Source organism: Pseudomonas sp. 05N433 (assembly GCF_056396925.1).
In genome coordinates this window covers 1-114059 of the sequence record NZ_JBFTML010000008.1, presented here as the reverse complement: position 1 = coordinate 114059, position 114059 = coordinate 1, and the positions used below count along the sequence as shown (strand labels likewise).

The following is a 114059-nucleotide window of genomic DNA, read 5'->3' as shown; positions in this document are numbered from 1 at the left end:
AAGGCTGAGCACGCCGCCGATGGCGACCCACTGCCGAACGTAGTGCCGGCCGGCCCGGATAACCCGCTGGGGCCATTCAAATTCACCCTGGGCACTCCGGGGTACCTTATCCACGGTTCGAACAAGAAGTTCGGCATTGGCATGCGTACCAGCCACGGTTGCTTCCGCATGTTCAACAACAACGTGCTGGAAATGGCCAGCATGGTGCCGGTAGGGACGTCGGTACGCATCCTCAACGATCCGTACAAGTTCGGCCTCAGTGGCGGCAAGGTTTATCTGGAAGCGCACACGCCGCTGGATGACAAAGGCAACCCTTCGGTGGTCGACAAGCACACCGCCGTGATCAATGCGATGCTCAAGCGTGAGGACATCACCAACAACTTGCGCATGAACTGGGATGTAGTGCGCGACGTGGTCGCCGCTGAGGATGGCCTGCCGGTGGAAATCGCCGTGCCGAATACGTCGGCACCGATGGTCTCGAGTGCGCCGATCGACCTGCAGCAGTAACGCGTTAAAGCAACCCGCCGATGCAGGCCGCATCGGCGGGTTTTTTATGGCCTGCAGAAACCTCAGGCAATAAAAAAGCCGACCCAAAAAATGGATCGGCTTGATAACAATCCCGAAGGATTATTACTTGCGGCTAGCTTTTTCCAGCATGCGCAGAGCACGCTCGTTAGCTTCGTCAGCAGTCTGTTGTGCTTTTTGAGCAGCAGCCAGAGCTTCATCAGCTTTACGGTAAGCTTCGTCTGCACGAGCTTGGGAGCGAGCTGCTGCGTCTTCAGTAGCAGTCAGACGTGCTTCAGTTTCTTTCGATACGCTGCTGCAACCGGTAGCCAGAACTGCGGCCAGAGCCAGAGCAGAGAATTTCAGAACGTTGTTCATCGTGTTCCCCTTCAAGGACTTTCTATTAAGTAGCTGTCTCCTCAGAGTGAGGAAATAGCCGGCGTACATACTACCCATTACTTGTAGTAAGTAAACTGACGTAGCGCAAGAAGCAAAAAAAATTGTAGGCGTTGATTCTTTTTCGAGCAACTTTTAACTGCGTTGTATAAAAAATATCCAGCTACGAGGCCCGAACTGAGCGAGCCGTTGGGAAAAAGTTCCCTGGCCCGGCGGCTGTTTTTTGGTCTTGCCCAAAGTCCGTCTAGATGGGTTTGTCTACACTTGTGTTCGAATTTTGCGCAGCCGCTCGCATATCTTTATCCATGTTGAGGTGACTTAAACAAAGGGCGCTCGTCTTAAGTCTCAATATCCGGCAATGTTCAGGCTTTGACCCGTTCGGTCGAGCCGTTCCTGCGTAATCCGCGGCAACACCCGCCACCCGATGCACAATGACGAGCGTCCCTTGAGCATTTTTGCCAATGGTGCCTACTATTTGATACGTGCTCGGTTGCGCGAGATTGGTGCGGCTCTCTCGGTGTCCATTCAGGCACGGGGTGGCGTAGTTGTTCCTTCGCCGGAAAAACATCGGTAAGGTAGGGGTCAGAATTAAAGACCCGCGAGGAGTAGTGATGAGCGAGGCGTTGTCCATCCACCATGACCAGGCTGGTCATCAGTTCGAGACCACTGTGGACGGTTATCGTGCCTACCTGACCTATATGGATCTGGGAAAACAGACCCTGGATATTTATCGCACTTTTGTGCCCAACGCGTTGCGTGGTCGCGGCATTGCGGCGGCTTTGACCGAGCAGGCGCTGCAATACGCTGATGAAATGGGCTACACGGTGATTCCATCGTGCTCCTACGTGGAGCGCTACATGGAGCGTCATCAGCGGCATGCTGCCAAGCTGTGAGCAAAACCAACGCATAAAAAAACGCCAGGTTCAAACCTGGCGTTTTTTTATGCGCGAAACGGCGATCAGCTGCGATTGCGTTTAGGCAACACGTCCTTGAGCTTGGCATGCATGCTGCGCAAGGTGTTTTCAGTGGCAGTCCAATCGATACAGGCATCGGTGATCGACACGCCGTATTGCAGGTCGGCGAGGTCTTTCGGGATTGCCTGGCAGCCCCAGTTCAAGTGGCTCTCGACCATCAGACCGATGATTGACTGGTTGCCTTCGAGGATCTGGTTGGCGACGTTCTCCATCACCAGCGGTTGCAGGGCCGGATCCTTGTTGGAGTTGGCGTGGCTGCAATCGACCATGATGTTCGGCTTGATGTTGGCCTTTTTCAGTGCTTGCTCGCAGAGCGCGACGCTGACCGAATCGTAGTTCGGCTTGCCGTTGCCACCGCGCAGTACCACGTGACCATAGGCGTTGCCCTTGGTGGTAACGATCGATACGCCACCTTCCTGGTTGATGCCCAGGAAACGGTGCGGGCTGGAAACCGATTGCAGGGCGTTGATGGCCACCGTCAGGCCGCCATCGGTGCCGTTCTTGAAGCCGACGGCCGAAGACAGGCCGGAAGCCATTTCACGGTGCGTCTGGGATTCGGTGGTGCGTGCGCCGATCGCCGACCAGCTGATCAGGTCCTGCAAGTATTGCGGGGAGATCGGGTCGAGGGCTTCGGTTGCGGTCGGCAGGCCCATCTCGGCCAGGTCCAGCAGCAACTGACGACCGATGTGCAGGCCATCCTGAATCTTGAACGAGTCGTCCAGGTACGGATCGTTGATCAGGCCTTTCCAGCCAACGGTGGTGCGTGGCTTCTCGAAATACACGCGCATGACCAGATACAGGGTATCGGACACTTCGGCCGCGAGCACTTTCAGGCGCTCGGCGTATTCGTGGGCAGCCTTGATGTCATGGATCGAGCACGGCCCGATCACGACGAACAGGCGGTGGTCGGTGCCATCAAGAATGTTGCGAATGACTTCGCGGCCCTTGGTGACGGTGCGCAGGGCAGCGTCGCTCAGAGGGATATCACGCTTGAGCTGATCGGGAGTGATCAGGGTCTCGTTGGAGGCGACGTTTAGGTCGTTGATCGGTAAATCAGCCATCGTTTACTCGTCAGGTCACGGGTGCCGGCCGCCAGCGAACCCGCGCGGCGGAGCACAGCAAATTAAGCGCGTCGGGGAGCAGAACCTTAGCGCGTTACACCGTGGCTCGACAATGGGCAGACACCGGTTTAATGGGCATTCCCCATCAGTTTCCCCCATCGTGGCGGGGAAACTGATGGGGAATGCACCCTAACCGGCCATTGGCTGCGCAAATGCCTTGCTGACTGTATCGTGGGAGAACTCGTCGGCGTGCTGCTGGACCCATTCGAGGGCCAGGGTCTCATTGTTCTGCTGTTGGCTTTGGGGTTCATGCTGACGGCAGTAACGTTCGATCTGGCAGATCTGCTCACCCATCCGAGCGCAAAACAGCGTCTGTTCGTCGACGAAGGCGATCCCCACCAGATAGCCGCGTTTGCGTCGCAAACACCACGCCACATAACCCAGGAAACGCAAGTCCGGGTTCAGGGTCGGCATGCGTATTTCCAGCGCCGTACCGTGGCGCCACGCGCGGTGGTAATTGCAAGCCATGCCGCCGAGGCTGATAGTGTGCAGCTCTTGCCGCGAAATACACTCATGTTTGAGCAACGTTAATTCGACGGGCACATCGTCAGGATGAGGAAGATAACGTCTCATGAACACGGACTCCCTGTGTCGGCCACTTGACACTGTTTCTCCCAGTATAGTGGTCGAATCGGAACTGACCGATTTCGACGCCGACCAACGGTTGCTGGCAATGAGCGGCATTTCACTGGTGATTTTTACCAGCGTCGGCTGTGCCAGTTGCCGTTTTGCCCGCGAGCAGTTGCCCAGGCTCGAACTGGCGGTCGATCGGCTGTGCTGGATCGATGCCGGAAGCAATGGCGGGGTGGTTGAGCGTTATCGGGTCTTTCATTTGCCGGCACTGTTTGTGGTGCGCGACGGTGAGTATTTCGGGGCGCTACAGTCGCGCCTGACCCGCACAGCGCTCAACGAGGCTGTGGAGCAGGCGTTGAATCGACCAGCAGAGGAGCTGCCATGACAGGCACAGTGGCCAAGCCGACAATCGGCATTATCGGTACCGGCGCGATCGGTGGTTTCTACGGGCTGATGCTGGCGCGTGCCGGCTTCGATGTGCATTTTCTGTTGCGCAGCGAGTTTTCAGCGGTGGCCGAACGCGGCTTGCATCTTGACCATGCGTCGTTGGGCCCGCTGACCCTGAACCCGGTCCAGGCCTATTCGTCGGCTGCCGACATGCCGCCCTGTGACTGGCTGCTGGTGGGCGCCAAGACCACCAGCAACGCGGACCTGGCACCGGCCATTATTCAAGCCGCGGCACCTGATGCCAAAGTGCTGTTGCTGCAAAATGGCCTGGACGTCGAAGACCATCTGCGCGAGTTGCTCCCCGATTCGCTGCACCTGCTGGGCGGGCTTTGTCTGATCTGCGTCCATCGCGCCGGCCCCGGGGTCATCACCCATCAAGCGCTGGGGGCGGTGAATGTCGGCTACCACAGTGGCCCCGCCGCCGATGCACAGGTACGCATGAACATCGTCGAGGAGGGCGCCGGATTGTTCCGCACGGCCGGTATCGACGCCCAGGCCATGCCGAATCTGCAGCAGGCGCGCTGGCAGAAACTGGTCTGGAATATTCCCTACAACGGTCTGTCGGTGCTGCTCGGGGCCAGCACCACACCGTTGATGGCGGATGCCGACAGCCGCGCGCTGATTCAGGCCTTGATGGCCGAAGTGGTTCAGGGGGCCAAGGCTTGCGGTCATGACATGCCGCCGGGTTACGCCGATTATCTGTTCATGATGACCGAGAAAATGCCCGACTACTGGCCGAGCATGCATCACGATTTTCTGCACAAGCGGCCGCTGGAACTGGACGCCATCTACACTCGGCCACTGGCAGCGGCGAAGGCTGCGGGATGTGAGTTGCCGCGAATCGAGGCCTTGTATCGCAGCTTGAGTTTTATCGACCGACGTAACCACTGAGTCGGTCAAGAAGGGGGAAGGGCATGGCAAATGTCATAGACGACAAACTGGTGCTGGCGATTTCTTCGCGAGCGCTGTTCGACTTGAGCGAGAGCCACAAGGTCTATCTGTCGAGCGGCGTCGAGGCTTATCGGCAGTACCAGATCGAACACGAAGACGAAATTCTCGAGCCCGGCGATGCATTCCCGTTGGTGGAAAAACTCCTGAACCTGAATACCCGTCTCGGCCGTGCCCGGGTCGAGGTGATCCTTGTGTCGCGTAACAGCGCCGACACCGGCCTGCGGGTTTTCAACTCGATTCATCACTATGGCCTGTCGATCTCGCGTGCGGCGTTCGTCGGCGGGCGCAGTCCTTATCCGTACCTCAAGGCTTTTGGTTGCGACCTGTTTCTCTCGACCCATGCCGAAGATGTGCGCAATGCGCTGGAGGCCGGATTCGCCGCAGCGACTATTCTATCGGGCGGTGCCAGTCGCGCCGCCAGCGATGAATTGCGCATTGCCTTCGACGGTGACGCGGTGCTGTTTTCCGACGAGTCGGAGCGGGTCTATCAGTCGGGAGGCCTGGCGGCGTTTCAGGCCAGCGAGCGTGAGGCGGCCCGCGAGCCTTTGCGTGGCGGGCCGTTCAAAGGTTTCCTCGCGGCGCTCAATCTGTTGCAGCGCGAGTTTCCCGATGATGCCTGTCCGATCCGTACCGCGCTGGTGACCGCGCGATCGGCGCCGGCCCATGAACGGGTGATCCGTACCTTGCGCGAATGGGACATTCGTCTGGACGAATCGCTGTTTCTTGGCGGCCTGACCAAATCAGCTTTTCTCGAAGCCTTTGCCGCCGACGTATTTTTCGACGATCAGGCAGGCCATTGCGAACTGGCCCGCGAAGTGGTCGCCACCGGGCACGTGCCCCATGGCATCAGTAACGAGCCGTCGGTTTAAAGCCCGGCGGTTCAATACGTTGCGCCGGGCGCCGCACTCGCCACGGCACTGCTAAGCTGAATCAATCTCCGCCATGTTGGCATTTGAGGAGGTCATATGATTCGTTCGATGCTGTATGCCACTGACTTGGGTCTGTACGCACCATTGGTGATGCAGCATGCCTTGGAACTGGCTCGAACATTCAATGCCGACTTGTATGTGGTGCACGCGGTAGAGCCCATGGGGCTGTTTGCCGAATCCGTGTTGCAAAGCTATCTCGACGAGAAGGCCTTGAACGAATTTCACAGTCAAGGTCTGAACAATGTGATCGCCAATATTCAGCAACGGGTGCTCGACAACTTTCGCGAAGAGCTGGGGGATGAAGGAGAGCAGGATTTGCAGCGGATTCAGGCTGTGCGGGTGCTGCAGGGCGATCCGTCGCAGGTGATTCTCGACCAGGCGCAGAAACTCTCTGTCGATTTACTGATCGTAGGGAGTCACAGCCATGGTGCTGGCGCGGAAACGCCGTTGGGTCGAACCGCTGCGCGCGTGTTGCAACTGGCCAGGGTGCCGGTCTATTTGGTGCCGCTGGTAGAGCGTCGCCGCAAAGAGGATCGCTAGAACACGAATAATGGCATTTTGACAAAAAAGTTCTAGATTTATTGGTCTAACCATTAATATAGTTATATACCGTCGCTGATGCCCGTGGCGTCTACCTGCTTTGAGGGATTCATATGAAGCTTCAACAATTGCGCTACATCTGGGAAGTGGCGCACCACGACCTCAACGTTTCTGCTACAGCCCAAAGCCTCTACACCTCGCAACCGGGCATCAGCAAACAGATTCGTCTGCTGGAAGACGAATTGGGGGTCGAGGTTTTCGCCCGCAGCGGCAAGCATCTGACCCGCGTTACCCCGGCTGGCGAGCGCATCATCACCACCGCCGGTGAGATCCTGCGCAAAGTTGAAAGCATCAAACAGATCGCCCAGGAATTCTCCAACGAGAAAAAAGGCACCCTGTCGATCGCCACCACCCACACCCAGGCGCGTTATGCATTGCCACCGGTGATCAGCAATTTCATCAAGCAATACCCGGATGTTGCCCTGCACATGCACCAGGGTTCGCCGATGCAGATCGCCGAGATGGCTGCGGACGGCACCGTCGATTTCGCCATCGCCACCGAAGCCCTGGAGCTGTTCGGTGATCTGGTGATGATGCCGTGCTATCGCTGGAACCGCTGCGTGGTCGTGCCTCAGGGCCACCCGCTGACCAAGCTGTCGAAGCTGACCCTCGAAGCCCTGGCCGAATACCCGATCGTGACGTACGTATTCGGTTTCACCGGCCGTTCGAAACTCGACGAAGCCTTCAGTCACCGTGGCCTGACACCGAAAGTGGTGTTCACCGCCGCTGACGCCGACGTGATCAAGACGTACGTTCGCCTGGGGCTGGGTGTGGGCATCGTGGCGAAAATGGCGGTCGATACCAAGCTCGATAGCGACCTGGTGGTGCTCGATGCCAGCGAGTTGTTCGAATCCAGTATTACCAAAATCGGTTTCCGTCGCGGCACTTTCCTGCGTGGCTTCATGTGCGACTTCATCGAGAAGTTCGCTCCGCACCTGACCCGCGAAGTGATGGCCAAGGCCATTCAGTGCCACAACAAACAGGAACTGGAAGAGCTGTTCGACGGCGTCGAACTGCCGGTCCATTAAGCGTCAACAGACGCTAGATCACCTCGGTGACAGCAAACTGTTGCCGAGCGCCCGCCACCAGAATCTCCACTTCATCCCCTTCGAACTTGCCCAGCAGGCTTTTACCCAGCGGCGAACGAGGGGTGATGACGGTAATCAGTTGCCCCACCAGATCAATCTTCAATCCGGCTGCGTCGGGGGCCAGGAACAGCCATTGTTCGCGACCCTTTTCGTCTTCCAGGCCGAGCAGGGCGCCGACCTCGATGCCGCGCCGCTCGTCATAAGGCCGCAGTGTCAGGTTCTGGCAAAGGGTCAATGACAGCCTGATTTCTTCCACTCGCCTGGCCTGCCCGGCCGCCAGATAAGACGCCTCCAGCCCCAGGGTGTCGTACTTGTTTTCGGCTATGTTTTCTTCGTGGGTCGCGGTTTCGTAAGCGGTTTGCGCGGCACGCTCGGCGATGTCGAGATCGATCCGCAGCTTGTCGATAATCAGTTGGTGGACGGTCGGCTTGTGCATAGAGAGCTTCATGATCAATCGCAGAATTGCAGGACGTTGGCGCGGCTTTTTTCGCTCGGCGCGGTCTGGTCCTGTTGCAGCCAGAACTGACATTTTGGATTGGCCAGATTGTGTTTGCTGCTTCTGGCCTGTTCCACCATTTGCTGCTGATCGTTTCTGCGCAGGTGTTCCTCGTACTGTTCGAACATCGGGTTTTGCGCAGCGGGTTGTTCAATCACCGGCGGCTTGGCCTGTTGCTCCACCGCCTGGGCCAAGGGTGCCAATTGCTCGTTGAACAACAGGCGCCAGGCGAGCCAGCAAGTCAGTGCGATCGCGATAAATCCCAGCCACAAACCGAGGGCGATGCTGCCGGTCAGTTGCAGCGCATTGAGCTGGATCGGCATGGAGCGGCGCGGGTGGGGACGGTAGGGCATGACTGCCTCCTGGCGGGTGGTCGCGGGCGAGTGGCGATTGTCGCACGAAGATTAATCGTCGTCGGCTCTTCTGCGCGGGGTAATTTATGCGGACAATCGGCGCTTTTGCCAACGGGAACCTGGAATGCCTGAAATGAAAACCCGCTGGGATATTTTTTGCACCGTGGTCGACAATTTCGGCGACATCGGTGTGACCTGGCGTCTGGCCCGCCAACTGGTGGCCGAACATTCAGTGACGGTGCGCTTGTGGGTCGATGACCTGCGGGCCTTCGAGCGGTTGTGTCCAGAAATCGACATCCACGCTACGCAGCAGTGGCAGCAGGGTGTCGAGGTGCGGCAGTGGTCAGCGCACTGGCAACCCACCGAAGCCGCGGATGTCGTTATCGCCGCGTTCGCCTGCCAGTTGCCGAGTGCTTATATGGAGGCCATGGCCGAGCGGGAAAAGCCGCCGCTGTGGATGAACCTCGATTATCTGAGCGCCGAAGACTGGGTCGTCGGTTGTCACGGCTTGCCGTCGGTGAAGTACAAGAACGTGCAGAAGTTCTTTTTCTTCCCGGGTTTTCGCAAGGGCACCGGTGGCTTGCTGCGCGAGAGGGGGGTGCTCGAACGACGTCGGCAGTTTCAGCAAAGTCCCGAGGCTCAGCGAGAGTTCCTGCAAGGCCTGGGGGTTGAACGCGCCCCGAATGCACAGCTGATCTCGCTGTTCGCCTACGAGAATAACGGGCTGGCCAGTTGGCTCGACGCCATGGCTGCCGACTCGACGCCCACTCATCTGTTGGTGCCCGAGGGGCGGATTCTCGGCGACGTCGAACGCTGGCTCGCAGTGGACGGGCTGACGGCCGGCGCGGTGCATGTGCGCGATGCCCTGACCGTGCAAGTGCTGCCGTTCGTCCGGCAGGATCAATATGACCTGCTGCTGTGGAGCTGCGATTTCAACGCCGTGCGCGGCGAAGATTCCTTTGTTCGCGCGCAATGGGCAGGCCGGCCAATGCTCTGGCACATCTATCGGCAGGACGAAGATATCCACCTGGACAAGCTCGACGCCTTCCTGACCCTGTACACCCAAGGCCTGTCCAAACCTGCTGGCGAGGCGATCAGCGGTCTATGGCGGGCATGGAATGCAGGTGAGACAATGGGCGAGTACTGGAAATCAACCCGCAAACATTGGCCGGAACTGGAAAAACATGCCGAGGCGTGGTGTCTGGAACAAGCCTTGCAGGCAGATCTTGCCGCAGCGCTGGTACAGTTTTACCTAAATTGGATATGATACGCGGCCTAGATTTTTGTAAATCCCATCCAAATTCGGATATTCGCAATGAAAACTGGTAAAGAACTGAAACCCGGTATGGTGATCCGTATCGACAACGATCCTTGGCTGGTTCAGAAAGCTGAATTCACCAAGTCGGGTCGTAACAGCGCGATCATGAAGACCAAGCTGAAAAACCTGTTGACCGGTTACAAGACCGAGACCGTTTACAGCGCCGACGACAAACTGGACGACGTGATCCTCGACCGCAAAGAAGCGACCCTGTCCTTCATCAGCGGCGACTCCTACACGTTCATGGACACCACTGACTACACCATGTACGAGCTGAACGCTGAAGACATCGAAGCCGTTCTGCCTTTCGTTGAAGAAGGCATGACCGATGTTTGCGAAGCGATCTTCTTCGAAGAGCGTCTGGTTTCCGTAGAACTGCCGACCACTATCGTGCGTCAGGTTGACTACACCGAAGGCTCCGCTCGCGGTGATACTTCCGGCAAGGTGATGAAGCCTGCCAAACTGAAGAACGGTACCGAGCTGTCGGTTGCTGACTTCATCGAAATCGGCGACATGATCGAGATCGATACCCGCGAAGGCGGTTCCTACAAAGGCCGTGCTAAATAAGCACCGCTTGAGGAATGAAAAAGCCCGACCATTGAGTCGGGCTTTTTTGTGGGCGAATGATCAAGATCAGTGATTAAACGGCAACGTGCAGGCGCACATCGACGTTGCCACGCGTGGCGTTGGAGTACGGGCAGACCTGGTGGGCGGCGTCGACCAGGCTTTGTGCATCGGCTTGTTCAAGGCCCGGCAGGCTGATGTGCAGGTCGATGTCCAGGCCGAAACCACCAGGGATCTGGCCGATGCCGACATGGGCAGTGATCGAGGCGTCGTCGGGGATTTTGCGTTTGGTCTGGCTGGCGACGAATTTCAGCGCGCCGATGAAGCAGGCGGAATAGCCGGCGGCGAACAATTGTTCAGGGTTGGTTGCCGCACCGCCGGCGCCACCGAGTTCTTTCGGGGTCGCGAGTTTGACGTCGAGGACGTTGTCGCTGGAGATCGAACGACCGTCACGGCCGCCGGTGGAGGTTGCGATTGCGGTGTAGAGAGTTTGCATGGTGTGAGCCTCGTTTCGGATTGGGTGTTTCGCGCTAAATGTTTGCGCGCTAAGTAAGTGCGAAGTGAATGTAGCTCGCTAATATTTAGCGCGCAAGATAATTTTTTGAAAAAAACTGACCCTGCCCATCACCTGGAGATTCGATCAGGCGGGAGATGCTTGAGATAGAGGCTTTCGTGCGGGATTTATGCGAAGTGAATTTTTTTGCGACGGGGGAGGACGCCTTCGCGGGCGATCCGACTTGCCCGCGAAGAACGATAACGCGGTCTAAAGGCTGTCTTGCAGGTGGCTGCGCAGCTCCTGGAGATCCGTTTGCAGCTTCTTCAACTGCTCCAGCGTCTGCCCGCTGGCGCCGAGGATGCACTGCGGAATATCGCGCGCTTTGTCTCGCAGCGCATGGCCTTGCTCGGTGAGTTCGACAATCACCACCCGTTCATCTTCGCGGCTGCGGGTGCGGCTCAGCAGGCCTTCGGCTTCCAGGCGTTTGAGCAGCGGGGTGAGGGAGCCGGGGTCGGTCAGTAGTCGGCTGCTGATTTCGCCGACCGTCAATCCGTCCTTTTCCCACAACACCATCATTGCCAGGTACTGCGGGTACGTCAGGCCCAGCGCTTGCAGCAGCGGCTTGTAAACCTTGGTCATCAGCAATGAAGTGGAATGCAGGGCGAAGCAGACCTGATTATCCAGCAGCAGGTTATCGCAGTTGTCCGGGGTGTCGCGCTCGGTGTTCATTTCAAAGCCTTGATCAGTGATCGTCATGAATCTAGCGGGCGAATCTTTAATGCGCCAGATAATTATGGACTAGTGGCGGTCGAGGTTGGTTTGCAGCGCCAGATCCCACGGTGGGATGGGGCTGAAACGGGTCTTCAGGTATTCCAGCAGCAAACGGCTACGCGAACTGGGCTGCTGCTCCAGGCGTAACGCATAAATACCGGTGCTTTCCGGTTTTGGCAGACCTTGTTCGCAGAACAGCGGCAGCAGTTCGCCGCGCAATAAATACTCACTGGCCAGCCAGGTCGGCAGATGCGCGACACCCAACCCGGCCAGTGCGCCGCAGACCAGCGCCTCGGCGTTGTTGGCGCTCATGCGGATTCGCGCAGGCCGGTGCAAGTGCATCTGCCCATCCCGCTCGAAGCGCCAGGCGAACGGCGGAGCCAGGCCATCCCAATCCAGACCGTCGTGGTCGACCAATTGCGCCGGCTCGGTCGGCACGCCACGGCGTTGCAGGTAATCGGGGCTGGCGCAGGCGATGCGCACCATGCTCGCCAGCGGCGTGGCCACCAGCCGGGTATCGGCCATTTGCCCGGCACGCAGTACCAGGTCGACCTTGCCCAGGTTCGAACCCTGCATGTCGACAAAGCTGTCGATCAGGTGCAATTGCACGTCGAGGCCGGGGTAAAGGGTCAGGAAGTCGGCAATCACCGGTGCCAGATGGCGTCGTCCGAACGCTGCCGGCGCATCGACCCGAATCAAGCCTTCCGGCGCGTTGCTCAGGGACACCGCTTCCGCCCGCGCCAGCCGCAGTTCCGCGACGATCCGCCGCGCGCGCTCGGCAAAGGCCAAGCCTGCCGGGGTAGCCCGCACCGCGTGGGTGCTGCGAATGAACAGCTGACTGCCGACGGCGCTTTCCAGGCTATCGATACGTCGCGCCACCGCCGATGGCGTCAGGGGATGACGGCGGGATGCAGCGGAAAAACTGCCGGTCTCCAGCACATCCAGAAACAGTCCGAGTTGTTCGGTCAATTGATTGGGGTTCATGGCTTCATTAACGCTTATGCGAATTTGGCACAGCCATTGTGCGTTGCTATGCGTTTCCCTGCCAGAGCCGACTGCGTAGGATGAGCGGCCTGACAAGAGGAAACCGCCTGTGATTGAGTTCGTGATGTACCTGGTTTTTGGCGCCGCCATGGGCACCCTCGGCGGGCTCTTCGGCATTGGTGGCGGGTTGGTGGCGATTCCGCTGCTGGGCGTGTGGTGCGGTCTCGATCAGCAGGTCGCCCAAGGCACGGCGCTGGTGATGGTGGTGCCGAACGTGATGCTGGCGCTATGGCGTTATCACCAGCGCAATCGCATCGAATTGCGTCATGCGCTGCCATTGGCTTCGATGGGATTCTGCTTCGCCTGGATCGGTTCGATCTGGGCGGTGGGCATCGATGCGCAAACCATGCGCGTGGGGTTTGTCGCGTTCCTGGTCGCGCTGTCGGCCTACAACCTGGTGCGAATGTTCGCCGCCACTGCGCCGGCGTCTTCACAGATGCATTATTCATGGCCGTGGCTGGGTGTGCTCGGCGCGGCTTCCGGGACCATGGGCGGGTTGTTTGGCGTGGGTGGGGCGGTGGTGGCCACGCCGGTGTTGACCAGTCTGTTCGGTACCAGCCAAGTGGTTGCCCAGGGCTTGTCGCTGGCACTGGCATTGCCGAGCACGGGCGTCACGTTGGCGACTTATGCGGTGCACCATCAGGTGCACTGGGCGATCGGTATTCCATTGGCGGTCGGTGGATTGATGAGCATCAGTTGGGGCGTGAGAATCGCCCACGCACTGCCGGAGCGGCTGTTGCGCGGGCTGTTCTGTGGGTTTCTGGTGTGCTGCGCGGTGATGCTCGCCTTTAAAGTTTGAAGCCTTCGACGATGTGCTCGGCCAGGCATTCGGTGATCGGTGAAGGGTTGTTCAGGTTGCGGATCAGCATGATGCTGGCTTCCGGCAACAGCGGCAGGTCTTCGTCGGCGCCAAGGATGCGCATGTCTGGCGTGATCAGGCTTTCCAGTTGCGCGGTGATCGCAAGCCCCGCGCTGACCACGGCCATCAACGCCGACAGACTGGAGCTGTTGTAGGCAATGCGATAATCGCGACCCATGGCTTCCAGCGCATTACACGCCCAGGCACGGCAGAAACAATCGCTATTGAACATCGCCAGCGGCAGCGGCGTCTGCTCGTGGGCGTTGAAGCATTGGGCCTCGGCCCAGACAAAGCGCTCCTTGCGCAACAACTGGCCGATCTCGTTACCCGGCTCGCGGGTGACGATGGATAGGTCCAGGTCCTGGCGCTGCAACAGTTGCCGGGTCGATTCGCAATGAACCTCGATCTGGATCAGCGGGTAGAACTGCGCGAAGCGCGACAGGATGCCCGGCAGAAAGCGCATCACGTAATCGTCGGGCGTGCCGATGCGCACCGTGCCGACCATGTGCGGCTCGCGCAGGGTATTGAAGACTTCGCTGTGGAGTTTGAGGATGCGCCGCGCATAGCCGAGCAACACCTGGCCTTCGGCGGTCAGCTTGACCTGGCGCCCGTCGCGTTCGAACAGCTGGCGCTGCAACACGTCTTCTTCCAGACGTTTCATCTGCATGCTCACCGCCGACTGGGTGCGGTTGACCATTTCCCCGGCGCGGGTAAAGCCGCCCTGATCAGCGATCGCGACGAAGGTGCGCAGTACATCGGTGTCGATACTGGGGTAGGCGGACATTCATCAATCTCCGAGATGTATGCCATCAGAAACATTCGTTGGATTGATCTTAGCGCTGCGGCGAGACTGGATCCATCCCTAAAGGAGGGCTACACGATGAAAGGTCACAACGAGCATGTAACGGAACAAAAATTCTCAATCCACGCGGTATCCGATCTGCTGCACAAGTTTAGTCGCTGGTACGAACTTCACCGTGAACGTGAATTACTGGCGAGCTTGAGCGACGAAGCACTGAAGGATATCGGCGTGAGCCGCGCAGATGTGGAGCATGAGGCAGTAAGACCGTTCTGGGATGATCCGATGCACAAATGATGATGCCATCGCTACACAAACTACTTTCGGGTGAGGTAGGTTGCGAGCAGACAAGGAGATGCTCATGCCCGCCACACTGTCCTTTTCCCTCAAACAGGCTCGGCGTCTGGCGCTGGCTGCCCAAGGGTTCAACGGGCGCCAGCCGCCGGCGGCGACCAAGCCGGTTCAGCTCAACCGGCTGATCGAACGGCTCGGCATTCTGCAGATCGATTCGGTCAATGCATTGGTGCGTTCGCACTACCTTCCCTTGTTTTCCCGTCTTGGCAATTATTCAACCGACTTGCTCGATCAGGCTGCCTGGAGTCAGGGCCGTCGGCGCACGTTGTTCGAGTATTGGGGCCACGAAGCTTCGTTATTACCGTTGTCGATGTACCCCTTGATGCGCTGGCGCATGCAGCGCGCTTCCCGTGGCGAAGATATCTACCAGCAACTGGCGCGTTTCGGTCGTGAGCAGCAGGACACGATTCGCCGTGTTTTAGCGTCGGTCCAGGAGCTCGGTGCGCTGGGGGCGGGCAGCCTGTCGACCCGTCAGGAACGGGCAGGGCCGTGGTGGGACTGGAGCGCTGAAAAGCATGCGCTTGAATGGTTGTTCGCCGCCGGTGAAGTGACCGTGGCCAGCCGGCGCGGGTTCGAACGGCTTTATGATTTGCCGGAACGGGTGATTCCTTCGGCGCTTCTGCAGCAGCCCTTGCTCAGTGAAGCCGAAGCCCAGCGCGGGTTATTGCTGCATGCGGCCACGGCGTTGGGCGTCGGCACGGAAAAGGACCTGCGGGACTATTTTCGCTTGAGCCCGGCAGACAGCCGGCCGCGTCTGGCGGAGCTGGTCGAGGGCGGAAAGCTGCTGGTCTGTGGAGTTGAAGGCTGGCGGCAACCGGCTTATTGCCTGGCTGAGCCGAAAGTGCCGCGTAAGGTCGAGGCCAGTGCGCTGCTTTCACCATTCGATTCGCTGATTTGGGAGCGCAGCCGTACCGAGCGATTGTTCGATTTCCGTTATCGGCTGGAGATTTATACGCCGCAGCATAAACGCGTCTACGGCTATTACGTCTTGCCGTTTTTGCACAATGAGCGGATTGCTGCGCGGGTCGACTTGCGAGCCGAACGAGCGTCAGGCCGGTTGGCGGTGCATGCCGTGCATGAGGAAGAGCCGGGGCTGGATGATGAAGGGATGCTGGCGTTGGCGGTCAATCTGCGGTGGATGGCGGACTGGTTGGGGCTTGAGCGGCTTCAGCTGAATTGCCCGCGGGCGAGTGCGGCGCGGTTGCGGGGGGCGTTGGCTCAATTCAGTGTTGTTTGAATTGACGCCTTCGCGGGCAAGCCTCGCTCCTACAGGTTTTATGTCGTCCACCGGAAATGTGAACGACCCAAAACCTGTAGGAGCGAGGCTTGCCCGCGAAGGGCTTAACGCGATTTAACGGCGGACTTGCTTCAGGGTCTCTGCAATCAAAAACGCCAGTTCCAGCGACTGATCGGCATTCATCCGCGGGTCGCAATGGGTGTGATAACGATCCGACAACCCATCTTCGGTAATCGGCCGCGCGCCGCCGATGCATTCGGTGACGTTCTGCCCGGTCATTTCGATGTGTATGCCGCCGGCATAACTGCCTTCCGCTTCGTGAACCTGGAAGAACTGCTTCACCTCGCCAAGGATCTGCGCGAAGTCGCGGGTCTTGTAGCCGCTGCTGGCCTTGATGGTGTTGCCGTGCATCGGGTCGGAGCTCCAAAGCACTTGCTTGCCTTCGCGCTGCACCGCGCGAATCAGCTGCGGCAGGTGATCGCCGACCTTGTTCGCGCCCATCCGCGCAATCAGGTTCAGGCGACCCGGGTCGTTGTCCGGGTTGAGCACATCGATCAGGCGAATCAGGTCTTCAGGGTTCATGCTCGGGCCGACCTTGACCCCGATCGGGTTATGCACCCCGCGCAGGAATTCGACGTGAGCACCGTCCAGTTGACGTGTACGGTCACCGATCCACAGCATGTGGGCCGAGCAGTCGTAGTAGTCGTTGGTCAGGCTGTCGCGACGCACGAAGGCTTCTTCGTAGTTCAGCAGCAGCGCTTCGTGGGCGGTGAAGAAACTGGTTTCGCGCAGTTGCGGCGAGCTGTCCATGCCGCAGGCGCGCATGAAGGCCAGGGTTTCATCGATGCGATCGGCCAGGTGGCTGTATTTCTCGGCCAGTGCCGAGTTGGCGATGAAGTCCAGGTTCCATTTGTGTACCTGATGCAGATCGGCAAAGCCGCCCTGGGCAAAGGCGCGCAGCAGGTTCAGGGTCGCGGTGGACTGGTGGTAGGACTGCAGCAGGCGATCCGGGTCCGGTACGCGGCTTTTTTCGTCGAAACCGATGCCGTTGACGATGTCGCCACGGTAGGCCGGCAGCGTCACGCCGTTGATGGTTTCATCGTTGGCCGAACGGGGTTTGGCGAACTGACCGGCCATGCGTCCGACTTTGACCACCGGGCAACCGGCGGCGAAGGTCATGACGATCGCCATTTGCAGCAACACTTTAAAGGTGTCGCGAATTTTCGCGGCGGAGAATTCGGCGAAGCTTTCGGCGCAGTCGCCGCCCTGCAACAGAAATGCCCGGCCCTGGGTGACTTCGGCAAACTGACGGCGCAACTCCCGCGCTTCACCGGCAAACACCAGTGGCGGATAGCTCGCCAGGGTTTGCTCGACGTGCAGCAAATGCGCCGCGTCGGGGTATTGAGGTTGTTGCTGGATCGGCAGGGCGCGCCAGCTGTCAGGGCTCCAGGGTTGGCTCATCGCAGTCTCTAGTGTTTTACGCTCGGACGGTTATGTTATCAGCAATTAGTGCGTGACCTGCTCCCGTCGCTTCGCGGACAATCGCGCCTTTGCCGCTTTATGTTGCGGTTTATCGTGTTGCCGGGGCCGGTAACGATCAGGAGACGAAATGACTGAGGAGCGCGTCGAGCATCTGCTCGCCGAGGTGCAGGATGAGTTCGGCGTGATTCGCGTGCTGGAAGTGGCCGATTACCGTTTTCTGGAGTTCGGTGACGCCATCGAACAGAGCTGCGTGTTCACCGCCGACCCTAGCTGGCTCGAGTACGATTACACCCGCGCGATGCTGATTGGTGCGCTGTGCCACGAGCAGCCGGAAAGCGCGCTGTTCCTCGGCCTTGGTGCTGGGACACTGACCCAGGCTTGCTTGAAGTTCCTGCCACTGGAAGATGTCGAAGCCATCGAGCTGCGCCCTGACGTACCGCGCCTGGCCATCGAATACCTGGGGCTGGATGACGATCCGCGGCTGTACATCCGCGTCGGCGATGCGCTGGAGTTGCTCGATACGGCTGAACCGGCCGATCTGATTTTCGTCGACTTGTACACCGATGTCGGGCCGGGTGTCGGGCATCTGGCCTGGAGCTTTCTGGAAAACTGTCAGAAACGCTTGAATCCGGGGGGCTGGCTGGTGATCAACCAGTGGGCCACCGACGACGGCAAGCCGTTGGGTGCAGCGTTGTTGCGCGGTCTCTATCACCGGCATTACTGGGAACTGCCGGTGAAGGAGGGCAACGTGATTCTGATCGTGCCATCGGAGCTGGATCAGGAGCTGGACATGGAAGGGCTGATCGCTCGCGCGGAAGGCCTGGCGCCGCGGTTGGGGTATTCGTTGCAATCGCTGATCAAGGATATTCGGCCGGCGACTTAATGCGATGAGGTCATTTGTGGCGAGGGAGCTTGCTCCCTCGCCACAAAAGCCGATCTGTCAGCAGCCTTTGAAGACGCCTGGCCGCTTCTCGATCATCGACCGCACACCCTCCTTGGCGTCCTCGCTGTTGAGCAGTTTCTTCACCAGTGCCGGCAATGCTTGGGTCGCAGCAATTTCACCCTCGTAGCGCGCCTGTCGCGCAGACATCAACGTCGCCTGAACCCCCAGCGGTGCCTGCCTCGCAATCCTCTCGGCCAACTCGATCGCCCGTGGCAGCAAGTCCTCGCTGGCCATGACTTCCTGCACCAGGCCCAGATGCAAGGCGTCATGTGCATCGAATTCATCGCCGGTGAGCAGCCAGCGCATGGCGTTGCCCCAGCCGGCGACCTGATGCAGGCGCAAGGTGGCGCCACCGAACGGGAGGAGTCCGCGCTGCACTTCCTTTTGGGCAAAACGGGTATTGCTGGCGCACAGGTTGATGTCGGCGGCCAGCATCAATTCGATGCCCGCGGTCAGGCAGTAGCCTTGCGCCGCGACAATCACCGGTTTGCTGACGCGGGGGCCGCCGAACACGCCCCAGGGATCGCAGCCACCGGGTGGTGCCTGCCAGCCTTCGGCCAGGGCTGCGCCGGCGCTGACCAGGTCGAGCCCGGCAGTGAAATGCTCGCCATGGGCGAACACCACCGCGACCCGCGCCTCACTGTCGGCTTCGAATTCCCCATAGGCCAGGCTGAGCGCATTGAGCAGGTCGAGGTCGAAGGCATTGCGCTTGGCCACCCGATCCAGGCCGATCATCAGGACATGACCGTGTCTTTCACGGGTGACACGACTGGGGCTGGGCTGATTCATGGAGCATTTCCTCGGGCGGGAAGGGGGGCGTCAGACCAAAGGTCTGCGTCGCAAGGGTGAACCGTTTTAGCGCCATCGTCAGCAGGGCCGGGCCTTTGCAAAATAGACGGTTGTACGATTATCCGCAAAGCCCGTGACACAACGGCGTATGCCGGTTTTTTCCGATAAAAAAAGCTCCCTTTTTGGCCGAATTCCGGTATAGTGCGCGCCGGCCTTTAACCGGGCCGCGTTTAGGTAGCGCAATTCCCCGAAGCCAGCTTCGGCTGCACGTCCGCCCCGCGGACTCTTCCTTGACGATTCTTTTCATTCATTCGTTTTCGCAAATCCCCGCCGACAAAGCTGCCAGGGCGACTCTTGAGTCTCAACACGGCATGCGCAGCTTTGGAGCATGGGTCTTTGCGGATGCACTTAGAGGCAGACCCATGACCCAGGAAATCGGCGGCTTCGCCGCTCTTGAACTTCACCCTAATATTGTCGCTGCAGTAGTCGCTACCGGCTATGAAGAGCCTTCGGCCATTCAGCAGCAGTCGATCCCGATCATTCTCGCCGGTCACGATATGATTGGCCAGGCGCAAACCGGTACCGGTAAAACCGCTGCCTTTGCCCTGCCGATCCTGCACCGCATTGATCCGTCCAAGCGCGAGCCGCAAGCTCTGATCCTGGCCCCAACTCGTGAGTTGGCGCTACAAGTTGCAACCGCTTTCGAAACCTACGCCAAGCAAATGCCGGGCGTAACTGTTGTGGCTGTCTACGGCGGCGCGCCGATGGGCCCACAATTGAAAGCAATCCGTAATGGCGCACAGATTGTTGTCGCCACTCCGGGCCGTCTGTGCGACCACCTGCGTCGCGACGAAAAAGTCCTGGCTACCGTGAACCACCTGGTTCTCGACGAAGCGGACGAAATGCTCAAGCTGGGCTTCATGGACGACCTGGAAGTTATCTTCAAGGCCATGCCGGAAACCCGTCAGACCGTATTGTTCTCGGCCACCCTGCCGCAATCGATCCGTGCCATCGCCGAACGCCACCTGCGCGATCCGAAGCATGTGAAGATCCAGAGCAAGACTCAGACCGTTACCGCGATCGAACAGGCTCACCTGTTGGTTCACGCTGACCAGAAGACTTCTGCCGTTCTCAGCTTGCTGGAAGTGGAAGATTTCGACGCCCTGATCATGTTCGTGCGCACCAAGCAAGCGACCCTGGACCTGGCCAGTGCCCTGGAAGCCAAAGGCTACAAAGCCGCTGCGCTGAACGGTGACATTGCTCAGAACCAGCGTGAGCGCGTCATCGAATCCCTCAAGGATGGCCGTCTGGACATCGTTGTGGCGACCGACGTTGCCGCTCGTGGCCTGGACGTTCCGCGTATCACTCACGTGTTCAACGTTGATATGCCGTACGACCCGGAATCCTACGTTCACCGTATCGGCCGTACCGGCCGTGCCGGTCGCGAAGGTCGCGCGCTGCTGCTGGTCACTCCTCGTGAGCGCCGCATGCTGCAAGTGATCGAGCGTGTTACCGGTCAGAAAGTTGCCGAAGTTCGCCTGCCGGACGCTCAAGCTGTTCTCGATGCCCGCATCAAGAAACTGACCAACAGCCTGTCGCCGCTGGTAGGTGATGCCGAGTCGACTCACGGTGATCTGCTGGATCGTCTGACTGCCGACATCGGTTGCAGCCCGCGTGCCCTGGCCGCAGCTCTGCTGCGCAAGGCTACCAACGGTCAAGCGCTGACCCTGGCCGCGATCGAGAAAGAACGTCCGCTGGTGCCGAACAATGCACCGCGTGGCGATCGTCCAGAGCGTTCCGGTGATCGTCCGGACCGTGGTGACCGCGAGCGTCGTGCTCCGATCCCGCTGGCTGAAGGCCGTGCTCGTTGCCGTACCGCGCTGGGCGCGCGTGATGGTATCGCTGCCAAGAACCTGCTGGGCGCCATCCTCAACGAAGGTGGTCTGGCGCGTGAAGCCATCGGTCGCATTCAGGTGCGTGACAGCTTCAGCCTCGTCGAGCTGCCGGAAGATGGTCTGGAGCGTCTGCTGACCAAACTGAAGGACACTCGCGTTGCCGGTAAGCAGTTGAAGCTGCGTCGCTACCGCGAAGATTGATCCGCTCTCGGGCTGATTGATCGAACATAAAAAATCCCCGACTGGTTCGGGGATTTTTTTTGCCTGCTGTTTTGTGTCCGACGTTTGAGCGGGGGCGGCGGTCGACTTATTAGCCGAAACGATAGATATCCATCCCCAGCGCCCCCATGGTGAACCCTTGGTGCACAATGCTGAACTCGCCCCCGGCCGCGCGGGCGAAGTACAGCGGTAACAGATGTTCGTCACTCGGGTGGTTGCGCACCGCGTTCGGCGCTTGCTGGCGATAGTCGTGTAGCGCGGCTTCATCGTTCGCTTCGAGTTTTTCGATCATCCAGTCGCGGAACGCCTTGGCCCAGGGTTCGACGCTTTCCGGGCCGGCGTGCCAGTCCAGTTCGCGCAGGTTGTGGGTGATGCTGCCAGAGCCGATCAACAGCACGCCGCGCTCACGCAGGCTGGCCAGGGCATGTCCGACGCGGGTTTGTAGCGCCGGGCCGCCACGGGTGGGCAGCGAGACCTGCACCACCGGGACATCGGCCTGCGGGTACATCAACGACAAGGGTACCCAAACGCCGTGGTCGAAGGGGCGCTTGGCGTCGATGCGCGCAGGCAGGCCATCGGTCTTCAGCAGCTCGACAACCTCTGTCGCCAGTTGCGGGCTGCCGGGTGCCGGGTACTGCACCTCGAACAAGGCCCGCGGAAAACCGCCGAAGTCGTGCCAGGTTTCGGGTTGGGGGTTGCCGCCGACCAGCAATTCGCTGCTTTCCCAGTGCGCGGAAACGATCACGATGGCTTTGGGCTTGGGCATTGTCGCGGCCAGATTCGCAAGGGCCGGCCCACTGGCGCCAGGTTCCAGGGCCAGCATGGGGGAGCCATGAGAGATATACAGGCTGGGGAACATAATTGAGCTCCTGGGAGTAAGATGGCAGCATCTTCAGTCAGATCATTGATCTAAATCTAATATAAGTTTTAGAGTCTTTTGATCGAATTTTTCGGGGTTAATTATGCAGCCGGAGTTTTGGCACAAACGGTGGGCGTCGAATCAGATCGGCTTTCATCTGCCGGAAGTAAATCCCTATCTGCAACGGTTCTGGCCGCAACTGGGCCTTGATGAAGGTTCTCGCGTACTGGTGCCGTTGTGTGGCAAGAGCCTGGACCTGTTGTGGCTGGCGCACTGCGGTCATGAGGTGCTGGGTATCGAGTTGTCGGAAAAGGCCATCGAGGACTTTTTCAATGAGCATCAACTGGACCCGGCAATCAGCGAGCAGGGACCTTTCAACGTCTATCGGGCCGGGTCGATCGAGTTGTGGTGCGGCGATTTCTTCGAGTTGACGGCAGGCGATGTTGCCGATTGCAGCGCACTGTACGACCGCGCGGCGCTGATCGCCTTGCCGCCAGCGATGCGTGAACAATACGCGGCTCATCTGATCCGGATTCTGCCGAAGGATTCTTTAGGGATTTTGATTACGCTGGATTACGACCAGAAGCAAATGGCCGGACCGCCATTTGCTGTGCTTGATGACGAAGTGCAACGGCTGCTGGGGGCTTCGTGGGAGCTGAAGATCCTGGAAGACCAGGACGTCCTGGGTGAGAGCTGGAAGTTTCTCGAGGCCGGTGTCACGCGGCTTGAGGAGCGTGTGTATCGGGTTTCCAGCCATTAAGGTGTGTTGAGCTTGCTGGCCTCTTCGCGGGCAAGTTGGATCGCCGCACCGCTCGCTCCTACAGGCTTTGTGTAATTCGCCGATTATGTGAACGACACAAGACCTGTAGGAGCGAGGCTTGCCCGCGAAGAGGGCCTGAAGAGCACCGCATTAATCAAACAGACAAAAAAAGGCCCGCATTCACTGCGGGCCTTTTCTTTTAGTGCTGCGGAACCTGTCAGCCCCGGCGACGCAGTGCGTCGATGCGTTCTTCCAGCGGCGGGTGGCTCATGAACATGCGGGCGAACCCTTGTTTGAGACCACCGTTGATGCCGAAGGCATTCAGGGTATCCGGCATGTGCACCGGCAACCCTTGTTCGGCACGCAGGCGCTGCAGGGCACCGATCATTGCGCTGGTACCGGCCAGGCGTGCGCCGGCGTCGTCGGCGCGGAATTCGCGCTTGCGCGAGAACCACATGACGATGGCGCTGGCCAGGATGCCCAGGACCAGTTCAGCGAAGATGGTCGCCACGTAGTAGGCGATACCCTGGCCTTCTTCGTTCTTGAAGATCACCTTGTCGACAAAGTTGCCGATGATCCGGGCGAAGAACATCACGAAGGTGTTCACCACGCCCTGGATCAGCGCCAGGGTGACCATGTCGCCATTGGCCACGTGACCGATTTCGTGGGCCAGAACGGCTTTCACTTCATCCGGCGAGAAACGCTCGAGCAAGCCCTGGCTGACCGCGACCAGTGCGTCGTTCTTGTTCCAGCCGGTGGCAAAGGCGTTGGCTTCATAGGCCGGGAAAATCCCGACTTCGGGCATCTTGATCCCGGCTTCGCGGGACAGTTGCTCGACGGTTTGCAGCAGCCATTGCTCATGCCGGGTGCGCGGCTGGCTGATGATCTGGGTGCTGGTGCTCATTTTCGCCATCCACTTGGAGATGAACAGCGAGAACAGGGAACCGGCGAAACCAAAGACCGCACAGAAAATCAGCAGCTGATTGAGGTTGAGATCAACCCCGTTGGCCGCCATGAACCCGTTGAAGCCGAAAAGGCTCAGGGTGATGCTGGCAATCAGCACGACCGCCAGGTTAGTGGCCAAAAACAGCAAAATGCGCATCATGGTTGTAGAAATCTCCTCGTGCTAAAGATGTAGCGTACTGCGGGGTATATAAGGTGCTGCACCGGGCTATTCAACCGGGTGACTATTTCAAACTGTGTCCTACGGCAACAGTCTAGCTGCTTGAAGGGCATTTCCGACGTCGACATGGGAAACGGTTGTCAGCCGATTAGCTTCACAGGCCCCCGCCGTTATTGGGCGTGGGCATGAAGCGTGTCGTCAGTCAGCGCTTGAAACAACGAGGCAGGGCAGGGCGCACAGAAGTGTTGCTGAATTAATCACCGTGCGACTTTTATCCGCGTCGCACGGTGACAGGCCATTTACTGGCGATAGGACTTGAGGAAGTTGCCGATCCGGCCAATGGCCTGATCCAGGTCGTCGACCCGTGGCAGGGTGACCACGCGGAAATGGTCTGGCCATGGCCAGTTGAAGGCTGTGCCTTGTACCACCAGCAGCTTTTCCGAGAGCAGCAGGTCGAGCACGAATCTCTCGTCGTTGTGGATCGGGCAGACTTTCGGATCGATCCGCGGGAACGCATACAGCGCACCCATCGGTTTGACGCAGCTCACGCCCGGAATGTCGTTGAGCAGTTCCCAGGTACGATTACGCTGTTCCAGCAGACGCCCTTGGGGCAATACCAGATCGTTGATGCTCTGATAACCACCGAGTGCGGTCTGGATTGCGTGCTGGCTCGGCACGTTGGCACACAGGCGCATATTAGCCAGCATGTCGATGCCTTCGATGTAGCTCTGGGCGTGGTGTTTCGGGCCGGAAATGGCGATCCAGCCGGAGCGGAAGCCGGCCACGCGATAGGACTTGGACAGGCCGTTGAAGGTCAGGCACAGCAGGTCCGGTGCCAGCGAGGCGGTGCAGATGTGCACGGCGTCGTCGTACAGGATCTTGTCGTAGATCTCGTCGGAGAACACCACCAGATTGTGCTGACGGGCCAGTTCCAGCATGCCCAGCAGGACTTCTTTCGAATACACCGCGCCGGTCGGGTTGTTCGGGTTGATGATCACCAGGGCCTTGGTGTTCGGGGTGATCTTGGCCTTGATGTCGGCCAGGTCCGGCCACCAGTTGGCCTGCTCGTCGCACAGGTAATGCACCGGGTTGCCGCCCGCCAGGCTCACTGCGGCGGTCCACAGCGGATAGTCGGGGGCCGGCACCAGCACTTCGTCGCCGTTGTTGAGCAGGGCCTGCATCGACATCACGATCAGCTCGGAAACGCCGTTGCCCAGGTAAATGTCTTCAATGCCGACGCCTTCCACCTGCTTTTGCTGGTAGTACTGCATCACGGCTTTACGGGCGCTGAACAGGCCTTTGGAGTCGCTGTAGCCCTGGGCGGTCGGCAGGTTGCGGATCACGTCCTGAAGAATTTCGTCCGGCGCTTCGAAACCAAAGGGCGCCGGGTTGCCGATGTTCAGCTTGAGGATGCGATGACCTTCCTCTTCCAGGCGTTTGGCGTGCTTGAGCACTGGGCCGCGAATGTCGTAGCAGACGTTGGCGAGCTTGTTCGATTTGCTGACCTGCATGGCGATGTGTTCCCGAAAATGAACGATCCAGGCGGCGTGTGAACGACCGTGCTGGGAATCCTGCGTATTCACACAGGCCTGACGCCTTGAGTGGCGGCACTCATAAATCCGTTTGAATGCGCGTGGTCTGGCTGCCAGACTGGCGTTTGACGAGGCGCAATCATACGTGCCGCCCGATCCGTGGAAAAGGTACAGATCGGGCTTTTTCAGCTGCTGAGGTGTATCAATGGAAAAGTTGGAAAAAACCCTGGAAGAATGGCGGGCCATGCTTGATCCGGAGCAGTACAACGTTTGCCGCCTCAAGGGCACCGAGCGACCGTTCTCCGGTAAATACAACGGCACCAAAACCGACGGCGTTTACCACTGCATCTGCTGCAACGCACCGCTGTTCGACTCCAAAACCAAGTTCGATTCCGGCTGCGGCTGGCCGAGCTTCTATGCGCCGATTGGCGACAGCGCGATGGTCGAGATCCGTGATATCAGCCATGGCATGATCCGTACCGAAGTGGTCTGCGCCAAATGCGATGCGCACCTTGGGCATGTGTTCCCGGACGGTCCGCCGCCAACCGGTTTGCGTTATTGCATCAACTCGGTGTGCCTGGACCTCGTTCCCCGCGAATAATCTGCTGATGTCGTGCGCTTGATTTGTATACGCAGGAGCAGCCTCCGGCAGCTCCTGCAATGATGTTCGCGTACCGGGCATCTATTGATTTATTAAATTGCACACAATTCAATTGCTCGCTATGTTTGATCTTCCTTCACTCGGAGTTCGTGCCATGAGCGACAACCTGCTGAGCATCCCTTGCACCACCATCAAGGGGGAGCAAAAGACCCTGGCCGATTTCGCCGGTAAAGCGGTGCTGGTGGTCAACACCGCCAGCAAATGTGGTTTCACCCCGCAGTACAAAGGCCTCGAAGAGCTCTGGCAGAGCTACAAGGATCAAGGTTTGGTGGTACTCGGCTTTCCCTGCAATCAGTTCGGCCAGCAGGAGCCGGGCAACGAAGGGGCGATTTCCGAGTTCTGCGAGCTGAATTACGGGGTGAGTTTCCCGCTGTTCAAGAAGATCGAAGTCAACGGTACCGGCGCTCATCCGCTGTTCGTTCAGCTGAAAAAACGCGCGCCAGGTGTATTGGGTTCCCAGGGCATCAAATGGAACTTCACCAAGTTCCTGATCGGCAAGGACGGTCAGCTGGTCAAGCGCTTTGCTCCGGCAACCAAGCCGCAAGCGCTGCGTCGCGAGATCGAAGCTCTGCTCAAATGAACACGTTGTCAGTTGATTCGCTGAAACTCGACAGTCAGCTCTGCTTCAAGCTGTACGCCGCTTCTCGGGCGGTGATCCGTGCCTACAAGCCGATGCTCGATCAACTGGGCCTGACCTACCCGCAATACCTGGCGATGCTGGTGCTGTGGGAATGGCAGGAGGCGGCGCCGGAGCAGCCGACGGTCAAGGCGCTGGGCGAGCGCCTGGCGCTGGATTCCGGGACCCTGACGCCGCTGCTCAAGCGTCTTGAGCAACTGCAACTGGTGCAGCGCCAGCGTTCGGCGCGCGATGAGCGCGAGGTGCACTTGAGCCTGTCGTCCACCGGCAAGGCCTTGCGCGATCAGGTCGGGCCGCTCAAGGCCCGCCTGTTGTGCGATAGCGGTGTCGATCTGGATCGCCTGAATGAGCTGCGCGATGGTCTTGATCACCTGTTGGGGCAAATCAAATCGCTGTCGTAGTGGGTATCCACAAGTCGAGCAGGGCCGCCAGTTCTTCCCGGCGGAAGGGTTTGGCCAGGTAGTCGCTCATGCCCGCCGCACGGCAACGTTCGCGTTCTTCGGACATGGCGTTGGCGGTCAGGGCGACGATGGGCAGTTGTGGCCAGCGCCCGCTGCGACGGATCTGCCGGCTGGCTTCATAACCGTCCATCACCGGCATGTTGCAGTCCATCAGCACCAGGTCGAATTCGCTGTGTTCGAGCTGATCCAGGGCTTCGGCACCATGGGCCGCGACGCTCACCTCGCAGCCAAGTTTGCCGAGCATGCCCTTGGCCACCAACTGATTGACCGGGTTGTCCTCCACCAGCAGGATGCGCCCGCGTCGCTGGGGCGAGAGGACTTCGACCCGGGCACCGTTGATCGTGTTGAGTTCCGGCTGCAAGATCCGTCGCAATGTCTGGTACAGCGCATTGCGCGCCAACGGTCGCGCCTGTTGCTGCAAAGGTGCCAGGGCGCTGGCTTGCTCGCTGGGCAGGAAACTGCCGTAAGCGGTCACCAGCAGAATCGGCGCGGTAAAAGTCGGGCGCAGGCCAAACAGGCATTCGGGGCAGTCGGTGATCAACACGTCCGGTTTCAGGCCGATCAATCGGTCATCGATGGAACGTTGTTGATAGCCGAGCCCCCATTCGGGCAATAGATTCTGTAGCAGTTCCGCCAGTCCGCTGCTGGCAGCCGTGATCGCGACGATGTTGCCTTGCAGAGCTGCTGGCGGGATGGCGCGGGTGTGGCAGGGCAGCGGCAGGTCGGCGCAGAACTGACTGCCGAAGCCTGCTTCCGAGCTGATCGTCAGCCGCCCCTGCATGGCTTCGCAGAGGTTGTAAGTCAGCGCCAGGCCCAGCCCGGTACCGCCGAATTGCCGGGTAATGCCGGCACCGGCCTGGGTAAAGGGCTGGAAGATTTTGACCTGTGCGTCCTGGGCAATGCCGATGCCAGTGTCGCAGACCTCGATTCGCACACCGTCTTCGAACGTTGAAAGACGCACATCGACCCGCCCGAAGCGGGTGAACTTGAGGGCGTTGGACAACAGGTTGCTGACGATCTGCCGGACCCGGGTCGGATCACCGAGTACCAGCGCGGGAAATTGCGGGTCGATCAGGCACGTCAGCTCGACGCTCGGCGCGGCGTTCTGGGACAGCAGGTTGGCGGTGTCTTCGATCAGCGAGCCGAGGTCGAATGGAATGTGTTCGAGTTCCAGCTGGCCGGCATCGAATTTCGACAGGTCGAGAATATCGTTGAGCAGTTCCACCAGCACTTTGCCCGAGTCATGGGCGATGGACAGTTGTTGCTGCTGCTCGGCATTGAGCGGGCCGTCCAGCGAGAGCGCGATCATCCCCAGCAGACCGTTGAGAGGCGTGCGGATTTCATGGCTCATGTTGGCCAGGAATACCGAGCGTGCCTCGGCCATGTCCAGGGCGGTACGGCGGGCGACTTCCAGTTCCTCGTTGGACTGGCTGAGCCGCGAGTTGATGGCCTTGAGTTCCGCCGTACGGGCCGAGACGATATTTTCCAGTTGCGAGAGGTAGTCGGTCAGGCGGTTTTCGGCATTGCGCCGCTGCTGGATCTCGGTGGCAATGTTATCGAACTGTTGATTGGCGACCTTGACCAAGACGCCGATTTCATCGTTTTCATGCCCCGCCGGATACTCCAGCCAAGTCGGCTCCGCGCTGCGCGGATCACGACCACTGAGTTCTCGGATGACCCGTACCAGCGGTTTGGTCAGCATCACGTAAAACAGCGCCAGCAGAATGCCCGTAAGGATCAGGCTGCGCGCGAAGCCATTGAGCAGGGTCACTTCGGCCCGGCGCAGGAAACGACTGCCGAAAGTGTAGGTATCGACATCCAGGTGCAAGGTCCCGAGGGATTCGTCCGGCAAGTGGTCGAGGTAAAGACGGTCTTCAAACTGTCGGTTGGCGCCGAACAGGAAGTCGCTGAGCACCCGGTAATTGTTTTCCAGGCCCGGACGTTTGGCGCTGGCCAGCACGGTATTGTTGTTGTCGGTCAATTTCGCGCCGATGATCGCCGGGGAGCGCAGCAAGCCCAGGATCAGTTCCTGGGCGAGTTCGGCATCGATGTTGTAGGCGATGCGAGACGCGGGGTTATGGCTGATTTCCAGCAACGACAGGATTTCGCGGTTGATGGAGGCGTCTTCGCTGGCATAATCGATGCCTATTTGCACAAGGCTGAGCAGCGTGCCCAGAATGAAACCGACCAGCACCGTAAGCTTGGCTTGCTTGTACGACAGCCGCTGGCTGAACTTGATATCCATGGGGTGTTGAACCACTTCCGTTTCCCTTCGCTGCTCAAGCATAGTCGATCATCAATGGATACCGATGTTCTCGCAAAACACCTGTACGGGGTGTTGGCCGGGCATCGGATGCTGTGTTTCGTCGCTGTACCGCCATCATCACTGTGAACGTGCCCGAGGAGAAGACGTGGATTCCCGATTGAATGCTTTTCTTGAACGCGCCGATGCCGTTCTGGCCCGTATCGAACCGCTGCTGCCGGCGCCTCGGCAAACGGTCGACTGGACACATTGCCTGGCCGCACGCTGGCAACGCGAGGGTCGCAACGGTTTTCTGTTGCCGCTGCAAGTCAGCCTCGACATGCGCCTGTCCGACCTGATCGGCGTTGACCGGCAACTTGAGCAATTGGGCCGCAATACTCAACAGTTCCTCGACGGCATGCCTGCCAATCACGCCTTGCTCTGGGGCTCGCGGGGCACCGGTAAATCGTCGCTGGTGCGCGCCTTGCTGGCCGAACACGCCAAGAACGGCCTGCGGCTGATCGAGATCGAGCGCGATCACCTGGCGGACTTGCCGCGGGTGGTCGAGCAGATTGCCAAGCTGCCCCAACGGTTTGTGCTGTTCTGCGATGACCTGTCGTTCGAGTCGGGCGAGGGCGATTATCGCGTGCTCAAGAGCGTACTCGATGGCTCTCTCGAGCAGGCGCCAGATAACGTTCTGCTGTACGCCACCTCCAACCGTCGCCATCTGGTGCCGGAAAAGGAAAGCGATAACGAAAACTGGAAAAGGGTCGATGGCGAGCTCCATCCCAATGAGGCGGTGGAAGACAAGATCGCACTGTCGGACCGTTTTGGCCTGTGGCTGTCGTTCTATCCGTTTACTCAGGAACATTTCCTCAACGTCGTCGAGCACTGGATCGGCCAATTGGCCGACAAGGCCGGTCTCAAGTGGCAGCGTGACGAAGAGTTGGACATCCTCGCGGTGCGCTGGGCCACGGGCCGGGGTAATCGCAACGGACGTTGCGCGTATCAATTTGCCCGCTATTGGGTAGGGCTGAAGCTGTTGGAGCAAAAGGCATGATCGATTTACAAAAGAGCGGCCAGGGCCTTGAGGGCTACGGCATGCTATGGGCACAGCTGGAATCGTTGCTGGCGGACGAGCGTGATTTTATCGCCAACGCCGCGCAATTTTCCGCGTTTGTGTTCAACCAGCTCGATGACCTGAACTGGGCCGGTTTCTACCTTAATCGCAACGAAGAACTGGTGCTTGGCCCGTTTCAGGGGCAGATCGCCTGTGTACGGATTCCATTCGGTCGCGGCGTGTGCGGGGCTGCCGCTGCCACCTTGCAGACCCAGCGGGTCGAAGACGTACATGAATTCCCCGGCCACATCGCTTGTGACAGCGCATCGAACAGTGAACTCGTCGTGCCATTGGTCAAGGACGGTCGACTGATCGGCGTGCTGGACCTCGACAGCCCGAAGCTGGCGCGTTTTACCGCTGACGATCAGGCCGGAATCGAGCAGCTGGCGGCGATTTTCCTGCGTCTGACCGACTGCTGATCAGCCCTTCAAGCCGGCCTTGATCAGCAGGCTTGTCGGGTCAACGGTGTCTATCTGCTGTGGCTCAAGGAATTGGCTGGCGTACTGCAAGTAGATTTCGTCGTTGATGAACAGCCCGAACAATTCAGCGTCGATGTGGGCGTCACGGCACATGGTGGCCATGATGCCCAGCGCTTCGCTCAAGGACTTGGTTTTCTTGTAGGGGCGATCGGCGGCGGTCAGCGCTTCGAAAATATCGGCAATCGCCATCATCCGCGCCGGCAGGCTCATGTCTTCGCGCTTCAAGCGTTTGGGATAACCGGTGCCGTCCATTTTTTCGTGGTGGCCGCCGGCGATTTCCGCGACGTTATTGAGGTGACCGGGGAAGGGCAGGCGACTGAGCATCAGGATCGTCTGCACCATGTGGTGATTGATGATGTAACGCTCCTCGCGGGTCAGGGTGCCTCGGACGATGCTCAGGTTGTACAGTTCGCCCCGGTTGTACTTGTATCGCGGCACGTCGAGCTTGAATCCCCAGGGATTGTCGTCCGGGATCAGTTCGCTGTCGGCGCGCTCGAGCAGATGCTCGGGTTTATCCGCCAGCAGTGGCTCGCTGACCGGCAGGGTCGGCACCGGGGTCCGGGCCTGGCGCCGGTTCTCTTCCCACGAAACGCCAAGCCGATCATCCAGGGTTCGGGTCCAGGTACGTTGGGCGATGGTGTTCAACCGCTGCAGATCGGCCTCGGCCATGGCCTCGCTGCCCAGGTTGCAGCGCGCCACAAACGCGAAATCATCATCCAGCGCCGCCAGGCTCGCATTGCGCAATTGCGCCAGAGGCGACTCGTCACCCCCCAGGGCGATGGCCTGCCAATAATTGATCCAGGCATCACGCTTGAGGACTTCGAAACGGGTGCGGATTTCGTGGATGCGGTCGTACAGGGTCTCAAGTTTCGTGGCTTTGTCGACCACGTATTCAGGGGTGGTGACCTTGCCGCAATCATGCAGCCAGGCGGCGATGTGCAGCGCCTCCCATTCATCTTCGCTGGGCTGATAGCTACGGAAGGCCGGGTCCTGACTGGCAGCGGCCGCCTGTGCCAGCATCAGCGTCAGTACCGGTACTCGCTGGCAGTGCCCGCCGGTGTAGGGGCTCTTGGCGTCGATTGCGCCGGCCAGCAATTGAATGAATGAGTCCAGCAGCTGTTTTTGCCTGGCTTGCAGGCGCTGACTTTCGATACTCACGGCGGCCGCGCCAGACACCGCCTGGAGAAACGCGATGCGATCCGGGCGCAGTTTTTCCAGGTCGTCTTGTGTGCCGCTGTCGGCCAGCAGCAGGACCAGCAGCCCCACGGTTTCGTTATGACGATTGTGCAGCCGAATACCGACCAGATGAACCCGCGGGCACTCCAGCGCGAGCAAGACTTTCTGCAGATCCCCCGCCTGTTCGAAACCCAGGGAGGTGACGACATTGTCGGCGGTCGACAGTGTTTGCATCCACTGAGGGCTCTGAAAATCCTGGGGTACGTGTCCTTGAATGTCGAATGGCGGCAAGGCCTGTGAACTGCCGTTGATGACCAGCGCATGAGGTTCCACGCGATTTTCATCACCTTCACGCAGGTAGATCAGACCGGCCTGGGCCTGGCCGATCTGCACGGTTTCAAACAACACCCGTTGCAGCAAGGGGGCGAAACGGGTTTCGGCGCTCAGGCTTTCGGTGATCCGGAAAAAACTCGCCAGGGTGTCTTTCATGCGCGCCATCGACACGCTCAGTTGGTCGACTTCCAGCACCGGCGAGCGACGGCTGGCCGGAAAATTGAAATCGAAACTACGAATCGCATCGGCTTCCCGCACCAGGGCGCGCAGGGGGGTGACCAGGACTCTGGAGGTCAGCCAACCCATGGGCAGGCACAACAGTAGCGTTGCCAGGGTAATCAGCGCGCCTTGCCAGCGCATGCGGTAGGCATCGACGAGCAATTCGTCTTCCGGCACCAGCAGCGCCAGTTGCAGACCCTGTGGGCCACCTTCCTGCATGCTGCTGCGCGCCGCGATCCATTGACGACCCGCGGCGTTCAGGCGATTGATCTCAGGGGGACTGGTGAGCAGGGCCGCGAGGCTGGGGCTCAGGTCGGCGGCTTTGATCAGCCGGGCCGTCTGGTCGTCGACGATCAGTTTGCTGCTGTCGGGGTAGGCGACGGCATTACCCTCGGCATCGAGCAGCACAATTTCGGTGCCGGGCGTCACCACATGTTTGGCCAGGGTCGCTGACAGTTCCGCCAGCGTAAGGTCGGCCCCCATCACCGCTTGCTCACCACTGCGCCGCGCCAGGGTTGTGCCGACATTGTGGGTGGAGAAAAACAGGTAGGGCTCGGTGGTGATCTGATCACGGTCGCTGCGGGCGCTGGAGAACCAGGCGCGGGTGCGTGGATCATAGATTTCGTCGGGGTTGTCCAGACGGCTGACGAGGGCCAGGTTCTGATCGAAAAACAAGGATTGGGAGCGGACCTGACCGCCGCCTGGATGCTCGATGCTCCATACCTGATACGCCGCGGAGTCCGGTGCCTTGAGCTGCGTTTTCAGGGCGACGCTGCGCAGGGGGCGAACCATGAAAAAGTCGCCATTGCTGTAGCCCAGGTACAGCGAGGCCAGATCGGGGTTGTCCGTGAGTGATTGACTGAAGGGCTTGAGCAACGCCAGGCGTTGCTCAAGGTCGGCGGCCTGGGTTGCCGGATTGTCCGCCAGCAGGCTCAGCAGATGACGAATCGGCTCATAGGTGCGATGCAGGTCCAGACGGACATCCTGCTCGATGCGATTGAAGAGCTTTTCACTGCTGGAAAGAATGATCCGGGTGGTTTGCCGATAGTTGAAAATGCCCAGCACCACCCCGGTCAGCAACAGCAGGAACGTGAACATCACGCTGATATGGATGTGCAGGGGAAATCGGCGCTGGTCCGGGCGCAGTGGGCTGGGCATTGCAGATTTCTCCATGACGATGAACACACTGCTCAGCCTTCCAGCATAGTTAACGCTCCGTCATTCTGCTGTTTGTCGTGGCGTGCGAGCTGTTGTCGCAACGCGTGATCCAGTTCGAGCATGGCGCGCTCCATGGACTTGCTGCAATCGGCCACTTGATCGTGGTGGGGCCTGTTATGGCAGGCCTTTTCGAGCGCCTCGCAACTGTCGATCAGTCGGGAGGCCTGGACGATTCGAGCCGCTCCCTTGATTTTGTGGGCAATGTCGAGGAGTGACTGCCGGTCGTTTGACCGGGACAACGTCAGCAGCGTTTGCCGATCCAGGTGATTGCTATTCAGCAGCTCGGTCAACAATCGCCGGTTCAGCGCCGGGTTGCCACCGGTTAACAGGTGCAGCCCCTCCAGGCTGAACGCCGGGTCGCGGACCGTCGGTGCAATGCCTTCGATCCATTGGCTCAAGGCTGTCAGGCTGAGAGGTTTGAACAGGCAATCGTCCATCCCGGCTTGTTTGCAGCGTTGTCTTTCCTCCGGTTGCGCATTAGCGGTGAAACCCAGAACGGTACAGGCAGGGCGCTGCACGCGCTGTTCATGTTGGCGAATGGCACGAGCCATCTCATATCCATTCATGATCGGCATATTGCAATCGGCAATCACCAGGTCGAATGGCTGATCTTTCCACGCCTCCAATCCCGCCTCGCCATCTGCTGCGACCTTGAACCGATGCCCCAGAAATTCCAGTTGCTGGCACATGAGCAAGCGATTGGCCGGGTGATCATCGACCACCAGAACGTTCAAGGGGGCAGCGCTCTGGTGAATCTGTGGCTCGGCAATTTCCGGCATCTGTACAGGCGGCAGGGTTGCCAGATTCAGCGAAACCCGAACCTGAGTGCCGACCCCAGGCTGGCTGCTCAATTGCAGGTTGCCGCCCATCATTTCGCACAGATTGCGGCTGATCACCAGTCCCAGCCCCGCACCGCCCCTGGGTAACTGGCTGGAGTTATTGGCCTGGACGAAAGGCTCGAACAGTCGCTGCTGATCCTGCTCGCTGATCCCGGCGCCACTGTCCTCAACCAGCAACTGCAGCTGCATGCGGTCGGGCTCGTCGGTCGGTTGCAACTCGAGGCTGATCCTGACCTGACCCTGTTGCGTAAACTTGATTGCATTGCTGACCAGGTTGGACAGCACCTGCTTGAAACGCATCGGGTCCAGCAGGACATCGATCGCAGGTTTAGCAGGGTTGAATGCCAGGTGCAGTCCGAGATTCTTTTGCCGGGCCAGCCCGTCGAAGATCCTCACCACCGAGGCCACGGCTTCAGCCAGATTGACGCGTTCCGGGCTCAGGCTCAGACGTCCGGATTCGATGCGCGCAATGTCGAGAATGTCCCCGATCAGTTCCAACAGGTCTTTTGCCGAGTGATACGCGACGTCGATGGCCGGTCGATCCGGATGGCCAGGATCAATGCGTTTGAGTGTTAGCTCCAGCATGCCGATGATCGCGTTCATCGGCGTGCGGATCTCATGGCTCATGGTTGCCAGAAAGGTGCTTTTAGCCCGGTTGGCTTCATCGGCACGTTCTTTCGCCGCCTGCCGCTGTTTTATCTGGCGTCTCATATAGGCGTTCCAGGCAACGGAGATCAGCAGCAGTACGCCAGCACCGGTAACGATCTGATAGAACACTCTGTGATAGTTGCGCCAGGTACTTTGCGAGGCCGCTGAATAGCCACGCCAGCGGTTATTGATGATGCCCAGCTCTTCCGGTGCGATGCTCAACAGCGCCTTGTCGAGGATGGCATTCAGTTCTTTGGCGTCGCGCCCGGTCGCCAGGGAAAATGCCGCCTGCTGGGTGCCGATGGTGGTGGTGATCTGAAGTGCCCGCTCGAAGATCCGCGATGAGATGAAGTAATTGGCGATCACCAATGAGTTCACCGCACCTTCTGCCTTGCCCTCGGCGAGCAACTCCACGGCACTGAATGTGTCTGGAGTTTCGACCAGATTGATCCGCGGAAACTCGCTGCGCAGGTAATCCACCAGTGGATTGCCCTGGGCAATGGCCAGGCGTTTGTCCTGCAGTTGGTTGAGGTTGGTCGGGCTGTCGGCCGCTTTGCGTGTCAGCAGGACAAAGGAGTTTTCCAGATACGGGCGGCTGAAGTTCAACATCGTTTCACGCTGTGCGCTGGGGAGCAGGGCGGCGATCAGGTCGGCCTGCTGGTTGGCGATCTGCTCGACCATCTCGTCATCGCTTCGGCTGCGCTGGATCTCGAAGCGCAAACCGGTGCGCAATCTGATCAGTTCGAGCAGGTCAGCCGTGACACCCCGAAAGTTGCCGTCGCTGTCAAAAAACGTCAGCGGCGCAAATGCTTCATTAACTACCACCCGCACAACCGGATGTTGCGCCAGCCAGCGTTCTTCATGGTGGGTGAGTTGCAGTTTTTGATCGGTGAGAAGAATGTCGCTGCCGGCACTCCAGCGTTTGGCGATGTTTTCCCGTTCGCTGGTGGGGATGGCCTTGAGTACCGCGTTGATGATCCCGAGCAGGTCCGGGTTGTCCTTCTGTACGGCAAAGCTGAAACCATGGGCTTCGTGTTTACCGAAGTTGGCCATGCGGATGTTGTTCAGATACCCCTTGTTGATCATGTAATGAGTTGAAATGGTGTCACCGAGAAAAACGTCGGCCTGGTCGAAGGCAACCGCGTTGATTGCATTCTGGTAGGACGGGTAGGAGGTGATGATTGCCTTCGGATACAGCGCCCTGACTTCGTCCAGGGGCAGATAGTGATAGACCATGCTAAGCCGCAGGCCGGCGAGTCCATCTGTCAGTGATCGGGTTTCTCCTTCCCGTGTGACCAGCACGGGTTGATCCACGGCGTAAGGGATGGACAGCGCAATGTCGGCATTGTCGGCCTCGAACCCGTTGGCGGTGCCGAGCATGTCGACCTGACCCTTTTCCAGTGCCTCGATCGCAGCCCCTCGGGACGCGAAGCGCTGAACCTTGACGGGCAACCCCGTAACCTTGCCGAGGATGCCGGCGTAGTCGGCGGTGAAACCTTCGTAGTCGTGGCCGCTGAGGGTCAGGTCGAAAGGCGGATAATCCGGGCCTGATGTGCCCAGGATCAATTCACGTTTGTCTTTGACCCATTGTCGTTGTGAGGTATCCAGTCGGACTTCCATGTGCCCGGTCGTTGAGCGACTGAGCAGGGTGTAGTTTTCACTGGCTGTCTGCGCCGCGAGCACCGGGGTACTCATGCATAAAGCCGTGACCATGAGTCTTAGATAATCCTTCAAACGACTGGGCATCCTGTTCCTCACACTAGCGCGTTACGTTTTGCCATATCGATGAGTTCAACCAGAGATTTGGCTTTGAGTTTCTGCATAAGTCGTTTTTTATAGGTGCTGACAGTCTTGTTGCTGAGGAACATGCCCTTGGCAATTTCCTTGTTGGTGCGACCTTGGGCAAAAAGTTGTAATACCATCAACTCTCGATCATTTACGGATTTGAACAAGTCCAGGTCTGCCCACTGTGCGTCGTCACAACGAACTGGGTTCAAGGCCTCGCTGGGGAAGTAGTTGTAACCTGATAATACTGCTTTGATCGCGCTTACCAGTTCACTGAGCTCTTCCTGTTTGCATACATACCCTGATGCACCTGACTGCATGCAGCGAATACCAAAAAGTTTTGGGCATTGTGCAGTCAACACCAGTGTTTTTAATGGCGTGCTCATTGCGTTGAAACGTGAGAGCACTTCCAGCCCATCCAGTTTGGGAATACTGATGTCGAGGATGATCAGGTCGGGCATGCATTCGCGCACCATTTGCATGGCATCGACGCCATTGTCAGTTTCACCGACGACTTTGTAACCTTCATGTTCCAGCAGCATTCGAACGGCAAGGCGGATGACAGGGTGATCGTCGACAATAAAAACGGAGTTCATAATCAAATCCCATACGTGCACAAATAAAGCGCGCACCTTAGCTCAGTAGTTGAGGGGGCGCATGAACTGACAAGCCGATAGCAGCAATATAGGAAAAGTCCTACAGCTGAAAAAGAAATGGACTACGTGTCAACTAGGTTTTGAATGAGGAAGGGTTAAAAATTTGATAGTTTAGTCAAGAAGCTAGAAGGCGTTTGGCTATAAGTATTAATCTGTGTTTTGGATGTGGTTCTAGTGTGTGAGAGTTGGTGTTTTTTATTGTGAGGCCAAGGTCAACAAGTTTCTAAAATCTGATTGTTTCAATGGCTTGATCAAGTAACCCAGCAAGGGAAGTCCGTGTTCGTAGGCTACTGTTTTAAGTTTTTCCAGCTCGGCGGATGTCAGGCTGCTCAGCAGTATTGCCTGTCTGATCATTCCCCGGTGACTGGCGAACTCGATCAAATCAAGACCGGGAAGGTCGGGCAGGCATTGGTCGCACAGAAGAATATCGAACGGTTGCGCAGCTTTGAGCATTTGTTGCAAGGCGCCTTCGGCACTGTCAGTGGTGGTCAGTTGGGTGAAGCCGTAACTCTCGAGCAGGTATTGAGCCGCTCTCAGCTGAAACGGATGATCTTCCACCAGCAATATGTGCCAATCGTGTTTGAACGTAGGAGTTTTCATGCGTCATCTGTCGAGCAGTGGGTGTGCAATTGTTTCGCGAGATGGTCGAACAATCGATCAGTCAGCTCTGCACAAGGTGTAGGGCGATTCTGTCGATGTTGAAATACAGATGAATGTCGAGACATTCGATCAGCCGTTCAGACGTCGCTGACGCGGCTGATCGATGCGCTGTTATCCGTGGCTTGAACGACCGGTCATTTCCAGCGCCATTTCACCGGCATAGCTGTCGGTCATGCCAGCGATGAAATCAATCATGCGCAAGAAAGAGGTGTGCAACGGGCCATTCGGGTCGGGTGCATTGTTGCCCAACAGGTCGAGTATGCGCCGGTTCTTGAAGGAGGGCGTACGACCGTTGTGCTGCTCCAGTGCTGCGCCGCAAAAAGCATTGAGCAGGATTTCCAGGGTGGTGTAGGCACCGATTTCGTGGAGCGTCTTGCGCTTGTCCTGGAAGATTTTTTTGCGTGCCATGTCCTTGGCATTCAAGACACAGCGTTTGGCCGGGCCATGCATGTGTTCGACAAGGTCCCCCGGTAGCGTGCCGGACAGCAACGCGTCCTGTTGCTCGACAAAGGCTCGGGCTGCTGCGTTGGTCAGGTGTTCGATGGCTTTGCCCCGCAGAATCGCCAGTTTGCGCCGCCGCGAATCCTGTGGACCGAGCTGACGATAGGTTTCCGGGAGATCGTCGCCCACCAGGTCCAGCAGCAGGGACTCGACTTCGGCGTACTCCAGCAGCTCCATTTCCAGGCCATCTTCCAGATCGATCAGCGCGTAGCAGATGTCGTCGGCGGCCTCCATCAGATACACCAGCGGATGGCGCGCCCAGCGCTGTTCTTCCAGTTGGGGCAGGCCGAGTTTATGAGCGATCTGTTCCAGCAGCGGCAGTTCACTCTGGTAGCAGCCGAACTTGTGCTTCTTGTAGCCCAGTGAGTCGGCGTGCCGGGCCGTCCACGGGTATTTCAGGTAGGTGCCCAGGGTGGCATAGGTCAGCCGGGTGCCTCCTTCGAACTGATGGTATTCAAGCTGGGTGAGCACCCGGAAACCTTGGGCATTGCCTTCGAAGTTGAGGAAGTCGTTGCGTTCGGCTTCGCTCATGGCATCCAGCCAGCCACGGCCGGCGGCCTGCTGGAACCAGTGGCGGATCGCGTCTTCGCCGGAGTGGCCGAAGGGTGGGTTGCCGATGTCATGGGCCAGGCAAGCCGATTGCACCACCATCCCCAGGTCGCTCGGTTCACACCAGTCGGGCAGCGCGCTGCGGATGGTTTCACCGACGCGCATCCCCAGCGAACGGCCGACGCAGCTGACTTCCAGCGAGTGAGTCAGGCGCGTATGAATGTGATCGTTGCTGGAGACCGGATGGACCTGGGTCTTGCGCCCGAGACGGCGAAACGCGCCTGAGAAAATGATCCGGTCGTGGTCTTTATGGAAAGGACTGCGGCCGAGTTCTTCCGGGCTGTGCACAGGTTTTCCGAGGCGTTCGCGGGTAAGCAGGGTGTGCCAATCCAAGGCTGGTTTCTCCGTCAGGTGACTGAACCCCTAGCTTCCCGTTTCGCGCCGGTACCTGCAAGGAGAACTACAACCCCGCAGCGTCGATATCGATGAGCAGTAGCCGTTCGCCGTTATCGAAAAACTGCCCCGCAGTGAGGCAGTACTGATTGCTGGTGGCGTCGCGGTAAGTGTTGGAAAGCGTCAGACGGCGCTCATCCCAACCCTCGGCCAGCAAGTGATAGAAATAGGGGCGCCATGACCAGTTATGACCCAGGTAGCGGTTATCGGCTTCCCAGCCGTTGTTGCGCCATTCCAGGTTGGGGGTCAGTTGCGTGCCGTGGCGGTCGCACTGATAAAAACGCAACAGCCAGGGAAACGCTTCCAGCTGCGGCAAGGCGCTGAGGGGCGCGCTGGCTTGAGCCCAGGCTTGCAGGATGGTCATCAGTTCGCTGAGTTGCTGGCGCATGATCATCAGGCGAGCGCGTTCAGTCAGCTTTTGCTGAACGTAACGCTGGCGCAGTTGCGCGAAGCGCTCGACAAAGGCGTCGGTGGCGAAGAAATCCGCTTGCGCTCGGGCGAACAGAAAGCCTTGTACGTAGCGTGAGCCGCACTCCAGGGCAAAATTCAGTTGAGCTTCGGTTTCCACGCCTTCGGCGATGATCCAGCAACCGGTTTTTTCTGCCATTTGCGCCAGTGCCTTGACCACATCGCTGCTGGGACCGCCCAGTGCGGCGGCCTGGAACAACCGCATGTCGAGCTTGAGAATGTCCGGTTGCAGGGCCAGCACGCGATCGAGTTGAGAGTAACCGGCACCGAAATCATCGATGGCGATCCGCGCCCCGGCTTGCCGGTAGCGGGCCACGACTTCAGCCAGACGCTGGCTGTCGCCGCCCAATTCGGTGATCTCGAAGACGATTCGCTGTGCGTCGACACCATGCCTGCTCAGTTGCTTGAGGCTCGGCAGTGCCTGGTCCCGGCGCAAGCGGCTAATCCAGCGGGGTGAGATGTTCAGGCTGAGAAACCAGTCCGTGGGCGCTTCATGCAGACGGCTCAGGGCGTTGTCGCGAATCTGGCGATCGAGACGTCGCAGGGCGATGGCCGGGGTTCGCGGATCGGCGAACAGCGCACCTACCGAGGCCAGTTGACCATCGGCCTGGCGCAGTCGGCCCAGCGCTTCGACACCCGCGATACGGCCTGTGGCGGTATCGATGAATGGCTGAAAACAGGCGAGCGGTTGCCCGTCGATCACGAGGCCTCCTTATTAAGGTGTTGTTCTGGATAAATACCTGGTCCCAGGTAGGCACGCAGGATCAACCTCTCGATAAAGAGGTTGATCCTGGTGGTATTGCAAGAATGCAGCCAGACAAGACTGATTAGTGTTTGCGCGAAGCGCTCTGCATGACCAGCTTGATCAGCGGCCCTAGTGCGGCGCCCAGGCTAACCAGCTTGGTCAGGCTGCCGATACCGCCGCCCTTGGCACCCTTGCCGGTCAGAAAACCCAACCCGATCACGGCGGCGATGCCCCAGAGCGGGGCGTGTTTGATGCCGAAGCCGTCTTGCAGGCTTTGTGTCATGCCGCGCACCCGTTGCAGGGGCTGCAGCAGTTGTTGGGACTCGTGGCGAATTTCCTGGCGATGCATTTCCATGCGCAGACGGATCAGTGCCTTGCGCATTTCCGTTCGCGAACTATTGCGGGGAAGTTCAGGCATGCTCATGGCAACAGACGCTCCCGATCATTGGCCAGCTCCTCGAGGGTGCCATGGAAGGGCGAGGATTCATCGAAAATCGCCGCCCTCAAGCGCATCGCGCAGAACAACGTAGCGAGGGTGTAGAACACACAGAGCCCGATGATCGCCGCCAGGCGATAGGTGTCCCAGAACAGGATCAACACCAGCGTCGACAACCCCACCAGCAACAACAAGGCAAAGACCAGCGTCAGGCCTGCAAACAGCAACAGGCTTACGGTACGTGCTTTTTGCTCCTGCAGTTCGATGCCGAACAGTTCGACATGGCTATGCAGCAACCCAAGAAACGCGGCACCCAGGCGCCGCGATGAAGAGCGGGTGCCCGTCGCGGACGAGCCGGATTCATCGATTGCCATATCAGCGCCGAGTAGCCAGCAGACCAATCAGGAAACCCACGCCGGCTGCAATCCCGACCGATTGCCATGGGTTGGCCTGGACGTAATCTTCCGTGGCGGCGACAGCCGCTTTGCCGCGCTCTTGCAGGGCGTCTTCGGTCAGCCTCAGGGTTTCCCGGGCACGCAGCAGGCTGTCGCGGATCTGTTCGCGCAGCTCATCGGCCTGATCACCGGCCAGGGAGGCGGTGTGTTCCAGCAACCGTTCGGTGTCGCTGACCAGTGTCTGAAAATCTTCCATCAGAATTTCTTGAGCAGTCTTTGCCTTGATGCGTGCCATTGGTGATCTCCGTAAGTGGCTTCTGAAGCGTTCGAGTATGAGCCTTGCGCGAAGGTTCAGTACAAATGACTGGTACATCTTTTGCTACGTCGTGGTGCGTCAGCCGGCGCTATTGCGCTGTTGCCGGGCATGATTTCAGGAAAACCCTAACTCAAACAATCAAAACTCGCGCAGAGGCGGCGGTCTTGTGCGCCAAAGCGGTTCATCCGGATCAGCGTTGCGGTCTGGATTGGCTGCAACTTGGTGCGTCGACCATCTGCGCGAACTGCTTTGGTGCTTTTTTCAGCCTTCAGGTCTGCCAATCCATGGAAAATCTGCAAAGTGCTGTGGACAGTCTGGTCCATAGCTCCAACACGTTGTTCATCCTTATCGGTGCGGTCATGGTTCTGGCCATGCACGCCGGTTTCGCCTTTCTTGAGGTCGGCACGGTTCGCCAAAAGAATCAGGTCAACGCCTTGTCGAAGATCCTCAGTGACTTCGCCATTTCGACCCTGGCCTACTTCTTTATAGGCTATTGGATTTCCTATGGGGTCAGTTTTATGCAACCGGCGGCGGTGATCACCGCCGACCATGGCTATGGGTTGGTGAAGTTTTTCTTTCTGCTGACCTTTGCCGCGGCGATACCGGCGATCATTTCCGGAGGCATCGCCGAGCGCGCCCGGTTCGTCCCGCAGTTGTGCGCGACGGCGCTGATCGTGGCGTTTATCTACCCCTTCTTCGAGGGCGTGGTCTGGAACGGCAACTTCGGCCTGCAAGCCTGGTTGCTGGCACGTTTCGGCGCCAGTTTCCATGACTTCGCCGGCTCCGTGGTGGTTCACGCCATGGGCGGCTGGCTGGCACTCGCGGCGGTGTTGCTGCTGGGGCCGAGGCAAGGTCGTTATCGCGACGGGCGACTGGTGGCATTCGCGCCGTCGAGCATTCCCTTCCTGGCGTTGGGGTCGTGGATCCTGATCGTCGGCTGGTTCGGTTTCAACGTGATGAGCGCCCAGACTCTGCAAGGGGTCAGCGGGCTGGTGGCAGTGAATTCGTTGATGGCCATGGTCGGCGGCACGGTGGCGGCGTTGATCGTCGGGCGCAATGACCCGGGCTTCCTGCATAACGGCCCGTTGGCCGGATTGGTGGCGATCTGCGCCGGTTCGGATCTGATGCACCCGGTGGGCGCATTGGTGACCGGCGCCATCGCCGGAGCACTGTTTGTCTGGTGCTTTACCGCGGCTCAAGGCAAATGGCGTATCGACGATGTGCTGGGTGTCTGGCCTTTGCATGGGCTGTGTGGTGTCTGGGGCGGGATCGCTTGCGGCATCTTCGGGCAAATCGCTTTGGGTGGTTTGGGGGGCGTGAGCCTGATCAGTCAGTTGATCGGCACTTCTTTGGGGGTAGTCGTGGCGCTGGCCGGTGGTTTTGCCGTGTATGGCGCGATCAAGGCGGTCCATGGCCTGCGCCTGAGCCAGGAAGAAGAGTATTACGGCGCGGACTTGTCGGTGCACAAGATCGGCGCCGTGAGCCAGGATTGAATCAGCGTTCCTCATCGTCGGCGCCAGGGTAAAAATCGTGCAGCAGGCGATAGCGGTCATGCCGTACCTGGTCGACCCGGTCCTGCACCTGCTGGCCGGGTATGCCCAGCATGATCAGAGCGTGGGAGGCGAGCATCAGGCTGGACTCCAGCAACTCGGGTACGACTTCGCTGGCACCGGCCGCCTTCAACTCGGCCAACTGGCTGTCATCCCGGGTGCGCACCAGGATCGGCACGGTCGGGTTGAACCGCCGTGCTTCCTTGAGAATCAGCAGGGCGATGTCCGTCTTGTCCACGGCAACCACCAACAGTCTTGCGCGCTCCAGCCCTATCGCGATCAGCAGCTCGCCGCGACGTGAGTCGCCATAGTGCACACTGCTTTCATTGACCACAGCTTCCTGGACCCGCACCGGATCGGTGTCCAACGCGATGTACGGTTGCTGAACATGACGCAGGAAACGCCCGATGGATTGACCGACGCGGCCATAGCCACAGATCACCACGTGATTGTGCAGGCCGGCATTGAGCGCGCTGATTTCTTCGAGTTCGGCTGCTTTGTTGGGTTTGCGGTGCAGACGCATGGCGATGCGGGGAGCGGCGCGCAGAAGTAAAGGCGTTACCAGCATCGAGCAGAACGTGGCCGCCAGCAGCAGGCCGCCGAGGTCGGCGGGCATCAGTTTGTTCTGTTGCATCTGCGCCATCAGGGCAAAACAGAACTCACCCCCCTGGGCCAATGCCAGGCCGCTGCGCCATGCAGTTTCGCCATCGCTGCCGCGCCATTTGACCAGCAGTGCGACCAGGGTGCCCTTGATCAGCAGCAACCCCAACGTCAGACCGAGAATCAGCAGGCCGTGGCTGGCAAACAGGCGCAAGTCGATCAGCATGCCGATACTGACGAAGAATACTCCGAGCAGAATATCGCGGAACGGACGGATATCGGCCTCGATCTGATGTCGGTAATGGCTTTCCCCCAGCAGCATGCCGGCGAGAAAGGCGCCCAGGGCAGGAGAGAGGCCGAGCAGGTGAGTCAGCCAGGCCGTCAGCAGAACAATCACCAGTGCCAACAGCACGAACAGCTCCGCGGACCGGGCCGCGGCGACTTCATGGAACAGCCGTGGCAGAAACCAGCGACTGACCAGCAGCAAACCGACGAACAGCACCAGGGTCTTGGCCAGCGTCAGCGGCAGCGCCCAATACCAGGCGTGGTCACTGCTGCCGGCGAACACCGGCACAAGCGTCAGCAGCAACACCGCAACCACGTCCTGGAACAACAGCACGGCGATGGCATTCTGGCCGTGACGGCTGAATATTTCGCCGAGGCTGCTCAACTCCTTGCTGACAATGGCGGTAGACGACAGCGCCAGACCGGCGCCGAGTAACAGGGCTGGTGTGATCGGCATGCCGAACAGCATCAGCAAAGCTCCCAGCAAGATCCCGGACCCCAGCACTTGTAGGCTGCCCAGGCCAAACACCACCTGGCGCAGTGCGAGCATCTTCGACAGGGAAAACTCAAGCCCCAGGGAGAACAGCAGGAACACCACGCCCAATTCGGCCAGATCGGGCAAATCTTCGTTTTCATTCACCCAGTTGAACGCTGTCGGCCCGATCATCAGCCCTACGCACAAGTAGCCCAGCACCGGTGGCAAACGCAGGCGCTGGAACAGTGCAATCACCACCAGGGAGGAGGCGAGGATGATCAACAAGTTGGCAAACACAAAAAACTCCGGTGAGGGTTCTGGCTACTCAAGCGTAGAGGCAAAAAAGACGCGAGCATTGCGCAAATGACCGGCGACGCAAATGATTTGCGTCAGAGTTTTGCTGAAATCTCTTGAAGTCACCGTTGCTCGGACGTCGGCTCGACTGCGTTTGATGGCGGGCCTAGAATGAGCGCTTACTTCGTTTGGTCTTGTCGTCATGCCTCCTGAATGTCAGCTGTTCGGCACCGTTGGTTGCCATCTTTGTGAAGTCGCCGAAGCCATGCTGATGGAGTTTGTCGAGCGTGGTCTGTTGGTGGAGCTGGTGGATATCGCTGATGATGAAACCTGGTTCGAAGCCTACAGCCTGCGTATTCCGGTGTTGCGTCGGGTCGATACCGGCGCTGAACTGGGCTGGCCGTTTAGTGCCGAGCAGGTGGTGGCGTTCCTGCGCGAGTCCTGACACTGCTGGCGATGCCCCACCTGTCGCGATCCTCGTTTCATTCGTTGGCGAAAGGTTGGTTATTCGGTTACTGTATGTCTATACAGTTATTCGGATTGCCTGCCATGCTTCTCCCTGTTCGGGTTTGGGCAGATGATCCCGGACGTCAGAGGGATGAAATGTGGTCAATGTCGAACAATTGAAGAACAGTGTGAACCGGATGTCGGCCGATGTGGTGCGCGAGGCGGTTCTCGAATTGCGTCTGGATGGCCTGGTCACGGAGGGGAAAACGCCCTTCAACAAACTGCATTTCAACACCTGCTTCGCCGAAATCGAAGCCTTGTTCCAGCGTGCGGGTTATCACCGGCAGCTCGATGTCGTGGGCTATCAGGGGTTGTTGTACGCGCTTTATGATCCGGGTCGCTGGGAAGCGGTCGATGTGCTGCGCTGGCTCAAGGAGTTCACCGAAGCGGCCGCTCGAACGCAGTCAATACCGGCCTGAGGATTCTCTTCTAGGTTCGTTCCGGCCACTGTTGGATAATGCTGCCCTGCATTGAGGGTTAGAGTTTTTCGTATGTCCACTTCATCGTTTTCTGCTGCGCACAACCAGGCCAGCACGCTCTATCTGCCGCCTGGTCCGTGGCAGACCGTATTCGATTGCCTGTGCGAACACTTCAGCGCCATCGGTCGTGAGCAATGGCTGGACAGAATTGCTCGCGGTCGTGTCCTCGATGGACAAGGCATGCCGATCGCCCTGGATCTACCTTACAAGGAAGGTCTGCGGATTCATTATTTTCGTGAAGTACCGGACGAAAAACCGATCCCGGTGGTGGAGTCGATCCTCTATGCCGACGAGCATCTGGTGGTGGCGGACAAGCCGCACTTCCTGCCGGTGACGCCGGCTGGGGAGTATGTGGAGCAGACATTGCTGCGACGACTGATCCGGCGACTGGATAACCCGCATCTGGTGCCTTTGCATCGTATTGACCGGCATACGGCAGGGCTGGTGCTGTTCTCAGCCAATCCTCAGAGTCGGTCGGCGTATCAGTCATTGTTTCCTACACGCCAGATCGAAAAACGCTACGAAGCAATCGCCCGGGCATTGCCTGAACTGACCTTCCCGATGGTTCATAAAAGTCGACTCATCGATGGCGAACCGTTCTTTCGCATGCAGGAAGGTCCGGGCGTCAGCAATACCGAGACGGCTGTCGAGGTCCGGGAAAAAAACGGTGAGTTCTGGCGCTATGCGCTTTACCCGGTAACAGGCAAGAAACATCAGTTGCGAGTGCACATGGCGGCCCTGGGGGCTGGTATCTGCAATGACCCGTTCTATCCGCAGGTGCTCAAGGATGTTGAAGACGACTATGCCAATCCCTTGAAGCTGCTGGCCCAGGGGTTGCGATTTGTCGATCCGGTTACGGGGCAGGAAAGAGAGTTCGAAAGCACAATCACTCTGGAGTGGTGATCATAGGCGATCCTGTTTTTCTTCTGCCACGAAAAAGCCCGCTTTAAAAGCGGGCTTTTCTGTATCCGATGGTCGCCGCAAAGATTACAACTCTTTAACGGTACGAATCTGATCCTTGTTGATGCGGGTGTGCTTGCCATCCAGCTGTTCGAACTCGTAAAAGCCCGATTCTTTATCGTACTTAGGCGCGTCGACGGCCTGGATTTCTCGACCGTCATTCAAGGTGATCACTGAAGGCGATGCACAACCGGCGAGGGTCGCAAGGCCCAGGGCGAGCATGAAAGTGGCGAGGGTCCGTTGGGTCATGGGTGTGTCTCCGAATGGAAAATCTTTTGATTGCTGAGCTTGAGACGTATGCAACACGTGCAAGTTCCTTCAATTATCAGTCTGACACAGTGTGATGCGTGCTTAACAGTTCCGGCGTGTTGAGGTTGGCCAGGCGAGAGTCGTTCTCGGGGCACTGCAGGGCCATGGCGCCCAATTTGCGCATCAGTCTGCCCGGGCTGCGCTCGCCTTCGTTCCAGGCCGTCTCGAAAGCCCCTGAAAGAGCGACGGGAATCATGCACAGCAAAGGTTCCCAGTGTTCTCCATGGCGTAGCATCAGCGGTTTGTCCGGATGCTGCGCGGCAGTTTCACGCATGTTCTGGAGCAGCGCCGCATCGATGCATGGCACATCGCAGGGCAATACCAGCAGGTGCGTGTGGCGGGCGGCCTTCAGGCCTGCGCGAATACCCGCCAATGGTCCCGGAAAGTCGCCTTCATCGTCATGGACCAGCTGATCCGCATAAGGCGCATATTTCTCCAGGTTTCTGTTGCAGGAGATGATCAGATCATCACTCAGCAGACGGGTCTTGCGGTGCAGATGCGCGATCAGTGGCTCGCCGTGCCATTCCAGCAAACCCTTGTCCTGACCGCCCATGCGTTGGCCACGCCCGCCCGCCAGGAGCAAAATGGAGCACGGCGCCAAAGGTGTATCCGAGGTCATTGCACTTCTCCATGGGGGCGGCGAAAAAATGAGGCGCTGTGATATAACACCGGGCTGTTTCTCCTACAACTGGACGAGCCTATGAAAGCCAAGGCTGATGTACCTTTCGCACCGCTCAACATCGCGGTGCTGACTGTCAGCGATACCCGTACCCTGGAAACCGACACCTCAGGCCAGGTCTTCGTCGACCGCTTGAGCGCTGCCGGTCATAACCTGGCGGCCCGTGTATTGCTCAAAGATGATCTCTACAAAATTCGTGCGCAAGTGGCCAACTGGATTGCCGATGAAGTCGTGCAAGTGGTGCTGATCACTGGCGGTACCGGGTTTACCGGTCGTGACAGTACGCCCGAAGCGGTGAGTTGCCTGCTGGATAAGCAGGTCGATGGTTTTGGTGAACTATTCCGGCAGATATCGGTGGCGGATATCGGTACTTCCACGGTTCAGTCCCGGGCCTTGGCCGGTCTGGCCAATGGCACGTTGGTTTGCTGCTTGCCGGGTTCGACCAATGCGGTGCGCACCGGTTGGGACGGTATTCTCGCCGAACAACTGGATTCCCGGCACCGTCCGTGCAATTTCGTGACTCATCTGAAACAGGCGGCACCCTGTGAATCCCGCGGGTAAGCCAGGCAAGACTGGCAGCCTGATGGCTGTCGAGGTAGCGCTCGCGCGGCTACTGGAAATGGCCGACGCCTCGAGAATTCATGAGCACCAACGCTTGCCGTTGGCGCAGGTTCAGGGGCGTGTACTGGCTGCTGATCTGGTTTCGACACTTGATCTGCCGCCTTGGCCCAACAGTGCCATGGATGGGTATGCCTTGCGCGTCGCCGACTGGACGGGAGAACCGTTGCCGGTCAGCCAGAAGATTTTTGCAGGTCAGGCTCCGGAGCCCTTGAAGCCTGGGACCTGTGCGCGGATCTTCACCGGCGCGCCTGTGCCCGCGGGTGCTGACTGTGTCGAGATGCAGGAGAACGCCGAGGTTCAGGCGGATGAGCGGGTACGTTTCACCGAGACCATGACGCCGGGGCAGAACATCCGTCCACAAGGCCAGGAAACCACCGCCGGTGAGTTGATCTTGCCCGCCGGTACACGCCTGGGGCCCATCGAACAGGGGCTGGCGGCATCGTTGGGATGCGCTGAATTGGATGTGGTTCGCAAGGTTCGTGTTGCGGTTTTGTCTACCGGGGATGAGCTGATTGAGCCGGGCCAGGCCCTTGGACCGGGACAGATCTACAACAGCAATCGAGTGTTGCTTTGCAGCTGGTTGCAGCGCTTGGGCTGTGAGGTGATCGATGCTGGCATTCTTCCCGATGATTTAGCGACCACTCGTGCCCGTCTCGGCGAGTTGAAGGATGTCGACCTGATTCTCTCCACCGGTGGCGTATCGGTGGGAGAAGCCGACTTTCTGGGCATTGCCTTGCGGGAAGAGGGCGAGTTGACCCTGTGGAAGCTTGCCATCAAGCCAGGCAAGCCGCTGACGTTCGGGCATTTTCGCGGTGTGCCTGTCATTGGTTTGCCCGGCAATCCGGCGTCAACCCTGGTGACTTTTGCTTTGTTGGCAAGGCCCTACCTCTTGCGCCGCCAAGGCGTAAAAGAGATCGAACCCCTGAAGTTTCAGGTACCGGCAGGGTTTGTCTGGCCAAAGGCTGGTAACCGACGTGAGTACTTGCGCGGACGTCTGGAGAATGGCCGGGCAATCATCTATAGGAATCAGAGCTCTGGCGTACTGCGCAGTGCCGCCTGGGCGGACGGTCTGGTTGAAGTGCTGGAGGGCCGTACACTGATCGAGGGTGATAGTGTGAGCTTCATCCCGTTGAGTGAAGTCCTGGGCTGATGCAGGTCCTGGTTCTGCCACGCAAGCCCGGTCGAAAGCGTTGGGGCTTGCGTGCATGACCGTTCCTTAATTTGCCAGAAGTGTCACGACCTGGTCGAAGCGACTATTGGAGATCCAGCTCAAAAGCCCCAGGACCACAGCTGTTCCGCCAGCTGAATAGGCAAGCCTGTGCTTGATGGATTTGACGTCGCCGCGGACTTCATCCAGGTCTCTGCGGATGTACTTGAGATGTGTCTCCAGTTCAGTGACGCGAGGTTCCATATCAACTTCTCCGGTGGGCTTTGCGCTGCTTTTGAATTCAGCCTGCTGATTGACGTGATTGTCTGAGAACGGCGCAACCGGAGTTACCGGTAGTCTGAGGTCATGGCTTTGCATGGAATAATTGGCTCCTTGCGTTAAAACCATTCAGGTGGCCGATACGGTTATTACTTACGATTTTTGAGGACCTTAAAGGGGTTCCATTCATTGTTTGCACATCCCTGTGTAATTTACTGGTGATGACTGATAACCGCTGACACAACGGTGTACCAATTGCCCTGATGGGTCAATTGAGCCGATTCCTCAGGTTTTGTAAGAAAAAATACCGCTCTGTAGGACTCAAGTGTCCTTCCCCAGGAAATAATTGAAATCCTTGCGACTTTTATGAGGGGCTGCGAGGTCAACATCTCCCATACGGATTCGGAAAGGGGGGTGATCAAAATGAACGAGCGCAAGGCGCTGTTGATTCTGCATGGCAAGCAGGCACTCAATGAGCAGGTCCGTTCAGCTGTCGAAGGCAAGCGCCAACAAGGCTGGGAACTGGCTGTTCGACTGACCTGGGAGGCTGGTGATGCGCAGCGGCTGGTGGGGGAAGCGTTGACGGCGGGCTATACGCAGCTGATTGCCGGCGGCGGCGATGGCACCTTGCGTGATATCGCCGAAGCCATGGCGGCGCATTCGACTCAGGCCAGCCTGGTGCTTTTGCCCTTGGGCACCGCCAACGATTTTGCACGCGCCGCGGGTGTGCCCCTGGAGCCCGCTCAAGCGCTGGAGCTTTTGGAGGCCGCCCCGCATGCCATTGATCTGGGGGAGGTGGGTGGGCAGGTTTTTCTGAACATGGCCACGGGCGGCTTTGGCAGTCAGGTCACGGCCAATACTTCCGAGGAACTGAAAAAAATTCTTGGCGGCGCGGCTTATCTCTTCACCGGTTTATCGCGCTTCAGTGAGTTGCATGCGGCCTATGGCGAGTTGCAGGGGCCGGATTTTCACTGGGCCGGTGAGTTGTTGGCATTAGGCATCGGCAATGGCCGACAGGCTGGCGGTGGTCATATGTTGTGCCCGCAGGCGCTGGCTGACGATGGTCTGCTGGATATCAGCATTTTGCCCGCGCCCCAGGAAGTGGTCGGTACCTTGAAAGACCTGCTGACCGATGGCTTCGGAATCGACAACATGTTTGTGCGAGCCCGCTTGCCATGGGTCGAGATCAAAGTATCGGAGGGCCTTTATATCAACCTTGATGGTGAGCCTCTGGAGGGCGATAGCCTGCGGTTTTCGGCACGGCCGGCGGCATTGCGGGTGCATTTGCCCGAGGGCTCGCCGCTGCTGAACGGCTCGAATCCGGCTAATCGTCCAGACTGATGATTTGCTCGCGCACGGCGAACAACACCAGGCCGGCCACATCGTATATCTGCAAGCGTTTCATGATCTGCGAGCGGTGGGTTTCGACAGTCTTGATGCTCAGGCCCAAGCCATTGGCAATTTCCCGGGTGGATTTTCCGCGAACAATCAATCGCAGGATTTCCAGCTGGCGTGCCGTCAGGTTGTGCGAGTCCTGGGTTGGCGCCTGATTTTTCTGGGTTCGGGTCAGCGCCTGGTTGATGACGGTGTGGGCAATGGCCGGGCTCAGGTAGCGTTCGTTATTGCGCAAGGCATCCAGGGCATGTTCGAGCTCGGTGGCCGTGGTGTCTTTGAGCAGGTAGCCATGAGCCCCGGATTCGAGTGCTTGCATGATGAGCGCCGGGTCGGTGTGCATCGACAGGATGAGCACTTTGCACTGCGGACGTACTCGTTTGAGTCGCTGCAAGGCTTCAAGGCCACCGGTTTTCCTCATGGAGATATCCAGCAGGATGATGTCCGGGGACAGTTGCTCGACCATCTCGAGTAACTGCGAGCCGTCACTGGCCTCCCCAATGACCGCATAGCCGGGAATATCCAGCACCAGAGCGCGCACGCCAGCCCTGATAAGCGAGTGGTCGTCCACCAGAAGTAAGTTACAAGTCAACGCATAACCTTATTCGTACTGGCCCGTTCCAGCGCACGGGGCGCCCAGGGGAAGAGTGCTTCGATTTGAGTGCCTTTGCCCGGCTCGCTGGTCACGGTCAGCGTGCCGCCCAACTGATCGATCCGTTCCGACATTCCGGCCATTCCGCGTTGCCCCTCGCGAGCAGGGTCTGCCGCTGGCTCGAACCCCAGGCCATCGTCACTGATTAACAACGTCAGGCCTTGGGGCAGACGTTGCAGGCGGACCAACAGATTCCTGGCTTCGGCATGGCGCAGCATATTGGTAACCGCCTCTTGAGTGATGCGAAAGGCCGCCACCGCCATTTCTTCCGGTATGCCAGTCAAACGTTGATGGCATTCCAGGCTCCAGTTCACGGACGTATTGGCCAGGGTTCTGAGTAAATGTGCACGCAGACTGGCTTCCAGCCCGAGACTGGTCAACTGTCGTGGGTTCAGGATGGCTGATACATCACGAACTTTGGTCAGGGTTTCGTCCAGCGTATCGCAGAGGACCGAACATTGACCCTGCAGTTCTTCAGGCAATCGACGTTTGAGCCATTCACTCTGAAGTTTTGCGGCGGTCAGCAATTGGCCAATATCATCATGCAGTTCCCGACTGAGCCGGTGACGTTCATTTTCCTGAACTTCCAGCAGACGGTCGGCCAATTCTTGAGGCTGAAACTTTATCGATTTGAGCGAGAGGCGATGCCCCACCCAGACGCAGGTCAGCGCCGCAGTATTGAGCACCAGCAGACTCACCGGCAGAGGCATCGACAAGCTGTAGACCAACAGGCTGCCAAGCGTCGAGCAGGTGCACACGAAAAGCGTGAACCGGCGAGCGCTTTTTCGGGAGGGTGGCCACAGGGCGATTGACTTGAGGCTGGCGTACATAGCGGATGGAGCCAATGGATGTTCGCTGCGGGCAGACCGGTCATAAGGGCTGACGGGTCTCTGTTTGAAAATAGGTTGTATGAGTCGCCTTTAATGATGGCAGTGCAATGCTCGAAATAAAGCCTTCAATGTTATGAGCTTGTTCGCGCCAAGGGGCACTCTGTCATTAATTGACGTCAACGAATGGGCGGCATAATACCACTTAAGATACCGTTGGTCGCGTTCGGCACATAGGTGGGCACCTTCAGGAAATAACGTTTTTGGACGATAGTTCCACAATGGAAAAAATTTTTGATTTTTATCTTCGAAAGATATCGAGTGTGCCAGGCGTTTAATTTCTATTGGCAGGCACTATCTGAAGTCGGGGCGGGGGTATCTATTTGTTTCGAGCTGCCATCGACGGGTATGAAATATTCAATTGCGGTATGCGCACACTCAAGTTACAGGGCGGCATCATTACAATAAAAAATGCGCAACACGGGGTTGGTGAATTTAAGCCTGCCGTTCAGAGAACGAAACGAGCCTGAACTGCTTGGAGTGGCTGGGCGGCTGAAACTGACTTTGTCCCACTTGAAATGCAAACGCTTCGATCAGGGACGTCTGTTCACTGTCATCGAGGCCGAGTTGACCGGTGGTCTGGTCGATGAGTTCGAGTTGCCAGGCCATTAACGTGAAGCAATCCTTGAGCGCATCCAGGGCCTGATCATGCAGGTCCATGTGATTCTGGGCGTGGCTCAGCAATCCATGAATGTGCAGCGAGAATTCCGAAACCGTTGCCAGTGCCAAGGCATCGGCCTTGCTTGCCAGCTTGAGAAGGGTACTGAGCATGCAATCGATGGCGTCCTTGTCATTGCTGATCAACTGCAAATGACTCAGGCACTCCTCGAACTTGGCCAGGAGTGTTTCAGCCTCGACGAGAAACTCCGGAATCCGCTGGGCCCACTCTTTAGGGTTGTTCGCCATGCTTATCTCCACAACGTCATGTCAGATGAGGGAATGTCGTGTGTGTCGACGAGAACCTTACGTGTCCCGGCGCTGCCATGCCGCCTTGGTGAGATCGCGCTCTGGCAGGCTTGGGCACCGACTGGGGAACTCGAAAGAGTGGATGGCCACTGACCTGCGATCGCACACAAAAGCCTGACTCCGTTCATGCAATGAGAATGGCGTCACATTAATGGCTATTGGATATTGCGAATATCAGGTTGGGCCTGATTGTGCCTAGGGGAATCCCTTACACAGGGGAACCTAACGTGCAAACCGAGGTCGCGCCGCAAGGGATGAAGCAGATGAATTCACGGGGTCAGTAAAGCATGATGTTAATGTGACATCAATGCTTGGGCATGGCATTTTGTCCGGGGGTCAAGATTCGGCAAAAACTGCCGATAACTCTCTTTAGTGAATTCATCAGAACAAGCCCAGGAGTCATTAATGGCCGGCATTCTCGACACGGTAGACCAACGCACGCAACTGGTGGGTGAGAATCGCCTGGAAATTCTCATGTTCCGGCTGGCCGGACGGCAATTGTTCGCGATCAACGTCTTCAAGGTCCAGGAAGTGCTGCAGCTGCCGAAGCTGACCCTGATGCCGCAGCGTCACCCCTTTGTTTGTGGCGTGGTCAACCTGCGTGGCCAGACGCTGCCGGTGATCGACCTGTCCCAGGCCATCGGCATGCGTCCGCTGGTGCCAAGCCCCACCAGTACGATTATCGTCACCGAGTACAACCGCTCGGTGCAGGCATTTCTGGTCGGTGGCGTGGACCGCATCGTCAATATGAACTGGGAAGCCATTCTGCCGCCGCCGACCAGCGCCGGTCGCCAGCATTACCTGACCGCCATCAGCAAGGTCGACGATCAGCTGGTGGAAATCATCGACGTCGAAAAAGTCCTGGCCGAAATCGTGCCGTACAACGCCAAGGTCTCTCGCGACAAACTCGACGATCCGGTTCTGGAGCGCGCCCGTGGCCGTGAAGTGCTGCTGGTGGATGACTCGAACGTGGCTCTGTCGCAATTGCGCGACACCTTGGGTCAGTTGGGCGTGAAAATGCATATCGCCAGTGATGGCTTGAAGGCGCTGAACATGCTCAAGGCTTGGGCTGATACCGGTGTGAACATGACTGACAAGCTGTTGATGATCTTTACCGATGCGGAAATGCCGGAGATGGACGGCTATCGCCTGACCACCGAGATACGCAACGACCCCCGTTTGCGCGGCCTTTATGTGGTCCTGCACACCTCGCTGTCGGGTAGCTTCAATGACTCGATGGTCAAGAAGGTCGGCTGCGACAACTTCCTCTCCAAATTCCAGCCCGACAAACTCGTCGACGTGGTGCGTCAGCGCCTGATGCTCGACGAAGTGCCGGCCTGATAACAATCTGGAAAAGCGCGGTGGCAGGGTTTGGGGCTGCTGTGCAGCCCAACGGGGGCAAGCCCCCTCGCCACAGGGTCTTTGATTCGGCGATCAAGCTCGTATAGGGTGGCGTTTTTGCCCACCAGGGAGCTGTGGCCATGCATCTGAGCGCGCTTTATCGTTTTCCGTTGAAATCCGGCAAGGGCGAGACCTTGAATCAGGTCAGCCTGGACAAACTGGGGCTGGACGGCGACCGGCGCTGGATGCTGGTCGACGAGGCCAGCGGGCGTTTTCTGACTCAGCGCGCGGAGGCGAAAATGAGTCAGCTGTCGGCGTTGTGGAACGCAAGCGGTGGCTTGACCCTCAGTGCCCAAGGCCATTCACCGATCGATATCGCCTTGCCCGCCAGCGATGCAGAGCTGCGTGGCGTGACCATCTGGCGCGACACCTTGCGCGTGCCCGATGCCGGCATTGCTGCGGCTGCCTGGGTCAGTGAGTTCATCGGCAAGCCGACGCGTCTGGTGCATGTGCCGCTCGATCGTGCGCGGACCACCCAGGCCGGCTACGGCAAGGACGACGATCAGGTGGCTTTTGCCGACGGTTTTCCGTTGTTGCTGATTGGCCAGGCGTCGCTGGAAGACTTGTCGCAACGGGTCGGGCGACCGCTGGAGATGCTGCGCTTTCGGCCCAATCTGGTGATCGAGGGCAGCGAGGCGTTCGCCGAAGATGGCTGGAAGCGCATCCGCATTGGCGATGTCGAGTTCCGCGTGGTCAAGTCCTGCTCACGTTGCATTCTGACCACCATCGACCCGCAGACCGGCGAACGTAGCGACGACCGCGAACCTCTGGCGACCTTGCAGCAATATCGGGCTCAAGAGGACGGCGCGATGTTCGGGCAGAACCTGGTCAATGACGGTAACGGTCGGCTCGAAGTCGGCATGCCGGTGACGATCCTCGAATAGCAGCCCTGATAAAAAAAATGCCCGTGTCCAAGAACACGGGCATTTTTTTTCGCTGTGAAACCCTAGGGGGTTAGCCGCGGTATTCGCACAGGTAAGCGGTGTCGACGGCCACTTTCAGCTGGAACTTGCTGTTGGCGGGCACGTTGAACTGGCTGCCGGCGGCGAAGGTTTGCCAGTCGCTGCTGTCAGGCAGTTTGACGGTCAGGGCGCCGGACACCACGTGCATGATTTCACGCTGGCTGGTGCCGAATTCGTATTCGCCCGGTGCCATGACGCCGATGGTCGCCGGACCTTCAGCGGTGCCAAAGGCGATCGACTTGACGGTGCCGTCGAAGTACTCGTTGACTTTAAACATGGGCGATTCCTCGAAAAGGGCTAAAAAGGGCCGGCCAGTATGCACAAGGTGTTGATAGGCGTCACCTCCTGCACTCAAGGATTGGCGGGGAAAATCAGCGGCAACAGGCGCGCGGTATTGCGCGCATCCTCCAGCGCCCGATGCTGCTGACCGTTGAACTGCAGGCCCGCCAGTTGCAGGGCGCCATTAAGCCCCAGCGGGCGCTCCAGTCGACAGGCCTTGGCGAAACGTTGCTTGAGATTCATGTGCGGCACCCGGTTCAGGGCGCTGTCGAGTTGCAGCCGCTGCCATTCCTGAAGCAGCTGTTTGCGGTCGTAGTCACCCCAACTGGCCCAGCCTTCCAGATTCGAGAGATGTTGGTCGAGCCAGTGTTCGAACGAAACCCAGACGTCGCTCAGGGGCTGGGCAGCATCGACATTGGCCTGGGTGATGTGGGTCAATTCGCGGCAAAACGGGGTCAACAGGGGCCGACGCAACGGGCGCACGAAGCACTGGAAGTGATCCAGTTCCCGGCCTTTGCGGTCCACGAGGGTGGCGCCGATTTCGATGATTTCCATTTCTGTTACTGGCCAGCCGCCCTCATCGGTGGTGGCTTCCAGATCAATGACCAGCCAGTGAGGCATTGCAGGTTTCCTGGTATCCGCATCCTGATAGGGCTTGAGCGTAGCCAAACCCGGCGGATCCGCCTAGCGGCTTATTCGACCTCCAACAGAATCTGACGATTTTTTACCTGGTCGCCGACCCTGACCTGCAAGCGCTTGAGCACGCCGTCGATACCCGATTTGAGTGGATGCTCCATTTTCATCGCTTCAAGCACCACCAGCAGCTGTCCTTTGCTGACCGAGCTCCCCTCACTGACCAATACGTCGACGATCGCCCCGTCCATCGGCGCCTTGAGCGTGCCGGAGCTGACACTGGCCTGGCCGCTGACCAGCGCCCGGGTCCGATCGACCAGTCGCAGGCTGCCGGGGCGCGTGAACAACCAGAGTTGCCCGGCTTCGAGGCGGTAGGCATGGCGTTGGCGGATGCCGTCGATTTGCAGGGTGGCCCAGCGTCCGTCGCACTGGATGACCTTCAGTTCGAGGGGCCGGGCGCCAACCTGAACACGGTAGGGCTTGCCAGGTTCAGCGTGCAGTTCGACCGGCCAGGCCTGATCCTCCAGGCCGATTCGATAGTACAGAGGCACGCTGGCATTGTTGCGCCAACCGGCCAGCGGGGTGGGGTGAGCCTGCGCTGATGCTTGATAAAAAAGCACCGCGGCGATGGCCAGCTCGTCGGCGCTCGGCGCATGAGGGTGCAGGCAGGGATGGTCGGCGAAGTGCATGGGGATGAACCCGGTGCTGAACTCACCACTGATGAACTGGGGGTGTTCCAGCAGATTGGCGAGCAAGCGCTGATTGCTCTGCACGCCCAGCAGCACACTGTCCTGTATCGCCCGCAGCAACTTGCGTCGGGCTTCTTCACGGGTGGCACCGTGGGCGATGAGCTTGCCCAGCAGCGGGTCATAGAACGGGCTGACAGACTGGCCTTCGATCAGGCCATGGTCGATCCGTACGCTGCCCTGGATCGCTGGCTCCCAGGCCACGATTCGACCGGTTTGCGGCAGAAATCCCTGGGCCGGATCTTCGGCGTACAGGCGCACTTCCATGGCATGCCCGTTGAGCTGCACCTGTTCCTGTCGTAGCGGCAGCGGTTGCCCTTCGGCGATGTGTAATTGCCAAGCCACCAGATCGAGGCCGGTGATCAGTTCAGTCACCGGGTGTTCCACTTGCAACCGGGTGTTCATCTCCAGGAAGTAAAACCGGCCGTGAGCATCCAGCAGGAATTCCACGGTACCCGCCCCCACATAATTCACCGCGCGCCCCGCCTTGAGTGCCGCCTCGCCCATGGCCTGGCGCAACTCAGTGGTCATCGCCGGGCAGGGTGCTTCTTCGATGATTTTCTGGTGGCGGCGCTGGATCGAACAGTCGCGCTCGCCGAGGTGGATCAGGTTGCCATGCTGGTCGCCGAACACCTGAACTTCGACATGACGCGGATCGATCAAGGCTTGTTCGAGGATCAATTCGTCGCTGCCAAACCCGTGCAGCGCTTCGGAGCGTGCGCTACGGAGCTGTTCCGGCAATTCGGCGGCGCTGTGCACCAGGCGCATGCCGCGACCGCCACCGCCGGCACTGGCCTTGATCATCAGCGGATAGCCGATGCGTTCGGCTTCGCGGCGCAGGGTAGCGTCGTCCTGTTCGCTGCCCTGATAGCCTTTGATGCAAGGCACGCCGGCTTTGATCATGGCCAGTTTCGACCGCCGTTTACTGCCCATCAGCTCGATGGCTTCGGGGCTCGGACCGATGAAGATGATGCCGGCCTGCTGGCAGGCGAGGGCGAAGCCTGAGTTTTCCGAGAGGAAGCCGTAACCGGGATGGATTGCATCGGCACCGGTGCGCCGGGCAGCATCGATGATGGCCGGGATGTTCAGATAAGACTGCTGCACCGGGGCCGGGCCGATGTTCACGGCTTCGTCGGCCATCTGCACATGCAGCGCATTGGCGTCGGCGTCGCTGAATACGGCGACGGTGCGGTAGCCCAGCTCTTGCGCGGTGCGCTGGATACGGCAGGCGATTTCACCGCGGTTGGCGATCAGGATTTTTTTGAGGGCGGGCATCGGTTATTCCCTTGGTTTTTTGCGGTGAATGTAAGGGCTTGCTCGCGAAGCTCTTAAACGGACCACCCTGGTTTGCGCTTCTGCACAAAAGCCATCGTCCCCTCGATCCCTTCAGCCCCGGTCACTGCTTCGCTGAACCACTCGGCTGCCTGATCCAGCAGATCATCCGAGGGTTGTCCGGCACTCGCCAGCAACAGCTTTTTGGTCGCCGCGTTCGCCCCCGGTGCGCAACACAACACATGGGCCAGCACCTCATCGAGGCGTTCGGCCAAGGCTTGTGGGTCATGTTCGACAAAATGCACCAGCCCCATGCGCCGCGCCTGGGTGCCATCGAAGCGTGCGGCGGTCAGGGCCAGTCGGCGGGCCTGGGTCAGGCCGATGCGTTGCACCACGTAAGGCGCGATCTGCGCCGGCAACAGGCCGAGGCTGGTTTCCGGCAGTCCGAATTGCGCCTGATGATCGGCCATCGCGATGTCGCTGACGCAGGTCAGGCCGAAGCCGCCGCCAAGCACCGCACCTTGCAGTACCGTAATCACCACTTGCGGCGCGTGTTGCACCTCTTGCAGTAGCGCACCGAACGCACGGTTCAAATCGCGGTAGGCGGGCTGGCCTTGAGCGCGGGCGTTGGCCATGTCCTTGATGTCGGCACCGGCACAAAAATGCCCGCCGGCACCGCCGATCACTAGCGCACGAATCTGCCGATCATCGCGAACCGCCGCCAGCACCGCACGTAGTTCGGCGACCATCTGCAAGCTCATGGCATTACGGCTTTCGGGACGATTGAGGGTGATGTGCAGCACGCTGTCATGCAGGCCGAGCAACAGGGTTTGACAGGTGGGGAGGGTGCTCATTTGTTTTTCCCCGGCAGGATGCCCATGAGTTTGCAGATGATCCCCAGCATGATTTCGTCGGCACCGCCGCCAATCGATACCAGCCGCACATCGCGGTAAGCCCTGGCCACCGGGTTGTCCCACATGAAGCCCATGCCGCCCCAGTATTGCAGGCAACTGTCGCTGACTTCCCGGCCCAGTCGCCCGGCCTTGAGTTTGGCCATCGATGCCAGGCGGGTGACGTCCTGGCCTTTGATGTATTGCTCGGTGGCCTGGTAGACCAGTGCCCGCAGGCATTCGATTTCGGTTTGCAGTTCGGCCAGGCGAAAGTGGATGACCTGGTTGTCGATCAGCGCGTTGCCGAAGGTTTTGCGCTCCTTGCAGTACTCGATGGTGCTGTCGACGCAGTACTCCAGGCCTTTGATCATGTTCGCCGCGCCGAACAGCCGTTCTTCCTGGAATTGCAGCATCTGCATCATGAACCCCGCGCCTTCGTGGCCGATGCGGTTGCGTTGCGGCACGCGCACGTTATCGAAAAACACCTGGGCGGTTTCCGAGCTGCGCATGCCGAGCTTGTCCAGGTGCGAGCTGAGGCTGATCCCGGGGCTGTTCATCGGCACCATGATCAGCGACTTGTTGATGTGCGGTTTGTCGTCCGAGGTGTTGGCCAGCAGGCAGATGAAATCGGCGCTCGGCGAGTTGGTGATCCACATCTTGCTGCCGTTGATCACGTAGTCGTCGCCGTCCTTGCGGGCGGTGGTTTTCAGCCCGGCGACGTCGGAACCGGCGCCGACTTCGGAAACACCGATGCAGCCGACCTGCTCGCCGGTGATCGCCGGCCGCAGGAATTCTTCGCGCAGTTCATCGGAGCCGAAACGCGCCAGGGCCGGGGTGCACATGTCGGTCTGCACGCCGATGGACATCGGAATGCCGCCGCAATGAATGGTGCCGAACTCTTCGGCCGCCACAATCGAATAGCTGTAGTCGAGGCCCATGCCGCCGAATTTTTCCGGTTTGGAGATTCCCAACAGACCGAGGTCGCCAGCCTTGCGGAAGATCTCATGGATCGGAAAGCGCCCGGCCTTTTCCCATTCCTCGACGTGGGGATTGATTTCATGATCGACGAATTGGCGGACGGTGCGGCGCAGTGCTTCGTGTTCCTGGGTGAAGATCATTTTTATTGTTCTCCTGATCGCCCTTAGAAGCGGGCGACACCAAAGCTGTTGGGTTGCAGCGCCCGAACCTCGGCCTCATGGCAGATGTCCAGCAAGTATCCAAGCAACGTGCGGGTATCCCGTGGATCGATCAGCCCGTCATCCCACAGGTTGGCGCTGCCATATAGCGCGGTGGACTGGCTGTCGAGTTTCTGCGCGGTGACCTGTTCCAGCATGTCGAGCATTTTTGGGTCGGGCACCAATCCGTCCTTGAGTTGTTTGGCTTCGGTGACGATCCGCAGCACTTTGCCGGCCTGGGCGCCGCCCATCACCGCGGTGCGGCTGTTGGGCCAGGCGAAGATGAAGCGCGGGTCGAGACCGCGGCCGCACATCGCGTAATTGCCGGCACCGTAGGAACCGCCGACGACGATTGTCAGTTTAGGCACCCGGGCATTGGCCACCGCTTGAATCATTTTCGCGCCGTGCTTGATCACGCCTTGCTGTTCCGACTCGGTGCCGACCATGAAGCCGGTGGTGTTGTGGAAAAACAGCAGCGGCGTCTGGCTCTGGTCGCAGAGTTGAATGAACTGCGCGGCCTTGCTCGCGCCTTTGGGGGTGATCGGGCCGTTGTTGCCGATGAAACCGCAGGCTCGACCCTGGATCTGCAAATGCCCGCATACCGTCTGCTGATCGAACTCGCTTTTGAATTCGAGGAAGTTCGAAGCGTCGGCAACCCGCGCGATGATTTCACGCACGTCGTAAGGTTTTTTCGGGTCATCCGGGATCAGCCCCAGCAGTTCGTCGATGGGGTAGAGCGGTTCTTCCCACCGACGTTCCGGTAACCACGGCAACTGATCGTTCCACGGCAACAGACTGACAATCTCGCGCACCTGGCGCACGCCATCGGCATCGTTCTCGGCCAGGTATTCGGCGGTGCCGGCGGTTTGTGCATGCATCTCGGCACCGCCCAGTTCTTCGTCGGTGGCGACTTCACCGGTGGCTGCCTTGAGCAGCGGGGGGCCGGCGAGAAACAGCTTGGCCTTGCCGCGCACCACCACCACGTAATCCGACAACCCTGGCTGGTAAGCACCGCCCGCCGTGGCCGAGCCGTGGACCACGGTGATCTGCGGCAAGCCCATCGCCGACATCCGCGCCTGATTGGCAAAGCTGCGCGCGCCTTCGACGAAAATCTCTGCCGCATAATTGAGGTTGGCGCCACCGCTCTCGGCGAGGGTGATCACCGGCAGTTTGTTTTCCATGGCGATCTGCTGCAGACGCAGGGACTTTTTCAGGCCGCTGGGGGAAATGGTGCCGCCCTTGATTGCGCTGTTGTTCGCCACCACCAGCACCCGCACGCCGGATACGTAACCGATCCCGGCGATCAAACCGCCGCCGGCCGCGCTGCCGTCCTTGTCGTCGTGCAGCTTGTAGCCGGCCAGGCTCGCCAGCTCGAGGAATGGCGCGCCGGGATCAAGCAGCAGGTTCAGCCGCTCCCGGGGCAGCAATTGCCCGCGCTTGTCGTACCTCGGTTTGGCTTCTGCGGCTTTATTCAACAGGTTCTGTTCGAGCTGGCGGACCTGCTCGATGCCGGCCAGCATGGCCGCACGATTGCGGGCGAACGGTTCGCTGAACGGGTCTATCTGGGACTGGATGACCGGCATGGTTATTCCTTGTCCTTCGGTTCGTCTGGTTTGGAGGCGTCCGGCCTGAGTACTTCAGGTAAATAGGCGCGGTGAAAGCCGTTGTACGAGTGACTGTTCTGCGCCTTGTGCATTGGCCAGGCCCGCCCGCCGAGGCTGGCGGCACCATCGATGCGCAACGTGCTGCCGCTGACAAACGCCGCTGCCGGGCTGAGCAGGAACACAATCGCCGCGCTGATTTCCGATTCGGTGCCGATGCGCTTGAGCGGCACGTGTTCGCACAGCGTCGGAATTACCGCCCGGAACGCGCCTTCGTAAGTGTCCATGCCGCTGGACGCGACCCAGCCCGGCGCGACGGCGTTGACCCGCACGCCGGCGTGGCCCCATTCGAACGCGGCGGTCTTGGTGAAGTTGTCCATGCCCGAGCGCGCCGCGCCCGAATGGCCCATGCCGGGCATGCCGCCCCACATGTCGGCGAGCATGTTGACGATGGCGCCGCCGTGCTTGCTCATGGACTGATTGAACACCTCGCGAGCCATCAGAAAACCGCCCACCAGATTGGTGCGCAGGATGGTTTCGAAACCTTTCTGATTGATCGACGCCAGCGGCGAGGGGTACTGCCCGCCGGCATTGTTGACCAGCCCGTGGATTGGGCCGTGTTTGCGGATCAGCTCGCTGACCAGCTGCGTAACGGCGTCTTCATTGCGGATATCGCAGACCTGCCAATCGGCTTTACCACCGTCTTCGGTGATTTCGGCAGTGACCTTTTTCAGTTTTTCGGCATTGCGCCCCACCAGCAGCACGTGCGCACCGAGGGCCGCGAGCTCATGGGCGGTGCAACGACCGATGCCGCTACCGCCTCCGGTGACGATGATGGTTTGGCCGGCGAACAGGTCGGGTTTGAAAATCGAGTCATAGGCCATGGCGACAGTCCTCTAATTGAACTGATCGGCGATGCGCTGGGGCACCGGAATCTGGATTTCCAACAGTTGTTGGGCGAACGCCTTGCCCTGCGGATCGATCCGCAGGCTGGCCACGCCACCGCCGCCGAGTGCGTTTTCCAGAAGAAAATTAAAGCTCTGAGTGCCGGGTAAATACCAGCGTTCGACGCGTCCGTGAATCGGGTCGAGGACATGACTCATCCAGTCGACCATCACCTCGGGTGTCAGTGCTTCGGCGATCCACGGCAGGTAGTCGGGGTGGCGGGCCATGACGCCGATGTTGCTATGGTTACCCTTGTCGCCGGAGCGCGCCACGGCGAGTTTGATCAAGGCCACGCTGGCGTCGGCACGCTCTGTGGCTTTGGGTGGGTCGAACGGCAGCGGCAAGTCAGCTGGGTCGAGCGCATCGAGGGCGGGCAGGGCACACGGATGGCGCTCACCGGCAAGGTCGATCTCCAGGGTGCAGGCGGTTTTGTCGATCAGGAACGAAAACAGCCGGATCAACGGATACACCGTCGGCCGCCCGCCGACGATTCCCGTCAGCCCAGGCGCCATACCGGTGGCAGCCTGAGCGATTTCCCGGGAGAACAGAATCAAGGCCTGCTTGCTCGGATGGCGCACGGCGAGTTTGATCACCACTTCGCGGCTGTCCTGGCGCTGGCCGTGGGGGCCGTAAGTGGCTTCGCTGCCCAGCAGTTCGATGTTCACCTCGCTGTAGGGCGCCCAGCCGCGCTGGTTAAACATTTCCGAGGTCTTGTTGATGATCGCCTGGCTGACCCTTCGGGCCTTGGCCACGGCATCGATCCCGGCGATCAGGCAACTGGCGGTGCAGCGGAAACCGTCCGGGTACGTTGCGCTGACCTTGTACTGAGCGGTCGGTGGCAAGCCTTTCGCGCCATGCACCTGAACCGCGTTTTTGCCTTGTTGCACGAGTTTGACCTGACTGAAATCGCACACCACATCGGGCAGCAGATACGCCTGCGGATCACCGATTTCATAGAGCATCTGCTCGCCCACCGTCAGGGGCGTGACCAGGCCGCCGGAGCCGTCGGGTTTGCTGACGATGAACTGGCTGTCGGCGCCGACTTCGACGATCGGAAAACCGATGTGTTCGTAGTCGGGTACGTCGTGCCAATCGGTGAAATTGCCGCCGGTGCACTGGGCGCCACATTCGATCAGATGCCCGGCCAATGCGGCTTGGGCGAGTTTGTCGTAGTCGTGCCACGACCAGCCGAATTCATGCACCAGCGCGGCGCTGACCACGGCACTGTCGACCACGCGCCCGGTGATCACAACGTCGGCGCCCAGGCGCAGGGCTTCGACGATGCCCGGTGCGCCGAGGTAGGCGTTGGTCGACACGCACATCGGCGGCAGGGGCGCGCCACTGAACATCTCATGGATACCAAGACTGCTCAGGTGTTTGAACTGCGGTTGCAGGTCGTCACCCGACAGCACGGCGATTTTCAGCGCCACCCCGGCCTTGTCGCAGGCCGTTTGCAGGGCAACGGCGCAGGCCTGTGGATTAACCCCGCCGGCATTGCTGATCACCCGGATCTGTTGTTTCGCGAGCTGCTCGAGGAGGGGGCTGAGGACTTCGATGAAGTCGCTGGCGTAGCCGGTGGCGGGGTCTTTCATCCGCGCCCCGGCCATGATCGACATTGTTATTTCGGCCAGATAATCGAACACCAGATAGTCCAGTCGCCCGCCCTCCACCAACTGTGCGGCGGCGGTCGAGGTGTCGCCCCAGAATGCACTGGCACAACCGATGCGAATTGTTTTAGGCACAGTCAACTCCATAGCCACCTGCGACAGAAGTGCTTCGAGACTACCAAGCAAGCGCTTGGTTTGTAAACGCCTTGATTATCTTCTTCCCGAGCGCTTGCTTGGTCGCCCCCGCCAGCTTAAATTGCCCGCGCAACCCTGCTGTTTTAACGGGCAGCGGCGCATTTGATTGATCGACTGTAGGAGAGAACGGGTGGACGAGCAAAAAGCCCTGAGGGTGATGCGCGAATTGGTCGACAGCGGCCAATTGACCGACCCCGACAGCGCCCGCGGCAAACTGCTGCAAGTGGCCGCTCACCTGTTTCGCAACAAAGGTTATGAACGCACCACCGTGCGTGACCTGGCCAGTGCGGTGGGCATTCAGTCAGGCAGCATTTTTCATCACTTCAAAAGCAAGGACGAGATTCTGCGGGCAGTGATGGAGGAGACCATTCGCTACAACACCGCGTTGATGCGTGCAGCGCTGGCCGAGGCCGGCAATGTGCGTGAGCGGGTGCTGGCGCTGATTCGCTGCGAATTGCAGTCGATCATGGGCGGCAGTGGCGAGGCCATGGCGGTGCTGGTGTATGAGTGGCGTTCGCTGTCTGAGGAAGGCCAGGCGCAGGTTCTGGCGCTGCGCGATATTTATGAAGCCATCTGGCTGCAGGTGCTGGGAGAAGCCAAGGACGCCGGTTTTATCCGGGGCGACGTGTTCATCACCCGCCGCTTCCTGACGGGCGCGCTCTCCTGGACCACCACCTGGTTTCGCGCCGATGGCAGTATGAACCTCGATCAATTGGCCGATGAAGCGCTGATTTTGGTGCTTGAAGAACGGTAAGAGCCGTCTATCTCGGCAAGAAACTGGCTAAGTTGACGAAACCGCCTAGTTTGTATGCATTGATGAAAATTTTTTTGGGGAGTGTGCTGTTTTGATGTCTTCGCCAATTCGAATTGCGTCGCGGCTTTTGCTGGCGGCGCTTGTAGTGTGCTGGGTGTTGCCATCTCAGGCCGCGCAACAGGTGCGGGTCGGGGCCGCCCATTTTCCCCCCTATACCGTGCGCCCGGAGTCCGGTGCCGACACCGGTCTGCTGCCGCAACTGGTGGAAGCGTTGAATCAGCTGCAAACCGATTATCAGTTTGTGCTGGTGCCCACCTCGATTCCCCGGCGTTTCAATGACTTCAAGGAAGGCCGGGTCGATATGGCGATTTTCGAGAACCCGGACTGGGGCTGGAAGGACATCCCGCATACCCTCGTTGACATGGACCTGGAAGATGCAGAAATCTTTGTCGCGCAGAAGCAACCCGGTCGCGATGAGAGTTACTTCAAGGACCTGACGGGCAAGCGGCTGGCGCTGTACAGCGGCTATCACTACGAGTTTGCCAATTTCAATGCCGATCCCAAGTATCTGGCCGACACTTACAAGGCCACGTTGACCTATTCCCACGACAGCAACCTGCTGATGGTGCTGCGCGGGCGAGCGGACATTGCCCTGGTGACACGCTCTTATCTGAGCGATTACCTGCTGCGCAACGAAAAAGTCGGCGAGCAGTTGCTGGTGTCGCAACGCATCGATCAGGTCTATCACCATTACGCGCTGATTCGTCCAGAGGCGCCGATTACGGGGGAAGCATTCGGCAAGTTGCTGCAAGGCCTGCGAAACAACGGCCAGATGCTGAAGATTTTCGATCCCTACAAAATTGCCCTGGTGCCGGTGGGCAAGCACTGACAGATAGAGTTTCCGGGGGCAGGGGGGGCGGACGACCATTCATCTGGTATTTATGTTTTGCTGTTCGAATGGTCGAATTGACAGTAGACGCTTCCCCTCACGTGGTCTTAGCTCCTTTCCTGTGTCCGACCCCATGGAGGGGTTGGCGCTCATTCAGAAAGGATTTCTGTCATGACAAACCCCGCGTTGGTTTCTCTCTCCTGTGTGCCCGCTCCTGTGGTGCCACAAGCCGTCAACGATGTACTCGTTCTGAAAAAACCTGATGATTCGGCCGGTGTCACGGTCGAGGTGGCGCGTTGGCCATTCATGGTGGTTAATCAAAAGACAACGCTGCATGTCTGCGGTCAACAAGCCGACGGCTCGCCATTGATGCTGCGAGTGGCCGACGCCGAGCCCGTCACGCAACAAGAGTTCCAGGAGGGCTGGCGTCGCAATATTGCCTGGGCGTCTTTGCAGAATCTGAAAGACGGGAGCCATCTCGCGTTTGTTTTTCAGGCGGCGCTGGATGGAGGCAGTTGTGCTGGCCCGGTGCTGTTCCCTACATTGTGTCTTGAGGTCCAGGCGCCTTTCGACGATACAACGACCTTCTCGGCAACAGACGGTACCAATAACTGGAATGGTTGGATGAGGGGCGACGCTGCGACTGATCCACGGGATCTCACCATCACCAAAGATGGAGATATCTACGTATTATTCGACAACACCTACACCAACAACTCTGCCGGCACGGTGTTGAAAAAGACCTTTCAGGGGCTGGAAGTGGGTCGGTCCTATGAGTTCGGGGTGACCGTGCGCAGGTGGAACAACAGCTATTCGGTTCCGGTGCTGTCACTCAACAGCGGAGCGCAAGTCATTGCCCCCGCGACGGAAATTTCGTCAATGGCCTGGGCTCCGCTCAAAGGCACGTTTACCGCGAGTGCATCACAGATGGAGTTGCAGATCGTTAACCATGTCGCCACCGGAAACGGCAATGACTATGCCTTCCGCGAAATCTGGGTCAGGTCGATCTAGCACCTGCGTAACGTCAATGGACTGGAACTGATCCAGGCTGTGCATGCCACCGCGAATGCTGATTAAGGTTTGCGGTGTTTTTCGTTAAATTTCCATGCCCGGCTCACGTCACCTCAGTTAACTGTCGACGATTACCGTGAGCCCGACCCATGTCCAATCTGAATGACCTGACCGCCCTGGCCTTGCCGTCAGGCAACCGTCTTGTAGCCGATGAAACCGCAAGTCGCCTGAGCCTCAGTCTGGAAGGGCAGCCGCTGATCGAACTGCGGCTGATCCGCGAGCCCGAGGTGCATCTGCGGCTGGAGGAGCGCTTTGGCCGTCCTGACGGTCAAGCATTCTGGGCGGCCTGTTATTGGCTGTTTGCCCGTGATGCGCAGTGTCAGCGTCTGACCTGGCACCTCGATCAAGTGCCCACTGAAGCCTTGCTCAGCGGGTTGCTGATCGCGACCGATGTCAAAGGTCAATATCGCTGTGAACGCACACTGTTCTGGCAATTGCCTCAGCCTTGGCTGGGTGAGTCGTTGACCGGTAGCTATCCACAGCAGATGGTCATCAGTGACGGCAAGCGCCACCCCCTGCGTGCGGTGAAACCCCGTGGTGAGGTCTATCGGCGCTTTGATGCGCGGCTCGGTGCATGGGTTTCCCTGCGTACACTAGAAATCGAGCAGGATTTGGCGCGTTTCAACCGCTGGCAGAACAGCCCGCGGGTCGCGAGTTTCTGGCAGGAGGAGGGCAGCCTCGAGAAGCATCGGGAATACCTCGGCAAACTCGAAGCCGACCCGCACACCTTGACCCTGATCGGTTGCTTCGATGATCAGCCGTTTGCCTACTTTGAAGCCTACTGGGCCAAGGAAGATCGCATTGCGCCGTTCTATGACGCCGGCGATTACGACCGTGGCATTCACATGCTGGTGGGTGAGGAAGATCACCGTGGCCCGCACAAGGTGGCGAGTTGGTTATCGGCGCTGGTGCACTACCTGTTTCTCGATGATCCGCGCACTCAACGGGTGGTCGCCGAACCTCGCGCCGACAACGCGAAGATGATCGGGCATCTGCATAATCAGTGTTTTCACTGCGAGAAAGAGTTCGACTTCCCGCACAAGCGCGCGGCGCTGATGGTGCTGGGGCGTGAGCGGTTTTTTGATCGGTGTTCGTTGGCTTGAGTCAGTCTTCGCGGGCAAGTCGGATCGCCGCACCGCTCGCTCCTACAGTGACAGGCAATATTCCCTGTGGAGCGAGGTTTGCCCGCGAAGCGTTTAACGACGGGCGAAGGTATCGGCACGATTGCCCGACACCTTGCGGCAATGCACCAGCGCATCACGAATCATGAAGTTCACCAGGGTCGGCGAGACGCCCAGTTCCTTGGCGATGTCTTTTTGCGGCACGCCATGCAGGCGGTACATCTCGAAGGCGTAACGGGTGCGGCTGGGCAACTCCGTCAGTGCATCGGCAATGTTTTCCAGGGTCGAGAAATTCATGTGCGAGGTTTCCGGCGAAGCGCCCTGGATCACCACGTTCAGGCCTTCTTCTTCCGGGCCCGAATACTTCTGCTCCAGCGCCTGCTTGCGGTAGTGATCGATCGCCAGGTTGCGCACGATCTGGAACAGGTAACTGAGCTGCGCCTTGATTGACGAGGTGATCTGCGGCGCCGATTGCAACCGGAAGAACGCATCCTGCACCACGTCTTCGGCGCGGGATCGGCAGCCGGTAATGCGGGCGGCAATCTTGACCAGAATCAGTCGGTTGTCGACGAAGGCCTGAAGTAGCGGTGAATCGCACCTGCTTGTGGATACTTGTTCCGTCATTGGAAATCACCTTGCTGCAAATAGGGTCGTGGGACGACAAGGGGGTCGGAGCCGTCCTACATATCGAGCGACAAATTATGTTGAATGATAATGATTGTCAAATGAGAAAGAGAATTAATGCTCCGTTGCGGTGCGGACCGAGAACGGCGACACGCTGACTCACCCACCGGCCACAAGCCTGCCGGCGCTCAAGCCCGGCGACTAATTATTCCAAGACCTCATCCGTTCTCATTGGTGAATGGCTGCGGGCGCAAACCCCGGCCAAAACAGCATTCCCAAGCCTTGCGCGGTCGGCGAAGACCGCGTCCTGCATGCCCGTGAACGGGCGTGAAATATGAAAACCGATTCCACTTGCAAGCCGAATTCAGGCAGGAAACCTCATGACCGACGCGTTCGAACTCCCCAGCACACTGGTCCAAGCCCTCCAGCGCCGCGCGGCCTTGACGCCGGACCGGGTGGCCTTGCGTTTTCTCGCCGAAACCCTGGATCAGGCTGTGGTGCTCAGTTATCGTGAGCTGGACCAACGGGCGCGAACCATTGCCGGCGCGTTGCAGGCCCAGGCGTCGTTCGGCGATCGCGCGGTGCTGTTGTTTCCCAGCGGCCCGGATTACGTCGCGGCGTTCTTTGGTTGCCTGTACGCCGGGGTGATCGCGGTGCCGGCCTATCCGCCGGAATCGACCCGTCGTCATCATCAGGAACGCCTGCTGTCGATCATCAGCGATGCCGAGCCGCTTCTGCTGTTGACCAGCGCCGACCTGCGCGACGCCTTGCTGCAAATCAACGGGGCGCCGCCGCTGCTATGTGTCGACACCCTCGACAACGCCGTGGCTGAACGCTGGGTTGCACCGGACCTGCAAGGCGAGCACATCGCTTTCCTGCAATACACCTCCGGCTCCACTGCTTTGCCTAAAGGTGTGCAAGTCAGCCACGGCAACCTGGTGGCCAACGAGCGATTGATTCGTCACGGCTTTGGCATTGACCTCAATCCTGATGACGTGATCGTCAGCTGGCTGCCGCTGTACCACGACATGGGCCTGATCGGTGGCCTGCTGCAGCCGATTTTCAGTGGTGTGCCGTGCGTGTTGATGTCGCCGGCGTACTTCCTCGGTCGCCCGTTGCGCTGGCTGGAAGCGATCAGCGAGTACGGCGGCACCATCAGCGGCGGGCCGGACTTCGCCTATCGACTGTGCAGCGAGCGCGTCAGCGAATCGGCTCTGGAACGTCTTGATTTGAGCGGCTGGCGCGTGGCGTATTCCGGTTCCGAACCGATTCGCCTCGACACCCTGGAACGCTTCGCCGAGAAATTCGCGGCCTGTGGTTTTACGCCAGACAGCTTCATGGCCTCTTACGGTCTCGCGGAAGCCACGCTGTTCGTTGCCGGCACTCCGCGCGGTCAGGGCATTCCGGCGTTGCGCGTGGATGATCAGGCCTTGGCGCAAAACCGCGCCGAACCGGGCGACGGCAGTCCGGTCATGAGTTGCGGCATCAGCCAGCCGGATCACGCGGTGCTGATTGTCGATTCGGTATCGCTCGAAGAATTCGCCGACAACGCGGTCGGTGAAGTCTGGGCCGCCGGGCCGAGCATCGCCCATGGCTACTGGCGCAACCCTGAAGCCACGGCCAAGACCTTCGTCCAGCACGCGGGCCACACCTGGCTGCGCACCGGCGACCTGGGCTTTTTGCGTGACGGTGAACTGTTCATCACCGGGCGCCTGAAAGACATGCTGATCGTTCGTGGTCACAACCTCTATCCGCAGGACATCGAGCAGACCATCGAGCGCGAAGTGGAGGTGGTGCGCAAGGGGCGTGTGGCCGCGTTCGCGGTCAATCTCGAGGGTCAGGAAGGCATCGGCATTGCCGCGGAAATCAGCCGCAGCGTGCAGAAAATCCTGTCGCCCGAGGCACTGATCAAGGGCATTCGCCAAGCGGTGGCCGAGGCGTATCAGCAAGCGCCGAGCGTGGTGGTGCTGCTCAATCCGGGGGCACTGCCGCCAGATCTGGTGCGAGCAATTGCAGGTCAAGCAAGTCAACGCCGACGATCACTTCTTCCTGCTCGGCGGTAACTCCATCGCCGCTACTCAAGTGGTCGCACGCCTGCGTGAAGCGTTGGGGATGGAGCTGAATCTGCGTCTGCTGTTCGAAGCGCCAACCCTCGGCGCATTCGCCGCCGCCGTCGCCCGGCAACAACAGGATGGCGGCCTCGCCCAAGGCGCGATCACTCAGCTGTCGCGCAACGAAGCCATGCCGCAATCCCTGGCGCAAAACCGTTTGTGGATCACCTGGCAACTCGACCCGCAGAGCAGCGCCTACAACATTCCCGGCGCCTTGCGCCTGCGCGGCGAACTGGACGAAGACGCCTTGCGCGCCAGTTTCCAGCAACTGATCGAACGTCACGAATCCCTGCGCACACGTTTTTTCGAGCGCGACGGTGTGGCCCTGCAACGGGTCGATGCTGCCGCTGAATTCAATCTTCAAGTGATCGACATCAGCGATGTGCCGGCCGCCGAGCGTGAAGCCTGCGCGCAACAAATCCGCGAGGACGAAGCCCGCATCCGGTTCGACCTGGAGAACGGCCCGCTGCTGTGGGTGACCCTGGTGCGCCTCGATGATGAGGATCATCAACTGCTGGTGACGATGCACCACATCATCGCCGACGGCTGGTCGCTGAACGTGCTGATCGACGAATTCTCGCGCCTGTATACGGCCGCCTCTCAAGGCCAGACCGCCAGCCTTCCAGCCTTGCCGACGCAATACGCCGACTACGGCAGTTGGCAGCGCCAGTGGCTGGCGCAAGGGGAGGGCGAACGGCAACTCGCTTACTGGAAAGAGCAGTTGGGTGATGAGCATCCGACCCTGAGCCTGGCCACCGACCACCCACGTTCGGCACAACACACCCACAGCGCCGCCCGCCACACCCTGCGGTTGGACGCGAGCCTGAGCAACGCCATTCGCCAGACCGCCCAGGCTCATGAGTCGACGCCGTTCATGCTGTTGCTCGCGGCGTTCCAGAGCCTGCTGCATCGCTACAGCGGCCAGCGCGACATCCGCATCGGCGTGCCGAATGCCAACCGTCCACGGCTGGAAACCCAGGGGCTGATCGGCTTCTTCATCAACACCCAGGTGCTGCGTGCGGAAGTGGATTCGCGTCTGCCATTCGTGGAGTTGCTGGCGCAAACCCGTCAAGCCGCCTTGGGTGCGCAAGCGCATCAGGACTTGCCGTTCGAGCAACTGCTCGAGGCCTTCCCCCAGGCCCGCGAACAAGGCTTGTTCCAGGTCATGTTCAACCATCAGCAACGGGATCTCGGCGCTCTGCGTCGTCTGCCGGGGCTGCTCGCCGAAGAGCTGCCGTGGCACAGCCGCGAAGCCAAGTTCGACCTGCAACTGCACAGCGAAGAAGACCGCAACGGACGCTTGAGCCTGTCGTTCGACTACGCCAGCGAGTTGTTTGACGCGGCGACCATCGAGCGTCTGGCCGAGCATTTCGCCAACCTGCTGCGAGCCGTCTGTGAGCGTCCGCAACAAGCGATCGGCGATCTGCAACTGCTGACCGCCGCCGAACAGGCTCAGCAAAATGACTGGAGCGTTGCTCCGTGCAACCCGGCACAGCAGTGGTTGCCGGAACTGCTCAACGAACAAGTACGCCAGACCCCGGAACGCATCGCGTTGCTGTGGGACGGCGGCAGCCTGGACTTCGCCGAACTGCATACTCAGGCCAACCGCCTGGCGCATTACCTGCGCGACAAAGGCGTCGGCCCGGACGTGTGCGTGGCGATCGCCGCCGAACGTTCGCCGCAGTTGCTGATCGGTTTGCTGGCGATCATCAAGGCCGGCGGCGCTTATGTGCCGCTGGACCCGGATTACCCGGCCGAGCGCCTGGCCTACATGCTCCGCGACAGTGGCGTCGAGTTGTTGCTGACCCAAACCGAATTGCTCGACCGCTTGCCGGCCACTGATGGCGTCTGCCTGATTGCCATGGACGCCCTGCACCTGGAGAACTGGCCAAGCCATGCACCGGGTTTGCACCTGCACGGCGACAACCTGGCCTACGTGATTTATACCTCGGGTTCCACCGGCCAGCCCAAGGGTGTCGGCAACACGCACGCAGCGCTCGCTGAACGTCTGCAATGGATGCAGAACACTTATCGCCTGAACGATACCGACGTGCTGATGCAAAAAGCCCCGATCAGTTTTGACGTGTCGGTGTGGGAGTGTTTCTGGCCGCTGATTACCGGGTGCCGCTTGCTGATCGCCGGTCCCGGCGAACACCGCGATCCACACCGCATCGCACAACTGGTTCAGCAATACGGCGTGACCACGCTGCACTTTGTGCCGCCGCTGCTTTCGCTGTTCATCGACGAACCGCTGACCGCCGAATGCACCAGCCTGCGCCGGGTGTTCTGCGGCGGCGAAGCCTTGCCCGTCGAACTGCGCAACCGCCTGCTGACGCAACTGCCGGCGGTGCAACTACACAACCGCTACGGCCCCACCGAAACCGCGATCAACGTCACCCACTGGCACTGCACAATCGCCGATGGCGAGCGCTCGCCGATTGGCCGGCCATTGGGCAACGTGCTGTGCCGGGTGCTCGACAGTGACCTCAACCCGGTTCCGGCCGGCGTGCCGGGTGAGCTATGTATCAGCGGTATCGGTTTGGCTCGAGGCTATCTGGGCCGTCCGGGGCTGACGGCTGAGCGTTTCGTGGTCGATCCACTGGGCGAGCAGGGCGCGCGTCTGTACCGCACCGGCGACCGTGCGCGCTGGACCGCCGATGGCGTGATCGAATACCTCGGTCGTCTCGATCAGCAGGTCAAACTGCGTGGCTTTCGTGTCGAGCCGCAAGAGATCGAAGCGCGGCTGTTGGCACAATCCGGCGTCGCCCAAGCGGTGGTGCTGGTGCGCGAAACGGCGGTCGGCGGGCAGTTGATCGGTTACTACACCGCCGCTGATTCCACTGAAGACCTCGACACTCAAGCCGCACGCCTGAAAGCCGTGCTGGCCGCCGAGTTGCCGGAATACATGGTCCCGGCGCAACTCATGCGTCTGGACCAAATGCCCTTGAGCCCGAGCGGCAAACTCGATCGCCGCGCCTTGCCGGAACCTCAGCGGCACGTCCGCGAGCACGTCGAACCGGTCACGGCGCTTGAGCAACAAATCGCCGGCATCTGGCGCGAAGTGCTGGGCCAGACGCAGATCGGTCTGCGCGACGACTTCTTCGCCCTTGGCGGCCACTCGCTGCTGGCCACGCAAATCATCTCCCGTACCCGTCAGGCCTGCGACGTCGAGTTACCGTTGCGGGCGCTGTTCGAGGCCAGTGAGCTGGGCGCGTTTGCCGAACAGGTTCGCTTGATCCAGGTCAGCGGCAGAACCAACCAGCAGCCACCGATCGAGAAGGTCGACCGCCGCCAACCGGTGCCGTTGTCCTATTCCCAGCAACGCATGTGGTTCTTGTGGCAGATGGAACCGGACAGCCCGGCCTACAACGTCGGCGGCATGGCGCGGTTGCGCGGCGTGCTGGATGTCGGGCGTTTCGAGGCGGCGTTGCAAGCGCTGATCATGCGTCACGAAACCCTGCGCACGACATTCCCGAGCGTCGACGGCGTGGCCCGGCAACAGGTGCATCCGGACACCGGTATGCGCATGGACTGGAAGGATTTCTCCGCGCTGGCGGCTGATACTCGTGAGCAGCGTGTCCAGCAACTGGCCGACAGCGAGGCGCACACGCCTTTCGATCTGGAAACCGGACCGTTGCTGCGCGCCTGCCTGGTCAAGACCGCCGAGCAGGAACATTACCTGGTGCTGACCCTGCACCACATTGTCACCGAAGGCTGGGCGATGGACATCTTCGCCCGGGAACTCAGCGCGCTCTACGAAGCGTTCGTCGATGACCGCGAATCACCACTGCAACCCTTGCCGGTGCAGTACCTGGATTACAGCGTGTGGCAGCGTCAGTGGCTGGAATCCGGCGAACGTCAGCGCCAGCTCGATTACTGGACCGCGCAACTGGGCCGCGAACATCCACTGCTGGAGTTGCCGGCTGATCGTCCGCGTCCGCCGGTGCAAAGTCATCAGGGCGAACTGTTCCGCTTCGACCTCAGTGATGACCTCGCGGCGCGGGTTCGTGCCTTCAACGCAGACAACGGTCTGACCCTGTTCATGACCATGACCGCCGCCCTGGCCGTGCTGCTTTACCGCTACAGCGGCCAGACCGACCTGCGCATCGGTGCGCCGGTGGCCAACCGCATTCGCCCGGAAAGCGAAGGGTTGATCGGCGCATTCCTCAACACCCAAGTGCTGCGTTGCCAGCTCGATGGGCAGATGTCCGTCGGCGAGTTGTTCGAGCAGGTTCGCCACACGGTGATCGAAGGCCAGTCCCATCAGGACCTGCCGTTCGATCACTTGGTCGAAGCCTTGCAACCACCGCGCAGCGCCGCTTACAACCCGCTGTTCCAGGTGATGTGCAACGTGCAGCGCTGGGAATTCCAGCAGCGCCGCACCCTGGCCGGGATGACCGTCGAGTACCTGGCCAACGATGCGCGAGCGACCAAGTTCGACCTCAACCTGGAAGTCACCGACCTCGACCATCGCCTCGGTTGCTGCCTGACTTACAGCACCGATCTGTTCGACGAGCCGCGCATTGCGCGCATGGCCGGGCACTGGCGCAATCTGCTGGACGCGTTGCTGGCCGATCCGCAACAGCGCTTGAGTGAGCTGCCATTGCTCGACGCCACTGAACAGCAAAACCTGCTCGACAACCTCGGCATCGAGCCGGGTGAGCATCGCCTCGATCAATACATCCATCAGCTGTTCGCTGAGCAGGCGCTGGTGCGCATGGGCGCACCGGCGCTGACGTTCGCCGGGCAAACCCTGAGCTACGCCGAGCTCGACAGCCGCGCCAATCGTCTGGCCTGGATGCTCCGTGAGCGCGGTGTCGGGCCGCACGTGCGGGTCGGCTTGGCGTTGGAACGTTCGCTGGAGATGGTCATCGGCTTGCTGGCAATCCTCAAGGCGGGCGGCGCCTATGTGCCGCTGGACCCGGAATACCCGCTGGATCGCCTGCACTACATGATCGAAGACAGCGGCATCGGTTTGTTGCTCAGCGATGCGGCGATGTTCGCGGCACTCGGTGAATTGCCGGCCAGCGTCGGTCGTTGGTGCCTGGAAGACGATGCCGCGGACCTGGCCAATTACCCGGCCAGCGAGCTGCCGTTTATCAGTATGCCGCAGCATCAGGCGTACCTGATTTACACCTCGGGCTCCACCGGAAAACCGAAAGGCGTGGTGGTGTCCCACGGTGAAATCGCCATGCATTGCCGCGCGGTGATCGAGCGTTTCGGCATGCGCCCCGATGATTGCGAGTTGCACTTCTATTCGATCAACTTCGATGCCGCGACCGAGCGTCTGCTGGTGCCGCTATTGAGTGGTGCGCAGGTGGTCCTTCGCGCTCAAGGCCAGTGGGACGCGCAGGAAATCTGCGGGCTGATTCGTCGCCACAACATCAACATCCTCGGCTTCACCCCAAGCTACGGCAGCCAGTTGGCGCAATGGCTGGCGACCCAGGGCGAAACCCTGCCGGTGCGCATGTGCATCACCGGTGGCGAAGCCCTGACTGGCGAACACTTGCAGCGGATTCGCGCGGCGTTCAAACCGAGCCTGTTTTTCAACGCTTACGGCCCGACCGAAACTGTGGTCATGCCGCTCGCCAGCCTGGCCCCCGAGCAATTGGAAGAAGGGCTGGGCAGTGTGCCGATTGGCAGCGTGATCGGCGCTCGGGTGGCGTACATTCTCGACGCCGATCTGGCGTTGCTGCCGCAAGGCGCGACCGGCGAGTTGTATGTCGGCGGCGCCGGTCTGGCGCAGGGTTATCACCAACGTCCGGGGATGACCGCCGAACGCTTTGTCGCTGATCCTTTTGCCGCGAACGGCGGACGCTTGTACCGCACCGGCGACCTTGTCCGTCAGCGCGCCGATGGCCTGGTCGAGTACCTCGGCCGCATTGACCATCAAGTGAAGATCCGTGGTTTTCGCATCGAACTGGGCGAGATCGAAACCCGACTGCTGGAACATGAATCGATCCGTGAAGCGGTCGTGCTGGCGCTCGATGCGCCGAGCGGCAAGCAACTGGTGGGCTATCTGGTTACAAACGTGGCCGAGCAGGATGAAGCGCAGCAAACTGCACTGCGCGAAGCGTTGAAGGCGCACCTCAAATCTCAGTTGCCGGATTACATGGTGCCGACGCACTTGATCCTGCTGGCCAGCATGCCGCTGACCGCCAACGGCAAACTCGACCGTCGCGCACTGCCGGCACCGGACCCGGAGTTGAATCGTCAGCAATACGTGGCGCCGAGCAACGAACTTGAGATGATCCTGGCCGGCATCTGGTGTGAAGTGCTCAACGTTCAACAGGTCGGCCTCAACGACAACTTCTTCGAACTGGGCGGCGATTCGATCCTGTCGATCCAGGTGGTGAGCCGTGCGCGGCAGCAGGGCATTCACTTCAGCCCCCGCGACCTGTTCCAGCACCAGACAGTGCAGACGTTGGCTGCGGTGGCGACTCGTACCGAGCAGGTCACCGCCGAACAAGGTTTGCTCACGGGTGAATCGCGTCTGACACCCATTCAGCACTGGTTCTTCGACACCGAAATCCCGCAGCGTCAACACTGGAACCAGGCGTTGCTGCTGGAACCGACCGTGGTGCTGGAGCCGCATCGCCTGGAGCAAGCGCTGTTGGCGGTGATCGAGCAGCACGATGCCTTGCGCCTGCGCTTCACCGAAGTCGCCGGTCATTGGCAGGCCGAGCATCAGGCAGTTTCCGACGCTGCCGTGCTGTGGCAAGTGCAGGTGCCGACGATGGACACATGCGCGGCACTGTTCGCCGAAGCGCAGCGCAGCCTCGACCTTGAGCAAGGGCCACTGATGCGGGCGCTGTTGGTCGACGATCCCGAGGGGCAACAACGGTTGTTCATTGCCATTCACCACTTGGTGGTGGACGGGGTGTCGTGGCGGGTGCTGCTGGACGATCTGCAAACGGTTTATCGTCAACTGGACGCAGAGCAGTCAGTAAAACTGCCAGCGAAAACCAGTGCCTTCAGGGACTGGGCCGCACGGTTGCAGGCTTATGCCGGCAGCGAATCCCTACGGGAAGAATTGAGCTGGTGGCAGGCGCAACTGGCCGGCCCAAGCGCTGAATTGCCGTGTGATCGGCCTCGGGGCGGGCAGCAGAATCGTCACGCGCAAACCGTCAGCGTGCGCCTCGACAGCGAGCGCACCCGCCAACTGTTGCAACAGGCGCCGGCGGCCTATCGCACCCAAGTCAACGATTTACTGCTGACTGCGTTGGCCCGTGTGTTGTGCCGCTGGAGCGGTCATGGGTCGGCGTTGATTCAACTCGAAGGCCACGGCCGCGAAACCCTGTTCGACGAGATTGACCTGACCCGCACCGTCGGCTGGTTCACCAGTGCTTATCCACTGCGCCTCACGCCGGTGAGTGAGCAGGGTGCGTCGATCAAGGTAATCAAGGAGCAACTGCGCGCGGTGCCGCATAAAGGCCTGGGGTATGGCGTGCTGCGTTACCTGGCCGATGGCCTGTGTCGGCAGACCATGGCCGCGCTGCCGGTGGCGCCGATCACCTTCAACTACCTCGGCCAGTTCGACCAGAGCTTCGGCAGCGATGCGCTGTTCCGTCCGCTCGATGAGCCGGTCGGCGCGGCCCATGATCCGCATGCGCCGCTGCCAAACGAGCTGAGCGTCGACAGTCAGGTGTACGGTGGTGAACTGGTGCTGCGCTGGACCTTCAGCGCCGAACGCCACGACCGGCAAACCATCACCGACCTGGCGCAGGCGTATCTGGATGAATTGCACAGCCTGATCCAGCACTGCCTGAGTGACCACGCGGGCGGCCTGACGCCGTCGGACTTCCCGTTGGCCAAACTGACTCAGCCGCAACTCGACGCGTTGCCGGTTCCGGCGGCGATGATCGAAGACGTCTACCCGCTGACCCCGATGCAGGAAGGCATGCTGCTGCACACCTTGCTCGAACCGGGCACCGGCCTCTATTACATGCAGGACCGCTACCGCATCAACAGCGAGCTCGACCCCGAGCGCTTCGCCCAGGCCTGGCAAGCGGTGATCGCCCGTCACGAAGCCTTGCGCGCCTCGTTCTGCTGGAACGTCGGCGAAGACATGCTGCAAGTGATCCATAAACCCGGCAGCACGCCGATCGAGTATCTGGACTGGAGCGCGGTTGCCGAAGCAGAGCAAGAGCCGAAGCTGCAGGCGCTGCTGAAAAGCGAGCGCGAGACCGGGTTCGATCTGCTCAATCAGGCGCCGTTCCATCTGCGTTTGATCCGCGTCGGCGCGGCGCGCTACTGGTTCATGATGAGCAACCACCACATCCTCATCGATGCCTGGTGCCGTTCGCTGCTGATGAACGACTTCTTCGAAATCTACACCGCCCTCGGCGAAGGCCGGCAAGCGCAACTGGCCGTGCCGCCGCGTTATCGCGATTACATCGGCTGGCTGCAACGCCAGAGCCTGGCCGAGGCGCGACAGTGGTGGCGGCAGAACCTGCAAGGTTTCGAGCGCACCACGCCGATTCCGAGCGACCGGCCGTTCCTGCGTGAACATGCCGGCGACAGCGGCGGCATGATCGTCGGCGACCGTTACACAAGGCTTGATCCCCGGGATGGCGCACAATTGCGCGAACTGGCCCAGGCCCATCAGTTGACCGTCAACACCTTCGCCCAGGCGGCGTGGGCGTTGGTGCTGCGTCGCTTGAGCGGTGATCGCGACGTGCTGTTCGGCGTCACCGTGGCCGGGCGTCCGGTGGACATGCCAGAGATGCAACGCACCGTCGGGCTGTTCATCAACAGCATCGCCCTGCGGGTGAAAATGCCCGAGGACGATCAGCGCTGCAGCGTTCGTCAGTGGCTCAGTGGTTTGCTCGACAGCAACATGCAACTGCGCGAATACGAGTACCTGCCGCTGGTGAGCATCCAGGAAACCAGCGAACTGCCGAAAGGCCAGCCGCTGTTCGACAGCCTGTTCGTGTTCGAAAACGCCCCGGTGGAAGTCTCGGTGCTGGACCGTGCGCAAAGCCTCAATGCCACTTCGGATTCGGGCCGCACCCACACCAACTTCCCGTTGACGGCGGTCTGCTATCCGGGGGATGACCTGGGCTTGCACTTGTCCTACGACCAGCGTTATTTCGACGAATCCACCGTCGAGCGCATGCTCGGTGAGTTCAAGCGCCTGTTGCTGGCGCTGGTCGAGGGCTTCCACGGTGACATGGCCGATTTGCCGCTGCTGGGAGTCGAGGAGCAGGACTTCCTGATCCATGGCTGCAACCAGAGCGAACACGACTATCCGCTGGAGCAGAGCTATGTCTCATTGTTCGAAGCGCAGGTTGCCCGGCATCCGCAGCGGATTGCCGCCAGTTATCTCGATCAGCAACACAGCTATGTTGAGTTGAACCAGCGCAGCAACCGTCTCGGCCATGCCTTGATCGCTGCAGGCGTCGGCCTCGATCAACCGGTGGCGCTGCTCGCCGAGCGTAATCTCGATCTGCTGGGCATGATTATCGGCAGCTTCAAGGCCGGTGCCGGTTACCTGCCGCTGGACCCTGGCCTGCCAAGTCAGCGCCTGAGCCGGATCATTGACCTGAGCCGCACGCCGTTGCTGGTCTGCACCCAGGCGTGCCGTGACCAAGCCGTCGCGCTGCTGGAGGAATTCGGATGTGCCAACCGGCCTCGATTGCTGGTCTGGGAAGACGTGCAGGCGAGCGACGTTTCGGTGGCCAATCCGGGTGTCTACAGTGGCCCGGACAACCTCGCCTACGTGATCTACACCTCGGGCTCCACCGGCCTGCCGAAGGGCGTGATGGTCGAGCAGCGCGGCATGCTCAATAACCAGTTGAGCAAGGTGCCGTACCTGAAGCTGAGCGACGCCGATGTGATCGCCCAGACCGCTTCGCAAAGCTTCGATATTTCGGTCTGGCAGTTCCTCGCGGCGCTGTTGTTCGGTGCTCGGGTGGACATCGTGCCGAACAGCATCGCCCATGATCCCCAAGGCTTGCTGGCCCACGTCCAGAGCCAGGGCATTAGCGTGCTGGAAAGCGTGCCGTCGCTGATTCAGGGCATGCTCGCCCAGGACTGCATGAGCCTCGATGGCCTGCGCTGGATGTTGCCGACCGGTGAAGCGATGCCGCCGGAACTGGCGCATCAATGGTTGCTGCGTTACCCGCAGATGGGGCTGGTGAACGCTTATGGCCCGGCGGAATGCTCGGACGATGTGGCGTTCTTCCGGGTCGACCTGGCTTCGACCCGTGGCAGCTATTTGCCGATCGGTACGCCGACCGACAACAACCGTTTGTACCTGCTCGATGGCGCGCTGGAGCTGGTGCCGTTGGGGGCAGTGGGGGAATTGTGCGTGGCCGGCACCGGGGTCGGGCGCGGTTATGTGAGCGATCCGTTGCGCACGGCACAGGTGTTTGTGCCGAACCCATTCGGTGCGCCTGGGGATCGCCTGTATCGCACCGGTGACCTGGCCCGTCGGCGCAGTGATGGCGTGCTGGAATACGTCGGGCGTATCGATCATCAAGTGAAGATTCGCGGGTACCGCATCGAACTGGGTGAAATCGAAGCGCGTCTGCATGAACAGCCGGAAGTCCGCGATGCGGCGGTCGGGGTGCAGGAGGGCGTCAACGGCAAGCACCTGGTCGGCTATCTGGTGGCAGCGGATTTGGCGCTCAATCCGAACGAACGACTGGAGCGGATCAAGCAGCGCCTGCGTGCCGAGTTGCCGGAATACATGGTGCCGCTGCACTGGTTGTGGCTCGACAAGCTGCCACTCAACGCCAACGGCAAACTCGATCGCAAGGCCTTGCCGGCACTGGAGATCGGCCAGTTGCAGAGCCAGGACTATCAGGCGCCGGGCAATGAGCTGGAGCAGACCTTGGCGGATATCTGGGCCGAAGTGTTGAAGGTCGAGAAGGTTGGCGTGCGTGACAACTTCTTCGAGCTGGGTGGGCATTCGCTGCTGGCCACGCAAATTGCCTCGCGGGTACAAAAAGCCCTGCAACGCAACGTGCCGCTGCGGGCGATGTTCGAGTGCAGCACGGTGGCGGAATTGGCCGAGTACATCGATGGGTTGGCGGCGAGCGACATTACCGAGGAGAAGGTGGATCGGTTGAATGACCTGATGGCGGAGCTGGAGGGCCTTTAATCCGGGTTGACTGCCGAGCCCACGCGGCTCAGGCTTCCCGTGGTTTTTTAATGGATCCTATTTCACCAGGGAGACAGTCGATGCCCTTCGTAACGGTTGATGGACAAGCGCTTCACTACATAGATCAAGGCACGGGCCCGGCGGTATTGCTGGCCGGGAGCTACCTGTGGGACCAGGCCATGTGGGCACCGCAGATTGCGGCGCTGTCGCAGCGCTATCGGGTCATTGCACTGGACCTCTGGGGCCATGGCGAATCCGGGCGGATGCCCGAGGGCATGACGTCGCTGGATGACGTGGCGCGTCAGGCACTGGCATTACTCGATCATCTGGACATCGATCGCGTCACGCTGGTCGGTCTTTCGGTCGGTGGCATGTGGGGCGTTCGCCTGGCACTGTCGGCGCCGCAGCGGCTCAACGGGCTGGTGCTGATGGATACTTACGTTGGTGTCGAACCGGAACCGACTCGTCAGTATTACTTCTCGCTGTTCAAACAGATCGAAGACAGCGGTGAGATCTCGCCGCAACTGCTCGACATTATTGTGCCGATCTTCTTCCGTCCGGGCATCGATCCGCAATCGGCTTTGTATCAGGATTTCCGCGCCAGGCTGGCTGCATTGCCAGTCAACCGGCTGCGTGAAAGCATCGTGCCGATGGGACGGATCACGTTTAGTCGTGATGATTTGTTGCCGCGCCTGGCTCAGATGAACCCTGAAACCACACTGTTGATGTGTGGCGATCAGGACAAACCGCGGCCGCCGTCGGAAACCAGAGAAATGGCTGAGTTGATCGGTTGCCCGTATGTGCTGGTGCCGGAGGCGGGGCATATCTCCAGTCTGGAGAACCCCGAGTTTGTCACTGAGGTGCTGCTCAAGTTTCTGGCCGACAGAAATCCGTGTAGCGCTTGATTAAAAAGATCGCAGCCTTCGGTATTGCCCACAGGCGCGTAGGGCGAAGGCTGCGATTTTTTGATCTTTATTTGGGCCCGAGAATCTTCAGCAACTTGTCCGGCGACGGCGCGCCTTGCTGTTGTTGCAACTGGCCCTTTTCATCCATGTAGAAAATCGCCGGGGTGGCGGCCAGTTCCAGGTCTTCCATCAACTTCATGTTCGCCGCCAGTTTCGCCTGAACCGCCGGTGGTACGTCCTTCAAGGCCTTGAGCGAGCTGCCCTTGCCGGATTTCTCGTGTTCTTCCAGGGCTTTCTGCGGGTCCTTGGCGGCCAGCAGCGCGGCGGATTTGCCGGGGCTGTCTTCGCGAATGATACCGACCATGATGTGCCGCAGCTGCACCTTGCCGGCCTGGACCCACGGCCGTGCCTGTTCCCAGAACATGTTGCAGTACGGGCAGTTCGGGTCGCTGAACAGGTAGACGACCCGTGGTGCGTCCTTATTGCCGTCACCGATCCAGCTGCTTGCTTCCATCTTGCCCCAGACTTCCTTGGCCATCGGCGCGTAGACCAGTTTCTGCAACGGTGCGCTGCTCAGGTCATTGCCGTCGGCGTCGTACAGATTGCCGAGCAGCACATGTTTGCCGTCCGGGGTCAGGTACAGCGTCATACCGCGGTTCTGGTACTGCGCCGCGTAACCGCGCAGGCCGTCGGGCGCGTCGAAGGTACCGACGATTTTGGCGCCCTTGGCTTCGATCTTCTTGATCGCTTCAGGCAGTTCTTCGGCCTGTACCGACGGCAGGTGCAGCAGGGCAGCACCCAGGGTCAGTGTCAGCAGGTGGCGGAGGCGGAGCATGGCAATTTCCTTGAAGGCGTGGCCGAGGTGGCCGGGTTCGGGGTGTCGAAGTGTTCCAGGGCGCGGGCCAGGCTGGCTTCCGACAACTCACCCAGGTGACTGCCCAACAGATACCCGTTGGGGCTATAGAACAGCGTAGTCGGCAATGCCATGGAACCCACGGCATGGCTCAATCGACCGCTGCCATCGAACAGCACGTTGGTCAGGCTCAGGCCCTGGGTTTCGAGGAAAGTGGCGACGCTCTGCATGCTTTCGCTCTGGTTGACGAACAGGAAGGTCAGGTCCGGGCGCTGTTGCTGGGCGTTCTCCAGCACCGGCATTTCCCGGCGGCACGGCGGGCACCAGGTGGCCCAGAGGTTGATGACCAACGGGCCACCCTGGTAGTCGCTGAGTTGGATGGTCTGGCCGGCGGCATTGCGCAGGGTGATCTGCGGCAGGCGCGTGCCTTGTTCGTAAATACTCAGGGAGAAACTCGCCAGCAGCCAGAACACCAGGCCGCTGGCCACGCCAAAGCCCAATGGCCGACGCAGGCCCGGTTGACGCCAGCCGCGGTACAACGCCGCCAGCAAGAGCACGACCACCCCCGGCCAGGCGAGAAAACCACCGTCGCGCAGGTCGATGATCTGCCACGGATCGTTGCGATACTGTGCCCAGTAGGCAATCACGAAGCCGACCCGGGCCGCCAGCATGCCCAGCAGGAACAGGCTGAACAGCACCGATTCCGGGTTCTCGCCGCCACGCTTGGCCACCCGCCAGCCGACAAACGTCGCCAGCGCCAGGGCACTGATCAGCAGCAAATGGTTAAGCGCGATGGCAAAGGTGCCGAGGGTAAAGGTCAGCATTAACGAGCGTCTCGGGTGGTGGTCCAGCGTTGCAGGAAAGTGCCGGCATCGACCTCGCCGGTGATGCGCTGGCTGCGACGCTCTTCGCCGTCGGTGCCGATCCACAACAGGCTCGGCGGCCCCGGCACTTTATAACGGCCGAGCAGTTCGCGGCTGGCGGCATTGTCGGCGGTGACGTCCAGCCGTAGCAAGCGCACATCGCTCAGCGCATCCAGTACCTGAGGTTTGCCGAAGACCTGTTTTTCCATGACTTTGCACGACACACACCAGTCGGCGTAATAGTCCAGCAGCACCCATTGGCCCTGGGCCTTGGCGGCGTCGAGCTCACGTTGCAGGGACGCGGGCTCCTTGATCGTCGTGAATGCATCGTGAGCGCTCGGCGAGACAGTGCCGGTACGACCGGCGCTGTACACCTGCAACGGCTGATACGGATCGTCACTGCCGCCCGCCGCACCGACTACCAGCAGGCTGCCCCATAAACCCAAGAGCAGCGAACTGGCGCCGAACAGGTGGGCAACGCGGCCAAACCCCTGGGACTGCTTCCAGGCGCTGTAGGCGGCGATCAGCAGCAAACCACCGCACAAACCGAGCCACAGCGATTCATCCAGCACCGGACGCAGCATCAGCAAAGCCGTGGCGAGAAACAGGAAACCGAACACACCCTTGAGCAGGTTCATCCAGGCGCCAGGTTTAGGCAGGAAGCGATTGCCGACGGTGACCAGCAGCAACAGCGGCACACCGATGCCGATGCCCAGGGCGAACAGAATCAACCCGCCGTGCAGCGCATTGCCGCTCTGGGCGATATAGAGCAGGGCGCCGGCCAATGGGGCAGTCATGCACGGTCCCACCAACAGACCGGACAAGGCCCCCAGCACACCGGCGCCCATCAGGTTGCCACCGCGCTGGCTGCGTGAAACATGTTCCAGCCGATCCCGCACGGCCACCGGCAATTGCAGTTCAAAAAAACCGAACATCGGCAAGGCCAGCAGCACGAACACCGCCGCAAAGCTGCCCAACAGCCATGGATTCTGCAACAGCGCTTGAAGGTTCGCGCCAAGCGACGCCGCCAGAACACCCATCGCCGCATACACCAGCGCCATGCTGATCACATAACTGCCGGCGAGGGCAAAACCGCGTTTGGGCGTGGCACCACTGCCAACGATCAACCCCGCCAGAATCGGCAGCATCGGCAACGAGCAAGGGGTGAAGGCCAGCAACAGGCCCAGACCAAAGAACACCAACAAGCTCCAGCCCAGCGCACGTTGTTGCAGGCCGCTGGCCAAGGCTTGGTCCGGCGCTTCGCTGGCCGCAGATGCAGTAGCCTTGCCGCCCAGGTCCACGATCTGGGTTTGCGGCGGATAACACAAACCGGCATCGGCACACCCCTGGAAACCCACCTTGATCTGACCGGTGGCTCCCGCCGGAATCTTCAGCTCCAGGCCTTGGCGATAAACCTCTTGTTCGCCGAAGAACTCATCGCTGTGTGCTTCGCCGTCAGGTAATACCGGGTGCTGTTGCGCAGACAAACCTTCGAAATTCAGGCGTTTCTGATAAAGGTAATAACCGTCGGTAATCTGCCAATAGAGCTGTGTTTCACCTGATTCGAGGCGTTCGGAGGTAAAGGCAAAGGCCTTTTCCACTGGCAAGAATTCAGGTTTGGTGTCGAACGGATTTATCCCTGCCTGGGCCGCACCCGAGATCAAGAGAACAAAAAATAGAAACAGTCGACGCATGGGTAAGCCTTATCCCTGTGCAAGTTGACTGCACAATGGGTGGCGGCGATTAACCGATGATTAACCGCCGCCGGTACCGCCCGCTTGCCCCGTCAGAAGGCAGCCACTACGGCTTGAAACTTCAGTTGCGCAACAGGCCTGGCCAGGATTGGCTGTCGACCGTATGCGGACCGGAAACCAGGCGATTTTCCTGAATGTTGTAAGTCAGAAACTGATTGTCAGTCAGAAAGATATAGTAATAACTGTCGGCGAAAGTCCGATCGTTTTGCACCGCTGTAATGATCCGGTCTTTGTAGGGAGCAAGACCGGGCCAGGTAGCCTCTGTAATGGGCTCTGTCCTCAGTGACTGGACCGGGGTCACAACAGGGGGAGGGAGGTCGTCGTCAAGTTTGCCACCGATATAGCCGCGGTCCCGGTTGGGATCCTCGTCCAAATCCAGATAGAGGGAGTTCCCGTCATTCATGATGAATCGAAAGAGTGAGGGGCGACTTACTTGCCACCATGTCCCTGCAACGATTCGATCAAAGTGAGGCAACAGCAGCTTCCATTTAGTGTCTTCAACCTTGCGGGTCTGCATTACCGCATCGGTATCCTGATTGTAGGCACAGACCATCGGCGTAGTGCGCTCGTAATAGAAAAGCCAAAGGATATCGAGGTCAGAAGAGTCCATGGGACGATCAAGCGTTATGCCCGTGGTCGTAAATCCAAACCGTAGGTTTTTCATGTGGTTTTCCAACGTCCCCCAGTTTCCTTTAATCGGCCAGGGGTATCCATCAGAGACCTTGTTATCGGGAATATCAAAGCGGGAATAAGTATCGGTGTCTTTGAAGATGAAGTAGATCTTGTCTTTTCCGGAACGCCAATCGACGGTCACGATGTTTTTAAGTGTCGGCATGATCTGATTCCTTTCAGATAATTAAGTATGGTTCGGGTCTTAAATGACTTTCTTCCAGGTAATGATTGGCCTGGAGTGGAGCCGTGCTAGGGTAGCGTGATGTTTTACGCTGTGGTCCTGTTTTCAGGATGGAATATGTTTCGGTTTGAAACGACATGTGCGCAGGCGTTCGGCCATGCATTAACAGCGAACTTCACTTTCAACTTCGTCGCTTAGCGGTCGCGACGCCTGCGTGGGAAGCGCTGCTTCTCGTCAGCGGCGGGCCTTGCCATAATTGCGGCTTAATCCTCAGCTGCTTCACTCGCTTTATTTGTCCTGGGGGCTCCCATGCATGTACTGGTTTGCGAAGACGATGAGCTGATCGCCAGCGGTATTGTTGCCGGCCTGACCGCGCAAGGCCTGACCGTCGAGCACGTCGCCACCGCGTCGGCTGCCCGGGCGATGCTCAAGGTGGCTGAGTTCGATGTCATGGTGCTCGACCTTGGCCTTCCCGATGAGGATGGCCTGAAGCTGTTGCAGCAGTTGCGTCACAGTGGCCTGGAGATTCCGGTGTTGATTCTCACGGCGCGGGATTCGGTCACCGATCGCGTCGACGGTTTGCAGGCCGGGGCCGACGATTATTTGCTCAAGCCTTTTGACCTGCGCGAACTGGCAGCGCGCCTGCACACCTTGCTGCGACGAGTGGCGGGGCGCAGCGTCAACCTGATCGAGCACGGTCGTTTGACCTACGATCCGAGCAGCCGCGAAACCATGCTGGGCGGTCAGCCGGTGGACCTTTCCCGTCGCGAGCAATCGCTGTTGCAAGCCTTGCTGCACAACCGTGGTCGCGTACTCTCAACCGAGCAACTGAAAGACAGCGTCTACGGTTTCAACGATGAGCTGGAAAGCAACGCCCTTAACGTCCATATCCATCACCTGCGGCGTAAACTCGGCAATGGCATTGTCGAGACGGTGCGTGGCCTGGGCTATCGCCTGGGGCCGGCCGATGGCGGAGAAGAATCGAAGTGATGAGCCTGCGTTTGCGCCTGAGCCTGACCCTCGGCGCCGCATTTGCGCTGATCTGGGCCCTGGCCGCCGCCTGGATGCTCAGCGATCTGCGCAACCAGATGATGTTTTCCCTCGACCAGCGGCTGGTTGCCTCGGCGCGGATGGTCGCCGGGTTACTGGAGCAACTGCCGGCATTGCCGAGCAAGGGCGAGGGCACCCATTTCAGCGCTGAACAACTGAATATCCCCGGCGGCATGGCCTGTCAGGTCAGCTCGTTGCGCGGCGAGATTCTGGCCCGCAGCCACAGCAACCCCGAGCAAGCGCTGGAAGCCGAGAAAATGGGCTTCCACGATCAGATTATCGACGGCGCGCCATGGCGCAGTTTCACCCTGGCGCGGGGCGATGTGCGCATCACCACCGCCGACCGGCAGATCGAGCGTGAAGCGCTGAACATGTCCATTCTGCTGGCGGCTTCGGTGCCCGTCGGCGTGGCGCTGCTTGGCTGCCTGTGCCTGTTGTGGCTCGGCATCGGTCAGGGGCTGGCACCGCTCAATCGTATGCGCGATGCGTTGATGCGGCGTAGCGCCGATTCTCTGGAACCATTGCAGATCCAGCCGTTGCCCAGCGAATTGCAACCGCTGCTGGAAACCCAGAATCAGTTGTTCCAGCGCATCGGCAAGACCATCGAGCGTGAACGACGCCTGACCGGTGATGCGGCGCACGAATTGCGTAGCCCGCTGACTGCGATCAAAACCCACCTGCAAGTGGCGCGCATGACCGACGGTGCCGCGCGGGATCAGTCCCTGGCCCGGGCTGAAGAGGGCGCCGACCGCCTGCACCGTACCCTTGAACAATTGCTGCTGCTGGCGCGCGTCGAGGGCAGCTTGTCGTTCGATGATGGCGTGCAGTGCAGCGCTGAGCAGGTGGCGAAACTGGCGATACAGGATGCGGCCAGCGGCGATCGTCAGCGGATCAAGTTTCAGGTGCCGGCCAGATTCTCCGATGCGCCGCTGCAAATGCCCGCAGTGCTGTCGATTGCTGCATTACGCAACTTGCTCGACAACGCCCTGCGCCACACGCCGGGCGATAGGGCGGTGGAGCTGAGCCTGGAAACCAATGGCAATCGCGTGTACTTTCTGGTGCGCGACCACGGTCCGGGAATTGCCGAAGACGACTTGCAACACCTGACCCAACGCTTCTGGCGCAATGGCCAAAGCACCGGTTGCGGCCTCGGCCTGGCGATTGTCCAGGCCATCGTCCAGCGCTGTGGCTGTACCCTGCATTTCGACAGCCGGCCGGATGGCTTGCGGGTTGAATTGACGATGCCGTTGCAACCTGTCTAACAGACACCGCTCCCACAGGGTGTCTATGCCGTCGCACACCAAATGTAACGTCTCTCCGTTGGCCTCCCGGCCCCCACGGCGTTATCGTCCCCGGCAGCTTTGACTCAATGGATTGAGGTAACAGCGCCATGACTGCATCGATACACATCTGCAAGGCAACGTCTGCCGACGCCGGCATCATCAGCCGGATCGTCGAGCGCTCCATTCGCGTCGGCTGCGCGCTTGACCACCGTAACGACCCGCGAACCGTCGCCACCTGGACCCACAACAAAACCATCGAACACGTGCAGCCCTGGCTGAACGACCCGCGGTTGTACCTGAACATCGCCCTGTTGCAAGACAAACCGGTCGGCGTCGCCATGGCGGCGATCAGTGGCAAGGTTGCGTTTTGTTACGTGCAACCGGAATGGTTTCGACGGGGCGCCGGACAAGCGCTGGTGCATGATCTGGAGACGTGGTTGATTGCTCAGGGTTTGCCCCAGGTACGTCTCAACAGCACGCGCACTGGCGAAGCGTTTTACCACCGCCTGGGTTACCGGGCTTGCGCTGAAGCTTTCACGGTGGCGGGGCTCCACGCCATTCCCATGCACAAGGCGCTGCCACCACCTTCATAGAAAGCTGATCGAGGGTCTAAATCCTCGAGCCCTTGATGCGTTTCCAGAACAGGAAAACCTGCAAGTGCGCCCCGTGAACGGAATGCGCACCTGCCCGGTGTGCAGTTTTGGTCACTATCAACAGGGGTCGAGAGATGTCAGTCGCTACCAGCCTTATCGAAGATCAGCCGGCCCGGATTGCCCCGACGCCTGCCGAGACGCTTTATCAGTTCAACGAATCGCCGCTGCTGGCCCGTCAGAGCCAACAGGAATCGAACGCCCGCAGCTACCCGCGACGCATACCCCTGGCACTCAAGCGTGCCAAGGGCATTTATGTCGAAGACGTCGAAGGCCGTTGTTTCATCGATTGCCTGGCCGGTGCCGGGACCCTGGCCCTGGGGCACAACCATCCGGTGGTGATCGAAGCGATCCAGCAAGTGCTGAGCGATGAACTGCCGCTGCACACCCTCGACCTGACCACGCCGGTCAAGGACCGGTTTGTCCAGGACCTGTTCGGCCTGCTGCCGCCGGCATTGGCCGCTGAAGCGAAGATTCAGTTCTGTGGCCCCACCGGCACCGATGCCGTGGAAGCCGCGCTGAAGCTGGTGCGTACCGCCACCGAGCGCAGCACCGTCTTGTCGTTCCAGGGCGGTTACCACGGCATGAGTCAGGGCGCGCTGAGCCTGATGGGCAGTCTGGGACCGAAAAAGCCGTTGGGTGCCTTGCTCGGCAATGGCGTGCAGTTCATGCCGTATCCCTACGATTACCGTTGCCCGTTCGGTCTCGGTGGTGTGCAGGGAGTGCAGGTCAACCTGAATTACCTGGAGAACCTGCTGAACGATCCAGAGGCTGGCGTGCAACTGCCGGCTGCGGTGATCGTCGAAGTGGTGCAGGGCGAGGGCGGGGTGATTCCGGCCGATCTCGACTGGCTGCGCGGTTTGCGGCGCATCACCGAGCAGGTCGGCGTGGCGCTGATCGTCGATGAGATTCAGAGCGGCTTTGCCCGCACCGGCAAGATGTTCGCCTTCGAGCACGCCGGAATCATTCCGGACGTGGTGGTGATGTCCAAGGCCATCGGCGGCAGCCTGCCACTGGCGGTGGTGGTCTATCGCGATTGGCTCGACACCTGGCTGCCGGGCGCCCATGCCGGAACCTTCCGCGGTAATCAGATGGCCATGGCCGCAGGCTCTGCGGTGATGCGCTACCTGACCGAACACAAGGTTTGCGAACACGCCGCCACCATGGGCGAGCGCTTGAGCGAACACCTGCACATCCTGCAGCGGGACTTCCCGCAGCTGGGCGACATTCGCGGACGTGGCTTGATGCTGGGTGTCGAATTGGTCGACCCGGCTGGTGCGCCGGACGCTCAAGGCCATCCACCGGTATTCGGTCGTCTGGCGTCGTTGGTGCAGCGCGAATGTCTCAAGCGTGGGTTAATCCTCGAGCTGGGCGGGCGTCATGGCGGTGTCGTGCGTTTCCTGCCGCCGTTGGTGATCACCGCTGCCGAAATCGATCGGGTAGCCGACATTTTCGGCAGGGCCATGGCCGCAGCCGTCGCCAGCCTCTAAATTTTTCAGCGCCTTTAACGTTCCTTCTACATAACGGCTGCGCGCGGTGTGCAGCCCACCCTATAGCGATGGAGAGACAGCATGACGTCAGTATTCGACCGCGAGGACATCCTCTTTCAGGTCGTGGTCAACCACGAAGAGCAATACTCGATCTGGCCCGACTACAAAGCCGTGCCACAAGGCTGGCGCACCGTGGGCAAGAGCGGCCTGAAAAAGGAATGCCTGGCCTACATCGAAGAGGTCTGGACTGACATGCGTCCACTGAGCCTGCGCCAGAAAATGGAAGAGCAGGCGGCCGTGGCTCACTGAGTCGCCGCGCAAAAAGAAACCCGCTGAACCGGTGACGGTCAGCGGGTTTTTCACGTTTGAAATCTCTGTTGTCTGCGCGGCTGCCATCGCGGGTTTAACTGACGTTATGCCCCGCTCAACCCCTTGATCACTTGATCCACATTCCCTTCCAGCTCGGCCACCGGATCCGCCGCATCGACACTCAACACCACCAACCGACTGCCTGCCTGCGAGATCGCCGCTTTCACCGCCTCCGACGGCTGTCGATGATGCAACACCACCGCCACGTCATGGTCCTTGAGCGTCGCACTCAACTGCTTGAGCGCTTCAGGCGTCCACTCGGCATCTGGCCGTGCATCGAGGCCGATCAGCTCCAGGTTGAGGCCGCCGATCAGGTAGCCGAAATGATCGCTCAGGCTCATCACGCTCAGGTTATCGGCACTGGCCAGCCGCGCTTCACTGTCGGCACTGAGCTTGAGCAGGCGCTGCTTGAGCGCTGCGAGATTGGCCTCGATGGTCGGTTTGGCCGCCGGCGCCAGGCGCACCAGGTCCGCCGCCATCACGTCTGCCATGCGCCCCATGTTGTTGCTGGAAAGCCACGGCTGGCTGTTCAACCCGTCGACCTTGCTGCCGGGCTGCACGGCGATGCCGGGAAGGGCGCCGTCCACCGGGCGGGCGGCGTCGACTTCGACGATACGAATATTGCTGCGCCGGGATATCGGGTACAGCGGATCATCCGCCCACAGGGAACGCAGACCAATCACGGCATCGGCGTCGGTCGCCAGCTTGGCCAGCGCCGGAGCGCCACGACCGGTGAAATAGGTGGTCTGTCGGCTGCCGGGCAGATTCTCTGGAGCGGCCCGTTCCAGTTTGATTTCGGTGCCTTTGAGCAACACTTCGCCCAGACCATAGGTGATCGGCAAGGACGCCAGCACGTGCAGCGGTTTGGCGCTGTCCGCCGCAGCGCAAGTATTGGCCAGACCGCACAGGGGCAATGTGAAGGTCAATGCCAGGGTCAGTTGACGCAGAGAAAAGCACATTTATCCGAGGTTCCCTTTCAGGCTGGGGAGGATGCCGCGAGCGATCGCGGCCAGGGCGAAGGCGATACCGGCCACCAGAATGATCGCGGCACCGGACGGGATGGGCAGGTCAAAGACAATCGGCGCGAGAATTCCGCACAAGGTGCTCACCGTGGCAATCAGCACCGAACACCAGAAAAAACCCTTCAACGACTGGCTGAGCAAGCGCGCGGCCGCCGCTGGAATCACCAGTAGGGCGCCGACCAGAATCGCGCCGATGACTTTCACCGCAGCCACCGTGATCAGCGTCACCAGGATCACGAACAGGTAGTCCAGGGTTTTCACCGCCACGCCACGTACCGCCGCCAGTTGCGGGTTGAAACTGGCAAGCATGATGCGGTTGTACAGCGGCAGGGCCAGTGCCATGACCAGCGAGCCGACGATGGCCAACACCAGCAGGTCGTTGCCGTTGACCGTCAGTACCGAGCCGAACAGCACGTTTTCCAGAATGTGCACATTGATCTTGCCCGCCAGAATCAACAGCAGGCTCGCGCCCAGCGCCAACGACACCGACAGAAACACGCCGATCAATGTATCCGGCGCCAGACCCGTGCGGTTGCGCAGGTAGTTCAGCAAAATCCCGAACAGCAGGCAGTAACCGAACAGGCTGCCATAAGGCCCGGTGTAAGGTTCACCGAGCAGAATGCCGATGGCCACGCCAGTCAACGCCGCGTGACCCACCGCTTCGGAGAAAAATGCGAAGCGCTTGACCACCACCAGCGTGCCCAAACCGCCCAGCACCGGGCCGATCAGCAATCCAGCGAGCAGGGCGTTGACCACAAATCCATAGGCCAGCGCTTCCGGCAGGTAACCCGACGAGGCCCAACCCTGGACCATCAAACGAAAGGCTTCGTAGCTCATCAGGCAGCGCTCCGGGGATGGGTCGAGAACAGAGTCAGCAGTCGCTCCGGGGTCAGCGCCTGTTTCGGCGTGGCATCGAACAACACCCGACGATTGAGCCCGGTGACCCGGTCCGCCAGACGCCCGACCGCTTCCAGATCATGTTCGATCCACAGCACGGTGATGCCGCTCTGGCGCCAATCGCCCAGCAGCCGTTCGAACACTTGGATACCGGCCTCATCGAGCGCCGACATCGGTTCATCGAGCACCAGCAACTGTGGCGCCGGAATCAGCCCTTGGGCCAACAAAACCCGCTGGCGTTCGCCGCCGGACAGCGCGCCCATGCGCCGTTTGCGTTTGTCCTGCATGCCGACCCGTTCCAGCGCCTCGCCGATGGCCGTCGCGTAATGCTTGCTCAAACCGAGGAACGCCGGGAGCCGCTGACACATGGCCGCCATGAAGTCGTCGACAGTCATTGGCAAACCGCGATCAAACTCCAGCGCTTGCGGCACGTAGCCGATCGTCCCGGGTTCGCCGGGCCATTGCAGGCTCAAACGGCCCTGATGCGGCATCTGCCCGAGCAGGGTCTTGATCAGCGAACTCTTGCCGCCACCGTTGGGGCCGACCAGGGCATGCACGCTGCCGGGCCGGACCTGAAAGGTCACGTTGTCGAGGATCGTCGTGCGACCGAGGGTCAGGCTGACTTCGGCGAAGTCGAGGGTCGGGCCGGCGCTTTGTACGGTCAGGGTTTCTTGAGCGGTCATGCGCCGGACTCCTGAATCGCCCGAACCACGGTGTTGAGGTTGCCGGTCATTTCCTTTTCGTACTTGTCGGCGGTGTATTCGCCATAGGAAATGTGCGACAGCGGATACAGCTTCACCCCCGATTCGCGCTGGATGGTTTCGACGTAAGTGGACGGGAAATCCATCTCCGAGAAGATCACTTTCACGTCCAGCTCCCGCAGTTGATCGATGGTCTTTTTCAGTTGGCTGGGGCTGGGTTCGATGCCGTGGGCCGGCTCGACCACGGCGGTGACTTCCAGGCCGAACTCGCGCAGCAGATAGTCGTAGGCGGCATGGACCGTGGCCACGCGCAGCTCGGCGTTCGGCGCCTGGGTCAGTTTGGCCAGGGCATCGGCGCGCATCTGCCGCAGGCGCTTACCGTAGGCGCGGGCATTCTGGGTGTAGGTTTTAGCGTTGGCCGGGTCGAGCTTGCCCAACTCGCGGGCAATGTTGTTGACCTGGGCAATCGAAGCGCTGATCGACAAGAACGTGTGCGGGTTCACCACTTTACCGGCACCGCGAGCGGCGACACCGGTGGCGGCCAACAGCGGCACGTTTTCGTTGGCTTCGATCACTTTGATATTCGGGGTTTCGCTGGCGGCGATCATGCGGTCGGCGAAGTCGTCATGGCCCACGCCGTTGAGTACGATCACGTCGAGCCCGCTGATGCGTTTGATGTCCTCGGCGCGGGGCTCATAGGCGTGCGGGTTGAAACCGGCCGGAATCAACGGCACCACTTCGGCCTTGTCGCCGACGATATTGGCCACGTAGCTGTAATAAGGGTGCAGGGTGATGCCGATGCGCAGGCGCTTGGCTTCGTCGGCACTGGCCAGAGGCGTCAGCAAACAGGCAAGCAGGCCGACCAGTAGCAGGCGCAAAAAACGACGTTGAGATGAACTAGGCATGGGAAAGCGGTCTTCTCTCGGGTGAGGGCGAGGGTTCAGTGCCGATGCTGGCGGGTGACCCCGGCATCGAATTGCGCGACGATCTGCTGCCAGCCAGCGCTTTCCAGCGCGGCGTCAGTCAGATCAGCCGGGGGCGCGAGGGCTTTGGAGCGGTTGAGCCAGATGTCTGGCGCATCGTCGTCAGCAGTCAAACGCATCAGGAATGAGCCGGCCACGGTGGGTGCCTGGCTCTGGCCGAAGTACGCCTTGGCGTCCAGCAATTGCCAGGCATGACCGCCTCGACTGACAGAACTGGCGTCTTGGGCAAACGGCGCGAAACCTTCCTCGGCGAGGGTGGCGGGTGTGGGCAGCGCTTGTTGTTCCTCGCGCAACAGGTGGATTTCATCCAGCGTGACCCGCAGGTCTGCGTAAATACCTTGCTCGGATGCGCTCAGGTCGCGGCGGGCATCCAGTTGATGGGTGCCGACGCTGCTCACTTCCCGGGACTCGCCGCGCCAGGCGACTACCGAGCCGGCCACCGCCAGAATCATCAGGCACAACAGCAACACATAGAGGGTTTCATGGCCGGCTCCGGCCGGGCGCACCACTTGGGTGGTTGGCGTGCTCATGCTCAGGGCGCCTCGATGTCGGCTTGGTCGATCTCGACCACGTGGCCGGGACCGGCGTCGAACAGCACGTAGAATTCAGCGCCGGGCTTCTTGAACGTCAGGGTCGAATCGGTGCCGAGCTTGCCTGGCACCAGAATGGTTTCATCGTAGCCGATCACATCCAGGGTCACGCCCGGCGCGCCGCTGCCGTCGGAGAAACCACCGGTGCAACGGATCTGTTCGGCGTCGATGGCCTTGCACTCGCACATCGGGTTGTGGGCCAGGGCGCTGGCGCTGAAGACGGTGCAGAGCACCAGTAAAACGGGGCGAAAAACGCTGGTCATGGTTTGCCTCCTTGTCTGTTCAGCCATGCGACGGTGGCCGGCGACGCCTGGCTCAGGGGGATGGAGGCTTGATGCATGGCGCCGTCCCAGCCTTCCATGGTGATCCACAGTTCAGCGTCGTTTTTGGTCTTTTCGGGTACCGGTAGCGCGGCGCCCATGTGGTAGGGCGTGCCAAAGAAAATCACCCCGGCGGCGCGCAGGCTGCGCGGTTTGCCAATGCGCAGGTAAGTCGCCTTGACCTGATCGCGACAACTGTCGCAGAGCGCAGCATTGAAGGACTTCAAGTAGCCGGCCGGGCCATCGGATACCGGGGCTGCGTTGCGCAATTCAGCCAGGCGCAGGCTCCAGGGGCCGACCTGAATTTCACCGACTTCACGCTCACCCAGGCCGGTGTCTCCGCGAAACAGCGCTGCGTCGGCGAAGTATTTGGGCATGAACCCCAGCGGCACCAGCAACAGCAGCACGTTGATGTGGAAACGCCATGTGTGCCAGAAGCGGCTTAGCGGCGAGCGTGGTTTTTCTGCTGCGACCTGGCTCATCGGCTGCCCTCCGTGGCTTCGCGGCTCATGGCCGGGGCCGGCTGGCCGGTCAGCGCAGCCCGTGGACGCTTGTTGCTGCGCTTGAGCGCATTGGCCGTGGCCAGGGCGGTGCGTTTGGTCCAGATCAACAGGCCGCTGAGGACCATCATGCTCAGGATCAGACCGAAGAAGAACCAGATCAGCTTGATCCAGATACCGCCGAAATCGCCGGTGTGCAGCGGACGCATGGATTCGGTCACCAGCTCCAGACCCGAACGATCCGACAGCAGGCGCGTGGTGGAAATGTCACCGGTGTAAGGGTTGACCTCGGCGCTCTGGTAGATCAACGGGTACCAACTGCGCCCGCTCACCAAAAGATGGCTATAGGCATTGGCGGGGAGGCTGACAGAGCTGTCTTCCAGGCCAGGAATGCGTTCCTTGGCCTCGCGGATCGCGCTTTCCAGGCTGATCATCGGCGCCGGTGCGCCATCGACGGTGAGCGGCACGCTCTCACGCGGGACGACGGGGGCGACCGGCGCGGTGGAAATCGAAATGTGGTTATCGGACAGGATCGCTTCAATCATGAACCAGGTGCTGGTGACGGAAATCACCGCAATGAACCAGATCGACCAGATGCCGCTGAGCCGGTGAAAGTCGCCCCAGAAAATCCGCGCGCCATGACGAATGCGCAGGGTCGGTCGCAAGAAGCCTTTCCAGAACCGTTTGTAGACCACGAGCCCCGTCACCAGTGAAGCCAGCATCGGCAAGCCGAGGAACGACACCAGATACCAGCCCCAGCTGTAGCCGTTGGTGAATGGCACCAGCCACCACCCATGCAGCGCGCGAGTGAAGGCCTGGAAGTTGAAGGGTGGAGCGGTGCCCTGAATCGCCCCGCTGTAGGGGTTCACATAGACCGTCACCGAGCGTCCGTCCGGGTAGCTGACCTTCACATCCAGGGCGAAATGCGACTCGTCGGGACGGTTGATACTTTCGACCAGCGTTTGGGGCTCGGCCTTTTTGATGGCGGCGATGATCTGGTCATAGCTGAGCAGCGGCGCGTCGTCCGAAGGCGGGCTGGCGCGCATTTGCGGGTTGGCCAGCCAGACGATTTCCTGACTGACCACCGCCAATGTGCCGGTCACACAGACGATCAATACAAAGAACCAGATGGGCAGGGCCAGCCAGCTATGGACCAGAAACCAGAGTTTTGAGCGGGATTTCTTCGACATGATTAAAGGTCTTGTTTCGATGAGAGGACCTCTGCTGCGGGCTTCCCAGCGTTGAGGTCCATGAAAGGCCCGGTCGTGGCTTTTGCCTACGCGACCGGCTGCATCTAAATAAGACGTATGAGCATCGGAAATCCCGAAAGGGGATATGAAAGTAAATGTTTCGTGTTTCTGCGCTGCGTGGGAACAGCCAATATTGATGTTGAATGTGATGCCCCCATCGCGAGCCTGCTCGCGATGGGGGCTGATCACATACCGAAGCTATCAACCCTGCTTGAACATCTCCTTCGCCCGCTGTTCGATCTGTTCCTGCGTCAGATCCTCCTTGCGCGTGGCCAGAAACCACACATGCCCATAGGGATCCTTCAAGGTCCCCGTGCGGTCGCCATAAAACTGATCCTTGACCTCGGACACCACCGTGGCACCGGCATCGATGGCCTGTTTATAGGACTTGTCCACATCGTTCACATACAAATGCAGGCCCACGGACGGCGATTTGTCCGGGTTGCTCAAGGGCCCCTGGTCACAGGGTGTGCCCAGCATGATCGGGCTATCGCCGATACGCAGTTCGGCGTGCCCGATGCCGCCGTCGGGCATGGCCAGACGCATGACTTCGGTGGCGCCAAAGGCTTTCTTGTAGAAGTCGATGGCTTCGGCAGCTTTCTGGATGCCCAGATAAGGGGTGATGCTGTGATAACCCTCTGGAATAGGTTTGACGCTCATGACGGTTCTCCCTTTATTGTTGTGGAGTTAAGGTGTTCCTTCGCCGTTTTCCGGTCGGATAACTATAGGTCAACCCCTTCGCCACAACCGAGTGCCCGACGAGTAGCCGCAGTCACGACAACGCACTGCACTGCAATTTTGGTGCATCAGCGGTAAGAACCTGGATCGACAGGTTCTCTGTGGCGCGACGCTTGTTCACTGCCAGTTCACCAATTCCCGATACCCACTATCGAGAGCATTGATTTCTGCCCGTCGGGGCGCGTCGGTAGCCTGTGTTCATTGCCCCGAACCCAGCTATCCGGACTTTCGAAATGAAAACTCTACTCACCACTTTTCTGTTGCTCGCCGTTTCCGTCCTCGCCGGATGTGCCAGTCATGTTTCACCGGAACTACGCCCCTACACCGCTGAAGAAACCCGGGAACTGGCGCTGGAAGCCTTGAACCGTCGGGGCTTGTCCTTCGAGGAGTACCACGCGAAGAAAGCCGAATTGCTCGGTCAGCCGACCAAATCGATCAGTTTTGACAAGCAAGGCGAGATGAACGCCGAGCGCACAGTACAGCTGCACGGTCGCCAAAGCTGAGCGACAACTGTACTGCTCGAACTTTCACGCAACTGTCCATGGGCTTCCCTCAAGGCGTGCGATAGGGTCAACACCTGACTGACTCTGATGGACTGCCCCCCCCCCATGCTCTCGCTCGACCTGCTGCTGGGCTTTGCCCTGTTCGCCCTTGTCACCTCGATCACCCCCGGCCCGAACAACACCATGTTGCTGGCCTCGGGCGTGAATTTCGGCTTTAGCCGCACCATCCCTCACATGCTGGGCATTACCTGCGGCTTCTTCGTGTTGGTGGTGGCCGTTGGTTTCGGCCTGGGCACCGTGTTTCAAACCTATCCACTGCTTTACACCGTGCTGCGTTATGTCGGCGCGGCGTATTTGCTGTACCTGGCCTGGAAGATTGCGCATTCCGGGCCGGTCACCGAGGGTGAGCAGGGCGAGGGCAAGCCGATCAGTTATTTGGGCGCGGCGGCGTTTCAATGGGTCAACCCCAAGGCCTGGATCATGGCCATCGGTGCCATCAGCACCTACACGCCGATGCAGGGCTATTTCACCAATGTGATTGTGATTGCCGCGGTCTTCGCTCTGATCAACCTGCCGAGCGTCGGTGTGTGGGCTGGTTGTGGCACGCTGTTGCGCAATGTGCTGCGCGATCGCCGCTGGCTACGCCTGTTCAACTGGGGCATGGCCTTGTTGCTGGTGGCTTCCATGTATCCGTTGTTGCTTGAAAGTTTTAGCTGACGCATTGCTTCAACCGGTTGCCCGATGCCTGTTAAGCTCGACTTCAGGAGCGTTCCTACGCACTTTTAAATGAAGTTGTTCTTCTTTAACGGCCTCCGATCAGGTATTGCTATCGTTCTGCAAATTCGGCGCCGCTCATAAGGCGGCGCTTTGATATTTCCAGTGACGAGCTTCCTGATCCCGGAACACGCTCTGCGAGTCTTCTATGAATAAACGTCCGTTGTATTTCGACTACGCCGCCACCACGCCGGTGGATGAGCGGGTCATCAAGGTGATGGTTGAGTGTCTGGGCTTCACGGGTAACTTCGGCAATCCAGCGTCCAGCTCCCATACCTTCGGTCAACAGGCCCGGCAATCGGTCGAGCACGCACGGCGCCAGGTCGCCGAACTGGTGGGCGCCCAGGCCGAGCAGATCGTCTGGACCTCCGGAGCCACCGAATCCAACAACCTGGCACTCAAGGGCGTTACCCAGGCCCGCGGTGTGTCCGGCGGACATATCATCACCAGCCAGATTGAACACAAGGCAATTCTCGATACTGCCAAACAATTGCAGGATGCCGGCGTTGCCGTGACGTATCTGGTGCCCGATGCCGAAGGCCTGATAACTCCGCAAGCAGTCAGCGAGGCGATGCGCGAAGACACCTTTCTGGTGTCGCTGATGCTGGTCAATAACGAACTGGGCACCGTCAACGACATCCCGGCCATCGGCCAGGTGGTGCGTGATCGCGATTCGTTGTTCCACGTTGACGCGGCTCAGGGCGCGGGCAAAGTGGCGATCGACCTGGCCCGGTGGCCAGTGGATTTGATGTCGTTCTCGGCGCATAAGGTCTACGGCCCCAAAGGCATCGGCGCGCTGTACGTCGGGCCCCGTGCGCAACAGCGCCTGCAGGCGCAGATCCACGGTGGCGGCCATGAGGGCGGGTTGCGTTCCGGTACTCTGGCGACGCACCAGATCGCAGCCATGGGCGCCGCTTTCGCACTGGCGGCCGCATTGTTCGATGAAGAAAAAGCCACCATCGTGCGCCTGCGTGAACGCTTGCTCGATCAGCTGCTGAGCATTTCCGGTATTCGCGTCAATGGCAGTCCGACCCAACGCATTCCCCATACCCTGAGCCTGACCTTCAACGAAGGTGAGTTCAATTCCGCGGCGTTGAGCACCTCGATCGCGTTTTCCGCGACGTCGGCCTGCAACTCCGCCAGTAATGCACCATCTCATGTGCTGCTGGCGCTGGGGCATGACGCGCGCTCGGCCAGTCGCACCATTCGCCTGAGCCTGGGGCGTTTCACCACCGAGCAAGATATCGACCAGGCTGCGCACCTGATCAAAACGGCCGCCGCCAGTGCACCGGCATTCTGGGCGACAGGTCCTTAAGCGCCGACTCTGATCGGCACCAAACAATAATGATGAAGTGGTTAGCAGGAGACACGATGAGTACGCAGCCTTCGATCAATGGATTGGTACCCCGGCGCCTGGCGCAAACCCGCGAGCTGATGAGCCGGGAGGGCATTCATGCTCTGTTGGTGCCGTCGGCCGACCCGCACCTGTCGGAATACCTGCCGGGCTATTGGCAGGGGCGGCAGTGGCTGTCGGGTTTCCATGGCTCGGTCGGCACGCTGATCGTCACGCCGGATTTCGCCGGCGTCTGGGCCGACAGCCGCTATTGGGAACAAGCGAGCAAGGAACTCAAGGGCAGCGGTATCGAGCTGGTCAAGCTGCAACCGGGTCAACCCGGCCCGCTTGATTGGCTGGCCGAGCAAACGCCTGAAGGCGGTGTCGTCGCAGTCGATGGCGCGGTGATGGCCGTGGCGTCGGCGCGTACCCTGAGCAGCAAACTCCAAGAACGCGGCGCACGTCTGCGCACTGACATCGATTTGCTGAGCGAAGTCTGGAGTGATCGCCCGAGCTTGCCGAACGAGCCGATTTATCAACACTTACCGCCTCAGGCGACCGTCAGCCGTGGCGAAAAACTCGCCCAGCTGCGTGACGTGTTGAAAGAGCGCGGTGCCGACTGGCATTTCATTGCCACCCTCGATGACATCGCCTGGCTGTTCAACTTGCGCGGCGGCGATGTGTCGTTCAACCCGGTGTTTGTGTCTTTCGCGCTCATTAGTCAGCAACAGGCCACCTTGTTCGTCACCCTGAGCAAAGTCAGTGCCGAGCTGCGTGCCATCCTTGAACAGGACGGCGTGACCCTGCGCGATTACAGCGAAGTGGCCGCCGCCTTGCGCGCCATACCAAGCGGCGCGAGCCTGCAAGTCGATCCGGCGCGGGTCACGGCGGGTCTGCTGGATAACTTGAACAGTGATGTGAAACTGGTCGAAGGCCTGAACCCGACCACCCTGGCCAAGTCACAAAAAAGCCTGGCCGATGCCCAGCACATCCGTCGGGCCATGGAGCAGGATGGCGCGGCGCTGTGCGAATTCTTCGCCTGGCTGGAGGCGGCATGGGGGCGTGAGCGCATCACCGAACTGACCATCGACGAACACCTGACCGCGGCCCGCACCCGGCGTCCGGATTATGTGTCACTGAGCTTCAACACCATTGCTGCGTTTAATGCCAACGGTGCGATGCCGCATTACCACGCCACCGAAGAAGAGCACGCGGTCATCGAGGGTGACGGCCTGTTGCTGATCGACTCCGGCGGCCAATACTTGGGCGGCACTACCGACATTACGCGGATGGTGCCGGTGGGGACGCCGACTGACGAGCAGAAGCGCGATTGCACCCGCGTACTCAAAGGCGTGATTGCACTCTCCCGCGCGCAGTTCCCGCGGGGCATTCTGTCGCCGTTGCTGGACGCCATTGCCCGCGCACCGATCTGGGCCGAAAGTGTCGACTACGGTCATGGCACCGGTCACGGCGTCGGCTACTTCCTCAACGTTCACGAAGGCCCGCAAGTGATCGCCTATCAGGCGGCAGCCGCGCCGCAAACTGCAATGCAGCCAGGGATGATCACTTCCATCGAACCGGGCACCTACCGTCCGGGCCGCTGGGGCGTGCGGATCGAGAACCTGGTGTTGAACCGCGAGGCGGGCAAGAGCGAGTTCGGTGAATTCCTGAAGTTCGAAACCCTGACCCTGTGCCCGATCGACACCCGTTGCCTGGAACCGTCGTTGCTGACCGAAGACGAAAAGCAGTGGTTCAACGGCTACCATGCCGAAGTGCGCGAGCGCCTGAGCCCGTTGCTCGATGGCGCGGCCCTTGAGTGGTTGAACACCCGGACCGCGGCTATTTGATCGGCTTGAGTTCAGTTGCTGGAAACAGCGCCTGAACTCAAGCCTGGCTATTGTGCCCGCAGGGCTTCAAGGACGAAGTCCAGCCGATCCTGGCCGAAGAACAGTTGATTCCCGACAAACATGCTCGGTGCGCCGAATACACCGCGTTGTACTGCTTCCTCGGTGTTTTTCTTGAGGGCGGCTTTGACGTTCTCATCGGCGGTCAGTGCCAGCACTTCATTCGGATCGAAACCGTTTTGCGTCAGCACGGCGGCAACGGTCGCGGGATCATCGAGGCTGCGCCCTTCCACCCACAGGGCATGAAACAGGCAATCGATAAACGCCTGAAAGCGTTCGGGATGACGTAATTGCATACCCGTGACCGCGCGCATCAACATCAGGGTATTGATGGGGAAGTGCGGGTTGAACTTCAGTGGTACACCGTAACGCTTGGCATAGCGGTCCAGGTCCTGAAACATGTAGCGACCCTTGGCCGGAATAGTCACCGGGGAGGCGTTGCCGGTGGCTTTGAAGACGCCGCCCAGCAGCATCGGTTTGTAGATCAGCTGACTATCGGTCTGCGCGCAGATTTTCGGCAGTTGGGTGTAGGCCAGGTAGGTGGCGGGGCTGCCGAGGTCGAAAAAGAACTCCACGGTTTTACTCATGTCGATGTGCTCTTCTTTTTGTCGTAGGGGAAGGCTTACCAGCGTTCGCTCCAGGGGCGCAGATCCAGCTCGAACGTCCAGGCGTCCCGTGGCTGGCTGTGTAAGTACCAATAGTTTTCGGCGATATGCTCGGGATTGAGGATGCCGTCCTGATCCTTGGTCGCGTATTTTTCCGGAAAACTGTCGCGAATAAAGTCGGTGTCGATGGCACCATCGACCACCACATGGGCGACGTGGATGTTCATCGGCCCCAGTTCGCGGGCCATGCTTTGGGCCAGGGCGCGAATCCCGTGCTTGGCGCCGGCGAAGGCAGCAAAACCTGCGGCACCGCGCAAACCGGCGGTGGCCCCGGTGAACAGGATCGTGCCCCGTTGGCGGGTGACCATGCGCTTGGCCACTTCGCGAGCGTTGAGAAACCCTGAGAAACAGGCCATTTCCCAGATCTTGAAATACTTGCGAGCGGTTTCTTCGAGAATACTGCAGGGCACATTGGCGCCGATATTGAAGACGAACGCTTCGATGGGGCCGATCGCGGTTTCGATCTGCTCGACGAGCGCAATCACGTCCTCTTCTTTGCGCGCATCGCAGGCAAAACCATGAGCCTCGCCGCCGCTGATCGTGATGGCATCTACCAGTGGCTGAAGTTTGTCTGCGCTGCGACGTGTGACGCAGGCGACGTAGCCTTCTCGGGCAAAACGCTTGGCGATGGCGCCGCCGGTGGCATCGCCTGCGCCGACGACCAATACGATTTTCTTGCTATTGATAGCGGTGGTCATGGATGTCGCCCTTTGCTGAACGGTCAGTGACTGACGAACGTTAGCAGCATCCCGGGCGAGGCGCCTATCGGGCTACGCAAGCCCAATAGGGTTGGAGGATTACTTGCAGATGACGATCATGCTGCGGCTGGTATAGCCGGCCGGGTTAAGGCCAAACGGATAATCTCCGGGCTCTTCGACCGCATCCCCAGACTTGGCAATCACCTTGTAACCCTTGGGCGCGCACGAGTTGGCAGCGCTGGTGTAGCACTGGTCCCAGGAGGACGACAGCCCGGAACAGTTGATATGCAGCCCTTTCTTGCCGTGTTTGATCTGGGTTTTCGAGGTCGCCGCGCAGCCCGCAACTGCAAGCACGGCGATCAGTATCAAAATTCGTTTCATTGCTGTCCTTATTGAGGCCCCGGATCTTTGTGCCCGGGTCTGCCTGCATTCGCTTTTGCTTGAAGCGTTCTGATATCCCTATCTGAAAAAATCCATGTCTGACACTGAGTTACGTGGCCTAAACATGGCCTAAATGAGCGGTAAATACTAGACCCTCGTCAAATCTCGTATCAATCCGCCGCAACTGCGGGCTTGGCGGTGCTCCCCATGGTCATGGTTGCGCCGACGGACGCCAGAATGATGCACAGGATTGCCATCCACTGAGACAGGGAAAGGTATTCATGGAGGAACAACAGGCCGGACAGTGCACCGAACGCGGGCTCGATACTCATCAATGTGCCGAAGGTCCGGGCCGGCAGCCGTGTGAGGGCGACCATCTCCAGGGTGTAGGGCAGGGCAGTGGACAGAATCGCGACCCCGATGGCCACGGGAATCAGCGAGGGTGTCAGCAGCGCAGCACCAGCATGGACGATACCGATGGGGGCTACGAACAGTGCAGCAATCATCACGCCCAATGCGGCGGTCTGCACGCCATTGTCGGCACCGGCCTTCTGGCCGAACAGAATGTACAACGCCCAGCAGACACCGGCGCCAAGGGCATAACCTGCGCCAATCAGATCAATACCTGCGCTCGTGGCGCCAGTTGGAATCAACAGCAGTAAACCCACTGCCGCCAGAGCGATCCACAGAAAGTCGATCGCCCGACGTGAGGCATAAATAGCGACCGCTAATGGGCCGGTGAACTCCAGGGCTACCGCGATACCCAGAGGGACAGTGTTCAAGGACATATAGAAGAGGAAGTTCATGCCGCCCAGCGCCATCCCATAGACAATTACCGTGCGCAGGGATTTTGCGGTGAGCTTCGCTCGCCATGGGCGCAATAGCAGCAGCATGATCACGCTGGCGAAGATCAGCCGCAGGGTGGTGGTCCCTTGAGCGCCGATAACCGGGAACATGCTTTTGGCCAGGGAGGCTCCGGACTGGATCGATGCCATGGCTATCAAGAGCAGGCCTACCGAGAACAGGGTCGAGGCAAGGCTGCGGGGGTGGTCATTCATTGCGTGGCATCGTCCGAGGTGAGAAACGAGAGTAGTTTGTAATGTGTTGGGCAATATACTGCGCATTCGTTGCGGTTGCGTCTATATATAAGCAGGGATTTTGAACATCCTGATAGAAAAGCGTAATCAGGGGTTGACGGCAGATTCTGGACGTCTATAATTCGCCCCACTTCCGGCGCAGTCGAAACGGAAAACTCCTTGGTAAACAACGAGTTATGCAGTTTTCGACAGCGGTTACGCTTCAGTTCATCGAAGCCAGAAGGAGTTGATAGGGCAGGGGATTGTCGCCTTATTGACGATTCGATCTTCTCGGTCGAAAGCGGAGAAAAAGAGGTGTTGACAGCAGCGACTAACGCTGGTCAGACTGATAGTCAACAAGATTATCAGCATCACAAGTTACTCCGCGAGAAATCAAAGATGTAACCAACGATTGCTGAGCCAAGTTTAGGGTTTCTTAAAAACCCAAAGATGTTTGAACTGAAGAGTTTGATCATGGCTCAGATTGAACGCTGGCGGCAGGCCTAACACATGCAAGTCGAGCGGCAGCACGGGTACTTGTACCTGGTGGCGAGCGGCGGACGGGTGAGTAATGCCTAGGAATCTGCCTGGTAGTGGGGGATAACGTTCGGAAACGAACGCTAATACCGCATACGTCCTACGGGAGAAAGCAGGGGACCTTCGGGCCTTGCGCTATCAGATGAGCCTAGGTCGGATTAGCTAGTTGGTGAGGTAATGGCTCACCAAGGCGACGATCCGTAACTGGTCTGAGAGGATGATCAGTCACACTGGAACTGAGACACGGTCCAGACTCCTACGGGAGGCAGCAGTGGGGAATATTGGACAATGGGCGAAAGCCTGATCCAGCCATGCCGCGTGTGTGAAGAAGGTCTTCGGATTGTAAAGCACTTTAAGTTGGGAGGAAGGGCAGTTACCTAATACGTAATTGTTTTGACGTTACCGACAGAATAAGCACCGGCTAACTCTGTGCCAGCAGCCGCGGTAATACAGAGGGTGCAAGCGTTAATCGGAATTACTGGGCGTAAAGCGCGCGTAGGTGGTTCGTTAAGTTGGATGTGAAATCCCCGGGCTCAACCTGGGAACTGCATTCAAAACTGTCGAGCTAGAGTATGGTAGAGGGTGGTGGAATTTCCTGTGTAGCGGTGAAATGCGTAGATATAGGAAGGAACACCAGTGGCGAAGGCGACCACCTGGACTGATACTGACACTGAGGTGCGAAAGCGTGGGGAGCAAACAGGATTAGATACCCTGGTAGTCCACGCCGTAAACGATGTCAACTAGCCGTTGGGAGCCTTGAGCTCTTAGTGGCGCAGCTAACGCATTAAGTTGACCGCCTGGGGAGTACGGCCGCAAGGTTAAAACTCAAATGAATTGACGGGGGCCCGCACAAGCGGTGGAGCATGTGGTTTAATTCGAAGCAACGCGAAGAACCTTACCAGGCCTTGACATCCAATGAACTTTCCAGAGATGGATTGGTGCCTTCGGGAGCATTGAGACAGGTGCTGCATGGCTGTCGTCAGCTCGTGTCGTGAGATGTTGGGTTAAGTCCCGTAACGAGCGCAACCCTTGTCCTTAGTTACCAGCACGTAATGGTGGGCACTCTAAGGAGACTGCCGGTGACAAACCGGAGGAAGGTGGGGATGACGTCAAGTCATCATGGCCCTTACGGCCTGGGCTACACACGTGCTACAATGGTCGGTACAGAGGGTTGCCAAGCCGCGAGGTGGAGCTAATCCCATAAAACCGATCGTAGTCCGGATCGCAGTCTGCAACTCGACTGCGTGAAGTCGGAATCGCTAGTAATCGCGAATCAGAATGTCGCGGTGAATACGTTCCCGGGCCTTGTACACACCGCCCGTCACACCATGGGAGTGGGTTGCACCAGAAGTAGCTAGTCTAACCTTCGGGGGGACGGTTACCACGGTGTGATTCATGACTGGGGTGAAGTCGTAACAAGGTAGCCGTAGGGGAACCTGCGGCTGGATCACCTCCTTAATCGACGACATCAGCTGCTCCATAAGTTCCCACACGAATTGCTTGATTCATTGAAGAAGACGATACGAAGCAGCCCGAAATTGGGTCTGTAGCTCAGTTGGTTAGAGCGCACCCCTGATAAGGGTGAGGTCGGCAGTTCGAATCTGCCCAGACCCACCAATTTTGTGTGGGAATACCTGTAGAAATACGGGGCCATAGCTCAGCTGGGAGAGCGCCTGCCTTGCACGCAGGAGGTCAACGGTTCGATCCCGTTTGGCTCCACCACTACTGCTTCTGTTGTTGAAAGCTTAGAAATGAGCATTCCATCGTGATGATGGTGAATGTTGATTTCTAGTCTTTGGCTAGATCGTTCTTTAAAAATTTGGGTATGTGATAGAAAGATAGACTGAACGTTACTTTCACTGGTAACGGATCAGGCTAAGGTAAAATTTGTGAGTTACTCTTAATTGAGCATGCGAATTTTCGGCGAATGTCGTCTTCACAGTATAACCAGATTGCTTGGGGTTATATGGTCAAGTGAAGAAGCGCATACGGTGGATGCCTTGGCAGTCAGAGGCGATGAAAGACGTGGTAGCCTGCGAAAAGCTTCGGGGAGTCGGCAAACAGACTTTGATCCGGAGATGTCTGAATGGGGGAACCCAGCCATCATAAGATGGTTATCTTGTACTGAATACATAGGTGCAAGAGGCGAACCAGGGGAACTGAAACATCTAAGTACCCTGAGGAAAAGAAATCAACCGAGATTCCCTTAGTAGTGGCGAGCGAACGGGGACTAGCCCTTAAGTTGATTTGAGATTAGCGGAACGCTCTGGAAAGTGCGGCCATAGTGGGTGATAGCCCTGTACGCGAAAATCTCTTGTCAATGAAATCGAGTAGGACGGAGCACGAGAAACTTTGTCTGAATATGGGGGGACCATCCTCCAAGGCTAAATACTACTGACTGACCGATAGTGAACTAGTACCGTGAGGGAAAGGCGAAAAGAACCCCGGAGAGGGGAGTGAAATAGATCCTGAAACCGTATGCGTACAAGCAGTGGGAGCCCACTTTGTTGGGTGACTGCGTACCTTTTGTATAATGGGTCAGCGACTTATTTTCAGTGGCGAGCTTAACCGAATAGGGGAGGCGTAGCGAAAGCGAGTCTTAATAGGGCGTCTAGTCGCTGGGAATAGACCCGAAACCGGGCGATCTATCCATGGGCAGGTTGAAGGTTAGGTAACACTGACTGGAGGACCGAACCGACTACCGTTGAAAAGTTAGCGGATGACCTGTGGATCGGAGTGAAAGGCTAATCAAGCTCGGAGATAGCTGGTTCTCCTCGAAAGCTATTTAGGTAGCGCCTCATGTATCACTGTAGGGGGTAGAGCACTGTTTCGGCTAGGGGGTCATCCCGACTTACCAAACCGATGCAAACTCCGAATACCTACAAGTGCCGAGCATGGGAGACACACGGCGGGTGCTAACGTCCGTCGTGAAAAGGGAAACAACCCAGACCGTCAGCTAAGGTCCCAAAGTTATGGTTAAGTGGGAAACGATGTGGGAAGGCTTAGACAGCTAGGAGGTTGGCTTAGAAGCAGCCACCCTTTAAAGAAAGCGTAATAGCTCACTAGTCGAGTCGGCCTGCGCGGAAGATGTAACGGGGCTCAAACCATACACCGAAGCTACGGGTATCACTTAGGTGATGCGGTAGAGGAGCGTTCTGTAAGCCTGTGAAGGTGAGTTGAGAAGCTTGCTGGAGGTATCAGAAGTGCGAATGCTGACATGAGTAACGACAATGGGTGTGAAAAACACCCACGCCGAAAGACCAAGGTTTCCTGCGCAACGTTAATCGACGCAGGGTTAGTCGGTCCCTAAGGCGAGGCTGAAAAGCGTAGTCGATGGAAAACAGGTTAATATTCCTGTACTTCTGGTTATTGCGATGGAGGGACGGAGAAGGCTAGGCCAGCTTGGCGTTGGTTGTCCAAGTTTAAGGTGGTAGGCTGGAATCTTAGGTAAATCCGGGATTCTAAGGCCGAGAGCTGATGACGAGTGTTCTTTTAGAACACGAAGTGGTTGATGCCATGCTTCCAAGAAAAGCTTCTAAGCTTCAGGTAACCAGGAACCGTACCCCAAACCGACACAGGTGGTTGGGTAGAGAATACCAAGGCGCTTGAGAGAACTCGGGTGAAGGAACTAGGCAAAATGGCACCGTAACTTCGGGAGAAGGTGCGCCGGTGAGGGTGAAGCACTTGCTGCGTAAGCCCACGCCGGTCGAAGATACCAGGCCGCTGCGACTGTTTATTAAAAACACAGCACTCTGCAAACACGAAAGTGGACGTATAGGGTGTGACGCCTGCCCGGTGCCGGAAGGTTAATTGATGGGGTTAGCTAACGCGAAGCTCTTGATCGAAGCCCCGGTAAACGGCGGCCGTAACTATAACGGTCCTAAGGTAGCGAAATTCCTTGTCGGGTAAGTTCCGACCTGCACGAATGGCGTAACGATGGCGGCGCTGTCTCCACCCGAGACTCAGTGAAATTGAAATCGCTGTGAAGATGCAGTGTATCCGCGGCTAGACGGAAAGACCCCGTGAACCTTTACTATAGCTTTGCACTGGACTTTGAATTTGCTTGTGTAGGATAGGTGGGAGGCTTTGAAGCGTGGACGCCAGTTCGCGTGGAGCCATCCTTGAAATACCACCCTGGCAACTTTGAGGTTCTAACTCAGGTCCGTTATCCGGATCGAGGACAGTGTATGGTGGGTAGTTTGACTGGGGCGGTCTCCTCCTAAAGAGTAACGGAGGAGTACGAAGGTGCGCTCAGACCGGTCGGAAATCGGTCGTAGAGTATAAAGGCAAAAGCGCGCTTGACTGCGAGACAGACACGTCGAGCAGGTACGAAAGTAGGTCTTAGTGATCCGGTGGTTCTGTATGGAAGGGCCATCGCTCAACGGATAAAAGGTACTCCGGGGATAACAGGCTGATACCGCCCAAGAGTTCATATCGACGGCGGTGTTTGGCACCTCGATGTCGGCTCATCACATCCTGGGGCTGAAGCCGGTCCCAAGGGTATGGCTGTTCGCCATTTAAAGTGGTACGCGAGCTGGGTTTAGAACGTCGTGAGACAGTTCGGTCCCTATCTGCCGTGGACGTTTGAGATTTGAGAGGGGCTGCTCCTAGTACGAGAGGACCGGAGTGGACGAACCTCTGGTGTTCCGGTTGTCACGCCAGTGGCATTGCCGGGTAGCTATGTTCGGAATAGATAACCGCTGAAAGCATCTAAGCGGGAAACTAGCCTCAAGATGAGATCTCACTGGGACCTTGAGTCCCCTGAAGGGCCGTCGAAGACTACGACGTTGATAGGTTGGGTGTGTAAGCGCTGTGAGGCGTTGAGCTAACCAATACTAATTGCCCGTGAGGCTTGACCATATAACACCCAAGCAATTTGCTGATCCGAAAGGACACCAGATTGCGGTGTGTGAAGACGCAATGAACCGAAAGTTCGCAAGCATTCACAAAAACCGCAGAAACTATCGCATACCCAATTTGCTGAAGCGTCGAAAGACGGTTCGGTACCCGAATTTCTTGACGACCATAGAGCATTGGAACCACCTGATCCCATCCCGAACTCAGAAGTGAAACGATGCATCGCCGATGGTAGTGTGGGGTTTCCCCATGTGAGAGTAGGTCATCGTCAAGATTAAATTCCGAAACCCCTATCTGCGTATGCAGGTAGGGGTTTTGTTTT

100 protein-coding genes, 2 tRNA genes, 3 rRNA genes and 1 pseudogene (1 of these 106 running past the window's edge) are annotated in these 114059 nt (G+C 59.4%); 49 read left to right on the top strand and 57 right to left on the bottom strand.

The genetic code is table 11. The features are described from left to right. Positions 1-507 carry the 3' portion of a L,D-transpeptidase family protein gene (locus tag AC1DIS_RS05430; protein WP_018929800.1) on the top strand. 465 nt of this gene lie to the left of the window's left edge, so the window shows 507 of its 972 coding nt (coding positions 466-972); the start codon falls outside the window, past its left edge; the stop codon is at positions 505-507. 123 nt (positions 508-630) lie between these two features. Here the strand turns inward: AC1DIS_RS05430 and oprI are convergent, their stop codons facing one another. After that, the gene (gene oprI, locus AC1DIS_RS05425) at positions 631-882 is read right to left on the bottom strand and encodes an outer membrane lipoprotei OprI (RefSeq protein ID WP_003172710.1); all 252 of its coding nucleotides are present in this window, start codon (positions 880-882) and stop codon (positions 631-633) included. Positions 883-1511: 629 nt separating this feature from the next. On the opposite strand from oprI, the gene AC1DIS_RS05420 reads away from it, so the two are divergent. Continuing rightward, positions 1512-1793, top strand: a complete 282-nt coding sequence (locus AC1DIS_RS05420) for a GNAT family N-acetyltransferase (protein WP_007939987.1) — start codon at positions 1512-1514, stop codon at positions 1791-1793. Between the two features lie 65 nt (positions 1794-1858). Here the strand turns inward: AC1DIS_RS05420 and AC1DIS_RS05415 are convergent, their stop codons facing one another. Both AC1DIS_RS05415 and AC1DIS_RS05410 read right to left on the bottom strand, forming a co-directional pair. Beyond that, positions 1859-2935, bottom strand: coding sequence for a 3-deoxy-7-phosphoheptulonate synthase (locus tag AC1DIS_RS05415; RefSeq protein ID WP_018929799.1), 1077 nt, complete (start codon positions 2933-2935; stop codon positions 1859-1861). Between the two features lie 189 nt (positions 2936-3124). Further along, complete coding sequence (locus tag AC1DIS_RS05410) at positions 3125-3568, bottom strand: PilZ domain-containing protein (protein ID WP_081625788.1); 444 nt, start codon at positions 3566-3568, stop codon at positions 3125-3127. Between AC1DIS_RS05410 and AC1DIS_RS05405 the strand changes: the two genes are divergently transcribed. From AC1DIS_RS05405 to cysB, 5 genes are all read left to right on the top strand, one after another. After that, positions 3567-3953: a thioredoxin family protein gene (locus AC1DIS_RS05405; RefSeq protein WP_026286693.1), complete on the top strand. Its 387-nt coding sequence runs from the start codon at positions 3567-3569 to the stop codon at positions 3951-3953. The genes AC1DIS_RS05410 and AC1DIS_RS05405 overlap by 2 nt on opposite strands. Next, on the top strand, positions 3950-4906 hold the full coding sequence (locus tag AC1DIS_RS05400; RefSeq protein ID WP_064616717.1) for a putative 2-dehydropantoate 2-reductase: 957 nt from the start codon (positions 3950-3952) through the stop codon (positions 4904-4906). The genes AC1DIS_RS05405 and AC1DIS_RS05400 overlap by 4 nt, the downstream gene beginning before the upstream one ends. A gap of 23 nt (positions 4907-4929) precedes the next feature. Further along, the gene (locus tag AC1DIS_RS05395; protein WP_018929795.1) at positions 4930-5835 is read left to right on the top strand and encodes a 5'-nucleotidase; all 906 of its coding nucleotides are present in this window, start codon (positions 4930-4932) and stop codon (positions 5833-5835) included. 96 nt (positions 5836-5931) lie between these two features. Next, a complete protein-coding gene (locus AC1DIS_RS05390; RefSeq protein WP_007939995.1) occupies positions 5932-6435 on the top strand; it encodes a universal stress protein in 504 nt (167 codons plus the stop codon). Between the two features lie 113 nt (positions 6436-6548). Continuing rightward, a complete protein-coding gene (gene cysB, locus AC1DIS_RS05385) occupies positions 6549-7523 on the top strand; it encodes an HTH-type transcriptional regulator CysB (RefSeq protein ID WP_007899921.1) in 975 nt (324 codons plus the stop codon). 13 nt (positions 7524-7536) lie between these two features. Here cysB and AC1DIS_RS05380 read toward each other — a convergent pair whose 3' ends face one another. After that, positions 7537-8019 carry a GreA/GreB family elongation factor gene (locus AC1DIS_RS05380; protein ID WP_111455033.1) on the bottom strand — a complete coding sequence of 161 codons (483 nt, stop codon included), beginning with the start codon at positions 8017-8019 and terminating at the stop codon, positions 7537-7539. Positions 8020-8033: 14 nt separating this feature from the next. Further along, entirely contained in the window at positions 8034-8432 is a 399-nt protein-coding gene (locus tag AC1DIS_RS05375; protein WP_064616722.1) for a hypothetical protein, read from the bottom strand. Positions 8433-8556: 124 nt separating this feature from the next. Here AC1DIS_RS05375 and earP point away from each other — a divergent pair, with 124 nt between their 5' ends. Together earP and AC1DIS_RS05365 are read left to right on the top strand one after the other, a co-directional pair. Then, positions 8557-9699 (top strand): elongation factor P maturation arginine rhamnosyltransferase EarP, encoded by a 1143-nt coding sequence (gene earP / locus AC1DIS_RS05370; RefSeq protein ID WP_457327320.1) that lies wholly within the window; start codon positions 8557-8559, stop codon positions 9697-9699. A gap of 48 nt (positions 9700-9747) precedes the next feature. Beyond that, entirely contained in the window at positions 9748-10317 is a 570-nt protein-coding gene (locus AC1DIS_RS05365) for an elongation factor P (protein ID WP_007940000.1), read from the top strand. Positions 10318-10390: 73 nt separating this feature from the next. On the opposite strand, the gene AC1DIS_RS05360 is transcribed toward AC1DIS_RS05365, so the two are convergent. The 3 genes from AC1DIS_RS05360 to AC1DIS_RS05350 all read right to left on the bottom strand — a co-directional run bounded on the left by AC1DIS_RS05360 (position 10391) and on the right by AC1DIS_RS05350 (position 12565). Continuing rightward, positions 10391-10810 (bottom strand): organic hydroperoxide resistance protein, encoded by a 420-nt coding sequence (locus AC1DIS_RS05360; protein ID WP_018930027.1) that lies wholly within the window; start codon positions 10808-10810, stop codon positions 10391-10393. 267 nt (positions 10811-11077) lie between these two features. Then, a complete protein-coding gene (locus AC1DIS_RS05355) occupies positions 11078-11539 on the bottom strand; it encodes a MarR family winged helix-turn-helix transcriptional regulator (protein ID WP_477743510.1) in 462 nt (153 codons plus the stop codon). 69 nt (positions 11540-11608) lie between these two features. Further along, positions 11609-12565, bottom strand: a complete 957-nt coding sequence (locus AC1DIS_RS05350) for a LysR family transcriptional regulator (protein WP_086944663.1) — start codon at positions 12563-12565, stop codon at positions 11609-11611. A gap of 109 nt (positions 12566-12674) precedes the next feature. Between AC1DIS_RS05350 and AC1DIS_RS05345 the strand changes: the two genes are divergently transcribed. Further along, a complete protein-coding gene (locus AC1DIS_RS05345) occupies positions 12675-13424 on the top strand; it encodes a sulfite exporter TauE/SafE family protein (RefSeq protein ID WP_477743446.1) in 750 nt (249 codons plus the stop codon). Here the strand turns inward: AC1DIS_RS05345 and AC1DIS_RS05340 are convergent. Then, complete coding sequence (locus AC1DIS_RS05340) at positions 13414-14268, bottom strand: LysR substrate-binding domain-containing protein (protein ID WP_018930024.1); 855 nt, start codon at positions 14266-14268, stop codon at positions 13414-13416. The genes AC1DIS_RS05345 and AC1DIS_RS05340 overlap by 11 nt on opposite strands. Positions 14269-14364: 96 nt before the next feature. On the opposite strand from AC1DIS_RS05340, the gene AC1DIS_RS05335 reads away from it, so the two are divergent. Then, positions 14365-14580 (top strand): DUF1127 domain-containing protein, encoded by a 216-nt coding sequence (locus AC1DIS_RS05335; protein ID WP_018930023.1) that lies wholly within the window; start codon positions 14365-14367, stop codon positions 14578-14580. 64 nt (positions 14581-14644) lie between these two features. After that, positions 14645-15874, top strand: a complete 1230-nt coding sequence (locus tag AC1DIS_RS05330; protein WP_477743445.1) for a winged helix-turn-helix domain-containing protein — start codon at positions 14645-14647, stop codon at positions 15872-15874. Between the two features lie 114 nt (positions 15875-15988). Here the strand turns inward: AC1DIS_RS05330 and AC1DIS_RS05325 are convergent, their stop codons facing one another. Beyond that, a complete protein-coding gene (locus tag AC1DIS_RS05325) occupies positions 15989-17335 on the bottom strand; it encodes a class II 3-deoxy-7-phosphoheptulonate synthase (RefSeq protein ID WP_007899909.1) in 1347 nt (448 codons plus the stop codon). A 148-nt stretch (positions 17336-17483) separates the two neighbouring features. Here AC1DIS_RS05325 and AC1DIS_RS05320 point away from each other — a divergent pair, with 148 nt between their 5' ends. Next, positions 17484-18239, top strand: coding sequence for a spermidine synthase (locus AC1DIS_RS05320; protein WP_007940010.1), 756 nt, complete (start codon positions 17484-17486; stop codon positions 18237-18239). A 57-nt stretch (positions 18240-18296) separates the two neighbouring features. Here the strand turns inward: AC1DIS_RS05320 and AC1DIS_RS05315 are convergent, their stop codons facing one another. Next, positions 18297-19088, bottom strand: a complete 792-nt coding sequence (locus tag AC1DIS_RS05315) for a crotonase/enoyl-CoA hydratase family protein (protein WP_477743444.1) — start codon at positions 19086-19088, stop codon at positions 18297-18299. Positions 19089-19510: 422 nt separating this feature from the next. Between AC1DIS_RS05315 and AC1DIS_RS05310 the strand changes: the two genes are divergently transcribed. After that, on the top strand, positions 19511-21184 hold the full coding sequence (locus AC1DIS_RS05310) for a DEAD/DEAH box helicase (RefSeq protein WP_018930020.1): 1674 nt from the start codon (positions 19511-19513) through the stop codon (positions 21182-21184). Positions 21185-21293: 109 nt separating this feature from the next. Here AC1DIS_RS05310 and AC1DIS_RS05305 read toward each other — a convergent pair whose 3' ends face one another. Beyond that, positions 21294-22061, bottom strand: coding sequence for a DODA-type extradiol aromatic ring-opening family dioxygenase (locus AC1DIS_RS05305; protein ID WP_064616734.1), 768 nt, complete (start codon positions 22059-22061; stop codon positions 21294-21296). A gap of 103 nt (positions 22062-22164) precedes the next feature. Here AC1DIS_RS05305 and AC1DIS_RS05300 point away from each other — a divergent pair, with 103 nt between their 5' ends. Beyond that, positions 22165-22821 carry a thiopurine S-methyltransferase gene (locus AC1DIS_RS05300; RefSeq protein WP_064616737.1) on the top strand — a complete coding sequence of 219 codons (657 nt, stop codon included), beginning with the start codon at positions 22165-22167 and terminating at the stop codon, positions 22819-22821. A gap of 217 nt (positions 22822-23038) precedes the next feature. Here the strand turns inward: AC1DIS_RS05300 and htpX are convergent, their stop codons facing one another. Beyond that, positions 23039-23926, bottom strand: a complete 888-nt coding sequence (gene htpX, locus AC1DIS_RS05295) for a protease HtpX (RefSeq protein WP_008075669.1) — start codon at positions 23924-23926, stop codon at positions 23039-23041. 317 nt (positions 23927-24243) lie between these two features. After that, positions 24244-25455, bottom strand: a complete 1212-nt coding sequence (locus tag AC1DIS_RS05290) for a pyridoxal phosphate-dependent aminotransferase (protein ID WP_477743443.1) — start codon at positions 25453-25455, stop codon at positions 24244-24246. A gap of 226 nt (positions 25456-25681) precedes the next feature. On the opposite strand from AC1DIS_RS05290, the gene msrB reads away from it, so the two are divergent. The 3 genes from msrB (at position 25682) to AC1DIS_RS05275 (ending at position 27175) form a co-directional block, all read left to right on the top strand. Then, complete coding sequence (msrB, locus tag AC1DIS_RS05285) at positions 25682-26077, top strand: peptide-methionine (R)-S-oxide reductase MsrB (RefSeq protein ID WP_007940018.1); 396 nt, start codon at positions 25682-25684, stop codon at positions 26075-26077. Between the two features lie 154 nt (positions 26078-26231). Beyond that, positions 26232-26717, top strand: coding sequence for a glutathione peroxidase (locus tag AC1DIS_RS05280; RefSeq protein ID WP_111455023.1), 486 nt, complete (start codon positions 26232-26234; stop codon positions 26715-26717). Beyond that, complete coding sequence (locus tag AC1DIS_RS05275; protein ID WP_007940020.1) at positions 26714-27175, top strand: MarR family winged helix-turn-helix transcriptional regulator; 462 nt, start codon at positions 26714-26716, stop codon at positions 27173-27175. The genes AC1DIS_RS05280 and AC1DIS_RS05275 overlap by 4 nt, the downstream gene beginning before the upstream one ends. Here the strand turns inward: AC1DIS_RS05275 and AC1DIS_RS05270 are convergent. Next, positions 27159-29480, bottom strand: coding sequence for a hybrid sensor histidine kinase/response regulator (locus AC1DIS_RS05270; protein WP_111455021.1), 2322 nt, complete (start codon positions 29478-29480; stop codon positions 27159-27161). The two genes, AC1DIS_RS05275 and AC1DIS_RS05270, sit on opposite strands and share 17 nt — an antisense overlap. Positions 29481-29646: 166 nt before the next feature. On the opposite strand from AC1DIS_RS05270, the gene AC1DIS_RS05265 reads away from it, so the two are divergent. Then, the gene (locus AC1DIS_RS05265; RefSeq protein ID WP_018930014.1) at positions 29647-30537 is read left to right on the top strand and encodes an ATP-binding protein; all 891 of its coding nucleotides are present in this window, start codon (positions 29647-29649) and stop codon (positions 30535-30537) included. Then, complete coding sequence (locus AC1DIS_RS05260) at positions 30534-31016, top strand: GAF domain-containing protein (protein WP_111455020.1); 483 nt, start codon at positions 30534-30536, stop codon at positions 31014-31016. Before AC1DIS_RS05265 ends, AC1DIS_RS05260 begins: the two co-directional genes overlap by 4 nt. On the opposite strand, the gene AC1DIS_RS05255 is transcribed toward AC1DIS_RS05260, so the two are convergent. From AC1DIS_RS05255 to AC1DIS_RS05215, 9 genes are all read right to left on the bottom strand, one after another. Next, positions 31017-33962, bottom strand: coding sequence for an HD domain-containing phosphohydrolase (locus AC1DIS_RS05255; RefSeq protein ID WP_477743442.1), 2946 nt, complete (start codon positions 33960-33962; stop codon positions 31017-31019). Positions 33963-33994: 32 nt separating this feature from the next. Next, positions 33995-37255, bottom strand: a complete 3261-nt coding sequence (locus AC1DIS_RS05250) for a transporter substrate-binding domain-containing protein (RefSeq protein WP_477743441.1) — start codon at positions 37253-37255, stop codon at positions 33995-33997. 8 nt (positions 37256-37263) lie between these two features. Then, positions 37264-37890 (bottom strand): response regulator transcription factor, encoded by a 627-nt coding sequence (locus AC1DIS_RS05245; RefSeq protein ID WP_007940027.1) that lies wholly within the window; start codon positions 37888-37890, stop codon positions 37264-37266. Between the two features lie 255 nt (positions 37891-38145). Further along, positions 38146-38550 carry a response regulator gene (locus AC1DIS_RS05240; protein ID WP_018930010.1) on the bottom strand — a complete coding sequence of 135 codons (405 nt, stop codon included), beginning with the start codon at positions 38548-38550 and terminating at the stop codon, positions 38146-38148. 171 nt (positions 38551-38721) lie between these two features. Continuing rightward, entirely contained in the window at positions 38722-40053 is a 1332-nt protein-coding gene (locus tag AC1DIS_RS05235; RefSeq protein ID WP_477743440.1) for a deoxyguanosinetriphosphate triphosphohydrolase, read from the bottom strand. A gap of 67 nt (positions 40054-40120) precedes the next feature. After that, entirely contained in the window at positions 40121-41284 is a 1164-nt protein-coding gene (locus AC1DIS_RS05230; RefSeq protein ID WP_477743439.1) for an EAL domain-containing protein, read from the bottom strand. A gap of 124 nt (positions 41285-41408) precedes the next feature. Beyond that, positions 41409-41750 (bottom strand): hypothetical protein, encoded by a 342-nt coding sequence (locus tag AC1DIS_RS05225; RefSeq protein WP_019020946.1) that lies wholly within the window; start codon positions 41748-41750, stop codon positions 41409-41411. Then, positions 41747-42136, bottom strand: a complete 390-nt coding sequence (locus AC1DIS_RS05220) for a phage holin family protein (protein ID WP_018930007.1) — start codon at positions 42134-42136, stop codon at positions 41747-41749. The genes AC1DIS_RS05225 and AC1DIS_RS05220 overlap by 4 nt, the downstream gene beginning before the upstream one ends. 1 nt (position 42137) lies before the next feature. Next, a complete protein-coding gene (locus tag AC1DIS_RS05215) occupies positions 42138-42452 on the bottom strand; it encodes an ElaB/YgaM/YqjD family protein (protein WP_018930006.1) in 315 nt (104 codons plus the stop codon). 305 nt (positions 42453-42757) lie between these two features. On the opposite strand from AC1DIS_RS05215, the gene AC1DIS_RS05210 reads away from it, so the two are divergent. Beyond that, positions 42758-43966 carry an ammonium transporter gene (locus AC1DIS_RS05210; protein WP_230139274.1) on the top strand — a complete coding sequence of 403 codons (1209 nt, stop codon included), beginning with the start codon at positions 42758-42760 and terminating at the stop codon, positions 43964-43966. A gap of 1 nt (position 43967) precedes the next feature. On the opposite strand, the gene AC1DIS_RS05205 is transcribed toward AC1DIS_RS05210, so the two are convergent. Then, the gene (locus tag AC1DIS_RS05205) at positions 43968-45680 is read right to left on the bottom strand and encodes a cation:proton antiporter (protein ID WP_192379589.1); all 1713 of its coding nucleotides are present in this window, start codon (positions 45678-45680) and stop codon (positions 43968-43970) included. A 199-nt stretch (positions 45681-45879) separates the two neighbouring features. Here AC1DIS_RS05205 and AC1DIS_RS05200 point away from each other — a divergent pair, with 199 nt between their 5' ends. The 3 genes from AC1DIS_RS05200 (at position 45880) to AC1DIS_RS05190 (ending at position 47566) form a co-directional block, all read left to right on the top strand. Further along, positions 45880-46122, top strand: a complete 243-nt coding sequence (locus AC1DIS_RS05200) for a glutaredoxin family protein (protein WP_019582515.1) — start codon at positions 45880-45882, stop codon at positions 46120-46122. Between the two features lie 160 nt (positions 46123-46282). Then, positions 46283-46603 (top strand): hypothetical protein, encoded by a 321-nt coding sequence (locus tag AC1DIS_RS05195; protein ID WP_007895054.1) that lies wholly within the window; start codon positions 46283-46285, stop codon positions 46601-46603. A gap of 72 nt (positions 46604-46675) precedes the next feature. Further along, positions 46676-47566 carry a pseudouridine synthase gene (locus AC1DIS_RS05190; RefSeq protein WP_111455011.1) on the top strand — a complete coding sequence of 297 codons (891 nt, stop codon included), beginning with the start codon at positions 46676-46678 and terminating at the stop codon, positions 47564-47566. An 84-nt stretch (positions 47567-47650) separates the two neighbouring features. Here AC1DIS_RS05190 and AC1DIS_RS05185 read toward each other — a convergent pair whose 3' ends face one another. Both AC1DIS_RS05185 and mobA read right to left on the bottom strand, forming a co-directional pair. Then, a complete protein-coding gene (locus tag AC1DIS_RS05185) occupies positions 47651-47872 on the bottom strand; it encodes a YgdI/YgdR family lipoprotein (protein WP_064616755.1) in 222 nt (73 codons plus the stop codon). A gap of 76 nt (positions 47873-47948) precedes the next feature. Continuing rightward, positions 47949-48551: a molybdenum cofactor guanylyltransferase MobA gene (gene mobA / locus AC1DIS_RS05180; protein WP_064616757.1), complete on the bottom strand. Its 603-nt coding sequence runs from the start codon at positions 48549-48551 to the stop codon at positions 47949-47951. An 81-nt stretch (positions 48552-48632) separates the two neighbouring features. Between mobA and moaB the strand changes: the two genes are divergently transcribed. Together moaB and AC1DIS_RS05170 are read left to right on the top strand one after the other, a co-directional pair. Next, on the top strand, positions 48633-49172 hold the full coding sequence (gene moaB / locus AC1DIS_RS05175) for a molybdenum cofactor biosynthesis protein B (RefSeq protein WP_007940044.1): 540 nt from the start codon (positions 48633-48635) through the stop codon (positions 49170-49172). Next, entirely contained in the window at positions 49156-50382 is a 1227-nt protein-coding gene (locus AC1DIS_RS05170) for a molybdopterin molybdotransferase MoeA (RefSeq protein WP_477743438.1), read from the top strand. The genes moaB and AC1DIS_RS05170 overlap by 17 nt, the downstream gene beginning before the upstream one ends. Positions 50383-50448: 66 nt before the next feature. Here the strand turns inward: AC1DIS_RS05170 and AC1DIS_RS05165 are convergent, their stop codons facing one another. Next, positions 50449-50757: a hypothetical protein gene (locus tag AC1DIS_RS05165; RefSeq protein ID WP_086944670.1), complete on the bottom strand. Its 309-nt coding sequence runs from the start codon at positions 50755-50757 to the stop codon at positions 50449-50451. A gap of 324 nt (positions 50758-51081) precedes the next feature. Here AC1DIS_RS05165 and yegS point away from each other — a divergent pair, with 324 nt between their 5' ends. After that, a complete protein-coding gene (yegS, locus tag AC1DIS_RS05160; RefSeq protein ID WP_477743437.1) occupies positions 51082-51999 on the top strand; it encodes a lipid kinase YegS in 918 nt (305 codons plus the stop codon). Here yegS and AC1DIS_RS05155 read toward each other — a convergent pair. The 3 genes from AC1DIS_RS05155 to AC1DIS_RS05145 all read right to left on the bottom strand — a co-directional run bounded on the left by AC1DIS_RS05155 (position 51983) and on the right by AC1DIS_RS05145 (position 54495). After that, positions 51983-52642, bottom strand: a complete 660-nt coding sequence (locus AC1DIS_RS05155) for a response regulator (protein ID WP_019582509.1) — start codon at positions 52640-52642, stop codon at positions 51983-51985. The two genes, yegS and AC1DIS_RS05155, sit on opposite strands and share 17 nt — an antisense overlap. Then, entirely contained in the window at positions 52639-53532 is an 894-nt protein-coding gene (locus AC1DIS_RS05150) for a sensor histidine kinase (protein WP_018929997.1), read from the bottom strand. Before AC1DIS_RS05150 ends, AC1DIS_RS05155 begins: the two co-directional genes overlap by 4 nt. Before the next feature lie 492 nt (positions 53533-54024). Next, positions 54025-54495 (bottom strand): hypothetical protein, encoded by a 471-nt coding sequence (locus AC1DIS_RS05145; protein WP_018929996.1) that lies wholly within the window; start codon positions 54493-54495, stop codon positions 54025-54027. Positions 54496-54960: 465 nt separating this feature from the next. On the opposite strand from AC1DIS_RS05145, the gene AC1DIS_RS05140 reads away from it, so the two are divergent. Beyond that, positions 54961-55896 (top strand): chemotaxis protein CheV, encoded by a 936-nt coding sequence (locus tag AC1DIS_RS05140; protein ID WP_018929995.1) that lies wholly within the window; start codon positions 54961-54963, stop codon positions 55894-55896. A gap of 140 nt (positions 55897-56036) precedes the next feature. Continuing rightward, a complete protein-coding gene (locus AC1DIS_RS05135) occupies positions 56037-56840 on the top strand; it encodes an MOSC domain-containing protein (protein ID WP_019582506.1) in 804 nt (267 codons plus the stop codon). A 70-nt stretch (positions 56841-56910) separates the two neighbouring features. Here the strand turns inward: AC1DIS_RS05135 and ppnP are convergent, their stop codons facing one another. From ppnP to AC1DIS_RS05095, 8 genes are all read right to left on the bottom strand, one after another. After that, positions 56911-57195 (bottom strand): pyrimidine/purine nucleoside phosphorylase, encoded by a 285-nt coding sequence (ppnP, locus tag AC1DIS_RS05130; RefSeq protein WP_018929993.1) that lies wholly within the window; start codon positions 57193-57195, stop codon positions 56911-56913. Between the two features lie 74 nt (positions 57196-57269). Next, entirely contained in the window at positions 57270-57818 is a 549-nt protein-coding gene (locus AC1DIS_RS05125) for a 3'-5' exonuclease (RefSeq protein WP_086944671.1), read from the bottom strand. Between the two features lie 71 nt (positions 57819-57889). After that, positions 57890-59851 (bottom strand): acetyl/propionyl/methylcrotonyl-CoA carboxylase subunit alpha, encoded by a 1962-nt coding sequence (locus AC1DIS_RS05120; protein ID WP_477743436.1) that lies wholly within the window; start codon positions 59849-59851, stop codon positions 57890-57892. A gap of 53 nt (positions 59852-59904) precedes the next feature. After that, entirely contained in the window at positions 59905-60702 is a 798-nt protein-coding gene (locus AC1DIS_RS05115; protein ID WP_477743435.1) for an enoyl-CoA hydratase/isomerase family protein, read from the bottom strand. After that, positions 60699-61856: a citronellyl-CoA dehydrogenase gene (gene atuD / locus AC1DIS_RS05110; protein ID WP_413694740.1), complete on the bottom strand. Its 1158-nt coding sequence runs from the start codon at positions 61854-61856 to the stop codon at positions 60699-60701. The genes AC1DIS_RS05115 and atuD overlap by 4 nt, the downstream gene beginning before the upstream one ends. Before the next feature lie 23 nt (positions 61857-61879). Continuing rightward, positions 61880-63496, bottom strand: a complete 1617-nt coding sequence (atuC, locus tag AC1DIS_RS05105) for a geranyl-CoA carboxylase subunit beta (RefSeq protein ID WP_477743434.1) — start codon at positions 63494-63496, stop codon at positions 61880-61882. Between the two features lie 2 nt (positions 63497-63498). Next, positions 63499-64398, bottom strand: coding sequence for an SDR family oxidoreductase (locus tag AC1DIS_RS05100; protein ID WP_477743433.1), 900 nt, complete (start codon positions 64396-64398; stop codon positions 63499-63501). Between the two features lie 12 nt (positions 64399-64410). Beyond that, positions 64411-66201: an acyclic terpene utilization AtuA family protein gene (locus tag AC1DIS_RS05095; protein ID WP_477743432.1), complete on the bottom strand. Its 1791-nt coding sequence runs from the start codon at positions 66199-66201 to the stop codon at positions 64411-64413. Between the two features lie 190 nt (positions 66202-66391). Between AC1DIS_RS05095 and AC1DIS_RS05090 the strand changes: the two genes are divergently transcribed. The 4 genes from AC1DIS_RS05090 (at position 66392) to AC1DIS_RS05075 (ending at position 70078) form a co-directional block, all read left to right on the top strand. Then, the gene (locus tag AC1DIS_RS05090; RefSeq protein WP_064616776.1) at positions 66392-67015 is read left to right on the top strand and encodes a TetR/AcrR family transcriptional regulator; all 624 of its coding nucleotides are present in this window, start codon (positions 66392-66394) and stop codon (positions 67013-67015) included. 94 nt (positions 67016-67109) lie between these two features. Beyond that, on the top strand, positions 67110-67904 hold the full coding sequence (locus tag AC1DIS_RS05085; protein WP_192379599.1) for a substrate-binding periplasmic protein: 795 nt from the start codon (positions 67110-67112) through the stop codon (positions 67902-67904). A 171-nt stretch (positions 67905-68075) separates the two neighbouring features. After that, positions 68076-68915, top strand: coding sequence for a sugar-binding protein (locus tag AC1DIS_RS05080; RefSeq protein WP_477743431.1), 840 nt, complete (start codon positions 68076-68078; stop codon positions 68913-68915). 149 nt (positions 68916-69064) lie between these two features. Then, complete coding sequence (locus AC1DIS_RS05075) at positions 69065-70078, top strand: GNAT family N-acetyltransferase (RefSeq protein ID WP_477743430.1); 1014 nt, start codon at positions 69065-69067, stop codon at positions 70076-70078. A gap of 93 nt (positions 70079-70171) precedes the next feature. Here AC1DIS_RS05075 and AC1DIS_RS05070 read toward each other — a convergent pair whose 3' ends face one another. After that, positions 70172-70720, bottom strand: a complete 549-nt coding sequence (locus AC1DIS_RS05070; RefSeq protein WP_007894994.1) for an RNA polymerase factor sigma-70 — start codon at positions 70718-70720, stop codon at positions 70172-70174. A 380-nt stretch (positions 70721-71100) separates the two neighbouring features. Between AC1DIS_RS05070 and AC1DIS_RS05065 the strand changes: the two are divergent. After that, a pseudogene (locus tag AC1DIS_RS05065) lies at positions 71101-83938 on the top strand (non-ribosomal peptide synthetase). An 80-nt stretch (positions 83939-84018) separates the two neighbouring features. Then, complete coding sequence (locus AC1DIS_RS05060; RefSeq protein WP_477743428.1) at positions 84019-84843, top strand: alpha/beta fold hydrolase; 825 nt, start codon at positions 84019-84021, stop codon at positions 84841-84843. 67 nt (positions 84844-84910) lie between these two features. Here AC1DIS_RS05060 and dsbG read toward each other — a convergent pair whose 3' ends face one another. The 4 genes from dsbG to AC1DIS_RS05040 form a co-directional block, all read right to left on the bottom strand. Further along, complete coding sequence (gene dsbG, locus AC1DIS_RS05055; RefSeq protein WP_018929978.1) at positions 84911-85678, bottom strand: thiol:disulfide interchange protein DsbG; 768 nt, start codon at positions 85676-85678, stop codon at positions 84911-84913. Then, entirely contained in the window at positions 85654-86520 is an 867-nt protein-coding gene (locus AC1DIS_RS05050) for a TlpA disulfide reductase family protein (protein WP_111454993.1), read from the bottom strand. Before AC1DIS_RS05050 ends, dsbG begins: the two co-directional genes overlap by 25 nt. Continuing rightward, positions 86520-88253, bottom strand: a complete 1734-nt coding sequence (gene dsbD, locus AC1DIS_RS05045) for a protein-disulfide reductase DsbD (RefSeq protein WP_477743427.1) — start codon at positions 88251-88253, stop codon at positions 86520-86522. Before dsbD ends, AC1DIS_RS05050 begins: the two co-directional genes overlap by 1 nt. Before the next feature lie 121 nt (positions 88254-88374). After that, positions 88375-89148, bottom strand: coding sequence for a hypothetical protein (locus AC1DIS_RS05040; protein WP_477743426.1), 774 nt, complete (start codon positions 89146-89148; stop codon positions 88375-88377). Between the two features lie 327 nt (positions 89149-89475). On the opposite strand from AC1DIS_RS05040, the gene AC1DIS_RS05035 reads away from it, so the two are divergent. From AC1DIS_RS05035 to AC1DIS_RS05015, 5 genes are all read left to right on the top strand, one after another. After that, positions 89476-90156, top strand: coding sequence for a response regulator (locus AC1DIS_RS05035; RefSeq protein ID WP_018929974.1), 681 nt, complete (start codon positions 89476-89478; stop codon positions 90154-90156). Next, the gene (locus AC1DIS_RS05030) at positions 90153-91478 is read left to right on the top strand and encodes an ATP-binding protein (RefSeq protein ID WP_477743425.1); all 1326 of its coding nucleotides are present in this window, start codon (positions 90153-90155) and stop codon (positions 91476-91478) included. Before AC1DIS_RS05035 ends, AC1DIS_RS05030 begins: the two co-directional genes overlap by 4 nt. A gap of 128 nt (positions 91479-91606) precedes the next feature. Continuing rightward, positions 91607-92092 carry a GNAT family N-acetyltransferase gene (locus AC1DIS_RS05025; protein WP_064616788.1) on the top strand — a complete coding sequence of 162 codons (486 nt, stop codon included), beginning with the start codon at positions 91607-91609 and terminating at the stop codon, positions 92090-92092. 134 nt (positions 92093-92226) lie between these two features. Further along, complete coding sequence (locus AC1DIS_RS05020; protein WP_477745511.1) at positions 92227-93639, top strand: diaminobutyrate--2-oxoglutarate transaminase; 1413 nt, start codon at positions 92227-92229, stop codon at positions 93637-93639. An 81-nt stretch (positions 93640-93720) separates the two neighbouring features. Then, complete coding sequence (locus AC1DIS_RS05015) at positions 93721-93948, top strand: MbtH family protein (RefSeq protein ID WP_007934245.1); 228 nt, start codon at positions 93721-93723, stop codon at positions 93946-93948. Between the two features lie 104 nt (positions 93949-94052). On the opposite strand, the gene AC1DIS_RS05010 is transcribed toward AC1DIS_RS05015, so the two are convergent. The 9 genes from AC1DIS_RS05010 to AC1DIS_RS04970 all read right to left on the bottom strand — a co-directional run bounded on the left by AC1DIS_RS05010 (position 94053) and on the right by AC1DIS_RS04970 (position 100931). Then, complete coding sequence (locus tag AC1DIS_RS05010) at positions 94053-94967, bottom strand: metal ABC transporter substrate-binding protein (protein ID WP_477748767.1); 915 nt, start codon at positions 94965-94967, stop codon at positions 94053-94055. Next, the gene (locus AC1DIS_RS05005; RefSeq protein WP_018929969.1) at positions 94968-95867 is read right to left on the bottom strand and encodes a metal ABC transporter permease; all 900 of its coding nucleotides are present in this window, start codon (positions 95865-95867) and stop codon (positions 94968-94970) included. Next, positions 95867-96610 carry a metal ABC transporter ATP-binding protein gene (locus tag AC1DIS_RS05000; RefSeq protein ID WP_477743422.1) on the bottom strand — a complete coding sequence of 248 codons (744 nt, stop codon included), beginning with the start codon at positions 96608-96610 and terminating at the stop codon, positions 95867-95869. The genes AC1DIS_RS05005 and AC1DIS_RS05000 overlap by 1 nt, the downstream gene beginning before the upstream one ends. After that, entirely contained in the window at positions 96607-97533 is a 927-nt protein-coding gene (locus AC1DIS_RS04995) for a metal ABC transporter substrate-binding protein (RefSeq protein WP_019582483.1), read from the bottom strand. Before AC1DIS_RS04995 ends, AC1DIS_RS05000 begins: the two co-directional genes overlap by 4 nt. Positions 97534-97568: 35 nt before the next feature. After that, positions 97569-98141 (bottom strand): DUF6162 family protein, encoded by a 573-nt coding sequence (locus AC1DIS_RS04990; protein WP_414868196.1) that lies wholly within the window; start codon positions 98139-98141, stop codon positions 97569-97571. Positions 98142-98143: 2 nt separating this feature from the next. After that, positions 98144-98464, bottom strand: coding sequence for a hypothetical protein (locus AC1DIS_RS04985; protein WP_436275231.1), 321 nt, complete (start codon positions 98462-98464; stop codon positions 98144-98146). Beyond that, positions 98461-99003: a hypothetical protein gene (locus AC1DIS_RS04980; protein WP_018929964.1), complete on the bottom strand. Its 543-nt coding sequence runs from the start codon at positions 99001-99003 to the stop codon at positions 98461-98463. The genes AC1DIS_RS04985 and AC1DIS_RS04980 overlap by 4 nt, the downstream gene beginning before the upstream one ends. Continuing rightward, positions 99000-100211, bottom strand: a complete 1212-nt coding sequence (locus AC1DIS_RS04975; protein ID WP_064616801.1) for a PepSY-associated TM helix domain-containing protein — start codon at positions 100209-100211, stop codon at positions 99000-99002. Before AC1DIS_RS04975 ends, AC1DIS_RS04980 begins: the two co-directional genes overlap by 4 nt. 261 nt (positions 100212-100472) lie before the next feature. Further along, positions 100473-100931 carry a VOC family protein gene (locus tag AC1DIS_RS04970; RefSeq protein WP_019582478.1) on the bottom strand — a complete coding sequence of 153 codons (459 nt, stop codon included), beginning with the start codon at positions 100929-100931 and terminating at the stop codon, positions 100473-100475. Between the two features lie 311 nt (positions 100932-101242). Here AC1DIS_RS04970 and AC1DIS_RS04965 point away from each other — a divergent pair, with 311 nt between their 5' ends. The 4 genes from AC1DIS_RS04965 (at position 101243) to AC1DIS_RS04950 (ending at position 105466) form a co-directional block, all read left to right on the top strand. Next, the gene (locus AC1DIS_RS04965; protein ID WP_192379612.1) at positions 101243-101512 is read left to right on the top strand and encodes a hypothetical protein; all 270 of its coding nucleotides are present in this window, start codon (positions 101243-101245) and stop codon (positions 101510-101512) included. Between the two features lie 105 nt (positions 101513-101617). Next, positions 101618-102229, top strand: coding sequence for a LysE family translocator (locus AC1DIS_RS04960; RefSeq protein ID WP_428635092.1), 612 nt, complete (start codon positions 101618-101620; stop codon positions 102227-102229). A gap of 205 nt (positions 102230-102434) precedes the next feature. Beyond that, positions 102435-103601, top strand: coding sequence for a cysteine desulfurase family protein (locus tag AC1DIS_RS04955; protein ID WP_477743421.1), 1167 nt, complete (start codon positions 102435-102437; stop codon positions 103599-103601). A gap of 56 nt (positions 103602-103657) precedes the next feature. Then, positions 103658-105466, top strand: coding sequence for an aminopeptidase P family protein (locus AC1DIS_RS04950; RefSeq protein ID WP_477743420.1), 1809 nt, complete (start codon positions 103658-103660; stop codon positions 105464-105466). 47 nt (positions 105467-105513) lie between these two features. On the opposite strand, the gene AC1DIS_RS04945 is transcribed toward AC1DIS_RS04950, so the two are convergent. The 4 genes from AC1DIS_RS04945 to rhtA form a co-directional block, all read right to left on the bottom strand. Beyond that, positions 105514-106110 (bottom strand): 2-hydroxychromene-2-carboxylate isomerase, encoded by a 597-nt coding sequence (locus AC1DIS_RS04945; RefSeq protein ID WP_204124618.1) that lies wholly within the window; start codon positions 106108-106110, stop codon positions 105514-105516. Between the two features lie 35 nt (positions 106111-106145). Then, positions 106146-106886 carry an SDR family oxidoreductase gene (locus AC1DIS_RS04940; RefSeq protein ID WP_477743419.1) on the bottom strand — a complete coding sequence of 247 codons (741 nt, stop codon included), beginning with the start codon at positions 106884-106886 and terminating at the stop codon, positions 106146-106148. Positions 106887-106985: 99 nt separating this feature from the next. Beyond that, the gene (locus AC1DIS_RS04935; RefSeq protein ID WP_018929955.1) at positions 106986-107267 is read right to left on the bottom strand and encodes a hypothetical protein; all 282 of its coding nucleotides are present in this window, start codon (positions 107265-107267) and stop codon (positions 106986-106988) included. 170 nt (positions 107268-107437) lie between these two features. After that, positions 107438-108325, bottom strand: a complete 888-nt coding sequence (gene rhtA / locus AC1DIS_RS04930) for a threonine/homoserine exporter RhtA (RefSeq protein ID WP_018929954.1) — start codon at positions 108323-108325, stop codon at positions 107438-107440. Between the two features lie 474 nt (positions 108326-108799). Here rhtA and AC1DIS_RS04925 point away from each other — a divergent pair. The 5 genes from AC1DIS_RS04925 to rrf all read left to right on the top strand — a co-directional run bounded on the left by AC1DIS_RS04925 (position 108800) and on the right by rrf (position 114011). Further along, positions 108800-110338 (top strand): 16S ribosomal RNA (locus tag AC1DIS_RS04925). A gap of 82 nt (positions 110339-110420) precedes the next feature. Then, a tRNA-Ile gene (locus tag AC1DIS_RS04920) sits at positions 110421-110497 on the top strand. A 29-nt stretch (positions 110498-110526) separates the two neighbouring features. Further along, a tRNA-Ala gene (locus AC1DIS_RS04915) sits at positions 110527-110602 on the top strand. A gap of 246 nt (positions 110603-110848) precedes the next feature. Then, positions 110849-113740, top strand: a 23S ribosomal RNA gene (locus AC1DIS_RS04910). Positions 113741-113895: 155 nt separating this feature from the next. Next, positions 113896-114011, top strand: a 5S ribosomal RNA gene (rrf, locus tag AC1DIS_RS04905). The 16S, 23S and 5S rRNA genes sit together here with 2 tRNA genes alongside, the layout of an rRNA operon. Positions 114012-114059 lie beyond the last annotated feature (48 nt).

Bases quoted from the DNA above. Each gene is read 5' to 3' on its own strand.
- atuD (WP_413694740.1), bottom strand. From the start codon at position 61,856: ATGATCTTCACCCAGGAACACGAAGCACTGCGCCGCACCGTCCGCCAA.
- AC1DIS_RS04940 (WP_477743419.1), bottom strand. From the start codon at position 106,886: ATGACCACCGCTATCAATAGCAAGAAAATCGTATTGGTCGTCGGCGCA.
- AC1DIS_RS05080 (WP_477743431.1), top strand. From the start codon at position 68,076: ATGACAAACCCCGCGTTGGTTTCTCTCTCCTGTGTGCCCGCTCCTGTG.
- AC1DIS_RS04995 (WP_019582483.1), bottom strand. From the start codon at position 97,533: ATGCCTAGTTCATCTCAACGTCGTTTTTTGCGCCTGCTACTGGTCGGC.
- AC1DIS_RS04935 (WP_018929955.1), bottom strand. From the start codon at position 107,267: ATGAAACGAATTTTGATACTGATCGCCGTGCTTGCAGTTGCGGGCTGC.
- AC1DIS_RS05115 (WP_477743435.1), bottom strand. From the start codon at position 60,702: ATGAGCACCCTCCCCACCTGTCAAACCCTGTTGCTCGGCCTGCATGAC.
- AC1DIS_RS05390 (WP_007939995.1), top strand. From the start codon at position 5,932: ATGATTCGTTCGATGCTGTATGCCACTGACTTGGGTCTGTACGCACCA.
- AC1DIS_RS05315 (WP_477743444.1), bottom strand. From the start codon at position 19,088: ATGAATCAGCCCAGCCCCAGTCGTGTCACCCGTGAAAGACACGGTCAT.
- AC1DIS_RS05035 (WP_018929974.1), top strand. From the start codon at position 89,476: ATGCATGTACTGGTTTGCGAAGACGATGAGCTGATCGCCAGCGGTATT.
- AC1DIS_RS05410 (WP_081625788.1), bottom strand. From the start codon at position 3,568: ATGAGACGTTATCTTCCTCATCCTGACGATGTGCCCGTCGAATTAACG.
- AC1DIS_RS05240 (WP_018930010.1), bottom strand. From the start codon at position 38,550: ATGAAAACTCCTACGTTCAAACACGATTGGCACATATTGCTGGTGGAA.
- dsbG (WP_018929978.1), bottom strand. From the start codon at position 85,678: ATGCTCCGCCTCCGCCACCTGCTGACACTGACCCTGGGTGCTGCCCTG.
- AC1DIS_RS05275 (WP_007940020.1), top strand. From the start codon at position 26,714: ATGAACACGTTGTCAGTTGATTCGCTGAAACTCGACAGTCAGCTCTGC.
- AC1DIS_RS05135 (WP_019582506.1), top strand. From the start codon at position 56,037: ATGCATCTGAGCGCGCTTTATCGTTTTCCGTTGAAATCCGGCAAGGGC.
- AC1DIS_RS05420 (WP_007939987.1), top strand. From the start codon at position 1,512: ATGAGCGAGGCGTTGTCCATCCACCATGACCAGGCTGGTCATCAGTTC.
- AC1DIS_RS05245 (WP_007940027.1), bottom strand. From the start codon at position 37,890: ATGAACTCCGTTTTTATTGTCGACGATCACCCTGTCATCCGCCTTGCC.
- AC1DIS_RS05190 (WP_111455011.1), top strand. From the start codon at position 46,676: ATGTCCACTTCATCGTTTTCTGCTGCGCACAACCAGGCCAGCACGCTC.
- AC1DIS_RS05335 (WP_018930023.1), top strand. From the start codon at position 14,365: ATGAAAGGTCACAACGAGCATGTAACGGAACAAAAATTCTCAATCCAC.
- AC1DIS_RS05220 (WP_018930007.1), bottom strand. From the start codon at position 42,136: ATGGCAATCGATGAATCCGGCTCGTCCGCGACGGGCACCCGCTCTTCA.
- AC1DIS_RS05070 (WP_007894994.1), bottom strand. From the start codon at position 70,720: ATGACGGAACAAGTATCCACAAGCAGGTGCGATTCACCGCTACTTCAG.
- cysB (WP_007899921.1), top strand. From the start codon at position 6,549: ATGAAGCTTCAACAATTGCGCTACATCTGGGAAGTGGCGCACCACGAC.
- mobA (WP_064616757.1), bottom strand. From the start codon at position 48,551: ATGACCTCGGATACACCTTTGGCGCCGTGCTCCATTTTGCTCCTGGCG.
- AC1DIS_RS04965 (WP_192379612.1), top strand. From the start codon at position 101,243: ATGAAAACTCTACTCACCACTTTTCTGTTGCTCGCCGTTTCCGTCCTC.
- AC1DIS_RS05340 (WP_018930024.1), bottom strand. From the start codon at position 14,268: ATGTCCGCCTACCCCAGTATCGACACCGATGTACTGCGCACCTTCGTC.
- AC1DIS_RS05225 (WP_019020946.1), bottom strand. From the start codon at position 41,750: ATGAGCATGCCTGAACTTCCCCGCAATAGTTCGCGAACGGAAATGCGC.
- earP (WP_457327320.1), top strand. From the start codon at position 8,557: ATGCCTGAAATGAAAACCCGCTGGGATATTTTTTGCACCGTGGTCGAC.
- AC1DIS_RS05300 (WP_064616737.1), top strand. From the start codon at position 22,165: ATGCAGCCGGAGTTTTGGCACAAACGGTGGGCGTCGAATCAGATCGGC.
- AC1DIS_RS05290 (WP_477743443.1), bottom strand. From the start codon at position 25,455: ATGCAGGTCAGCAAATCGAACAAGCTCGCCAACGTCTGCTACGACATT.
- ppnP (WP_018929993.1), bottom strand. From the start codon at position 57,195: ATGTTTAAAGTCAACGAGTACTTCGACGGCACCGTCAAGTCGATCGCC.
- AC1DIS_RS05000 (WP_477743422.1), bottom strand. From the start codon at position 96,610: ATGACCGCTCAAGAAACCCTGACCGTACAAAGCGCCGGCCCGACCCTC.
- AC1DIS_RS04980 (WP_018929964.1), bottom strand. From the start codon at position 99,003: ATGAGCCAGGTCGCAGCAGAAAAACCACGCTCGCCGCTAAGCCGCTTC.
- AC1DIS_RS05085 (WP_192379599.1), top strand. From the start codon at position 67,110: ATGTCTTCGCCAATTCGAATTGCGTCGCGGCTTTTGCTGGCGGCGCTT.
- AC1DIS_RS05355 (WP_477743510.1), bottom strand. From the start codon at position 11,539: ATGAACACCGAGCGCGACACCCCGGACAACTGCGATAACCTGCTGCTG.
- AC1DIS_RS05260 (WP_111455020.1), top strand. From the start codon at position 30,534: ATGATCGATTTACAAAAGAGCGGCCAGGGCCTTGAGGGCTACGGCATG.
- AC1DIS_RS05185 (WP_064616755.1), bottom strand. From the start codon at position 47,872: ATGACCCAACGGACCCTCGCCACTTTCATGCTCGCCCTGGGCCTTGCG.
- AC1DIS_RS05145 (WP_018929996.1), bottom strand. From the start codon at position 54,495: ATGGCGAACAACCCTAAAGAGTGGGCCCAGCGGATTCCGGAGTTTCTC.
- AC1DIS_RS05280 (WP_111455023.1), top strand. From the start codon at position 26,232: ATGAGCGACAACCTGCTGAGCATCCCTTGCACCACCATCAAGGGGGAG.
- AC1DIS_RS05415 (WP_018929799.1), bottom strand. From the start codon at position 2,935: ATGGCTGATTTACCGATCAACGACCTAAACGTCGCCTCCAACGAGACC.
- AC1DIS_RS05165 (WP_086944670.1), bottom strand. From the start codon at position 50,757: ATGCAAAGCCATGACCTCAGACTACCGGTAACTCCGGTTGCGCCGTTC.
- AC1DIS_RS05400 (WP_064616717.1), top strand. From the start codon at position 3,950: ATGACAGGCACAGTGGCCAAGCCGACAATCGGCATTATCGGTACCGGC.
- AC1DIS_RS05325 (WP_007899909.1), bottom strand. From the start codon at position 17,335: ATGAGCCAACCCTGGAGCCCTGACAGCTGGCGCGCCCTGCCGATCCAG.
- moaB (WP_007940044.1), top strand. From the start codon at position 48,633: ATGAAAGCCAAGGCTGATGTACCTTTCGCACCGCTCAACATCGCGGTG.
- AC1DIS_RS05100 (WP_477743433.1), bottom strand. From the start codon at position 64,398: ATGGCCTATGACTCGATTTTCAAACCCGACCTGTTCGCCGGCCAAACC.
- AC1DIS_RS05010 (WP_477748767.1), bottom strand. From the start codon at position 94,967: ATGTGCTTTTCTCTGCGTCAACTGACCCTGGCATTGACCTTCACATTG.
- msrB (WP_007940018.1), top strand. From the start codon at position 25,682: ATGGAAAAGTTGGAAAAAACCCTGGAAGAATGGCGGGCCATGCTTGAT.
- AC1DIS_RS04960 (WP_428635092.1), top strand. From the start codon at position 101,618: ATGCTCTCGCTCGACCTGCTGCTGGGCTTTGCCCTGTTCGCCCTTGTC.
- AC1DIS_RS04970 (WP_019582478.1), bottom strand. From the start codon at position 100,931: ATGAGCGTCAAACCTATTCCAGAGGGTTATCACAGCATCACCCCTTAT.
- AC1DIS_RS05025 (WP_064616788.1), top strand. From the start codon at position 91,607: ATGACTGCATCGATACACATCTGCAAGGCAACGTCTGCCGACGCCGGC.
- rhtA (WP_018929954.1), bottom strand. From the start codon at position 108,325: ATGAATGACCACCCCCGCAGCCTTGCCTCGACCCTGTTCTCGGTAGGC.
- AC1DIS_RS05310 (WP_018930020.1), top strand. From the start codon at position 19,511: ATGACCCAGGAAATCGGCGGCTTCGCCGCTCTTGAACTTCACCCTAAT.
- AC1DIS_RS04945 (WP_204124618.1), bottom strand. From the start codon at position 106,110: ATGAGTAAAACCGTGGAGTTCTTTTTCGACCTCGGCAGCCCCGCCACC.
- AC1DIS_RS05365 (WP_007940000.1), top strand. From the start codon at position 9,748: ATGAAAACTGGTAAAGAACTGAAACCCGGTATGGTGATCCGTATCGAC.
- AC1DIS_RS05255 (WP_477743442.1), bottom strand. From the start codon at position 33,962: ATGCCCAGCCCACTGCGCCCGGACCAGCGCCGATTTCCCCTGCACATC.
- AC1DIS_RS05270 (WP_111455021.1), bottom strand. From the start codon at position 29,480: ATGGATATCAAGTTCAGCCAGCGGCTGTCGTACAAGCAAGCCAAGCTT.
- AC1DIS_RS05405 (WP_026286693.1), top strand. From the start codon at position 3,567: ATGAACACGGACTCCCTGTGTCGGCCACTTGACACTGTTTCTCCCAGT.
- htpX (WP_008075669.1), bottom strand. From the start codon at position 23,926: ATGATGCGCATTTTGCTGTTTTTGGCCACTAACCTGGCGGTCGTGCTG.
- AC1DIS_RS05015 (WP_007934245.1), top strand. From the start codon at position 93,721: ATGACGTCAGTATTCGACCGCGAGGACATCCTCTTTCAGGTCGTGGTC.
- AC1DIS_RS05395 (WP_018929795.1), top strand. From the start codon at position 4,930: ATGGCAAATGTCATAGACGACAAACTGGTGCTGGCGATTTCTTCGCGA.
- AC1DIS_RS04950 (WP_477743420.1), top strand. From the start codon at position 103,658: ATGAGTACGCAGCCTTCGATCAATGGATTGGTACCCCGGCGCCTGGCG.
- AC1DIS_RS05320 (WP_007940010.1), top strand. From the start codon at position 17,484: ATGACTGAGGAGCGCGTCGAGCATCTGCTCGCCGAGGTGCAGGATGAG.
- AC1DIS_RS05125 (WP_086944671.1), bottom strand. From the start codon at position 57,818: ATGCCTCACTGGCTGGTCATTGATCTGGAAGCCACCACCGATGAGGGC.
- AC1DIS_RS05060 (WP_477743428.1), top strand. From the start codon at position 84,019: ATGCCCTTCGTAACGGTTGATGGACAAGCGCTTCACTACATAGATCAA.
- AC1DIS_RS05040 (WP_477743426.1), bottom strand. From the start codon at position 89,148: ATGCCGACACTTAAAAACATCGTGACCGTCGATTGGCGTTCCGGAAAA.
- AC1DIS_RS05050 (WP_111454993.1), bottom strand. From the start codon at position 86,520: ATGCTGACCTTTACCCTCGGCACCTTTGCCATCGCGCTTAACCATTTG.
- AC1DIS_RS05215 (WP_018930006.1), bottom strand. From the start codon at position 42,452: ATGGCACGCATCAAGGCAAAGACTGCTCAAGAAATTCTGATGGAAGAT.
- AC1DIS_RS04985 (WP_436275231.1), bottom strand. From the start codon at position 98,464: ATGACCAGCGTTTTTCGCCCCGTTTTACTGGTGCTCTGCACCGTCTTC.
- AC1DIS_RS04975 (WP_064616801.1), bottom strand. From the start codon at position 100,211: ATGTCGAAGAAATCCCGCTCAAAACTCTGGTTTCTGGTCCATAGCTGG.
- AC1DIS_RS05380 (WP_111455033.1), bottom strand. From the start codon at position 8,019: ATGCACAAGCCGACCGTCCACCAACTGATTATCGACAAGCTGCGGATC.
- AC1DIS_RS05330 (WP_477743445.1), top strand. From the start codon at position 14,645: ATGCCCGCCACACTGTCCTTTTCCCTCAAACAGGCTCGGCGTCTGGCG.
- AC1DIS_RS05075 (WP_477743430.1), top strand. From the start codon at position 69,065: ATGTCCAATCTGAATGACCTGACCGCCCTGGCCTTGCCGTCAGGCAAC.
- AC1DIS_RS05005 (WP_018929969.1), bottom strand. From the start codon at position 95,867: ATGAGCTACGAAGCCTTTCGTTTGATGGTCCAGGGTTGGGCCTCGTCG.
- AC1DIS_RS05120 (WP_477743436.1), bottom strand. From the start codon at position 59,851: ATGCCCGCCCTCAAAAAAATCCTGATCGCCAACCGCGGTGAAATCGCC.
- AC1DIS_RS05305 (WP_064616734.1), bottom strand. From the start codon at position 22,061: ATGTTCCCCAGCCTGTATATCTCTCATGGCTCCCCCATGCTGGCCCTG.
- AC1DIS_RS05200 (WP_019582515.1), top strand. From the start codon at position 45,880: ATGCCTCCTGAATGTCAGCTGTTCGGCACCGTTGGTTGCCATCTTTGT.
- AC1DIS_RS05210 (WP_230139274.1), top strand. From the start codon at position 42,758: ATGGAAAATCTGCAAAGTGCTGTGGACAGTCTGGTCCATAGCTCCAAC.
- AC1DIS_RS04955 (WP_477743421.1), top strand. From the start codon at position 102,435: ATGAATAAACGTCCGTTGTATTTCGACTACGCCGCCACCACGCCGGTG.
- AC1DIS_RS04990 (WP_414868196.1), bottom strand. From the start codon at position 98,141: ATGAGCACGCCAACCACCCAAGTGGTGCGCCCGGCCGGAGCCGGCCAT.
- AC1DIS_RS05020 (WP_477745511.1), top strand. From the start codon at position 92,227: ATGTCAGTCGCTACCAGCCTTATCGAAGATCAGCCGGCCCGGATTGCC.
- dsbD (WP_477743427.1), bottom strand. From the start codon at position 88,253: ATGCGTCGACTGTTTCTATTTTTTGTTCTCTTGATCTCGGGTGCGGCC.
- oprI (WP_003172710.1), bottom strand. From the start codon at position 882: ATGAACAACGTTCTGAAATTCTCTGCTCTGGCTCTGGCCGCAGTTCTG.
- yegS (WP_477743437.1), top strand. From the start codon at position 51,082: ATGAACGAGCGCAAGGCGCTGTTGATTCTGCATGGCAAGCAGGCACTC.
- AC1DIS_RS05140 (WP_018929995.1), top strand. From the start codon at position 54,961: ATGGCCGGCATTCTCGACACGGTAGACCAACGCACGCAACTGGTGGGT.
- AC1DIS_RS05150 (WP_018929997.1), bottom strand. From the start codon at position 53,532: ATGTACGCCAGCCTCAAGTCAATCGCCCTGTGGCCACCCTCCCGAAAA.
- AC1DIS_RS05360 (WP_018930027.1), bottom strand. From the start codon at position 10,810: ATGCAAACTCTCTACACCGCAATCGCAACCTCCACCGGCGGCCGTGAC.
- AC1DIS_RS05250 (WP_477743441.1), bottom strand. From the start codon at position 37,255: ATGCCCAGTCGTTTGAAGGATTATCTAAGACTCATGGTCACGGCTTTA.
- AC1DIS_RS05350 (WP_086944663.1), bottom strand. From the start codon at position 12,565: ATGAACCCCAATCAATTGACCGAACAACTCGGACTGTTTCTGGATGTG.
- atuC (WP_477743434.1), bottom strand. From the start codon at position 63,496: ATGCCGGTCATCCAGTCCCAGATAGACCCGTTCAGCGAACCGTTCGCC.
- AC1DIS_RS05375 (WP_064616722.1), bottom strand. From the start codon at position 8,432: ATGCCCTACCGTCCCCACCCGCGCCGCTCCATGCCGATCCAGCTCAAT.